This is a genomic window from Streptomyces sp. NPDC039430 (assembly GCF_055639435.1).
This window is the reverse complement of record NZ_JBVKAK010000003.1, coordinates 478909-593919: the sequence shown is the minus strand read 5'-3', so window position 1 is coordinate 593919 and position 115011 is coordinate 478909. Positions and strand designations below refer to the sequence as shown.

Below are 115011 nucleotides of genomic sequence, written 5' to 3'. Positions count from 1 at the left end.
GCCGTTCTTCTTGTACGTGTACGAGGGGTTGGCCTCGGTCGAGGTGCCGCCGTCGCCGAAGTCCCACGCGTAGGTGAGGGCGTCGCCGTCGGGGTCCTCGGTGCCCGCGGAGGAGAAGGTGACCTTCAGCGGGGACTTGCCCGACGTCTTGGTCGCGGCCGCCTCGGCGATCGGTGACTTGCCGCCCGTGGAGTTCTCGATGCGGTAGAGCGCGGAGTGCTCGTCGCCGCCGAACCAGGACAGGCCGTAGTCGAGTACGTAGAGCGCGCCGTCAGGGCCGAACTCCATGTCCATGGGCTGGGTGCCGGACCACGGGAACGGGTTGATCTTGCTGACGGTGCCGTCCTCGCCCTGCTCGATCCGCTTGATCCACTGGCGGCCGAACTCACCGGCGAAGAAGTCCCCGTCGTACTCCTCGGGGAACTTGACCGGGGAGTCGAGGTCGGCGTCGTACCGGTAGACCGGTCCGCCCATCGGGGATTCGGAGCCGCTGCCGAACTCGGGCAGGCTGCCGCCGTCGTACGGGATCCAGGCCGGCTGGGCCGGCGGGAGGTCCGTCAGGCCCGTGTTGTGCGGCGAGGTGTTCTTGGGTGCCGCGCAGTCGAAGGCCGCGCCGGACGCCTTGGTGGCGAAGTCGTAGTCGATGAAGGGGTCGTTGTCCCCCGTGCAGTACGGCCATCCGAAGTTGCCCGCCTCGGTGACCCGGGCGAACTCCACCTGGCCGGCCGGACCCCGGGTCGGGGACGCGGCGCCGGCGTCGGGGCCGTAGTCACCGACGTAGACGATGCCCGTCTTCTTGTCGACGGAGATACGGAAGGGGTTGCGGAAGCCCATGGCGTAGATCTCGGGCCGGGTCTTCTCGGTGCCCGGGGCGAAGAGGTTGCCCTCGGGGATGGTGTAGGAGCCGTCCTCGGCGACCTTGATACGCAGGACCTTGCCGCGCAGGTCATTGGTGTTGCCGGAGGAACGCTGGGCGTCGAACGCCGGGTTGCGGTCGGCTCGCTCGTCGATCGGCGTGTAGCCGTCGGAGGCGAACGGGTTGGTGTCGTCGCCGGTCGACAGATACAGGTTGCCGTCCGCGTCGAAGGCGATGTCGCCGCCCACGTGGCAGCAGGTGCCGCGCGAGGTGGTGACGTCGAGGACCTTCTTCTCGCTGGCCTTGTCGAGCGTGCCGTCCTCGTTGAGCGTGAAGCGCGAGAGCCGGTTGTATCCGTCGAACGGGGCGAAGTCGGCCGCCGTGCCGTTCTCGGGGGCGTCGCCCGCCGGGGTGTCCAGCTTGGGCGCGTAGAAGAGGTAGATGGCCCGGTTCTCGGCGAAGTCGGGGTCGACCCCGACGCCCTGGAGGCCCTCCTCGTCGTGGTTGTAGACATCCAGCGTGCCGGAGACCGTGGTGTCGCCGCCGGCGTCGGTGATGCGCAGTGTGCCGTCACGCGAGGTGTGCAGCACCCGGCGGTCGGGCAGGACGGCGAGCGACATGGGCTCGCCGACCGCGTCGGCGCCCTTCGCGAGGGTCACCTGCTGGAAGCTCTCCTCCGCGGCCGGCTCGTCCGGATGCGCGGCGGCGGGTACGGCGCTGAGGCTCGATCCTGCGAGCAGAGCGCCCGTCAGGAGTGCGAGGAGGGTTCTGGCTCTGGGGCGTTTTCTGTGCACGAAAGTCCTCCACAATGGGCTGTTCGTACGTGCGGGTTGCCAAGGGAGCGCGGAGGAGCGCTCTCGCCTCCCGGGGACGGTGCTCGTCCTGCACCGGATCCCCGGAGAGAGGTGGCTGCGTCGCCGACGTGCGCCGTCACATCGGAGACCACCTGTGTCCTGTACTTATGCGGTGTACCTATGTCCTGTACATCTCAGTGGACGGTAGCTGTGTTCGTCCGTGTCCGAAAGACCTTGCGCAGAGGAGAAGTTGCCTTTTTCCTCCCTCAGGACAAAGCACTTTCCGGGCAGGCCTGACCGCCCGGCGGCGCTTTCCGCCGCCGGGCTGCCGGCCCTCTCCCCGGAGCCCGATCCGAGGAGAAAGAGCTACTCGCCTCCGCCGAAGGCCGCGTCGAAGGACGCGGTCGGCGGGTCGAAGTCGAAGCGCTTCAGGTCCGCGAGGGCTTCGGGGGCGCCGGCCAGCCGGTCCATGCCCGCGTCCTCCCACTCGACCGAGATGGGACCCTCGTACTTGATCGACCGCAGCATCCGGAAGACGTCCTCCCACGGGACATCGCCGTGGCCCGCCGAGACGAAGTCCCAGCCGCGCCGCGGGTCGCCCCAGGGCAGATGCGAACCGAGCCGCCCGTTGCGGCCGTCGAGGCGTTTACGGGCCTCCTTGCAGTCGACGTGGTAGATCCGGTCCCGGAAGTCGTAGAGGAAGTTGACCGGGTCCAGGTCCTGCCAGACGAAGTGGCTCGGGTCGAAGTTCAGCCCGAACGCGGGCCGGTGGCCGACCGCCTCCAGGGCCTGCTGCGTCGTCCAGTAGTCGTACGCGATCTCGCCCGGGTGCACCTCGTGGGCGTAGCGCACGCCCTCGGCGTCGAAGACGTCGAGGATCGGGTTCCAGCGCTCCGCGAAGTCCTCGTACCCGCGCTCGATCATGCCGGGCGGCACCGGCGGGAACATCGCCAGCAGGTGCCAGATGGACGAGCCGGTGAAACCGATGACCGTATTGACCCCGAAGGCCGCCGCGGCCCGCGCGGTGTCCTTGATCTCGGCGGCGGCGCGCTGCCTGACGCCCTCGGGATCGCCGTCACCGAAGATCCGGGACGGCAGGATGCCCTGGTGGCGTTCGTCGATGATGCTGTCGCAGACGGCCTGGCTCACCAAGTGGTTGGAGATCGCCCAGCACTTGAGCCCGTACTTGTCGAGCAGCTGGTGACGGCCGTCCAGATAGCCGGGATCGGAGAGTGCTTTGTCTACTTCGAAGTGATCTCCCCAGCAGGCGAGTTCCAGCCCGTCGTAACCGAAGTCACGGGCGAGCCGGCACACCTCCTCCAGGGGCAGATCGGCCCACTGGCCGGTGAACAGCGTGAACGGACGTGGCATTCGGACCTCCTCCTCGATGTGATGGACCTAGAAACGAAAGACCCTAAGGCTGCGGCACGGGCGTGTACACGGCGTTCTTCGCCGCGCTGTCCTCCACCGCGGCGAGCACCCGCTGCACCTGGAGCCCGTCCGCGAAGGACGGCACCGGATCGGTCCCGGCGGCTACCGCCTCGACCAGATCGCGGGCCTGGTGCACGAAGGTGTGCTCGTAGCCGAGCGCGTGGCCGGGCGGCCACCACGCCTCCAGATAGGGATGCTCCGGCTCCGTGACCAGGATCCGGCGGAAGCCGGAGGAGGGAGCGGGCTCGGTGTGGTCGTGGAACGACAGCTCGTTGAGGCGCTCCAGATCGAAGGCGAGCGAGCCGCGCTCGCCGTTGATCTCCAGATGGAGCGCGTTCTTGCGCCCCGAGGCCATCCGGGTGGCCTCGAAGGAGGCCAGGGCGCCCGAGGCGAGCCGTCCGGTGAACAGCGCCGCGTCGTCCACGGTCACCGGGCCCGTCTCGGTGCCCGCGGTCCCCGAGAGGCCGGCGCTCGCCCCGCTGAGTACGGGCCGTTCCTTGACGAAGGTCTCCGCGAGCGCCGAGACCCCGACCAGCGGCTCCCCCGTCAGGAACTGCGCCAGGTCGACGATGTGCGCTCCCAGGTCGCCGAGCGCCCCCGACCCCGCGCGCTCACGCTTGAGCCGCCAGGTGAGGGGGGCCGCCGGATCGGCCAGCCAGTCCTGGAGATAGGTGACCCGGACATGCCGCAGGGTGCCGAGCCGGCCCTCCGCGATCAGCTTCCTGGCGTACGAGATCGCGGGCACCCGGCGGTAGTTGAAGCCGACCATGGCCAGCTGACCGCGCGACCTGGCGTCGGCCGCGGCCCTGACCATGGCCTCGGCCTCGGCCACCGAGTTGGCGAGGGGCTTCTCGCACAGGACGTGCTTGCCCGCCTCCAGCGCGGCGATGGCGATCTCCGCGTGGCTGTCCCCCGGGGTGCAGATGTCCACGACCTGCACGTCGTCGCGCGCGATGAGCCGCCGCCAGTCGGTCTCGGCCGCGGCCCAGCCGTGCCGGTCCGCCGCGGCGCGGACCGCGTCCGCGTCACGGCCGCAGACAGCGGCGAGCACGGGGCGCATCGGCAGGTCGAAGACGTGTCCCGCCGTGCGCCACCCCTGTGAGTGTGCGGCGCCCATGAACGCGTATCCGACCATGCCGATGCCGAGTGTCGGTGGTGCACCGGCTTCTTTCTCCGACGCTTCCCTGAGGGTCATACGGAGTACTCCTCGTCTCTCGCTGGTGGGGGCGGCCTTGACTGGACCGGTCAGCTGAAGCCCTGAGGCAGGTAGTCATCGATGTTCGTCTTGTCGACCACGGCCGAGAAGAGCGTGACCTGGGCCGGGATCTCCAGCCCTGAAAGGCCGCTGACGCCCTTGCTCTGCCCGAGGGCGCGGGCCAGGTCGATGGCGGACGCGGCCATGATCGGCGGGTAGAGGACGGTGGCCTTGAGCACACCGTTGTCCGCCTTGATCGCGTCCATCGCGGCCTTGGCACCGGCCCCGCCGACCATCAGGAAGCCGTCCCGGCCCGCCTGGTCGATGGCGCGCAGGGCGCCGACGCCCTGGTCGTCGTCGTGGTTCCAGAGCGCGTCGAAGCTGGACTGCGCCTGGAGCAGCTGGGCCATCTTGGCCTGGCCGGACTCGACGGTGAAGTCGGCGGCCTGGCGCGCGACCTTCTTGATGTTCGGGTAGTTCTTGAGGGCGTCGTCGAAGCCCTGGGTGCGCTGCTGGGTCAGCTCCAGGCTGTCGGGCCCGGACAGCTCGATGACCTTCGCGTCGGGCTTGTCCTTGAGCTTCTCGCCGATGTAGTTGCCGGCGTTGAGGCCCATGCCGTAGTTGTCGCCGCCGACCCAGCAGCGGTACGCCTGCGGGGAGGCGAAGATCCGGTCCAGGTTGATGACCGGGATCCCGGCGCGCATGGCCTTCAGCCCGACCTGGGTGAGCGCCTTGCCGTCGGCCGGCAGGATCACCAGGACGTCGACCTTCTTGTTGATGAGGGTCTCGACCTGGCCGATCTGGGCGGCGGTGTCGTTGGAGCCCTCGGTGATGTCGAGCGTCACATCGGAGTAGGTCTCCGCCCGCGACTTGGCGTTCTCGTTGATGGCGTTGAGCCAGCCGTGGTCGGCCTGGGGGCCGGCGAAGCCGATGGTGACGGGCTTGCCCGGCTTGTCGTCGGCGGCGGGCTGGTCGTTGGCCGCGGGCTCCTTCTTCGCCGGCTCGTTGCTGGTGCAGGCGGTGAGGAAAGCACCCGCGCCGATGGCGGCGGTGCCGAAGAGCATTCCTCTGCGGCTGGTTTCTGGCATGACGGTTCAACCCTTCAGGTAGGGCGGTACGACAGTAAGCGGGTGCGAGACCGGAAGTCAGGACTCGCCGTTGCGCACGGTGCGGCGCTGGACCAGTACGGCGGCGACGATGATCGCGCCCTTGGCGATCTGCTGGACGTCGCTCTGCAGGTTGTTGAGGGCGAAGATGTTGGTGATCGTGGTGAAGACCAGAACACCGAGTACGGAGCCGACGATCGTGCCGCGGCCGCCGCTGAGGAGGGTGCCGCCGATGATCGCCGCGGCGATGGCGTCCAGCTCGTACAGATTCCCGTTGGTGTTCTGTCCCGAGCCGGCCAGGACGATCAGCAGGAACGCCGCGATACCGCAGCAGAGGCCGGAGAGCAGATACAGGTAGAGCCGCTGCCTGCGTACGTCGATGCCGGCGAGCCGCGCGGCTTCCGCGTTGCCGCCGACGGCGACGGTGCGCCGGCCGAAGGTCGTACGGTTGAGGATCAGCCAGCCGATGACCGTGACGGCCGCGAAGACCAGCACGAGCGGCGGGATGCCCAGGATGTACGAGTCACGGACCCCGAGGTCGAGGACCGAGTCGACGGTGACGATCTGGGTCTTGCCGTCGGTGATCTGGAGGGCCAGACCACGGGCGGAGGCGAGCATCGCGAGGGTGGCGATGAACGGCACCATCCCGCCGTAGGCGATCAGTACGCCGTTGACCAGTCCGCAGGCCAGACCCACGATCACCGCGGTGAAGAGGATGCCGGCGAACCCGTATTCCTGGGTGGCCAGTGTGGTCGCCCAGACCGACGCCAGCGCCACGATCGCGCCGACCGACAGATCGATCCCGCCGCTGGTGATCACGAACGTCATACCGACGGTGACCACGCCGATGACGGACGCCTGGGTGAGCACCAGCTGGAGGTTGTTGGTGTCCAGGAACTGATCGGGCTTGGTGATGCCGCCGACGATGATCAGTGCGGCGAGCACCCCGAGCAGGGAGAGGTTACGGACGTCGAGACGCAGCCCGAGGGCGCGCCAACCGCCCTTCTCCTCCGTGGACTTGGCGGACGCGTGGGACGTGGCGGGCGGCGTGGGCGGCTCGGGCGCGGCCGCCGCGTCGGGCCCGCCCTGCTGCGCCTCGGAGGCAGGCTGTTTCATGACGTCGGGCTCCCTTCCATCACAAGGTCGAGTACACGGTGCTCGTCGAGCTCCTGGGCGGGCGCCCGGTGGACGACCTGGCCCTCACGGAGCACCAGCACCCGGTCGGCGAGGCCCAGGACTTCGGGAACCTCGCTGGAGACGAGCAGTACGGCGAGGCCCTCGTCGGCCAGCCGGCGGATCACGGCGTACAGCTCGGCGCGGGCGCCGACATCGACGCCGCGCGTCGGCTCGTCGAGCAGCAGTACCCGGCAGCCGCGCAGCAGCCAGCGGGCGAGGACCGCCTTCTGCTGGTTGCCGCCGGAGAGGGTACGGATACGGGCGTCCGGGTTGTCGGGGCGCAGGGAGAGTTCCCTGGTGGCCTCCCTGGCCGCGGTCCGCTCCGCCGTGTGGTCGAGCCAGCCGGCCCGCGCGAAGCGGGACAGCGACGACACCGACACGTTGCGGGTGACGGATTCGAGCATCAGCAGGCCCTGTGCCTTGCGCTCCTCGGGGGCGAGGCCGAGCCCCGCGCGGACGGCGGCGCGTACGCTGCCGGGCCGCAGCGGGGTGCCGTTGACGAGCACCCGGCCCGCGGTGGCCTTGCGCGCGCCGTAGATCGTCTCCAGGATCTCGGAGCGGCCGGAGCCGACGAGTCCCGCGAGTCCGACGATCTCGCCGGGCCGCAGTTCGAGGTCGACGGGGGCGAACTCCCCGTCCCTGGCCAGCCCTTCGACCTTCAGTACGGGCTCGGCGCGCGCCGCCGCGGCCGTGGCCGTGGGCCGCTCGGGGAAGACGTACTCGACGTTCCGGCCGGTCATCAGCGCGACGACCTCGCGGGTCGGGGTCTCCTTCGCGGGCAGGGCGACGGCCACGGTCCTGCCGTCCTTGATGACGGTGACGCGGTCGCCGATGCGCCGGATCTCCTCCAGCCGGTGGGAGATGTAGATGACGGCCACGCCGTCGGCGGTGAGCGTGGAGACGATACGGAAGAGGTTGTCGACCTCGTCGGGGTCGAGGGCAGCGGACGGCTCGTCCATCACGATGAGCCGTACGTCGTGCGAGAGGGCGCGGGCCATCGACACGATCTGCTGCTGTGCGGCGGAGAGCGAGCCGACGGGCCGGTGCGCCTGGATCTCGGGGTGGCCGAGCCGCTTGAGCAGCGCGGTCGCACGCGTCCTCGCCTCCCGGCCCCTGACCACGAAGCCGGCGGTGGTGGGTTCGTGCCCGAGGAAGATGTTCTCGGCGACCGTCAGCCCTTCGACCAGGTCGAGTTCCTGGTAAATGGTCGCGATACCGAGCCGCATGGCGGCGATGGGTGATTTCAGTGTGACGGCCTCGCCGCGCCAGGTGATCACACCGCCGTCGGGCTGATGGGCCCCGGCGAGCACCTTGATGAGGGTGGATTTGCCGGCGCCGTTCTGGCCGAGCAGGCAGTGGACCTCGCCCGCCTCGACCTCCAGGTCCACACCGTCGAGGGCGCGGACACCGGGGAACAGCTTGGTGATGCCGGACATGGTGAGCAGAAGTCGTTCCGGTGGTGCGGGTGTTGGTGCCATGGCGTATCCCCTCGGCGGATGCGGCCGTAGAGCGGGCAGGGCAGAAAATGGGCAAAAGGAAGAAAGCAGGGCGGAGTTGGGCAGGGCGGAACCAGGTGCGGCGGAGCGGTGTCGGTACGTGGTGCGGATGCGGCTCGTGCGGGTGACGCGGCTCGTACGGGTGCTGCGGCTCGCGCCTGTTGCGGTGATGACGGCGGTGCGGCTCGTGCGTGCTGCTGGTGTGACGGTGCTGCGGCTCGTGCGTACTGCTGGTGTGACGGGTGGTGCGGCTCGTGCGTACTGCTGGTGTGACCGATGGAGCTGTGGTGTTACGGATGGAGCGGTGGTGTCCGGTGGTGCGCCGCCGGCCCCTGACGGGCGTCAGGCCGGCGAGAACAGGTGGTCGCTGATGAGCCGGGCCGCGCCGGTGACTCCGGCGGTCGGGCCCAACTCCCCCAGGACTATGGGGAGATTGCCGGTGGCCAGCGGCAGGGACTGCCGGTAGACCTGGGTACGTACGCTGGCCAGCAGCGTGTGGCCGAGACCGGTCACCCCGCCGCCGATCACCACGAGGCCCGGGTTGAAGAAGCTGACGAGCCCGGCGATGACCTGGCCCACGCGGTTGCCGCCGGCCCGGATGAGATCGAGGGCGGTGGGGTCACCGGCGGCGGCGGCCGCGGCGACATCCACGGCGGAGAGCCGGTCCGTGGCCTCCAGCCGGGCGGCCAGTTCGGGCGAGCGGCCGGAGCGCGCGGCCTCCTCGGCGTCCCGGGCGAGGGCGGCGCCGCTGAAGTAGGCCTCCAGACAGCCCTTGTTGCCACAGGCGCAGGCGCGTCCGTCCGACTCGACCTGGATATGTCCGATGTCGCCGGCGCTGCCGGTCGTACCGCGGTAGACCTCGCCGCCGACGACGATCCCGCAGCCGATACCGGTACCGATCTTGACGCAGAGGAAGTCACCGACCGAGCGTGCGACGCCCGCGTGCTGCTCCCCCATCGCCATCAGGTTCACATCGTTGTCGACCATGACCGGGCAGCCGAGTTCCTGGCTGAGCGCCTCCCGTACGGGGAAGCCGTCCCAGCCCGGCATGATCGGCGGCGCGACCGGGACACCCTCGGGGAAGCGGACGGGTCCCGGCACGCCGATACCGGCGCCGTCGAACTCGTCGGCGAGTCCGGAGACCTTGAGCTTGGCCGCCATGACGAGCACCTGCTCGAAGACGGCGACGGGGCCCTCGCGGACGTCCATGGGGTGGTTGAGATGTCCCAGCACCTCCAGCTCCGCGTTGGTCACGGCGACATCGATGGAGGTGGCGCCGATGTCGACACCGAGGAAGCGCAGAGCGGGCGCCAGCCGGATGTTGTGGGAGCGCCGGCCGCCGCGCGAGGCGGCGAGTCCGTCGGCGACCACCAGGCCGGTCTCCAGCAGCCGGTCCACCTCGACGGCGAGCTTGGAGCGCGAGAGATCGACCTGGTCACCCAGTTGCGCACGGGAGTTGGGGCCACCGTCGCGCAACAGCCTGAGCAGTCGCGCCTGATGCGCGTTCGCGGGTCGTGCGGTCATACGTCTCACGCGCCCCTCCCCGCCTTCTCGGCCTATGCGTCGGGCTTTCGAGGGAACGTAGCAGCGCTTGCCCGCAGGGGGAAGAAGTTGAGCGGGAATCGGTCCCAACTTTCTCCACACCGAGGACAAAGCCGCTTCGGGGCGTCGCTTTTACCGTCCTTCGCACCTACTTTTCGGGTCGGCGAGGAATGGCGGGGTTCGGGAGGATCAGGACTCTTGCCGGTGGTGGTACGTGTTGCGCGTGTGCTCCGTGTGGGCCTTCATGACCTCCGTCGCACGGCGCTCGTCGCGCGTAGAAATCGCGGCGATCAGCTCCCGGTGCTCGATCCAGGACTGCTTGCCGCGCTGCCGGGCGACCGGTGTGTAGTACCAGCGCACCCGGCGGTCCACCTGCGCGGCCAGCTCGGCCAGCACGACATTGCCCGCCAGCTCCATGACCTTGGCGTGGAAGGCGGCATTGGTGGCGACGGTCAGATCCCGGTCGTCGTCGGCCACGGACTGCTCGCCCTTGGCGCACAGCGCCTCCAGCTCGGCGATCCCCGCCGCACCGGAGTTGGCCGCGGCCAGCCGGGCGGCCTCCGCCTCCAGGAGCGTACGGACCGACAGCAGCTGGTCCGCCTCGTCCTCGGTCGGCTCATGGACGAAGGCGCCCTGTGCCGGGCGCAGATCGACCCAGCCCTCGGTGTTGAGGCGCTGGAGGGCCTCCCGCACCGGCTGCCTGGACACCCCCAGATGACGCGCGAGTTCGCTCTCGACGAGGTGCTGACCGGGCTGGAGCGCCCGGGTCGTGATCAGTTCGAGCAGGGCCTCGTACACACGTTCACGCAGTGGTCCCGGTCGTTCGAGTTTAGGCACGGCACCTTGCGCCAACTTCGCGGACAACATCGCGTCCCCCTCCTGGCCGGCAGTGTCATTGACTGTAGCGATGGACCGATGTCACCAGGGGTGATGAGCATCAAGACATTGGCTATCGTCTACAGTCTACCGAGAACACCGGGATTCAGGGGCAGCGGATGACCTGGCCCGCGTAGGAGAGGTTTCCCCCGAAGCCGAAGAGCAGTACCGGCGCACCCGACGCGATCTCTCCGCGGTCCACGATTTTGGACAGGGCCATCGGGATCGACGCCGCCGACGTATTGCCCGAATCCACCACATCACGGGCGATGACCGCGTTGACCGCACCGATCTTCTGGGCCACGGGCTCGATGATCCGCAGATTGGCCTGGTGCAGCACGACCGCGGCCAGCTCCTCGGGGGTGACACCCGCCCGTGCGCAGACCTGACGGGCGATCGGCGGCAGCTGGGTGGTCGCCCAGCGGTAGACGGACTGGCCCTCCTGGGCGAAGACCGGCGGACTGCCCTCGATCCGTACCGCGTGGCCCATCTCCGGCACCGAGCCCCAGAGCACCGGGCCGATGCCCGGCTCCTCGTCCGCGCCTGCCGCCACGACGACCGCCGCGCCCGCGCCGTCACCGACCAATACGCAGGTCGAGCGATCGGTCCAGTCCGTGATCGCCGTCATCTTGTCCGCCCCGATCACCAGGACGCGGGAGGCGGAGCCCGCCCGTACGGCGTGGTCGGCGGTGGCGAGCGCGTGGGTGAAGCCCGCGCAGACGACATTGAGGTCCATCACGGCGGGCGAGCCCATGGAGAGCCGGGCGGCGACCCGGGCCGCGGTGTTCGGGGAGCGGTCGATGGCGGTGGAGGTCGCGACCAGCACCAGATCGATGTCCGCCGGGGTGAGCCCCGCCGAGGCGAGGGCCTTGGCCCCCGCGTGCGCGGCCAGTTCGTCCACCGGCTCGTCGGGCCCCGCCATATGGCGGGTTCTGATCCCTACCCGGCTGGTGATCCACGCGTCACTGGTGTCGACCATGCCCGCCAGGTCGTGATTGGTGAGCACCTTGGCGGGCTGATAGTGCCCGAGCGCGGCGATGCGAGTGCCGGTCATGCCCGGGACCCCCTCTGGTTCGACGTCAGGAATGCTCCAGTCTCGTCAGCGACTCACCGGTAGGGGTGCGGGTGAACCAACAGGATTCAGCCGCGCCGCTTGGAGACTCCATATCATCCGGTGAAAAGCTGGGCCGCCTTCAGTACCAGCTCATACACACCGTACGCGAGGGGGATCCCGACCCAAAGCCAGGCGAAGACGATCAGACCGGTACGCGGCTCAGGCGGCACGGTGCTCTTCGCTGGGGACGTGTTCATCTGCGGCCTCCCTGGGGGCGGGGACGTGGTGGCGCGGGTGGACGGGCCTGACCAGTTCATTGGCGACGAAGCCGATGACCAGCAGCCCGATCATGATGGTGAACGAGAGACCGTACAGCCCCGATCCGCTTCTGCCCGCCGCTTCCTGACTGTCCGCGACCCGGTTGACGATCAGCGGGCCGAGCACACCGGCGGTGGACCAGGCGGTGAGCAGCCGGCCGTGGATGGCGCCCACCTGGTAGGTGCCGAAGAGATCCTTCAGGTAGGCGGGGATCGTGGCGAATCCGCCTCCGTAGAAGGACAGGATCACCAGCGCGCAGAGGACGAACAGCGGCTTGGACGAGTCGCCGAACAGTGAGATCAGCAGATACATCACCGCGCCGACGCCGAGATAGACGCGGTACATGTTCTTCCGGCCGATCAGGTCCGAGGTGGAGGACCAGCCGATCCGGCCCGCCATGTTGGCGGCGGAGAGCAGTGCCACGAAGCCGGCGGCGGCCGAGACGCTGACGGGCGTGTCGGTCTCCGCGAAGAAGTCGGTGATCATCGGGGCGGCCTTCTCCAGGATTCCGATCCCCGCGGTGACGTTCATGCACAGGACGACCCACAGGCACCAGAACTGCGGGGTGCGCACGGCGGATCTGGCGGACACCTGCGCGGTGGAGATCAGCGCGCCCGCGGCGGGCTCGGCGCCGGGGGCCGGCCGCGCCCCGCCGTCCCCGCCCTGCCGGTAGCCGGGCGGGGGTACGCGGACGAGCAGGACGCCGAGCGCCATGAACACCGCGTACACCAGCCCGTGCACCAGGAAGGCGAGCGCGATCCCCTTGCTCCCCGCGCCGAACGAGTCCAGCATCTGCGCGGACCATGGCGAGGCGATGAGCGCGCCGCCGCCGAAGCCCATGATGGCGATGCCGGTGGCCATGCCGGGCCGGTCGGGGAACCACTTGATCAGGGTGGAGACGGGCGAGATGTAACCGATGCCGAGGCCGATACCGCCGACGAAGCCGTAGCCGAAGACGATCAGCCAGTACTGCTCGGTGACGGCGCCGAGCGCGGCGAGCAGGAAGCCCGACGAGAAGCAGCAGAGAGCGACCGTCATCGCCCAGCGCGGCCCCTTGCGTTCGACGAGGGTGCCGCCGAAGGCCGCCGACAGCCCGAGCATGACGATGCCCAGCTGGAACGGGAGGGCGCTGGCGGTGCCGGAGAGTCCGAGCGCCGATTCGAGCGGTGGCTTGAACACGCTCCAGGCGTAGGCCTGCCCGATCGACAGGTGCACCGACAGCGCGGCGGGGGGTACCAGCCAGCGGCTCCAGCCGGCGGGCGCGAGTGGTGGCGTCATGGTCGGGAACTCTAGGAACCGACCGACCGGTAGGGAAGATCTTCGGCCGAGTTTGCCGACTGCATACCTTTCCGGAGCCTTGTCGACCAGAACTACATACTGTAGACAATATATCGTCAACACGGAGTGTGATCAACGGCACAGAGAACAGACAGCGGAGTGTGACCCTTCCCTCGGTCTCCCTCAAACCGAACGGAGAGCCCCACAGTGAAAGTCGCAGTTGTCGGCGCCGGAGCGATCGGCGCCTATGTCGGAGCCGCTCTCGACCGAGCGGGCGCCGACGTCCATCTCATCGCCCGCGGACCGCACTTGTCCGCCATGCGGGAGCACGGAGTCAGAGTGCTCAGCCCACGCGGCGATTTCACCGCGCGGGTGCACGCCACCGACCGGCCGGAGGACATCGGTCCGGTCGACTATGTGTTCCTCGGACTGAAGGCGAACTCCTACGCGGCGTGCGGGCCGCTGGTGACGCCTCTGCTCAAGGACAGTACGGCGGTCATCGCCGCCCAGAACGGCATTCCCTGGTGGTACTTCCACGGCCACGGCGGCCCGCACGACGGCCGGCGGGTCGAGAGCGTCGATCCGGGCGGCTCGGTCAGCGCCGTACTCCCACCCGAACGTGCGATCGGGTGTGTGGTGTACGCGGCGACGGAGCTGGAGGGACCGGGCATCGTCCGGCATCTCGAAGGCACCCGGTTCTCGATCGGCGAACCCGACCGCTCGGTGTCCGCGAGGTGTCTGGAATTCAGCGATGCCATGCGTACCGGAGGTCTCAAATGTCCCGTCGAGGCCGAGTTGCGCGAGGACATCTGGATCAAGCTCCTCGGCAATATCTCGTTCAACCCGATCAGCGCCCTCACCCGCGCCACCATGCGGGAGATGTGTCTGCACCGCTCCACCCGCGAGGTCATCGAACTGATGATGTCGGAGGCCCTGCGGGTCGCCGAGGCGCTGGGCTGCCGCCCCGACATATCCGTTGAACGGCGGCTGGCGGGGGCGGAAAGGGTCGGTGACCACCGGACCTCCACTCTCCAGGACCTGGAGAAGGGCAAGCCCCTGGAGCTGGATGTCCTGCTCGCCGCCGTCGTGGAACTCGCCGCGATCAGTGATGTCCAGGTGCCGACGCTCCGCACGGTCGACGCGATCTCCGATCTGCTCGCCCGCGGTGTGACCGCGGCTGCCTGACCACCCGTCGCCGATTCCCGGAGAGGCGGGTACGCGTCAAATCCCCGCACCGGGGTTCCCTCGCGTACCCGCCACCGGGATACTGTATGCAATGGGGCGCGGCCACCACTCCCAAAGGAGAGCGCAGCGTGAAGAAGCGAGACCGCACGCCGAAGACGTATGCCCGCATCACCCACCCCCTGGTGCGGGACGAGAAGGGCGGCCCCCTCCGCAGGGCGACCTGGGACGAGGCGCTGGACCGCGCGGCCGAGGGCCTGGGCGCCGCACGCGGCGCGTTCGGGATGTTCTCCTGCGCCCGCGCCACCAACGAAATGAACTATGTGGCCCAGAAGTTCGCCCGTGTGGTGATGGGCACCAACAATGTGGACTCCTGCAACAGGACCTGTCACGCGCCGAGTGTGGCCGGTCTCTCCGCCGTCTTCGGATCCGGGGGCGGCACCTCCTCGTACGGGGAGGTCGACCATACGGATCTGATCGTGATGTGGGGCTCCAACGCCCGCTTCGCCCACCCGATCTTCTTCCAGCATGTGCTGCGGGGCATCAGGAACGGCGCGCGGATGTACGCCGTCGACCCCCGCCGTACCTCCACCGCAGAATGGGCCGAGAGCTGGCTGGGACTGAACGTCGGTACGGACATCCCGCTGGCCCACGCGGTCGGCCGCGAGATCATCCACGCGGGGCTGCACAACCGCTCGTTCATCGAGCGCGCCACCACCGGGTTCGAGGAGTACGCCGCCGAGGTCGAGCCGTGGACGCTGTCGGTGGCCGAGCAGGTGACCGGCGTACCGGCCGAGGCGATCCGCGAACTCGCGCACGCCTACGCCCGCGCCGAACGCGCGCAGTTGTGCTGGACGCTGGGCATCACCGAGCACCACAACGGCACCGACAACGTACGGGCGCTGATCAACCTCTCGCTCCTCACCGGGCATGTCGGCCGGTACGGCTCGGGCGTGCAGCCGCTGCGCGGTCAGAACAACGTGCAGGGCGGCGGCGACATGGGCGCCATCCCCAACCGGCTGCCCGGCTTCCAGGACATCCTGGAGCCCGGTGTCCGGCGGAAGTTCGAGACCGCGTGGGACACCGTGATCCAGCCGCACTACGGACTGAACCTGACGGACATGTTCGAGGCGATGGAGACCGGCGAGCTGAAGGCCGTCTACTGCATCGGCGAGAACCCCGCCCAGTCCGAGGCCGACAGCGAACAGGCCGTGGAGCGGATGAAGCGGCTCGACTGCCTCGTGGTGCAGGACATCTTCCTCACCAAGACCGCCGAACTCGCCGATGTGGTGCTGCCCGCCACCGCCGCCTGGGCGGAGACGGACGGCACCACCACCAACAGCGAACGCCGGGTGCAGCGGGTGCGCAAGGCCGTCGAGCCGCCGGGCGAGGCGCGCGAGGACATCGACATCATCTGCGAGCTGGCGGGCCGGCTCGGGCACGCCTGGAAGTACGCGGACGCCGAGTCGGTGTGGAACGAGCTGCGTTCGGTCTCCCCCGACCACTACGGCATGACCTACGAGCGGCTGGCGGAGCATCAGGGCATCCAGTGGCCCTGCCCGGACACGGACAAGCTCGAACCGACCTATCTGCACGGCAGGCTGTGGGAGGCGGACCCCGCCAAGCGCGGCAGGCTCGCCCCCTTCGGCATCGTCAAGCATGACCCCCCGGTCGACCTGACGGACGATCAGTACCCGATCAGGCTCACCACGGGACGCCGGCTCGACTCGTACAACACCGGTGTGCAGAGCGGCAGTTTCGCCTCTCCCCTGCGGCGCGGCGAGTATGTCGAGCTGTGCCCGGAGGACGCCGAGCGGTACGGGGTGACGGTGGGCGAGGAGGTCCGGATCTCGTCGCGGCGCGGCACCGTCCAGGCGCCGGTCTGGGTCGATCCGGGGCTCCGTCCCGGTCTCGCCTTCATGACCATGCACTTCCCGGACGAGGTGGACACCAACCAGCTGACCATCGAGGCCAATTGCCCGATCGCGGGCACCGCCGAGTTCAAGGCCTCGGCGATCCGGATCGAGAAGCTGCCCGCAGCGGCGTCGAGGAGCTGAGACTCAGTGGACCTGCACTTCGGTGACAGCAAACCGACCGACGAGGAGCGGGCGGCGGTCGACGCGCTGCTCGGCCCGCCGGCCTCGGCCTGGGAGGGCGCGGAGGACCGTACGGACACGGATCTGCGCTGGGCGCGGGGCGGTCGCGAGGCGCGGGCGCGCAGAGACCTGCTGCTGCCGGGGTTGCACGCGGTCAACGACCGTGTCGGCTGGATCAGCGAGGGCGCGCTGGACTACCTCTGCCGGCGGCTCACGGTACCGCCGGCGGAGGCGTACGGCGTCGCCACGTTCTACGCGATGTTCGCGGTCACCCCACGCCCCGCGAAGGTGCTGCACGTCTGCATCGACCTGGCCTGCGCCGCCCATGGCTCCCAGGCGCTCTGCGCGCGCCTGGAAGAGCGGCTGGGGGCCGCGGGCACGCCCACGGGCGGCGCTGTCTGGCAGCCGAGCCCCTGTCTCGGCCTCTGCGAGCGCGCCCCGGCGGCGCTGCTCATCCAGGCGGGGCCGGCGGCGGACGCCGAGGCGACGGAGCCGCCGTCCCGGCCGTACGCCACGGCAGTCGTCGCCCCCGCCACCGCCGAGGCGCTCGTCCTGGCCACGGCCGCGCCCGAGGCCGCGCCGGCGGAACCCGCCGCCGCGATGGCCGTGCCGCAGGCCGGGCAGCCAGGACTGACACTGCTCCGCCGGGTCGGGGTCGTCGATCCGTACAGCCTCGACGACTACCGGGCGCACGGCGGCTACGCGGCGCTGCGGCGGGCCTTCGACATCGGGGCCGCCGGGGTCATCAGGGAGGTCACCGACGCCGGTCTGGTCGGCCGCGGCGGCGCGGCCTTCCCCACCGGCCGCAAGTGGCAGGCCACCGCCTCGCAGCCGGCCCATCCGCACTATCTGGTCTGCAACGCCGACGAGTCGGAACCCGGCACCTTCAAGGACCGTGTGGTCATGGAGGGCGACCCATACTCCCTGATCGAGTCGATGACCATCGCCGGATACGCGGTCGGCGCGCACCACGGCTATCTCTATCTGCGCGGCGAGTATCCGCGCGCCCTGCGGCTCCTCCGGAACGCGATCGACCAGGCGCGCGCCCGCGGACTGCTCGGGGACGATGTCCTCGGCCAGGGGTACGCCTTCGACATCGAGATCCGGCGCGGTGCGGGCGCGTACATCTGCGGTGAGGAGACCGCGCTGTTCAACTCCATCGAGGGCTACCGGGGCGAGCCGCGCTCCAAGCCGCCCTTCCCGGTGGAACAGGGCCTGTTCGGCAAGCCGACCGCCGAGAACAACGTCGAGACACTGATCAATGTGCTGCCGATCCTCACCGGCGGCGCCCAGGCGTACGCGGCGACCGGCACGGCCCAGTCCACCGGGCCCAAGCTGTTCTGTGTCTCCGGCAGTGTGTCGCGCCCCGGAATCTACGAACTGCCCTTCGGCGCCACGCTGGGCGAGCTGCTCGATCTGGCGGGCACACCGGGCGAGGTGCGCGCGATCCTGCTCGGCGGCGCCGCGGGCGGGTTCGTACGGCCCGACGAGCGGGACATCCCGCTCACCTTCGAGGGGACGAGAGCGGCCGGCACCACACTCGGATCCGGTGTGGTGCTGGTGATGGACGACACCGTACGACTGCCGCGGATGCTGCTCCGCATCGCCGAGTTCTTCCGCGACGAGTCCTGCGGGCAGTGTGTGCCCTGCCGGGTCGGCACGGTACGGCAGGAGGAGGCCCTGCACCGGATCCTGGACCGCACGGGCGCCGAGGCCGCCGGGGACGTCGCGCTGCTGCGCGAGGTCGGCCGGGCCATGAAGGACGCGTCCATCTGCGGTCTCGGACAGACCGCGTGGAACGCCGTCGAGTCCGCCATCGACCGTCTGGACGTCTTCGAGTCAAGGGGTGCCGAGTGACCGCGATACCGCTTCAACCACCGCGCCGGCTCATCGAGTTCACCCTGGACGGCCAGGAGACCCGGGTACCGGAGGGGTCCACCCTGCTCGACGCCTGCCGGGCCGCGGGCAAGGACATCCCGACGCTCTGCGAGGGCGACACACTCACCCCGAAGAACGCCTGCCGCGTGTGTGTCGTCGAGGTCGAGGGCGCCCGTACGCTGGCGCCCGCCTGCTCGCGCCGCGCGGAGGCGGGCATGGACGTCCGCACGGACACCGAGCGCGCCCGGCACAGCCGGAAGATCGTCCTCGAACTCCTCGCCTCGTCGACCGACCTCTCCACCACCCCGAGGGCCGCGGAGTGGCTCAAGGAGTACGACGCGAAGCCCGAGCGCTTCGGGCCCGACGCGGCCAGGCTGAACGAGGAACCGAAGATCGACAATGATCTGTACGTCCGCGACTACGACAAATGCATCCAGTGCTACAAGTGTGTCGACGCATGCGGCGAGCAGTGGCAGAATTCGTTCGCGATCTCCGTTGCGGGCCGCGGCTTCGACGCCCGTATCTCCACCGAGCACGACACACCGCTCACCGATTCGGCCTGTGTCTACTGCGGTAACTGCATCGAGGTCTGCCCGACCGGAGCACTCAGCTTCAAGTCGGAATTCGACATGCGGGAGGCCGGCACCTGGAACGAACCGGCCCAGACGGAGACCACCACGATCTGCGCCTACTGCGGTGTCGGCTGCAATCTGACACTGCACGTGCAGGACAATGAGATCGTGAAGGTGACATCGCCGCACGACAATCCGGTGACACACGGAAACCTCTGCATCAAGGGCCGTTTCGGCTACCAGCACGTACAGCAGCACTGACGGCAGCACCGACGAGTAGGACTGGATCACATGGGACGGGTCACCGAGCGCCGCCGCACCATCCGTATCCGGGACGGAGCCGTCTCGACCCGCCCCGACACCCTGGTGGCCGAAGAACCGCTGGAAATCCGGCTGAACGGCAAGCCACTCGCCATCACCATGCGCACGCCGGGCGACGACTTCGCGCTCGCGGCGGGCTTCCTGGTCAGCGAAGGGGTCCTGGCGGCGGGGTCCGATGTCCAGTCCATCGTGTACTGCGCCGGGGCGAAGGACGACGGCTCGAACACGTACAACGTGGTCGACGTACGGCTCGCGCCGGGAGTGCCCGTGCCGGACATCACACTGGAGCGGAATGTCTACACGACCTCGTCGTGCGGGCTGTGTGGCAAGGCCAGCCTGGACGCCGTACGGACCACCGCCCGCTTCCCGATCAACGACACTCCCCCGGTCCGCGTCGAACCCGCGCTGCTCTCCGGTCTCCCCGACCGGCTGCGGGCGGCGCAGCAGGTCTTCGACCGGACCGGGGGCCTCCACGCGGCCGCGCTGTTCTCCGAGGACGGCGAGATGCTCGACATCCGGGAGGATGTCGGCCGCCACAACGCCGTCGACAAGCTCGTCGGCCGGGCACTGCGGCAGGACCTGCTGCCGCTCTCCCGGGCGATCCTGCTCGTCTCCGGCCGCGCTTCCTTCGAACTCGCACAGAAAGCCGTGATGGCGGGCATTCCTGTGCTGGCGGCGGTGTCGGCGCCTTCGTCGCTCGCCGTCGATCTCGCCGCGGAGAGCGGGCTCACGCTCGTCGGCTTCCTCCGCGGCGCCTCCATGAACGTGTACGCGGGGGACGGGAGGATCGCCCTGCACACCGGGGTCTGACCACCCCCGCTGCACGGAACAGGGCCCGGCCGGCGGGGAGCGCCCCCTGCGTCGGCCGGGTCCTTTCTTCTTTTCCGTGAGGCTCGGTTCGCCTCGTCGGCGCGCCCCTTCGGCTCACTCGCCGACGGGTGTGGAGACGGGCGTACGGATCGAGGCGGGGCGATTTCGTGGCCCCGGGACCTCCGGTTGCCGCGGCTGCTGGGAATCCTTCGCCCGGCGCTTCGCGATCACCGCGCACACCATCAACTGCATCTGGTGGAACAGCATCAGCGGCAGTACGGCCAGGCTCGCCTGCGCGCCGAACAGCACGCTCGCCATGGGCAGCCCCGCCGCCAGGCTCTTCTTCGATCCGGCGAACTGGATCGCGATCCGGTCCGCGCGGCCGAAGCCCAGGCGCTTGCCGCCGTACCAGCTCAGCGAGAGCATCGCGGCGAGCAGCACCGCCTCGACGCCCAGCAGCACCGCCAGCCTGGCGGGGGTCACCTGGTGCCAGACGCCCGCGGCCATGCCCTGGCTGAACGCGGTGTAGACGACCAGCAGGACCGAGCCGCGGTCGACCAGGCCGAGCAGTGTGCGGTGGCGGGTGAGGAAGCCGACGATCCAGCGGCGCAGCAACTGGCCCGCGAGGAACGGCAGCAGCAGTTGGACGGCGATCCTGAACAGCGAGTCGGCGGAGAAGCCGGTCGTCCCGCCGCCGATCAGCAGCGCCGCGAGCAGGGGGGTGATCACGATGCCGACGAGGCTGGAGAAGGACCCGGCGCAGATCGCGGCCGCCACATTGCCGCGGGCGATGGAGGTGAAGGCGATGGACGACTGGACCGTGGAGGGCACCAGGCAGAGGAAGAGCAGTCCGCTGTAGAGCTCGGGGGTCAGGGCGAACGGTACGAGCCCCCGTGCCGCCAGCCCCAGCAGCGGGAAGAGCAGGAACGTACAGGCGAGGACGGTCAGATGGAGCCGCCAGTGCTTCAGCCCGTCGACCATCTCGCGGGTGGAGAGCCGTGCTCCGTAGAGGAAGAACAGCAGCGCCACCGCGCCCGTCGAGGCCCCACCCGCGACATCGGCGACCGTGCCGGAGGCCGGCAGCAGCGCGGCGAGGGCGACGGTTCCGATGAGCGCCAGGATGTAGGGGTCGACAGGCAGCCAGGACGGGATCCGGATGCGCGGGGAAGGACGGCGGTTCATGTGCTCCACTACTGGCTGTCGGTACAGTGCGTGCCTCCCCATGCTCCCCCTGTTCTCCATGATCGGGAATCCCGCATACCGCTCTCACTGTCATCGCGACTCGTGATAACGCTCTAACCTGGCGGTATGTACGACCCACGACAGCTGCGCACCTTCCTTGCCGTGGCCCAGACCCTGAGTTTCACGCAGGCCGCGCACCGGCTCGGACTGCGCCAGTCCACGGTGAGCCAGCACATCCGCCGTCTTGAGGAGGCGACGGGGCGGCTTCTGTTCACCCGGGACACCCATAGCGTGGAGCTGACCGAGGACGGCGAGGCCATGCTCGGCTTCGCCCGGACGATCCTGGCGGCCCACGACCGGGCGGCGGCCTACTTCACCGGGACGCGGCTGCGCGGCCGGCTCAGGTTCGGCGCCTCGGAGGACTTCGTCCTCACCCGGCTCCCGGAGATCCTGGAGACCTTCCGGCTCGACCATCCCGAGGTCGACCTGGAGCTGACCGTGGAGCTCTCCGGCATCCTGCACGAACAACTGGCGGACGGCCGGCTCGATCTGGTGCTGGCCAAACGCCGCACGGGCGACCGCCACGGCGAGCTGGTCTGGCAGTCCACGCTGGCCTGGATCGGGGCACCACAGCTGCGCCTGGACCCGGAGCGTCCGGTCCCGCTGATCGCCTTCCCGCCGCCCGCCCTCACCCGCGCCCGCGCGCTGGAGGTGCTGGAGGCGCACGACCGGCGCTGGCGCATCGCGTGTACGAGCGGCAGCCTGAGCGGGCTGATCGCGGCGGCCCGCGCGGGGCTCGGTGTCATGGCGCACACCAGGGGGCTGATACCGCCCGGCCTGGTGCCGGTCCCGGCGAAGGCCGGGCTGCCCGAGCTGGGCGGGGTGGACTTCGTCCTGCTGCACGGCCGGCGCCGTGGCCGCCGGGACACGCAGGAGGCGGCGGACGCGCTGGCGGCGGCGATCCTGGCGGGCGGCGACCGGCTGCACCGTCCGGCGGCGGACAGTCGCTGACCCGTGGCGGAAGCCCATGGGCACGGTCATAGGTACAGACCAAGGCCCCGGCCCGGTAGAGCGCGCGTGACAACAGCGTACGGATTCGGTGGAGATTCCCCCGCCGGCGACTTACTCCACGGTCAGATGTCTGTCACGAGCCCTCGGAAGCGGGCTCGAATCGGGCGCTGACCTGTGGCGATACGGCTTCGCTCCGGTTCGCGGACGCTCTCCCCCCGGAACGCCCGTTGGGGTACCGTCACCCGCGCTGTGCGGAGCGCCACAAGGAGCAGGTCATTGCGCGAATTCACCGTCCCCCCTCTGCCGGCCGCCCCCCACGTCGGTGGGCTCGCGGACGCCGTGTTCGATCATGCCGTCGACGATCCGCGACGGATCGCGCTCGGCCGCAAGGACGAGCGGGGCCAGTGGTGGGACATGACCTCGGCCGCGTTCCGCGACGAGGTGCTGGGGCTGGCGAAGGGGCTGCTGGCGCACGGCGTACGGTTCGGCGACCGGGTCGCGATCATGTCCCGTACCCGCTACGAGTGGACGCTCTTCGACTTCGCGCTCTGGGCGGTCGGCGCGCAGTCCGTGCCGGTCTATCCCACGTCCTCGGCCGAACAGGTCTACTGGATGCTGTACGACGCCGAGGTCTCGGCCTGCATGGTCGAGCACGAGGACCACGCCATGACCATCGGTTCGGTCATCGACCGGCTGCCCAGACTCAAACGGCTCTGGCAGCTGGACGCCGGCGCGGTGAACGAGCTGTTCGCGGCGGGCGCCGGGATCGACGACGAGGTGGTGCACCGCCACCGCAAGGCGGTGACACCGGACTCCGTGGCCACGGTCATCTACACCTCGGGCACCACCGGACGCCCCAAGGGGTGTGTGATCACCCACGGCTGCTTCATGTTCGAGGCGGACACGGTCCTCGGACGCTGGGAGCCCGTCTTCCGCGCGAAGGCCGGTGACGAGGCGTCGACGCTGCTCTTCCTGCCGCTCGCGCATGTCTTCGGGCGGATGATCGAGATCGCGGCGATCCGCGGCCGGGTGAAGCTGGGGCATCAGCCCGTCCTCCAGGCGAGCGCGCTGATGCCCGATCTGGTGGCGTTCCGGCCGTCCTTCATCCTGGCCGTGCCGTACATCTTCGAGAAGGTCTACCACGCGGCGCGCCGCAAGGCGGAGACGGACGGCAGGGCCGGGCCCTTCGACAAGGCCGTGGAGGTGGCGGTGCGTTACGCGGAGGCGCTGGAACACCGCGCCTTCGGCCTCGGCCCCGGCCCCTCGGCGACGCTGCGGGTGCAGCACCAGTTCTTCGAGAAGGCCGTCTACAGCAAGGTCCGTGACGCGCTGGGCGGCCGGGTGCGGCACGCCATGTCGGGCGGTTCGGCGATGGACCGGCGGCTCGGGCTGTTCTTCGCGGGCGCGGGCGTCACCGTCTACGAGGGGTACGGGCTCACCGAGTCCTGCGCGGCGGCCACCGCCAACCCGCCGGAACGCACCCGCTACGGCACGGTCGGCCGGCCGATCCCCGGCACCTCGGTGCATATCGCGGCGGACGGCGAGGTGTGGCTGAGCGGCGACCAGATCTTCTCGGGCTATCTCAACGACCCCAAGTCCACCGACGCCGTACTGCACGACGGCTGGCTGGCCACCGGTGATCTCGGGTCGCTCGACGAGGACGGCTATCTGACCATCACCGGCCGGAAGAAGGAGATCCTGGTCACCTCCGGCGGCAAGAGCGTCTCGCCCGGCGCCCTGGAGGACCGGGTGCGGGCGCATCCGCTGGTGTCCCAGTGCCTCGTGGTCGGCAACGACCGGCCCTACATCGCGGCGCTGGTGACCGTGGACCGGGAGGCCGTCGACCACTGGCTCTCCATCCAGGGCAGGTCACCGCTCAAACCCACCGATCTGGTGCGGGACAAGGATCTGGAGATGGAGATCCGGCGCGCGGTGGTGGCCGCGAACACGGCGGTGTCCCAGGCCGAGTCGATCCGTACGTTCCGGATCCTCGCGCGTCCGTTCAGCGAGGAACAGGGGCTGCTGACACCGTCGTTGAAGCTCAAGCGCAAGGCCATCGAGGCCGCCTACGCGGTCGAGGTGGACGCGCTCTACCGATGAGATGCCCACCGGCTCCGCACGGGCGGGAATCCGCCCGCCGCCGTGATCGTTGTACGGCGGAGAAGCCACCGACGACGTTAGGATCGACCGCTCGTGAGCAAGGTCCCCACCCTCACTCTCAACAACGGCATCGAGATGCCCCAGCTCGGCTTCGGCGTCTGGCAGGTCCCGGACGACGAGGCGACGCGGGCCGTCGGCACCGCACTGGAGGCCGGCTACCGCAGCATCGACACCGCCGCCATCTACGGCAACGAAGAGGGCACGGGCAACGCCATCAAGGCCTCCGGCATCGCCCGTGAGGAACTCTTCGTCACCACCAAGCTGTGGAACAGCGAGCAGGGGTACGACACGACGCTGCGCGCCTTCGACGCCTCGCTGGAGAGGCTCGGTCTGGAGTACCTCGACCTCTATCTGATCCACTGGCCGAGGCCGGCCGTCGACGCCTACGTCGACACCTACAAGGCGTTCGAGAAACTCCTGGGCGACGGCCGCGTCAAGGCCATCGGCGTCTCGAACTTCCTTCCCGAGCACCTGGAGCGGCTGATCGGCGAGACCTCCGTGGTCCCCGCCGTCAACCAGATCGAGCTGCACCCGCAGCTCCAGCAGGCCGAGTCCAGGGCCCTGCACGCGAAGCACTCCATCGCCACCGAGGCGTGGTCGCCGCTCGGGCAGGGCAAGGGGCTGCTCGACGTGCCGACGGTGGTCGCCGTCGCGCACAAGCACGGCAGGACCCCGGCGCAGGTGGTGCTCCGCTGGCACATCCAGCTGGGGAACGTGGTGATCCCCAAGTCCGTGACCCCGTCCCGGATCCGGGAGAACCTCGACGTCTTCGGCTTCGAGCTGGACGCCGACGATCTGGCGGCGTTCGCCGCGCTGGACGAGGGCAAGCGCATCGGATCCGACCCGGCGGAGGTCAACGACTGACCCCGCCTCCGGACGCCCTGGCGCCGTCTGCCGGTTCCGGCCGGCGGCGCCGTGGTCCGCGGGCCCTCCCGTCCGCGGGCCCTCTCCAGGACCCGACCGGCAGCGCGCCCGACCGGTACTCCTGGGGGCTGACGCCGCGTACCCGTTTGAAGGCCGCGCTCAGCGCGAACGAACCGCTGTAGCCGACCTTCCTGGCCACCGACTCGACCGTCGCGTCCGTACCGCGCAGCAGATCCCCGGCGAGCGCGAGCCGCCAGCCGGTGAGATACGCCATCGGGGGCTCCCCGACCAGCTCGCTGAAGCGGCGGGCGAGCCCGGCCCGTGAGACACCGCACGCGGCGGCGAGCGAGGCGACCGTCCAGGGGCGGGCCGGCTCGTTCTGGAGCAGCCGCAGGGCGTTGCCGACCGCCGGATCGGCCATGGCGCGGTACCAGCCGGGCGCTTCCGCGCCGGGCCGCGAGAACCACGCCCTGAGCACGGCGATCAGCATCAGATCGAGCACCCGGTCGAGCACCACGCTCTGGCCCGGTTCGTCCCGGGAGATCTCGTCGTCGAGCACGGGCATCAGCGGGCAGTTCCAGACATCGGCCGGCAGATGGAGCAGCGGCGGCAGCGCGTCCAGCAGCCGTCTGCTGACCTCGCCGTCCATCTGGTACGTACCGATGAGGACGGTCGTGCCGCCGTCGGGGGCGTTGCCCCAGGTCCGTACGCCCAGCCGCATGGACTGCGCGAGCGGCTCGCCCGCCAGGGTGCGGCAGGCGCCGCCGGGGCCGATCAGCGCGCGCGGCGCGGTGCCGGGGCTGTCGGCGGTGATGTACGGCTCGGGGCCCCGGGCGATCGCGACGTCCCCGGGGCGCAGCGGCACCGGATCACCGCCCCCGTCGGGGACGATCCAGGCCTCGCCGCGGGTGACACACATCAGACACAGCGGGGCCCGGTCCTCGATCCGGACGGACCACGGCGGCTCCATCACCATGCGCAGCAGAAAGGCCCCGCGCGCCCGCGGCCCGTCGAGGAGTCCCGCCAGTACGTCCATGGTCACCAGCGTAAATGGACCGGCCGGAGGGCCGGCCGCGGGACCTGCGGTGTCCGTCAGGAGGCGCCGTGCGCGGGGGCCAACGCCTCGACGCGCCGGGCCAGTTCGACATCGCGCGCGGTGAGCGCGCCGCCCGCGTCATGCGTACTCACCGCCAGGGTGACGGTGTTGTAGCCCAGGGTCAGCGCGGAGTGGTGGTTCAGCTCCTCCTGGGTCCCGGCGATATGGACGACCATCGCGGTCGCCGCGAAGTGCGTGCCCAGCCGGTAGGTACGGGTCAGCAGACCGTTCTCCACGGACCAGCCGGGAAGCTCCCGCAGCCGGTCCTCGATCTCGTTCTGCGACAGCGGCTCGGTGGCCATGGCCTGGCTCCTTACGGGAACGGGCAGCGACGCGGCCGACGATACGACGTCTCCGCGCGCCGCCGGGTCAGCCGTGCCGCGCGCACCCCGTACGCCCCTGCCGGGACCGGTGCATTACGGTCCTCGTATGGCAGCTCGCGGTATGACGTCCCAGGCCACGGCGTCCGGCGTCACGGCGGCCCGGACCGGCGATCCGGGTGTCGGGCCCCTGCTGCGCGACTGGCGCAAGCGGCGTCGGGTCAGCCAGCTGGAGCTGGCGATCCGGGCCGGTTCGTCCGCCCGGCACATCAGCTTCATCGAGACGGGCCGGGCCCGCCCCAGCGAGGAGATGGTGCTGCGGCTCGCCGACCGGCTCGACGTACCCGTACGGGAACGCAACACACTGCTGCTGGCGGCGGGTTACGCGCCCCGGTTCACCGAGACGGCGCTGGACGACCCGGCCATGGACGCCGTACGGGAGGGCCTGGACCGGCTGCTGCGGGGGTACGAACCGTATCCGGCGGTCGTGGTGGACGGCACGTACACCGTGGTGGCCGCCAATCAGGGCGTCGCCATGCTGCTGGAAGGGGTGCCCGAGAAGCTGCTCGCGCCGCCGCTCAACTCGATGCGGCTCACCCTCCATCCGGAGGGACTCGCGCCGCGTATCCGCAATCTGCGGGAGTGGCGCGGACATCTCCTGGACCAGATGGAGCGCCAGCTCGCGCTGCACCGCTCCCCGGCGCTGCGCGCGATGTACGACGAGGTCGCCGCGTATCCGCCGCCGGTGTCCGGGGCGTGGGGGGACGAGTCGCCGGACGGGGACGCGCGTGCGCTCCGTTCCGTCGCGGGGCCCAGCTTCGCGCTGCCGATGATCATCGAGCACGACGGGCAGGTGCTCTCCTTCCTGTCGTCCATCTCCACCTTCAACACCCCGATGGACGTGACCGTCGCGGAACTGGCCATCGAGACGTTCGTCCCGGCGGATCCGGCCACCGTCGCCTATCTGACCTCGCGCGCCGGGTGACGCACCGCGATGAGTTCCCGCCGTGCCGGGAGTCTCCCCTCCGACCGCGTACACGGGAAGGTGGACCGATGACCACGCTGCGCAACACCCTGGAGAAGCATGTCGGCGACGGCTCGATGCCGGGAGCCGTGGGCCTGGTGGCCCTCGGCGACCGGGTCGAGGTGGCGGCCGTCGGCTCCACCGACATCGAGGGCACGTCCCCGATGGCCAGGGACTCGATCTTCCGTATCGCCTCGATGACCAAGCCCGTCACGGCGGCGGCGGTCATGATGCTGGTCGACGACGGCCTGATCGCGCTGGACGACCCGGTCGCGCCCTGGCTCCCGGAGCTGGCGTCGCCGAAGGTCGTCCGTACGCCGGTCGGTCCGGTCGACGACGTGGTCCCGGCCGTCCGGGCGATCACCGTGGCCGATCTGCTCAGTTTCCGCGCCGGGTACGGGTTCCCGTCCGACTTCTCGCTGCCCGCGGTCGCGCTGCTGTTCAGCGAGCTGATGCAGGGAGCGCCGCAGCCGGGGCGCGTGGCGGCGCCCGACGCGTGGATGGCTGCTCTGTCCCGCATTCCCCTGCTGCACCAGCCGGGAGACGTCTGGCTGTACAACACCTGCTCCGACATCCTGGGCGTGCTGATCGCCAGGGTCGCGGGCCGTCCGCTGTCCGAGTTCCTGGCGGAGCGGCTGTTCGAACCGCTTTCCATGGCCGACACGGGATTCGAGGTACCGGCGGACAAGCTCGACCGGTTCACCGCCTACTACGGGACGGGTCCGACAGGCGGCCCCGAGCTGATCGACGCCCCCGACGGCCAGTGGAGCGGCCCGCCCGCGTTCCCGTCCGGCGCCGGCGGACTGGTCTCGACCGCCGACGACTGGTACGCCTTCGCGCGGATGCTGCTCGCCGAAGGGACGTTCGACGGCCACCGGCTGCTGTCGCCCGCGTCGGTACGGCGGATGACCACCGACCAGCTCACCCCGGCCCAGCGCGCGGCGAGCACGCTGTTCCTGGAGGGCCAGGGCTGGGGTTTCGGCGGCTCGGTCGATGTCGCGGAGACCGACCCCTGGAATGTGCCGGGACGGTACGGCTGGATCGGCGGTACGGGCACGGCGGGGCATCTCGTCCCGTCCACCGGGGCGGTCACGATCCTGCTCAGCCAGCGGGCGATGACCGGCCCGACCCCGCCGCCGCTGATGCGGGACTTCTGGCGGTACGCGGCCGGCGCCTGAGCCCGCGCCGGCGCACGGGCCCGTCGTCACCAGGCGCCTCGTCGTCACCTGGCGCCCCGTCGTCACCAGGCACGCCGTCGTCGCCGCGCGAGCCCGTGCCGGCGCGCCGCGGTCACCAGACCGTGAGCAGCAGATGGTTGACGAGGAGGGCCAGGCCGGCCTGGGCCGCGAGCCAGCCGCGGTGGTCACGGGCGGGCAGCAGCGCGGCGGCGGCCGGCAGCCAGAGCGTGAACGGCAGCCAGATGCGCTCCGTCTCGGCCTTGCTCATCCCGGACAGATCCGCGACCAGCAGCGCCAGGAGCACCGCGGCCAGCAGCAGGGCGACCGTCCGGTGGGTGCCGCTGGGCCCCCGGCCGGTGCTCCGGTGCCCGCGACCGGAGCCCTGGGTACCGCGGACCGCGGCGGGCAGACGCCGGATCCCGGCGACCGCGGCGAGTCCCGCCGCGATCACCACCGCGGCTCCATTGGCCCATACCCAGTAGCCGTAGGGGCGCTCCCTGGCCACGCCCTGGTAGTAGCGCTCCACCAGCAGTCCGTACGCCTCCCACCACCGGAACCCGGCCAGCAGGAACGCCACCGCCACCGCCGCGAACCCCAGCACCGCGAGACCCGCCACCGGCAGCGGCCGTGCCCTGCGGGCGAGGACGAGCACCGCCACGGCGGGGAAGACCATCAGCGTCAGCCCGTACGACAGCTGGACCGTCACCCCGAACAGCAGGCCGGAGCCGAGCGCCGCCGCCCGGGGCGCGCGGACGGTACGGGTGGCCGCGAGCGCCAGCAGGGCGAGCGCCCAGGCGGCGACGGCCGCGAAGTAGCCGTCGGCGGAGGCGCCGACCCATACGGCGCCGGGGGCGAGGACGAGGAAGGGGGCCGCCGCGCGTGCCGCGCGCCCGGCGCCCAGCGCGCGCAGCGTGACGAGGACGGCGACGGCCGTCGAAGCGCCGGTGACCACGCAGAACGCGCCGGCCCACGCACCGCCGCCGAGCCCGATCCGGTCGAGTCCGACGAACGTCAGCACGGCGCCCGGCGGATGGCCCGCGATATGGGTCGGCCAGTTGTCCGGCGGGCCGATCAGGATGTGCCGGGTGAAGTCGCGCAGGGTGGCGGGGATGTCGTCGAACCGGTCGACACCGCTCAGATACTCGTGCCGGGTGGCCAGCCGTCCGGCCACGCCGCGCTGCCACCCGTCCACCAGCGCCAGTGACCAGGTCCAGGCCAGCGCGGCGGCCCAACTGGCCCAGGTCAGCGCGCGCCAGGACAGCCGGGCGGCGAGGGGCGGCCCGTACGCGATCACCGCGACGGCGGTCAGCAGCGCCGGAAGCGTGCCGGGTCCGAGGTGCGGCATCCACTGGGCCAGCAGGGGCGGCCAGCTGACGTGAAGGGTCCCGTCGTAGTGCTCGATCAGGGTGCCCACCACGGCGGCGGCGGCGAAGAGGAGCGCGCCCCCGCCGGCCGCCATCAGGTCGAGCCGACGGCCGGAGCGCTCCACGGGGACGGGCGGGGCGCACGCGGCTTCCGCCGCGTGGGGGGCTTCTGGTGCTTCTGGCGTTTCCGGGGCTCCGGAGCCCACGCCGGGGCGGGGTAGCAGGGTCACGGCGTCACGTTAGGCATGCGGGCCCGTGTCCAGGGGCGACCGACAGGCCACGTCATCGAACCGTCAGATCCCCCGCCATCGGATCTCCCGCCGTCCGGTCTCCCGCCGTCCGGGTCGGCGATGGCGACGTCAGGGTTTCGTCATGCGTCGAAACCGCCTCCGGCGCGTTCCACGCCCTACGGTCGCCGGTATGAAAGTCCCCGCCCGCCTCACCCCGACGTGGCGCAGCCCGTTGCGCGGCCCCTGGCTGACCTCCGTCTTCGCCGTGGTGCTGCTGATCGGTATCCCCATCCTCTTTCTGACGGGGCTGCTGTCCTATCTCGCGTACAACCCCGATCTGTCCCCGGCCAACGACAAGACTCCGGACAAGGGGCTGCTCGGCTTCTATCTCTTCGCCTGGCCGACTGATCCCTACTGGCTCTACCGCGTCACGCAGGGCGTGCATGTGACGCTCGGGATCGTGCTCGTACCGGTGGTGCTCGCGAAGCTGTGGTCGGTCGTGCCGAAGCTGTTCGTGATGCCGCCGGTGCGCTCGCCCGGCCACGCGCTGGACCGGCTGTCGCTGCTCCTCCTCGTCGGCGGCGGGCTGTTCGAGTTCATCACCGGCGTGCTCAACGTCCAGTTGGAGTACCTCTTCCCGGGCTCGTTCTATCCGCTGCACTTCTACGGGGCGTGGGTGTTCATCGGGGCGTTCATCGCCCATGCCGCCCTGCGGCTGCCGCGTACGGTACGGGCGCTGCGCGGCCGGGACCTCCGCGCCGAGCTGCGTACTCCGGTGGCGCGGACCGTACCCGAGCCGCTGGACGAGACCGGTCTCGTCTCCCGCGACCCGGCGCCGCCCACCCTCTCGCGGCGCGGCGCGCTCGGGATGGTCGGGCTGGGCTCGCTGGCGCTGCTCGTGGTGACGGCCGGTCAGAGCATCGGCGGCTCGCTGCGCGGTACGGCGCTGCTCGCCCCGCACGGCCGGAATCCCGGGCCCGGTCCGAACGGCTTCCAGATCAACAAGACGGCGAGGTCCGTCGGGATCCGGGCGCGGGACATCGGTCCCGACTGGCGGCTGACCGTACGGGGCGGCGGCCGGCAGACCGTGCTGACCCGGGCCGAGCTGGAGCGGCTCCCCCGGCACGGCTCCGCGCTGCCGATCGCCTGTGTGGAGGGCTGGTCCACCTCCGACCAGCGGTGGGAGGGGGTCCGGCTGACCGATCTCGCCGCCCTGGTGGGGCTGGGGGAGGCGGCGCCGAGTGTGTTCGTGGAGTCGGTGCAGTCGCACGGCTCGTTCCGCGCGGTGGCGCTGCGGGACAACCAGGTGCGCGATCCGCGCTCGCTGCTCGCGCTCCGGGTCAACGGCGCGGAGCTCTCGCCGGATCACGGGTATCCGGCGAGGATCATCGTGCCGGGCGCGCCGGGTGTGATGAACACCAAGTGGGTCCGGCGGCTGAGCTTCGGGGAGTCGTCATGGCCCGTATGAGAATGCCGTGGCCGACCCGGCGGGAGCTGCGAGAGCTGCGCCGTCATCTGAACGTACGTCGGCGCTTCCGCCGGCTGTACGGCGAGTCGCCGGGCCAACTGCTCCTTCTGCTGGCCTCGTTCGCGCTCTGCGGTTACGCCGGGGTCCGGCTGCTGGCGGGCGACTGGCCGCTGATCCTGCTCTGGTTCGTGGGCGCGGCGGTGCTGCACGATCTCGTGCTGGTGCCGCTGTACTCGCTCGGCGACCGGGCCGTCAGGGCCCTGTCACGGCCCCGGCGGCCGGTGCCGCGCGTCGGCGTCAACCACGTACGCGTTCCGGCCTTCCTCTCGCTGCTGTTGCTGCTGGTGTACTGGCCGCTGGTGCTGCGGACACCGGAGCCGTACGAGCCGGCCACGGGCCTCGATATCGATGTCTTCCTGGGCCGCTGGCTGCTGATCACCGCCGCGCTGTTCCTGCTGTCCGCGGGCTGGCTGCTGGTACGGACCTGGCCGGAGCTGTGGTCCCGCCGCCCGGGGCCGCCGTGGCGGCGGCCCCGGCCGGGCCGGTCGTCGGGCCGGTTGTCAGACCCATGACCCAGACTTGAGGGTCCGACAGATCCATCGAGAGGAAGCCGGGATGACCACCACCACGTCCGTCGCATCGAGCCCGTCGGATGAGTGCACCGCCGCGCGGGCCTATCTGCGCCTCCTGTCGGCCGTGCGCGCGGTACTGGACGACCCGTCGCGGGCATCCCTCGCGGCGCCGCTGCTCGCCGCCCCGATCGCCGAGGCGGACGAAGCGCTCACCGCGGCGGGGCTGGCGGGCAACGAACGGGAGTTCCTCCATCTGGTGGCCGCGCAGGCGCTGGACCACCGGCCCCACACATGACCGCACGGCGGCGGACGCCCCGGGTCTCCCGGGCGCCCGCCGCGTGTGCCGGCCGTGCCGGGCGGCACCGCACCGCCGGACCGGCCGGCGGTGCGGTGCCGCCCGGGGCGTGCCGGTCAGCCGCGCGTCAGCCGCAGCGTGACCAGTTCGAACGGGCGCAGCGACAGCTGGACCGACCCGTCGGCCGGCTCGGGCGGCGTCACGTCCGCCAGCGGGCGCTCCAGCAGGTCGGTCACGGCCAGTCCGGTGGTCCCGAAGCCGAGACCGACCCTTACCTTGGCCCGTCCGCCGGTCGACTCGTAGAGCCGTACGACCAGATCGCCGCTCTCGTCGTCGGCCAGCTTGACGGCGCTGACGACGACGGCGTCGTTGTCGACGCTCACCAGCGGGGCCACCTCCGCGTCGCCCGGGATCCGGCGCTCCGGCAGGTTCACGCGGTAGCCCTCGCGGACCGCGTCGCCGATCGACGCGCCGGGTGCCAGGGCGTGCCGGAAGCGGTGGACGCCCTGGTCGGTCTCGGGGTCGGGGAAGCGCGGGGCGCGCAGCAGCGAGACGCGGACGGTCGTGGTCGTACCGGCGTCCGAGGCACGGACCGTACGGGTCACGTCATGTCCGTACGTCGAGTCGTTGACGAGCGCGACGCCCCACCCCGGCTCCTCCAGATGCACGAAGCGGTGGTTGCACGCCTCGAACTTGGCCGCCTCCCAGCTGGTGTTGGTGTGGGTGGCCCGGTACACATGGCCGAACTGCGTCTCCGACGCGTACCGCTCGGCGTGGACATCCAGCGGGAAGGCCGCCTTGAGGAACTTCTCGGTCTCGTGCCAGTCCACCTCGGTGTCGATGTCGAGCCGCTTGACCCCGGGGCCGAGGGTCAGCAGCTGGGTGACCTTCGAGGAGCCGAAGCCGCGCACGACCCGGACACCGACCGCGCCGGCCGGCAGCGCTCCGGCCGCGGGGTCGCCGTCCTCGACCGGGGTGAGCGCGTCGAGATCCGTCAGATCGGTGACGGTGTTCCGGTAGAACTCATCCACGTCCCACGCGTCCCACTGGTTCGGGAAGTCGGGGTGGATCTGGAGGAGGTTGGCCGCCTCGCCCGGGGCGACGGCCTCGCGCTCCGCGCTGACGTCGTAGACCGACACCACCAGGCCGCGGCCGTCGATCTCCACCTCCAGCAGCCCGTTGCTGAGCACATACCCGCCGCCCTCGCGCGGCGACAGCTGCGCGCTGCCGCTCCCGCCGACCGGTCCCGCCGCACCCGCCGGGACGCCGCCGCGCGCGTGCGGCGCGGAGTTGAAGAGCAGGGTCGTCCCGCCGGACGGGTCCCCGGCGAGGGCGCGCTGCGCCGTGTCCACGATCCCGTTCAGCTCGGCCGCGACGGCCGCGTACGTCTTCTCCGCCTCGCGGTGCACCCAGGCGATCGACGAGCCGGGCAGGATGTCATGGAACTGGTGCAGCAGTACGGTCTTCCAGATCCGGTCCAGTTGCTCGTACGGGTACGGCGCGCCGGTGCGTACGGCCGCGGTCGCGGCCCACAGCTCGGCCTCCCGCAGCAGATGCTCGCTGCGCCGGTTGCCCTGCTTCGTCCTGGCCTGGCTGGTGAGGGTGGCGCGGTGCAGCTCCAGATACAGCTCGCCGACCCAGACCGGCGGGTTCGGATACTCCGCCTCGGCCTTCGCGAAGAACGCGCCGGGCGCCTCCCACTCGACCGTCGCGGAGCCTTCGAGGCTGCGCAGCCGGGCCGCCTTGGCGATCATCTCGCGGGTGGTGCCGCCGCCTCCGTCGCCCCAGCCGGTCGGCGCGAGAGAGTGCCTGGCGACACCCTTCTCCTTGAAGTTCTTCGCCGCGTGCGCGATCTGCCCGCCCGTCATCGAGCAGTTGTAGGTGTCGACGGGCGGGAAGTGGGTGAAGATGCGGGTGCCGTCGATGCCCTCCCAGCGGAAGGTGTGGTGCGGGAACGTGTTGATCTTGGACCAGCTGATCTTCTGGGTGAGCAGCCACTTGGACCCGGCGGCCTTGATGATCTGCGGCAGCCCCGCGGCGAAGCCGAAGGTGTCCGGCAGCCACGCCTCGTCGTTCTCGATGCCGAACTCGTCGAGGAAGAAGCGCTTGCCGTGCACGAACTGCCGGGCCATCGCCTCGGAGCCGGGCATGTTGGTGTCGGACTCCACCCACATACCGCCGGCCGGTACGAACCTGCCGTCGGCCACGGCCCGCTTGACCTTGGCGTAGACCTCGGGCCGGTGCTCCTTGATCCAGGCGAACTGCTGCGCCTGCGACATCGCGAAGACGAACTCCGGCTCGTCCTCCAGCAGCGCGGTCATATTGGCGGTCGTACGGGCGACCTTGCGCACCGTCTCGCGCAGCGGCCACAGCCAGGCGGAGTCGATATGGGCGTGGCCGACCGCGCTGAGGCGGTGGGCGGTGGCCGGCGCGGGGGTCGCCAGGACCTCGGCGAGCCGTTCCCTGGCGGCGGCCGCCGTGCCGTTCACGTCCTGGAGGTCGACCGCGTCGAGCGCGCGGCTGATCGCGCGCAGGATCTCCCAGCGGCGGGCGCCGTCGACGGGCAGCTCGGCCATCAGCTCCCCCAGCACCTCCAGGTCCTGGATCAGCTGCCAGACGGTCTCGTCGAAGACCGCGAGATCCATCCGGGCCAGGGTGTACTGCGGCTCGCTGCCCGCGGTCTCCTTGTCACCGAGTCGGGTCGGCAGGAAGGGGTGGTAGTCGAGGATCACCGGGTTGGACGCGGCCTCGACGTGGAGGAGCACCTCTTCGCCGCCGGCGACGGGCGCTCCGATCCGCACCCACTGGTTGCGCGGGTTGAGGCCCTTCACCGGCGTGCCGTCGGGCCGGTAGACCAGGCCCTCGCACTGGAATCCGGGCATGTTCTCGTCGAAGCCGAGATCGAGGATCGCCTCGACCGTACGGCCCGCCCACTTCTCGGGGACGGTCCCGGAGACCCGGAACCAGCTGGTGCCCCAGGGGGCGCCCCACCGGTCGCCGGCCTTGACCGGCTCGGCCGGGCCTGCCAGGCCCTCTTCGACGGGTACGGGTTCGCCCGGCGCGTTCCAGACGGCGACGTCCAGCGGTATCGATTCGGGGTATACGGCGGGCCGGATGCGCTCGTCGAGGACGCGCTTGAGGCGGGCCTCCACCAGGCTGCGGTCGTCGTGCATGAGGGGGTGCTCCTGAGGTGCGTGTGGGTGCGGGTTACCGGGAAGGGTCAGGGACTACACGTACACGGATCACGGGATGACGGCCATGGGGAGGGACTACCCGATTCCCTCGCTCCCTTGCCACGGAACTCACCGTTCATACCGAACTCACCGGTCTCGCCGGTCTCATGGGTCTCACCGTGCTCACCGGACCTGGTCCGGGTGGACCACCTCGGTGATGTGGCGGCCCGCCAGATGCTCCGTGTCCTCGGCGCGGCTCGCGAGGACGGCGGTGGGGCGGACGCCGTCCTCGGTGAGCCGTGCGAAGGCCTCGAAGAACGCGCCGCCGGGCCGGCAGGTGCTCCGGGCCGGCGCGTGCCCGCCGTCGCCGGCCGGGTAGTCCGCGCTCTCGTCGTCCCCGATGTCGACCACGAGCGCGGTGGTGCGGGGAGCCGGGCTGTACGTTCTGCCGCGCCAGTCCTCGACGATCCGGGCGATGGACTCACCGGCCGGCTTGACCTTCCGGTCGTTCGTCAGCAGGCCGAGGCTGTACTCCAGTTCGGGGAAGTCGGCGAGCGAACGCGACACGTCGTGCGAGCACCACCAGGTGACGCCCCAGACGTCGGGGCAGTCCAGCGCGTTGGCGACAGTCGCCTCGGTGAACGCGGCGGCGTGCTCGGCCGGGATCAGCGGCGCCGGGGCGCCGACCTCCTGGAGCCAGACCGGCCGGTGCGGTTCCAGCGCCCACGCCTTGGACAGCTCGATCAGATAGGCGGCGTGGTGCTCGGTGGCGGTGCCGGTCCGGCCGTGCCGCTGCGCGGTGCCGTTGAAGACCCAGGAGTGCACGGCGGTGACGGCGCCGATCCTGGCCGCGTGCGCGGGGGTGAAGGCGTGCTGGTCCTGGTACCAGGCGGCGTCGTACTCCGCGTGCAGATGGAGCTTTCCCGGCGCCCCCTCCTCGCAGGCGTCCAGCAGCCGGCGGAGCCAGTCGGCGGCCTGCGCCGGGGTGATGGGGTCGGGATCGGGGTGCGGGGGCCCGGAGAACTGGTTGATCTCGTTGCCGATGGTCATGCCGATGAAGTTCGGCCGGTCGGCGAGCGCGGCGGCGAGCGTACGGAGATACTCCGCCTGGCCGGCGACGACATCGTTGTCAGTGAAGATGTTCCGCCGGTGCCAGGTCTGGGTCCAGGCGGGCAGGAAGTCGAAGCTCGACAAGTGGCCCTGGAGTCCGTCGACATTGACGTCCAGACCGCGTTCGGCGGCGGCGTCGGCGAGCTGGACGAGCTGTTCGACGGCGCGGGGCCTGATCAGTGCCCGGTTGGGCTGGAAGAGCGGCCAGAGCGGGAAGACCCGGATGTGGTCGAGGCCGAGCCCCGCGATCGAGTCCAGGTCGGCGCGTACCTCGTCGAGGTCGAAGTCCAGCCAGTGGTGGAACCAGCCCTGGCTGGGCGTGTAGTTGGCGCCGAAGCGCGGCGCGGGAGTACTCATACTGGCAACGTTGTCCTGGTTCTGTGGCGCGTTGGACAGCGGGCGGTGGTACGGGCGGGGCGGGCGGTGGTACGGGCGGGGCGGGCGGTGGTACGGGCGGGCGACGGTGGTACGGGAGAGCGGGCGGGCGTTCGGGATGTGCGGCCGGGCCTGCGGTCAGCCCTTCACGGCGCCTTCGCCGACACCCCGGAAGAAGTATCGCTGGAGACAGGCGAAGAGCACGATGAGCGGCACCACGGCGATGACCGTACCCGCCGCGACCAGCCGTGGATCCTGGGCGAAGGTGCCGTGCAGATAGTTCAGTCCGATGGTCAGGGTGAAGTTCTCCGGATCGCTGAGGACGATCAGCGGCCAGAGGAAGTCGTCCCAGGCGCCCATGAAGGCGAAGATCGCCACCACCGCGAGGGTGCCCTTGACCGAGGGCAGCGCGATCCGCAGGAACCGCTGCCAGGTGTTGGCCCCGTCGACGAAGGCCGCCTCTTCCACCTCATGCGGCAGATTGAGGAAGGCGTTGCGCATCAGCAGGACGTTCATCGCGCCGATGGACCCGGGCAGCAGCACCCCGATCAGGGTGTTGTTCAGACCGAGGTCACGCATGGTGGTGAACTGGGCGATGATGATGCCCTCGACGGGCACGAGCATGGCGAGGATGAACGCGAGGGTCGCCGCGCGACGGCCCCGGTAGCGCATCCGGGCCAGCGCGTAGCCGGCCAGCGCGGCGCCGACGCAGTTGGTGATCACATTGGCGGAGGCGACCTTGAGGGAGTTGAACGCGTAGTCCCAGACCGGGATGATCTCGGCGACACGGCTGAAGTTGTCCAGCGTCGGCTCGCTCGGGAGGAACGTCGGCGGGGAGCTGTAGATGTCCTCGTGCATGCCCTTGAGCGCGGTGGACAGCTGCCACACGAACGGACCGATCATCACGACCAGCATCACGAGCAGCAGGGTGTACCGCAGGGCGAGCTGCCAGGGGGCGAGGCGCCGGCCGTCGGCGCCGGCGGTCTTCGGGAAGCTCACGCGTCCTCCTTGCGGTCGGCGCGGAGCACCAGCAGCATCAGGGCGACGGTGACGACGAAGACCACCACGGAGATGGCGGAGGCGTAGCCGACCCGGCCGCTCAGCCCGGTCCCCACGCGCTGGACGAGCATCACCAGCGTGGTGTCCTCGCCCGCCGGGCCGCCGCTGGGCCCGGCCATCAGATAGACCTCGGAGAACACCTTGAAGGCGGCGACCGACGACAGCGCGCCGACGAGCACCATGGTGGAACGGACCGCCGGTACGGTGACGGTGACGAAACGCCGGATGGCGCCCGCCCCGTCCACGGCGGCGGCCTCGTGCAGCTCGCGCGGTACGTTGGCCAGCGCGGCCAGGTAAATGATCATGTAGTAGCCGAGGCCCTTCCAGACCGTGACGGCCATCGCGCTGAACAGCAGCAGCCACTGGTCGCTGAGGAAGCCGATCCTGCCGACCCCCACCGCTTCGAGCACCGCGTTGATCAGTCCCCGGTCGTCCAGCATCCACACCCAGATCAGCCCGACCACCACGATCGAGGCGACCACGGGGGTGTAGAAGGCGGAGCGGAAGAAGGTGATGCCGGGGATCTCGCGCTGCACGAGCATGGCGAGCAGCAGCGGCAGGATGATCAGTGCCGGGACGACCCCGACGACATACAGCGCGCTGTTGCGCAGGCCGATCCAGAACATCTCGTCATGGATCAGTTCCCGGAAGTTGGCCAGCCCCACGAACTCGCCGGGGACCAGGGTTCGCCGGTCGGTGAAGGAGTTGACCAGTGTGCTGAAGAACGGGTAGAGGCTGAAGGCGCCGACGATCAGCAGTCCCGGGGCGGCGAACAGCCAAGGACTGGAGGGCAGTTGGCGTCTGATGCCGGTCGCGGGGCCGCGGGGCCCACGCCCGGAGCCGGGGCTCCGGAGCGTGGTCCCCGGCGCGGCCGCGTCCGAGGGGAGCGCCCTGGGGGCGGTGGTGCTTTTCATGGTGCGGGGCTCGGCTCTCAGCTCTTCTTGAGCAGGCTGTCGCAGGCCTCGACCGCGCGGTCGAGCGCCTCCTGGGGGCTCTGCTTGCCCTGGAGCGCCTTGGCGACCTGGTTGCGCAGCTCGGTCTTCATCTGCTCGCTGAACAGGACGGGCGTGTAATTGACGGCCGTCTTCAGGGACTTGGCGGCGGCGACGCGTACGCGCGTCTCGTCGGTGCCGTCCTCCTTGGTGAAGTACGGGTCGTCCAGGGAGCCCTTGGTGCTCGGGAAGATGGCGACCTGCTTGGCGAACGACATCTGGCGGGTCGCGTCGGTCACGAAGTGCGCGAAGGCCACGGCGGCGGGCTTCTGCTTGGTCTGCGCGTTCACCATGACGCCCATGACGTACATGTTGACCTTGCCGGTGCTGGTGACCTGGTCGGTGATCCCGATGTTCTTGTAGAGGCTCGGGGCCTTGGTCTTGAAGTTCTCCAGGTCCAGCGCGCTGCCCGGGTTCATGGCCACGGACTCGGTGAGGAACTTGGTTCCGGAGGACTCGGGCGTGGCGGTCAGCGCCTGCGGGTCGAGCGCCTTCTTGTCGAACAACTCCTTGTAGCGGGTGAGCATTTCCACCCCCTTGGCGTCGTTGAACGCGAAGCCGGTGCCTTCCTTGTTCATCAGCTGGACGCCGTAGCGGCCGAAGTCCTCGATGGTGGGCACCTGCGCGAGCGTGGCGATCTCGCCGTCGCTCTGCTCGGCCAGCTTCAGCCCCTGGTCGAAGACCTCGTCGTAGGTCGTCGGCGGCTTCTCGGGGTCGAGTCCTGCCTCCTCGAAGAGCCGCTTGTTGTAGAACATCGGGCCGGTGTTGAGGTACCAGGGGAAGCCGTACGTCCCGTCCGTGCCCGGGATCTGATGGCTCTGCCACGCGCCCGGCAGGTACTCGTCCCGGAACGACGCCGCCGTCTCGTCCTTGTCGAGGTCGAGCGCGAGCCCGGCCTTCGCCAGCGGGGTCACCAGGTCGGGCGAGACATTGACGACGTCCGGCAGCGTGCCGCCCGCGGCGTCCGCACTCAGCTTGTCCGCGTAGCCCTCGGCCGGCCGGTCGACCCACTTCACCTCGGTGTCGGGGTACTTCTTCTCGAAGTCCTTGATGACTCCGTTGAAGTAGTCCTTGAAGTTGGCCTGGAGGTTCCAGGTCTGGAAGGTGATCTTGCCCTTGACCGGGCCCGAGGCGTCGGAGGAGTCGTCGCCGGAACCTCCACTACAGGCGCTGAGCGGCAGAACGGTGGCGAGAACAGCGGCGACAGCGACTGTTCTTCGGGAGATGCGCACGGAGAACGGCTCCTTTGCTCGGACCAGGCGTGCGTACGGCCAGCCGGAGCTGCGGGCCACGGCTGCGAATTACCAGCAGACCTTGCAATGTGTGGGGGTGAAAGTCAACACATTCGTGCGACAAAGGCCCATCATCCTGGTGTCGTAGCAGCTCAGAGCGGTTCTTTTGCTTTCCTTGCGGTATGACACTAATGCGCTTTAGGATGCTCGGACTCAAGCGCATTAGTACGGGGACCACATGGCTCGTCCGGTACGGCCGGAAGGCCCTGCGATGCCCCCGTTGCACACCCGGGTCCTGGAGCGCGGACGCGAGTGGGAACGCGGATGCGACAGGGCACGCCGGGGATGCCGGGAACGCAACGGGGACCGCGAGAAAAGAGAGGCACACGGGTGGCAGCGAACCCGCCGTCGGACAGGGACACGCCCACGGCCAGACGTACTCCCCCGCGCCGTCCGACCATGAAGGACATCGCGAAGCGCGCCGGGGTCTCGGAGAGCGCGGTCTCCTTCGCGCTCAACGACCGCCCCGGCGTCTCCGAGGTGACCCGCGACCGGGTACGCCGGGTCGCGGAACAGCTGGGCTGGCGGCCCAGCACCGCCGCCCGCGCGCTGTCGGGCGAGGGCTCGGCGACGGTCGGCCTGGTGCTGGCCCGTCCTGCGGCGACCCTCGGCGTCGACTCGTTCTTCCTCCAGCTGATCTCCGGCATCCAGGAGATCCTGTCAGAACGTCAACTCGGCCTTCTTTTCCAGGTGGTGGAGGACGTGCACGCCGAGTGCGCGGTCTACCGGCGCTGGTGGGCGGAGCACCGCGTCGACGGCGTACTGGTCGTGGACCCCAGGACCGACGACCCCCGGCCCGGTCTCCTGGCCGAGCTGGGACTCCCCGGCGTCGTCATCGGCGCGCTGCCCGCGGGCGACACGGGACGCCACCCGGGCCTGTCGCAGGTGCGGGCCGACGACGCGGGCGCGATGGCCGCCATCGTGGGCCGGCTGCACGCGCTGGGGCACCGGCGCATCGTCCATATCGCGGGGCTGCCCTCGCTCGCCCACACCGAGCGGCGCATCCGTTCGCTGCGGATCGAGGCCGACCGGCGAGGACTGCCCGAGGCGCGCTCGCTGACCACGGACTACTCCGACACCCAGGGCGCGGCGGCCACCCGCCGGGTACTGGAGGAGGACCGCCCGCCGACCGCCCTGATCTACGACAACGATGTGATGGCCGCGGCCGGGGCGGCGGTGACGACCGGGCTCGGTCTCTCCGTGCCCGGCGATGTCTCGGTCATCTCCTGGGAGGACTCGGCGCTGTGCCGGCTGGTGCGCCCCTGGCTCACCGCGCTCTCCCGCGACTCGGTCGCCTTCGGGCGGATCGCCGCGACGGAACTGGCCGCGCTGCTCGACGGCGGCGGGGCCCGCACCGTACAGGTGCCGCTTCCCCGGCTGATCGAGCGGGAGAGCCTGGACCGGGCACGGTCGTAACGCGCCGGAAATACATCTGTGCACGACCATTGACACCCGAAGAGATCAAGTGATCTATTCACTTCATGAGTCGCAGTGAACTGTCACTGTCCGAGCATCTGGCGGACAGCATCGTCGAGATCATCCGTACCGAACGGCTGGTCCCCGGGGACGCCCTGGCGTCCTCGCGTGACCTCGCCCGCCGGTTCGACGTCACCACGCCCACGGTCCGCGAGGCCCTGCGCAGGCTTGAGGCCACCAACGTGGTGGAGTTCCGGCACGGCTCGGGGACGTACGTGGGACCCGGCAGCGAACGGCGGCTGCTCGCCAATCCGCATCTGCCGCGTGGCAGCCGGGAATCGGTGCTCGAACTCGTCGAGGCGCGGCTTGTCCTGGAACCCGCCGTGGCCGCCGCCGCGGCGCGTGCCCGCGTACCGGAGGCGGTGGAGCAGTTGCGGACCGCGGCGGTCAACGCGCTGCACCCGCCGCGCGAGTCGCTGCTCGCCTCGACGCACTTCCACGTGGTGCTGGCCACCGCGAGCGGCAACGCGCTGCTGCGCGAGGCCGTCGAGGCGCTGCTCCAGGTCAGAGCGCGGGAGCAGGTCGAGATCCGGCATCGCTACAACGACCGCGCACGGGACCACGCGGAGCATGTGGAGATCTTCGAGGCGGTACGGGACGGCGACGCGGAGGCGGCCGAGCGGCTGACCCGGGACCATCTGGGCTTCATCCGCGAGGCGGTACTCGCCGCCGACTTCCCGGACACGCGGACGGCGGACACAGGTCCGGAGGTCCGCCGATGAACGCCGCACAGCCGCTGCGACTCGCCGAGATGACCACCGAAGAGGCGGCCACCGCCGTCACTGCGAGCCCCGTGGTGATCATCCCGGCCGGCGCGTTCGAGCAGCACGGTCCCGCGATGCCCCTGGCCACGGACACGATCCGGGCCGAGGGCGTGGCCGAACGCGTGGCCGCCGCACTGGCCGGCGGCGCGGTGATCGGCCCCCCGCTGCCGGTCGGGGTCTCCCCGCACCATCTCGCCTTCGCCGGTACGGTCACGCTCACCACCACGACCCTGGCCGCGGTGGTCCGTGAGTACGTGGAGAGCCTGTACCGGCACGGCTGGCGGAAGATACTCGTGATCACCGGCCACGGCGGCAACAACGCCACGCTGTCCACGGTGGCGCAGGATCTGCTCACCACCCACCCCGATCTCCAGTTCGCCTGGACCCCCGTCACCTCGCTCGCGGCCGATGTCGTGTCCGGGATGGGGGTCAGTGAGGTGCACGGTCACAGCGGCGAGGCCGAGACCGCGCAGATGCTCCACCTCGCGCCAGGACTGGTGCACACCGACCGGCTCACCGCCGGTACGACCTCCACCGCCCAACTCGACCCGCTCTCCCGGCTCTCGCGCCACGGCACCCACCCCGCCCTCGCCGTGCGCTACGACCGGCTCAGCCCCAATGGCATCCTCGGTGACCCGCGCCGGGCGACCACCGAGGACGGACAGGCGGTCGTCGACGCCGTCGTGGTCCGTGTGGTCGCCTTCGTCAAGGAGTGGCTGGACGCCTGAGCAGGGCGCCCGCACCCGCCGCTTCCCCGCGTACGACACCGCGCCGCCACGCCGCCGCGACGGCGAGCGCGGTGCCGTACGCATCACCCGGTACACCTCGCACAGCACTCACAGCACGGCACCGCACCCAACACAGCACGGCACCGCACCGCACCGCACCGCACACGCAACACAGCACAACGCCGCACACACACCACACACACCACACACACGCGCGGCACCAGCACAGCACTCGCACACACAGCACATCTCCCGTGTCACGCATCGCGCGTTCCTGCCGCGATCCCCGCCCCGCCGCATGGGGCACCCCTGCCGAAATCCAGTGAGCCGTCCGCCCCAGGCGTCCGGCAGAAGGAGCTTGCCATGAACTCCCTCCAGCGGATGGCGACAGCCGCCGTGGGTCTCGTCCTGTGTCTCACGGCGACCGGAGCGACCACCGCGACCGCGACCGCCGGCCCCGCGTCGCGGGGCACCTCGAAGACCGCCTGCCGGCCGCCCGCGCCGCAGCAGCCCGGCACCAGCACGTCGCACACCCTCAGCAGCGGCGGCCGGGAGCGTGCGTACCGGCTCCATCTCCCGGCCGACTACGCGAAGAAGCGCGACTGGCCGGTCGTCCTCGCCTACCACGGCCGGGGCAACACCGGCGCCGGGACGGAGGAGTTCTCCAAGCTCTCCACCCTGCCGGCCGTCGTGGTCTACCCCGAGGGCGTCATCGGCACCGGCGACGGGGACCGCCAGGCGTGGCAGGGCGCTCCGTACGCGGCTGCCGGAGTGGACGACGTCCGGTTCACCGAAGACCTGCTCGACCGGCTGGAGTCCACCCTCTGCGTGGACGAGCGGCGGGTGTACGCCACCGGGAAGTCCAACGGCGCAGGGTTCATCTCCACCCTGCTCGCGTGCCGCCTGGCCGACCGCATCGCCGCCATCGCGCCCGTGGCCGCCGCCCTCTACCCCACCGGTGAGCCGTGCGAGCCGTCCCGCCCGGTGCCCGTCATCGAGTTCCACGGCACCGGCGACGTCACCATCCCGTACGCCGGGGACGCCGACCGCGGACTCCCCGCCATCCAGGACTGGGTGGCGGAGTGGGCCGCCAGGAACGGCTGCGCCTCGCGCGCCCGTGACCGGGTGACCGAGCCCGACATCACCGTCTCCCGCTGGCGCGGCTGCGACCGAGGCGCCGAGGTACGGCATGTCGCGGTCACCGACGGCGGGCACACCTGGCCCGGCGCCGACAGCTACAGCGGCGGCGGCTACACCACGCAGACCGTCGAGGCGCACGAGGTCCTCTGGCGGTTCCTGAGCCCGTTCCGCGTCCCCGCGTCCCCGCGTCACTGAGCCCCGCCCCCCGTCCCCGCAGATCACAGGAACCGAGCAAGGAGCCCGCTCCCATGTCCACGCCGCCACCCGCACCACCCGGCAGACCCTCCCCACCACCCGACGGACCGGCCAAGGGAGTGGACGGCCCCGGGTCCGGAACCCCCGCCGCGCCCGACGACGGGACCCGGCTCCCGCTCATCGTCCGTGCGATGGCCGTCATCGAGCGGGCGGGCAACGCGCTGCCGCACCCGTTCTGGCTGTTCTGGATCCTCTCCGCGCTGCTCGCGGTCATCAGCGCGATACTGGCCGCCGCCGATGTCTCCGTCGTCTCCCCGAGCGACCACAAGACCGTCACGGTGCAGAACCTGCTCAGTGGTGACGGACTGGCCATGGCCGTCTCGACCATGATCGAGAACTTCGCCACCTTCCCGCCGATGGCCACCATCGTGGTGGTGATCATGGGTGTCGCCGTGGCCGAGCGCACCGGCTTCCTCGCGGCGCTGATGCGGGTCGGCGTCTCGCGGGTACCGGCCTCGTGGGTGGTGTTCGCCGTCGCCTTCGCCGGCACCGTCTCCCATGTCGCCTCGGCCGCCGCGTACATCATCCTCGTACCGCTGGGCGGGCTGGCCTTCCGGGCCGTGGGGCGCTCACCCATCCTCGGCATCGTCGTCGCGTACACCTCCATCGCCTCGGGGTACGACGCGAGCCCGATCCCCACGCCCAACGACGCCATCTTCGCCGGGATCACCACCGCCGCGGCGCGGATCGTGGGCGGCGACGACGCGTATGTGTCGCCGCTGAGCAACTGGTTCTTCAATATCGCCTCGTCGCTGCTGCTGGCTCTCGTCATCACGCTGGTGACGAAGTTCGTCCTGAGCAGGCGGCCCGATCTCGACGCGGACCCCGACGCCGATCTGGAGGACCTCGGCATCCTCACCCTCAGCGACCGGGAGCGCTCGGCGCTGCGCGCGGCCGTACTCGCCCTGCTGGCTGCGCTCGTCGTACTCGTCGCGGTCATGGTGCCCGAGTCGTCACCGCTGCGCGGTGAGGGCGGCAGCATCGTGGAGTCGCCGTTCCTGGACGGCATCGCGGCGGTCGTCGCGCTGGTCTTCGGGCTGGTGGGCATCGTGTACGGATACCGCTCGGGCTCGGTCACCTCGGCCGGTGACATACCGAAGCTGATGGGCCGCGGCATCATGCAGATGGCGCCGGTGCTGGTGCTGTTCTTCGCGATCGCCCAGTTCCTGGCGTACTTCGACTGGACCCATATCGGTGATGTGCTCGCCGTCAGGGCGGCGGAGGCGCTGGAGCAGAGCGGGATGCCGATCGTCCTGGTGTTCCTGCTGATCCTCCTCCTGCTGACGCTGGTCAATGTCATGGTCACCAGCGGTTCGGCGATGTGGGCGATGTGCGCGCCCGTTCTGGTGCCGATGCTGATGCTGGTGAGCGTGCCCGCCGAGACGACCCAGGCGCTGTTCCGGATCGCCGACTCGGGATCGACCGCGATCACGCCGATGAGCCCGTACTTCGTGATGGCGCTGGGCTTCCTCCAGCGCTACCGCAAGAGCGCGGGGATCGGCACGCTGGCCTCGTACACGCTGCCGCTGGCCCTGGCCATGACGGTCGCGTGGACCGCGCTGTTCCTCGTGTGGTGGGCGGTGGGCATTCCGCTCGGCCCGGGGGCCCCGGTGCGCTGAGCCGGCGTGTGGTGCGAGGGGAGGGCTCCGGGGCGGCCCTCCCCTCGCAACAGCCTTGCCGTGCCGTGCGGTTGTGCGGCGGCCGATGGCTGTGCCGGGGTCAGTCCCAGGCGTAGCCGTCACCGAACAGGAGGGTGTGCTCCAGCACATCCTCCATCGGGTCGTCGATCTGGCCGGTGTGGATCAGCGCGAACGTCGACCCGTTGTGGGAGTCGCGGTGTGTCTCGTCCGCGTTCGCCGCGCCGGCCGGCAGCCCTGTCACCGCCGCCGTCGCCGCGATCCCGACCGCCCACCGGGAAATGGTCCTTGTCGTGCCGTTCACCCTTGGCTCCTCACCCTCGTGTTCCTCGGACAGCGGTACTTCCACCCCGTTCATCTGCTGGGCGTACCAAAAGGTCACGCAGATCATCGGAGAATTTCCCGCCCGCGTATTGCGGCGGTATGAAGAACGCCGTGCGGTGGTTGACGGGGCGACGGGGCCGCTGCGACTCTCCCGGCATGTCCGTGGCACCCGTTCCCCCGGCCGAATCCGCCTCATCCACCCACTCCACGGAGTCCGGCGAGTCCGCCGAATCCGTGTACGACCGCACACGGCTGCGCCAGTGGCTGCGCGGCCGGGCCCGCTCCGCCGGGGTCGAACGCCGTGACCTGCTGCGGCTGTTCGCGGCGGCGTCCGCCGCCGGACCACTCGCCGCGACGGCGCCGGGCGTCGCGCGGGCCGCCTCGCCGAGGACCCCGCGTCCGGCGGCGCCGGTGGCGCCCGGGGCGGCCCCCGGCATCGTGAAGCCGCTGCCGTCCGAGGTGTTCACCATCCGGGGCACCAACGCCGAGACCAACTTCGCGGCGCTGCGCACCACCGGCCCGCACACACCGGCCAGCCATTTCTTCGTCCGCAACCACACCGTCACCCCCCGGATCGACGCCGCCGACTGGACCTTGACGGTCTGGGGCGACGGACTGCGCGGCGGCGCCGTGGACTTCGGCTACGACGAGTTGCGCGCCCTTCCGTCCGTGACCCGTACGGCGTTCATCGAGTGCGCGGGCAACGGCCGCAGTTACTACACCACCCAGCAGAACCAGCAGGTGTCCGGTACGGCCTGGACGCTGGGCGCCATCGGGGTCGGAAGCTGGCGCGGGGTACGGCTCGCCGAGGTACTGCGCCGCGCGGGCCTGAGCCCCGACGCCGTCGATGTCCTGCCGCGCGGCCTCGACGACGAGGTCATCAGCGAGGGTACGAACCTGGGCCGGGTACGCCGGCCGTTGCCGGTGGCGAAGGCGCTGGACGACGTACTGCTCGCGTACGAGCTGAACGGCGAGCCGCTGCCGCCCGACCACGGGTATCCGGTGCGGCTGATCGTCCCGTCCTGGGTGGGCATCGCGAACATCAAGTGGCTCGGTGACATCGAGGTGAGCGCCGAGCCGCTGTACAGCCCCTGGAACACCACGCTCTACCGGCTGTTCGGCGCCGGGTATCCCCCTGAGGGCAGTGCGCCGCTGAGCCGGCAGACCCTCAAGAGCGCCTTCGAGCTGGCGGACGGCGCCACCGTCGCCGCTCATCGGCCGCGGCTGCTGACCGGGCGCTCCTGGTCGGGCGGGGCGCCGGTGCGGACGGTGGAGATCAGTACCGACGGCGGGACGCGCTGGCGGCGCGCGCGGCTGCACGACGCGCCCCGGCGCGGCAGTTGGGTCCGCTGGTCCGCCGACTGGACACCGGGCGCTCCCGGCCCCGTCGTACTGCTGGCGCGCGCGACGGACGGCTCGGGCCGCGTCCAGCCGGAGGTGGCCGTCCACAACACGCAGGGGTATCTGTTCGACGCCGTGGTACGTCACCGGGTGACCGTCGTCTGACCGGGAACGCCGGACGGCCGGCCCAGTGCGTGCGGCCGGCCGTCCTCAACAGCGCCCGCGGGCGCGGTGGGTACTACTTGACGGTGTCGCGCTCACCCCGTTCCTGGCCCTTCGCGTGGCGGTCGACGGAGCGTCGGTCGAGGGAACGCCGCTCGGCGAGGCGCCGGTCGGCGGCGGCGATGGGTTCGGAGTCCCACCCGGAATCGTCCGAGCCACCGCCCGGACTCGGGGCCCGGCGACGGAGATTCGACGCGTCGGAGCGTGCGGCCTCGGCGCGGATCATGGCGTTGAGCGCGGCGAAGGGGTCAATGGGCATGGCTGTGTCCTCACGGTGAGAAGGTGCTGGATCAAGCGACTGCTGTGGCCCGAAAGGCACTTCAGAGCCGGGCGAGGCACTGAAGGGCGGGACCTGTCAGCAGCGCAGCACCACACAGCGCGGCGTGACCGGCGCGCGCGGCGGCCAGACCGGGGCGCACCGTCCGGCATAGGGGACCCATGCCCGCTCGCCGAACAGTCCTGTCTGGGTCAGGGGCTGTTGGGGCTCCCTGCCCGACCGCTCGGTCCTGGCCGGGGCGGACTGCTCGGACTCGGCGGTGTCCTGGTGTCCCTCGCCCGCCGGATCGCGGGAACCGGACGCGGGCGGCACGGACTCGGGGTCCCTCATCACCGCCGAGGACGGCGCGATCGACATGCCCAGGAAGGCGATCAGCACCAGCAGCGCCACCAGGGCGGCCCGGCGCGCGGCGGCGACACGGACAACCGCGGCGCGGGTGGGAACGGACGTGGCACGCTTCATGGGCACGACCTCCTGGACAACGCACCTCTGCCCAGAAACACACCCGCGCCGTCCTGCTACCGGCGGAAACCGCTCACACGGGGTACGCGACCTACGCCGAGTCCTTCTCCTCCTCGGCGGTTCGTGCCTCGTCGGCGCGTGCATTCGCCACGGGAACGGGCACCGTTCCCAGGGGCACCTGCGGTCCGCTGCCCTCCCTCAGCCACCGTCTGAGCACCTGATGCACCCGCTCGGCGCCCACGAGTTCGCCGTTGCCGGGGACCGGCGCGGAGAGCGCCAGCGGTGACAGCAGGAAGGCCCGCGACTGCTCGCCGCCGAGTCCGCCGTGCGAGCCGATCTGTTCCTCGAAGGCGTGCACGCGGCCCGTCGCCGGGTCGTGCATCGAGTTGACCATGATGTCCGCGACATGCGGGAAGGAGTCCGTGCGCCGTACGGCGTCGGCCGCGCCGGGGCCCATACCGGCGAGCGGACCGCTGTCGTCGAGTGCGTCGACCGGCACCTCGGCGCCGCCGAGGCCGAGCACCACCGAGCCGTGTTCCTCGCTGCGCACCAGCAGGAAGCCGATCCCCGGATGGCTCGCGAGGGTCCGCAGCAGCGCGGGATGGCGCCGGTCGATCAGCTCGCGGCTCATCCGCTCCGGCACGTCGGGGAAGGAGATCAGGCCGAGGTTCCCGGAGGCGAGGACGACCGGGTCGGAGCCGTGCGCGGGCCGCTCGCCCGCCCCCTCGGGCTCGGGCCTGTGCAGCGCGCCGCGGACGGCGTGCCGGGCCGCCTCGCGGGCCTCCGCGCCGCTCTTCGTACGCTCGGCCCGGCGTGACACGGGCAGTCCGCAGCCGGCCCTGACGAGGTCCTTGAGGGTGAGTCCGTACGCGCTCTCGAAGGTCTCGCCGGGGCTCTGGCCGTGGTCGGAGAGCAGCACGATCCGGTACGTACGGGGGGCGTGCTCGGCGGCCCTGGCGATCAGCCCGACCGAGCGGTCGAGCCGGGCGAGGACCCGCTCGGCGTCCCGGCTGTGCGGTCCCGAGTGGTGGGCCACCTCGTCGTACGCGACGAGGTCGGCGTAGACGGCGGTGCGTCCGGCCAGCATGTCGCCGATCACGGCCGCGACGACCACGTCACGCTCGACGACGGTCGCGAAGGCACGGATGAACGGATAGAGCCCGCCCCGGCCGACCCTCGGCCGGTCGCCGCGTATCCGCGCCCGGGTCGATTCGCCGATCTCGCGGCCGACGTCGGCGACGAACGAGACCACCGTACGGACGGCGTTGGCCGGGTCGGAGAAGTAGGCGAAGTAGCCGGCGCGGGAGCGGTTGGCCCTGCCGCGCCGCGCGGCGATCGACAGCACCAGCGCGAGCTGGTCGGCGCCGCCGCTGAAGAGATTGCCGCGGCTGGCGCCGTCGAGGGTGAGCAGGCCCCCGTCGCTGGTGCGGGCGATGGCGCGGCGCTGGAGTTCGGCGGCGCTGGCGGGCCGGTTGCTGACCATGATCCGGCCGGTGTCCTTCTCGTACCAGCGGAAGGCGGGGACGTCGTGGTTGGAGCCGTGCAGGATGCCGAGCTGGCTCGCGCCCGTCTGGCTGGACCAGTCGGTGCGCCAGGGCGTGAGCCGGTGGGTCGGCCGCGGGTCGCCCGTCGCGCTGTCCGCCGGGCCCCAGCTGTCCGCGAGGCCCCCGCCGTCCACCGGGCCCGCACTGTCCGCCGGGCTTCCCGGAGCGACGCGCACCGGGTCGCCGGCCGTGGCGCACCCGCTGTCCGGATCCGGTGGGCGCACGCCCAGCCAGCCGCCGACATGCGGCATCACCCCGGCGGCGACCGCGTCGAGCAGCACCTGGTGCCCGACCCCGTCGAGTTGCAGGAACACCGTGCCGGGCGGTCCGCCGTGCCCGCCGTCCTCGCCGCTCCTGCGCCGCCGCCGGTCCGCGAGGCGGGAGAGCCGGCGCCGGTAGGCGTCGTCGTCACCGACCGCGAGCCCCGTCGAGGTCGCGGAGGCGACGGCGGACATCACGGCCGCGACCACCACGGCGGTCTCCGGATTGGCCGCCCCGCGCCCGTCGGGGATGAGCCGGAGCGCGATCAGCAGCAGCGAGCCGTTCAGGAAGAACACCAGCAGACCGAGGACCAGCGCGGGAACGAGCAGCAGCGCGCGGACGAGCAGGGGCCAGACCAGCGCGCTGAGGATGCCGAACGCGCCCGCTCCCCAGGCCGCGGTGATCGCGGTCCTGGTGATGCTGTCCTGGTTGTCCGACTGGAGCTTGAAGTCCGGCAGGATCCCCGCCAGCGCCAGCATCGTCAGCGTGGAAACCGCCCATACGATGATCACCCGCAGCAGGGCTCCGCCCGTCGTACGCCACCGCCCCTTGAACACGTCGCTCCGTCACCTCACGTCCGGGCCCGTACGCGTGCACAGGCTCGGCCCAGCCTCGCACAGAGCGCCTCGTACTCCCCCCGGGGCGGCGCGGCCCATGGCGGGTCAGCAGCCGTCGTATCCGGCCGTGGGCATCGAGAGCCTGCGGTGCACGTCGGCCTTCATGGCCGCGTCGTACAGCGGTTCGTCCAGGCCGACGGTCTCCAGCGGTACGCCTCTGCGCGCGCACTCCGCCGAGAAGGCGGACGCCGAACGGAACGCCCGTTCGAGAACACGCTCGTTCGCCGCGACGAACAGATCCACCAGCCCCGCCTCGACATCCCCCCACAGCGCGCAGTGGTCGGGGCGCAACCCGTAGAGGAGCAGCTGCCGGGTGACGAGATACCCCTTGTCCTCGGCCCAGCGCGCGCACATCGTGTGCTGGCCGCGGGTGTCCACGAGGAAGGGATCGCGGTCCAGCTCCTCCAGCGGTGTCAGGCTGGCGATCACGGCCACCCGTACCTCACGCATGCCTGCCCCCCGCTCCCCGGCACTCGCCTCCGTCCGCAGACCCTACTCGGCGCACGCCCCCGCGAGGCAGGCGCGTGCCCGGCGGTCGACGGCGCGCGACCAGCGCATCCGCCTCCGCCTCCGTGGGTATCCGCCGTACGCTGAGTGCGGAGAGGTCCCGGGGCGGGAGCGCGGTCCACGGGCGGACGGAGCTGAGGTCGGGTTGGGAACTGTCATCACGTGGTGGGGCCATGCCACCTGCACGGTCGAGGACTCCGGGGTACGGGTGCTGACGGACCCGGTCTTCGTCCGGCGGCTGGCCCATCTGCGCCGCCGGCGCGGTCAGGTGCCGCCGCCCGAGGCGTCCGTCGCCGATGCCGTGCTCGTCTCGCATCTGCACTCCGACCATCTGCATCTGCGGTCGCTGACCAGGCTCCCGCCCGGCACCCGGCTGATCGTGCCGCGCGGCGCCGAGCGGTCGGTGCCGGGGCTGCGCAGGCTGGACGCCCGCAGGAACCCCTCGGGCCTGCGGATCACCGAGGTCGGGCCGGGCGACGAGGTGGAGATCGGGGCGCTGCGGGTACGGGCCGTGCCCGCGCGCCACGACGGACGGCGGCTGCCGGTCGGACCGCACCACTCCCCCGCCCTGGGCTTTGTGATCAGCGGTGCGTCACGGACGTACTTCGCCGGGGACACCGGACTCTTCGACGGGATGGCGGACGCCGTGGGCCCGGTCGATGTGGCGCTGCTGCCGGTCGGCGGCTGGGGGCCGCATCTGGGGCCCGAGCATCTGGACGCCGGGCGCGCGGCACAGGCGCTGGCCGAACTGGCGCCGAGTGCGGCGGTACCGGTGCATTTCGGTACGTACTGGCCGATCGGTCTGGACGGGGTCCGCCCCCACGAGTTCTACGCGCCGGGCGACGAGTTCGTACGGCACGCGGCGCGGCTCGCGCCGAAGGTCAGCGTCCATCTGCTGCGGCACGGCGAGAGCGTGCGGCCGGAGGCGGGCCTGTGATCGACCGGCTCCTGACGGTGCTCGCGGAGCTGCCCCCCGAGTCGACGCAGCAGGCCGTCGGCTATCCGTCCGTTTTCCTGCTGGTGGCGCTGGGCGCGCTGGTGCCGGTGGTGCCGACGGGGGCGGTGGTGAGTTCGGCGGCGGTGGTGGCCTTCCACCAGACCGCGCCGCTCTCCATGCTCTATGTCTTCCTGGTCGCGTCGTTCGCGGCCTTCCTCGGTGACATATCCCTCTACTGGCTGGGCCGGCGCGGTGTCGGCTCCAAGAACGGGTCCCGCTGGCTGGCGGCGATACGCAGGCACGCCCCGCCCGACCGGCTCGAACAGGCGCAGACGAAGCTGCGCGAGCACGGGGTGACGGTGCTGGTGCTCTCCCGGCTGGTGCCCGCCGGGCGGATTCCGGTGATGCTGGCCTGCCTGCTGGGGGACTGGCCGCTGCGCCGGTTCGCCCGGGGCGATGTGCCCGCCTGTCTGGCCTGGGCGGCGACGTACCAGCTGATCGGGGTGCTCGGCGGCTCGCTCTTCGACGAGCCCTGGGAGGGGGTGCTCGCCGCGGTGGCGCTGACGCTGGTGCTCAGCGGCGCCCCGGCGCTCTGGCGCAGACTGCGGCGGCCGGGCGGCGAGAGTCCGGGCTCGGAGGGCCGGCCGACGTAGCCCACGGCTCACGGCTCATGGCTCATGGCTCATGAGCCGGCGCCGGCTCATCGCAGTTCGTCCAAGACCGCTCCGAAACGGCCGAGCGCCCGTACGACATGCGGCAGTTCCAGCGGCGCCGCCGAGGTGAGGGACTTCAGCCGCTGTTCCGGGGTCGCGCCGAGCAGCGGCCCCGTCGGCAGCCGTACGCGCAGCGCGCCCAGTGCGTCCCCGAACCGGTGGCCGCCCGGTACGGGCACCTCAAGGCGCCGGCTCAGATGGTTCTCCAGCTCCATGGAGTCGGTGACGCCCAGCCGGGACAGCGGTCCGCGCAGCGGCCCGAGGTCGGCGTAGAGATGGCGGCCGGCCAGCGGCACGAACGCGAGGGCGCCGGAGGCGAGGACCGCGTGGTAAGCGGCGGCGGCCAGCCGCCCGTGCAGCGCGGCGGTGGCCAGCGTTCTGGCCGTGACGGCGTCCGGCTCGTCGAGCGCGTGGGCGGCGGCAGCGGCGACGGGTCCCGCGACCATCGCTCCGAGCGCGGTGAGGATGTCGAGCGTCCTGGCCCGCAGCGCGGTTCCGGCGTCGGTGGCCGGGTAGCGGGCGGCGGCCATCGGCCAGGCGGCCGGGAGCAGCGCGCCCGCCAGGTCGGAGAGGACGACGACCTCGTCGGGCCACATCTCGGCCGGGCTGAGCAGCACCGTCTCGTGCGGCCGGTGCAGGGTGTCGCGCCACGTCTCGTCGCTGATGATGTGCAGTCCCTCGGCGACCGCGGCCTCGCAGGCCTCGCGGACCAGTTCCGGCGGGGCGACCGCGGCGGTCGGGTCGTCGGCGACGGAGAGCAGCAGCACCCGCGGCCGGCCGCCCTCGGCCCGGATCCGCCGTACCGTCTCCAGCAGGGCGAACGGATCGGGCACACCGCCCGCGTCCGCGGGGGCCGGCACCTGGTAGGCGGGCCGGCCGAGCAGCCGGGCCTGCGGGGTCCAGGAGGCGGGGCACGGCCGGGGCATCAGGACATCCCCGTCGTACGCGGCGAGCAGCGCGAACAGCAGCGGCTGCGCGCCGGGCGCGGCGGCCACGTCGCCGGGACCGGTGCGCAGGCCGCGCCGCGACCAGTAGCCGGCGGCCGCCTCCCGCAGGACCGCGTCCCCGCCGGGCGGCTGCGGCGAGGTGTGTCCGGCCGCCCCCGCGCACTCGCCGACCAGCTCGGGCAGCGCGGGCAGCCCGGCGTCGGGGGCGGCCGGGCCGAACCGTACGGGGCCCCGGCCCTCGGGAACCGTCCGCCGCATACTGTCACCTCCCGCGGTCGCCACCCGCCCAGTTATCCCGTTTGGACCATTTATACGGAGGTTTGGCGCATATCGCCCCCCGGTTCTCGTGCGGCCCCCCGCTCCGGGGCGGGGGTCCGTTCGCCTCGCTCCCCCGGACGGTCTGCTTGGGGTGACCGCTCTCGGGGTACCCGCGTTCCATGCCAGACACCACTGCCACCTCCGTTCCTCACGGTCAGCCGGCCCCGGGCGCCCGCGCCCGGATCACGGCACTGCTCGACAGCTGGGACGAGCGGGCCTTCCGCTCCGTCGCCGACCGGCACTGGCCGGGCGCGGGGCCCGTACTGCCCCGGCTGAGCCGGTCCGCCAACCACGGACTGCTCTGGTTCGGCGCCGCCGCGGGCATCGCCGTCCTGGGGCGCGGGGCGCGCTCGCGCCGGGCCGCCCTGCGGGGCGCGGTGTCACTGGGGCTCGCCTCGGCCGCCATCAACACCGTGGGCAAGCGGGCGGTGCGCAGGCAGCGCCCCCTGCTGGACGCCGTACCGGTGATACGGCGGCTGAAGCACCAGCCGTTCACGACGTCCTTCCCGTCCGGGCACGCGGCCTCGGCCGCCGCCTTCGCGACCGGGGTCGCGCTGGAGTCGAAGGGCTGGGGCGCCGTCGTGGCGCCGGTCGCCGCCGCCGTGGCCCTCTCCCGGGTCTATACGGGGGTGCACTATCCGAGCGACGTCCTGGCGGGCGCCGCGCTGGGGGTGGGTGCCGCCTACGCGGTACGCGGGATCGTACCGACCCGTTCCCAACTGCCCTCGCCGGGACGGCCGTACGCCGAGGCCCCCGTACTGCCCGACGGCCGTGGGCTGGTGGTCGTGGTCAACCTGGCCTCCGGCTCCTCGGACACCGCCACGCTGGTACGGGACGCGCTGCCGGCCGCGGAGGTCGTGGAGTGCGCGCCGGAGGAGGTGGAGACCGAGCTGGCGAAGGCGGCGGACCGCTGTGTGGCCCTCGGTGTCCTCGGCGGCGACGGTACGGTCAACCGGGCCGCGTCGACCGCCGTGCGGCACGGTGTGCCGCTGGCCGTCTTCCCCGGCGGCACCCTCAACCACTTCGCCTACGACCTGGGCATCGAGACCGTCCAGGACACCTGCCGGGCGCTGACGGCCGGTGACGCCGTACGGGTCGACCTGGGGCGCTTCACCCCGGGGCCGGACGGCGCGGCGACGGGGCACTTCCTCAACACCTTCAGCCTGGGCGTCTATCCGGAGCTGGTACGGGTGCGTGAGCACTGGGCGCCGCGCATCGGCGGCTGGCCCGCCGGGATCCTGGCGGCGCTGAAAGTGCTGCGCGGCGGACACCCGCTGGAGGCCGAGTTCGAGGGGAGGCACCGGGCGCTGTGGCTGCTGTTCGCGGGGAACGGCATCTACCAGCCGATGGGGCCGACCCCGGGCCACCGGCTCGATCTGGCCGACGGCCTGCTGGACGTACGGATCGTGCACGGCGGCCGGGCCCCGGGGCCGCGGCTGATCGCCGCCGCGCTCGCCGGCCCGCTGAGCCGTTCGCCCGTGCACGCGGCGGAGCGGATGCGACGGGTACGGATCGCCCGGATCGCGCCGGGGACGCCGCTCGCGTTCGACGGTGAAGTGGCCGAGGCCCCCCGGGAGCTGATCCTGGACAAGGCGGAGGAGGCGCTGACGGTCTACCGGCCGAAGGCGCTGCTCTGACGGCGCCTCCGAGCGCCGGGACCGGCGCCGGAGCGGGCGCCGGTCGCGGCGACGACCTGGCGCCGCCGCGGGCCGTGTCCCGGAATCCCGGTGGACGGACGGGGACCGCGCGGCCGAGGATCACGCCATGGACACCCGCTGCTTCCTGGAGACCCCGCGGCTGCGCCTGCGCTCCCTCACCGAGGACGACCTCGACCGCGTGGTCGCCCTCGACAACGACCCCGGCGTGCGGCGGTTCATCGACGGCGGCCGGCCGGTCTCGCGTGAGACGGTACGGACCGAGACGCTGCCGCGGCTGCTCGGGCGGGGCTTCTGGGCCGCCGAGGAGAGCGCCACGGGTGCGTGGCTGGGCTGGTTCTGTCTGGCGCCGGCGAGCGAACCGGACTGGCGGGTCGTCGAGCTGGGGTACCGGCTGCGCCGCGCGGCCTGGGGCCGGGGGTACGCCACCGAAGGGGCCCGCGCCTTGGTGCGCGCGGCGTTCACCGGTCTCGGCACGGAGCGGGTGACCGCGCAGACCATGACGGTCAACGCGGCTTCGCGGCGCGTACTGGAGAAGGCGGGGCTGACGTATGTCCGTACGTTCTTCGAGGAGTGGCCCGAGACGATCGAGGGATCGGAACTGGGCGATGTGGCCTATCAGCTCACCCGGGAGCAATGGAAAGGTTAGGCTCGCCTAACCAACCTGGGAGGCATCTTGAGCGTACAACCCGCCACGGAATCGCCGGAGTTCGGACAGTCAGTCGCCGAGCCGCCCGGTCGCGCCCAACCGGACGTCGAGCGACCGGAGTTCGACCATCTGGTGCACTGCGTACCGGACGTCGAGTCCGCCGTACGCGGCTACACCCGGGCCGGACTGCCCGCCCACGCCAACCCGGAGTATCTGGGGTACCGCAATGGCGCGTGGCGGCTGGACAGCCGGTACATCGAGCTGTCGAGCATCGTCAACCGCCTCGTCTTCCTCGACTCGCCGTACGGCAGGGCCATGAGGGGCTGGCAGCCACGGGCCGACGAACTCGTCGCGCGGGGCGGCGGCGCGCTCGTCTTCTGCGTCCATGTCACCGACGCGGGTGCCACGGCGGAGCGGCTGCGCGCACGCGGGCACGGAGTGGAGCTGCTGACCTTCGCCCGCGAGGGCTCCCCCGTCTCGTTCCGCGAGGCGATACTGACGGACGGCCCGCCCTGGGCGCCGTTCTTCGTCACCTACGAGCCCGACCGGCAGACGATCCTGGCCAAGTACAGCGCGGGCCGGGTCAACCGGGGCCCGCACGACCTCGCCGGGATCCTCGTCGAGACCCCCGATCCGCGCGCCTCGGCCCGCTGGCTGGGCGAGCTGCTCGGCATCCCGCCCGGGGCGTCGCCCACGGTCGTGCCGCTGCCGTTCGGCCAGGTGCACTTCACCGAGGGACCCGCCGACGCGATCACCGCCCTGCTGCTCTCCGGGGGCGACCCGCCGACGACGGTGATCGAGGGACTGGCGGTGCGGCCGGTGGAGTCGGTCGCCGGGCCCCCGCGGACCTGATCCCGATCCTCGCGACACACGCGCGTCCAGATGGCAAGACGCAGGTCTCATCATGCGACATGGCGGCGTACCGTGGCCGCACCACGTCACGAGCCGGGTCACGACACGAGCCGGCCACGTCGCGAGAGGGAGTCCCGCCATGCCGAAGGAGACCGCGGTCTACACCCACGGGCACCACGAGTCGGTGCTGCGTTCGCACCGCCGGCGCACCGCCGCCAACTCCGCCGCGTACCTCCTCGCCGAACTGCGGCCGGGCCAGGACCTGCTGGATGTCGGCTGCGGCCCCGGGACCATCACCGCCGGCCTGGCCGCGCTCGTCGCGCCGGGCACGGTCACGGCCGTCGACGCCGCCGAGGACGTCCTGGACAAGGCGCGGGAGGCGGCGGCGGCCGCCGGTGCGGACAACGTCCGCTTCGCGGTCGCCGATGTCCACGCACTGGACTTCCCCGACGACTCCTTCGACGTCGTGCACGCGCATCAGGTCCTCCAGCATGTGGGCGATCCGGTACAGGCCCTGAGCGAGCTGCGCCGGGTGTGCCGGCCCGGCGGGGTCGTGGCGGCGCGTGACGCGGACTACGGCTCGTTCACCTGGTTCCCCGGCGTACCGGCGCTGGACGGCTGGCAGGAGCTGTACCGCCGGGTGGCGCGCGCCAACGGCGGGGAGCCGGACGCCGGCCGGCGGCTGCTGTCCTGGGCGCGGCGGGCCGGCTTCACCGACATCACCCCGACCGCCACCACCTGGTGCTTCGCCACGCCCGACGAGCGGGCCTGGTGGAGCGGCCTGTGGGCGGACCGTACGACCGCGTCGGGCTACGCGGGTCTGGCGGTCGGCGGCGGCCATACGACACCGGAGCGGCTGGACGAGATCGCCGGGGCGTGGCGGGAGTGGGGCGGCGCCGAGGACGGGTGGTTCATGGTCCCGCACGGGGAGATCCTCTGCCGGGTATGAAGGGGGCCCGTACAGGCCGGCACGCGCACCGGCGCGTACCCGGCCCGGTCCCGGCCGCCCGAATCGATCACACGTCCCCGCGTGGCCAACTAACCTGGTGGGCATGGAAATCCTGGGAACCACGTTGCGCATCTGCGTCGACGACCTGGAGACCTCGGTGGTGTTCTACGAACGCCTCACCGGAAGCCCCGCGCTCCGCTTCGAGCGCGGTGGGGTCTCCGTCGCCGCCGTCGGCTGCTTCCTCCTCATGAGCGGCCCCGCGTCGGAAATCGATGTCCTGCGCAAGGTCACGGCGACGATCGCCGTCAAGGACGTCGACGAGGCGATCACCGTCCTCACCGGCGTCGGGGCGCATATCGTCGCGGGCCCGGTGCCGACGCCGGTGGGGCGCAATGTGATCGCCCTGCACCCCGACGGTTCGGTCTTCGAGTACGTCGACCGCAACGCCGTCCAGGCGCCGGACTGATCACCGGGCCGGTCGGCCGGCGGCCGGGGGCCCTTCGTCGGTGAAGGCCCCCACCACCAGATCGGCGAGCAGCGCCCCGGCCGTCCCGTCCGGGTCGAGGTCCGGGTCGTAGATGGTCACGTTGAGCCCGACGCAGCGCTCGGAGCGCACCAAGGTCCGCAGCAGTACGGCGAGTTCGTCCGGCAGCAGGCCGCCCGCGTCGGGGCTGTCGACCGCGGGCATCACCTCCGGATCGAGCACATCCGCGTCCAGATGGACCCAGAAGCCGTCGGTGACCGGCGCCTCCAGCGTCTGGAGGACGGCTCCCGCCAGCTCCGCCGCGCCCCATTCGCGCAGCTCACCGACCGTCACGGTGGGGATCCTCAGCCGGGCGAGCTCCTCGCGGTCCTCGTCGTAGTCCCGGATCCCGAAGAGCCGTACGTCCTCGTCCCGCAGATACGGCCGCAGTCCCTCCAGGTCGCTCAGATCCCGCTGGCCCCGGCCGGTGCCGATGGCCAGTTCCTCGCCGCCGGCCGCGCCGACGCTGTCGGAGTTGCCCGTGTGCCGGAAGTCGGCCGAGCCGTCGATGGCGGCCAGTCCGTACCGTCCCATGCGGCGCAGCGCGAGCGAGGCGCCGAGCTGGATGGAGCAGTCGCCGCCCAGCACGAGCGGGAAGTCCCCGGCCCTGACATGGTGTTCGATCCGGTCGGCGAGCCGGGGCGTGTACGCGGCGATCGCCGCCGCGTTGAAGACCCCGTCGCCCTCTTTCCAGTCGCCGCGGTCGTAGCGCGGCGGGACGACGACCCCGCCCTCGAACGCGCCGAGCCGCTGGACGATCCGCTGTTCGCGCAGGGCGCCGGCGAGTTTGTAGCACCCCGGCACGACACCGGGGGCCGGGGGCCTGAGCCCCAGGTTGGAGGGCGCGTCGATCACCACGATATTCCGCATGCGAACCATCCTCACCGCCGTAGGGTTGTTCCTCAAACGGATTCACGGACGGCGAGAACGATGAGGGCGGGCAGCGGAATGACCACTCAGCACACCTACCGGGTGATCGTGCGCGGCACATGGGACGGGCTGACGGACGACGACCGCGCCCGGCTGCTCGCGGACGTCGACCAGCACGGTCTGGCACAGATGCGGTTCACCCCCGAGGGCTCGCTCACCTATGACGCGGCGCTGAAGCACTTCAGCTACCGCTTCGTGGTGGTGTCCGACGCGGCGGACGGCGAGGAGATGGCGGGCGCGCTCGCCGAGGACCGCGCGGAGACGGCGCTGAAGGCCCTCGGCCGCGGCCATCGCGAGCTGCGTTCCACGGTGACCGACATGGACACCATGAAGATCAACCGCAAGGGCCGCCGAGTCGGTTGAGTCAGTGCCGGGAGGGCGGGACCGTACCGTCGGCCCGGCCGTCCCGGTCCGCCATCTCCGCGGTGATCGCCCAGCGTTCGTGGTCGCGCCACGCGCCGTCGATATGGAGGAAGTCCGGCGAGTAGCCCTCCAGCCGGAAGCCCACGCGCCGGACGAGCGCGAGGGACGCGGTGTTCGCGGGCTGCACATTCGCCTCCAGCCGGTGCAGCCCCAGCGGGCCGAACGCGTGCCGTACGACGAGCCCGAGCCCCTCGGTCAGCAGACCCCGGCCCGCGGCGTGCGCGAAGGCCGCGTAACCGATGGCGCCGCACCGGAAGGCGCCGTGGACGATGTTGCTGATATTGACGAAGCCCGCGATCCCGCCGTCCTCGCGGTCGCAGACGAGACAGCCCTCCCTGGCGGGATCCGCCAGGAACCGGCCGGCGTAGGCGGCGTACGCCTCCGCGTCGGCGGGCGGGAACAGCCAGGGCCTGTGCAGATCCCGGCTCTCGCGGACCCGCGCCGTGAACTCGTCGGCGTCATCGGGGCGGTAGGCGCGGAGGAACGTGCGGGAGCCTTCGGCGAGCCGTTCGGGAGGGTCGGGCATCGCGCCACCCTACGTGATCTTGATCGGGCAGACCATGGTGGCGCGGAACCGATTCCGTCAAACGTTCCCGGCGCCCCGGGCGGGGTGTTGATCATCACACTGGACGTGACTGTTCGTTGGGTTAGCGTTCCGCCCTGTGACTATGGTGACTTCCCCTTCCACGCTTCCCTCTGTCCAGGACTCCCCGGCCACCGCGGCGCTGACCAGGGTCCTCTTCGGCGAACGGTTCGAAGAGGTCCACCAGCCCTGGCGGAAGCTCTTCAGTACCGGGCCGTTCCGCTTTCGCGAGGGGCTGACACCGCAGGAGCGTGCCGCGCTGTCCTACGAGCGGCTGCGGCTGGTCAATGACGTACTCGACAGCCCCGAGGACCTCGTCGCCGACGTGGAGCGCCTCAGCGCGCTCCACGAGTGGGCCGGGCCGGTGGACCCGGGATTAACGACAGTCGCGAGCATCCACTACAACCTCTTCCTCGGCAGCCTGCTGGATCACAGAGCGGGCGGGAAACGTGATCTGCGCGCCTTCACAGAACTGCGCCGTACGGGTACGTTTCTGTGCACCGAGGCCGGACACGGCAACAGCGCCTCCCAGTTGGAGACGACCGCCACGTTCGACCCGGCGACCGGCGGCTTCGTCCTGCACACGCCGTCACCGGCCGCGGGCAAGTTCATGCCCAACACCAGCTCCACCGGCGGCCCCAAGACCGCGGTGGTGGCGGCCCGGCTGATCACGGACGGCAAGGACCGGGGCGTCTTCCTGTTCCTCACCCCGCTCAGCGACGACACGGGAGGCCCGCTGCCGGGGGTGGAGATACGCAGGCTGCCGCAGACGGCCACCAGCCCGGTGGACCACTGCGTCACCTCCTTCGAGCACGTCCGGCTGCCCCACGAGGCGCTTCTCCAGTCCGGCCATGGACGGCTCACCCCCGACGGCGTCTTCACCAGCGCGATCGGCAGTCCCCGCAAGCGTTTCCTGCACTCCATAGGCCGGGTCACCGCCGGCAAGCTCTGTATGAGCGCCTACAGCCTCGGGGTCACCCGGCACGCCCTGGCGGTCGCCGTACGCCACGCCCACACCCGGCACACCTCGGGCGTCACCGCCGGGGGAAACGTGCCGCTGTTCGCCCATCGCAGCCATCACACCCCGCTGCTCGACGCCCTCGCCACCACCTACGCCGCGACCCTGCTGCACCGCACCGCCGTGCGGCAGTGGACCGAGGCGACGGAGGCGGAGCGTGAGGACGGCGAGCGTCTGGCGGCCGTCGCCAAGGGCTGGATCACCTGGCGGGCCCGCGCCGTCATGACGGAGTGCCGCGAACGGTGCGGCGCCCAGGGGCTGTTCCTCGCCAACGGCATCGCCGCCCAGCTGACGGCCAATGAGGGCACCATCACCGCGGAAGGTGACAACCTTGTCATCTGGGTGAAGGCGGCCGGGGAGATGCTTCTCGGACACTTCACCCCGAAGCGGCCGAGCGCCGTCGCGCCCGGGGACCGCGATCTCACCGATCCGGCCTTCCTCCAGGACCTCCTGGCGGACATCGAGAGCGTCTGGCACCAGCGGGCCAGGACCCGGCTGCGCGCGGGCAAGGCCGGTAACCCGCTCAACCGGTGGAACGCGACGGTCACACCCGCCCTCGAACTGGTCGACGCGTACGCCCACCGCCGGGCCGCAGAGGCCCTGCTGACCGCAGCCGACGAGACCGCGGAGCCCGGGGCACGGCAGCTCCTGCACACGCTGCACCGGCTCTTCGCGCTGCGCCGTATCGCCGCCCACAGCGGGGACCTCCTCGCCGAAGGACGGCTGACCGCCGACCAGGTGAGGGGGCTCCCCGACGCGGCGGAGGACGCCGTCGTCGCGCTGGCTCCCCACGCCCCGGCGCTCACGCGTGGTTTCGCCATCGCCGACGAGATCCTCCTCGACCACCCCATCAGCCATCCCGAGGCCATGGGCCGCGGTCCGGAGGGCCACAGGGACTGAGACGGGTACGTACGAGCGCCGCCGCCCTCACCCAGGACCGGCCGGCCCTCCCGGGTCAGACGAGGGCGGGCAGATCCAGGGTGAGGGTGGCGCTCCGCGCGTCCAGTACGGCGGACACGCCCAGCGGCACGGTCAGGTTCGACTCGCCGTGGCCGAAGCCCAGTTCCTCCACGACCGGTACGCCCAGCCCGCCGAGCCGGTCCAGCAGCAGCGCCCTGACGTCCTCGGGCGGCCCGCACTCCGCCCAGGAGCCGAGGCCGATCCCCGTGACGCCGTCCAGCCGGCCGGAGCGCAGCAGCTGGGTGAGGATACGGTCGAGACGGTACGGCTCCTCGCCGACGTCCTCGATCAGCAGCAGCCCTCCCGCCGCCGAGGGGCGCGCGTACGGGGTGCCGAGCTCGGCGGCGAGCAGGCTGACGCAGCCGCCGAACGTGACACCGGCGGCCCGCCCCGGCACCAGCCCCCGCGCGGTGCCCTGGCCGAGGGTGCGCACCGACTCGGGCTCGAAGAGCGTGGCGCGCAGCGACTCCTGTGTCCCGGGGTCCTTGAGGAAGGTCATCGCGGCGGTCATCGGACCGTGCAGGGTGACCAGTCCGAGGCGCCGGGCGAACGCCTCGTGCAGCGCGGTGATGTCGCTGTAGCCGACGAAGACCTTGGGGCCCGCCGCCCGCATCGCGGTCCAGTCGAGCAGGTCGGCCATGCGCTGCGCGCCGTAGCCGCCCCGGGCGCAGAGCACCGCCGAGACGGCCGGGTCGCACCAGGCGTCCTGGAGGTCGCGGGCGCGGCCCTCGTCCGTTCCCGCGAGATAGCCGAGCCGGGGATGGGCGTCCAGGACATGGGGCGCGACGACGGGATCGAGGTCCCAGCCGCGCAGGATGTCCAGACCGGCTTCGAGCCGCTCGGCGGGCACGGGGCCGCTGGGCGCCACGACGGCGACGCGGGCCCCGGGCCGAAGTCGCGCGGGCCGGGTCAGTGGGGTGAGCGTCATCCGCGGAACTCCAGCCGGGGGATGTCGGTGCGGTCGATGCCGAAGGTCTGCGCGTAGAGGGACAGTTCGGCCTCCAGCGCGCGGACCAGCGTGCCGGCCCTGCGGAAGCCGTGGCCCTCGCCCTCGAAGGCGAGATACGCGTGCGGTACGCCGCTGCCGGCCATCCGCTCCAGGAACCGTTCGCACTGCGCGGGCGGACAGATCACGTCGTCGAGCCCCTGCAGCAGCAGGAACGGCGCGCTGACCCGGTCGGCGTGGTTCAGGGGCGAGCGGTCCCGGTAGCGCCCGGGGACCTCGGCGAGCGGGCCGATCAGCGATTCGAGGTACTGGGACTCGAAGTCATGGGTCTCGTCGGTGGCCCAGCCCAGCAGATCGAGGATCGGATAGCTGATGGTGCCGCAGGCGTAGACGTCGGTGGAGGTGAGGGAGGCGGCGGTGGTCCAGCCGCCCGCGCTGCCACCGCGTACGGCGAGTCTGGCCGGATCGGCGGTGCCCTCGGCGGCGAGCGCGGAGGCGACGGCCGCGCAGTCCTCCACATCGACCACGCCCCACTGTTCGCGCAGCCGCTCGCGGTAGGCCCGGCCGTAGCCGGTGGAGCCGCCGTAGTTGACCTCCGCGACACCGATGCCGCGCGAGGTGAAGTAGGCGATCTCCAGATCGAGCACGAGCGGGGCATGGCTGGTGGGACCGCCATGGGCCCACACCACATACGGCGGTAGTTCGTCGTGGGGCGCGCTGTGATCGGGGCTGTGCGGCGGATAGATATGGGCGTGGATCTCGCGGTGGTCGGGCCCGGTGAAGGTACGGATCCGGGGCTCGGGGTAGTAGGCGGGGTCCACGGGGTCGCGGTGCGCCGCGCCGATCACCCGGGCGTGTCCGGTGCCGGTGTCCAGCTCCACGATCTCGTACGCGCTGCGCGGGCTGGCCGCGACGCCGGTCACGCGGTCGCCCTGGACGGCGAGGGTGGCGGCCCATTCGGTCCAGGGTCCGGCGGCGTCCACCACTTCCCCGGTCGCCGGGTCGAGTACGCCGAGCGCGGTGGAGCCCTTGCCATGGATGACGGCGATCAGTCCGTTGTCCATGGGGTGGAACCACTGGAGGCCGATCTTCCAGAGCGGTCCGCCGAACTCCTCGCCGCGGCCGGGGCAGAGGCCGGCGCTCCGGATGACGCCCGGGGCCCTGTCCGGGCCTATGGCCTGGTCCAGATCCTCCGGGCGGATGCGCCGGATCTCCCACCAGCCGCCGCTGTCGGAGACGAAGAGCAGTGAGCCGTCCGGGGCCCAGTCGGCCTGCGGGACCGACTCGCCGGTGCCCCCGACGAGGGCCCTGACGCCGGTGAACGGGCCGCTCCCGGCCACGTCGCCGAGCATCACGACCGTGCCGTCCCAGGGCATCCGCGGGTGGTCCCAGGCGATCCAGGCGGCCCGGCGCCCGTCGGGCGAGAGCCGGGGCCCGGTGACGAACCGGTGCCGGTCGTCGGAGAGTTCGCGTACGGCCGTACGGTCCTCGGCGGCCGAGCCGTCGAGCGGGACGGCCGCGATCACCCGCCGTACGTCGGTGGGCGCCTCGCCGGTGAACTCCTCCAGCACGCACCAGACCTCATCGCGGCCGAGAAGGAGCCGCGGATCGGCCCAGCGCAGTCCCCCGCCGGTCGCGGACACCGGGGTGAGCGGCCGGGGCGCACCGCCGCCGTCCGGCTCGTACGCGTACAGCCGCTGGTCGGGGAAGTGGACGAAGACGATGAGCGGGCCGCCCTCGGGGCGGGTGGCACCGGCCCAGGGCACCCCGCCGTACTCGATGACCCGGCTGCGGACGTTCCACGGGGCCGGCAGCGGCGACTCCTCGCGGCCGTCCGCCCGCCGCCGTACGAGCGCGCGCCGGCCCGCCTCGGCGGGACGCGGCTCCGTCCACCACACCTCGTCGCCGACCGCGCCCACATACTCGGGACGCCCGTCGTGCGAGGCGGCCAGCGCGGCGTCGATCGGTGACGCCCACGTTCCGTAGGCCCCCATGGACAGCATGAGCCACGCTCCTAAGCGGACTTCAGATAGTGGTCGAGGACACGGACGCCGAAGTGCAGCGCCGAGACGGGCACCCGCTCGTCCACGCCGTGGAAGAGCGCCTGGTAGTCGAAGCCGGGGGGCAGCTTGAGCGGCGAGAAGCCGTAGCCGGTGATGCCGAGCCGGGAGAACTGCTTGGCGTCCGTACCGCCCGACATGCAGTACGGGACGACATGCCCGGCCGGGTCGAAGCGCTCGACGGCGGCGCGCAGCTTGGCGAACGTCGGCGAGTCGACGGGCGCCTGGAGGGCCACCTCCCGGTGGTGGAACTCCCACTCCACATCCGGTCCTGTGAGCTGGTCCAGGGTGGTGCGGAACTCCTCCTCGCCGCCGGGCACCGTGCGCCCGTCGACATAGGCGGTGGCCTGGCCCGGGATGACATTGACCTTGTAACCGGCCTCCAGGACGGTCGGGTTGGCGCTGTTCCTTATGGTCGGCTCGACCAGCGCGGCGGCCGGGCCGAGCTTGCCGAGCAGTCCTTCCGTGTCGAAGTGCTCGGCGTCGACATCGGTGTCGATGTCGTAGAGCGCGGCGAGTTCGGCGAGTGCGGCCCGTACGGTCGGGGTGAGCCGGACCGGCCAGGGGTGGCTGCCGATCCTGGCGATGGCGGCGGCGAGCCTGCTGACCGCGTTGGCGCGGTTCACCTTGGAGCCGTGCCCCGCCGTGCCGTGGGCGGTGAGCTTCAGCCAGCCGGTGCCGCGCTCCCCGGCGGCGATCGGGTAGAGCGCCATGCCGGGCCCGGCGTGGAAGGTGAAGGCCCCGGACTCGCTGATGCCTTCCGTGCACCCCTCGAACAGCTCCGGGTGCCGGTCGGCGAGGAATCCTGAGCCGTCTTCGGCGCTGGCCTCCTCGTCGGCGGTGTAGGCGAGCACGATGTCCCGGCGTGGCCGGATCCCGTCCCTGGCCCAGGCGCGGACGACCGACAGCACCATCGCGTCCATGTTCTTCATGTCGACCGCGCCGCGGCCCCACACCACGCCGTCGCCGACCTCGCCGGAGAAGGGGTGCACGGTCCAGTCGGCGGGCTCGGCGGGCACCACGTCCAGATGGCCGTGGACGAGGAGCGCGTCGGCCGAGGGGTCGGTGCCCTCGATCCTGGCCACCACATTGGTGCGCCCGGGGGTCCGCTCCAGCAGCGTGGGTTCGATCCCCGCGTCAGCGAGCCGCTGCGCGACGTATTCGGCCGCCGGCCGCTCGCGGCAGTCCCCGCTCCCCCGGTTGGTGGTGTCGATACGGATGAGGTCCGAGGTGAACGCGACCACCTCGTCGAGCGCGGCCGCGTCGGGGCCTCCACTCGTGTCGCTGGGTGTCATGTCAGCCATACTGCTCCTCCACAGCGGCCGAAACGATCGTCGTGACCGCTTTGAAGGTACGAATGGCCTCATACATCGTCCCGCTGGTGTAGGCGGCCCGGCGCTCCCCGCTGGGTGCCACGCCCGGTACGACCGTGGCGACGTCGGAGAGATGGGCGGCGTCGAACTCCATTTCCACGGTGAACGGGCCGCCCGCGACGGGTTCGTACCGTCCGGCGAGGGCCGTGGCCTCCTTGGCGGCGGCGCGGATGTCGGCGGCGGTACGGGCCGGGGTCCGGCAGACCGCCGCGTACCGCGAGACATGGTCCTTGACGGCGACCTTGCGCGCGTCCGGCGCATAGCCCTCCGCGTCCACGCAGGTCAGGTCGTCGCCGGTGACCAGCACCACCGGAACGCCGTACTCCGCGACCACACGCGCGTTCAGCAGCCCCTCGCTGGCCCGGGTGCCGTTCAGCCATACGCCGGTGAGGGAGTTGGCGAGGTAGGTGTGCGCGAGCACCCCTTCCGTACCGGCGCCGGTGTGGTAGCCGACGAAGGCGATGCCGTCGACGTCACCGTGCTGGACGCCCTCGACCATGGACAGCGACTTGTGGCGGCCGGTCAGCATTTCGGCACGCTCGTCGAGCCGTTCCAGCAGCAGATTGCGCATGCTCCAGTGCGCCTCGTTGATCAGCACCTCATCGGCCCCGCCGTCGAGGAAGCCGAGCACGGCGGCGTTGACATCGGAGGTGAACAGGGAGCGGCAGCGTTCCCACTGGGGCGTGCCGGGCAGGACGTCGGCCGGCCAGGTCACCCCCGTGGCACCCTCCATGTCGGCGCTGATGAGGATCTTCACAGGTGCTCCGTTCTCCAGGGGGGGGAGGGGGTTCGTCGGCATCGGCAGGGGCGTCGGCGGGACGTTACACCCGTCGCACGACATGCAGCAGATACTCCTTGCGGTTGAGCGGATTGTGGTCCGTTCTGGGCCGGGCCGGAATCGTGTCGCGTACCGCCTCATAGTGGTCGAAGGACGCTTCCAGCACACCTTCGCCACTGGTCAGCGTAGGCAGCCGCTGTTCCAGTTCATGGACCCGGGCCGCCGGAATCTCCCCTTCCAGCAGATACGCGTGGCCGTTCGCCGACGAGGTGCGCGGGACGGCGCGCAGGCGCCCCAGGACGGGCAGTACGGCGCCGAGCGCGTCCGCCGGGAGGTCGAGCCGGAAGCGGTGCATCGGCTCGTACACCGTGGTGCCCGCCCGCTCCAGCGCGCTCATCAGCACCAGCGGGGTGAGATGGCGGAAGTCGCCGCCGGTGCTCGACATACTCTTGTCGAAGACGCCGTGCGAGTGGCTCTGCCGGGGTGCGTAGCCGGAGTGCGTCATGGTGACCACGCAGTCGGTGACCTGCCAGCCGTGGATCCCCTGCCGCAGCGACTCGTTCACGGTGTCCTCCACGGCTTTCATGAACGCGTACGGCATCGACCCCAGCTCGACCTCCAGCCGGAATTCCACGCCCGCGCCGGCGGGTGCGGGATCGACGCGCAGCCCGACGGTCGCGAGAAAGGGATTGGGGTCCTTTCCCATGATCTCGACGGCCGCTCCGCTGCCGGCGGGCCGTTCCACACAGATCGTCGTGGTCTCGCGGAAGGTGACGTCGACCCCGAATTCGTCCAGCAGCGTCGCCTGGATGACCTCTTTCTGCACCTCGCCGTAGAGCGAGACGGAGATTTCCCGCCGGATCCGGTCCTGCCGCAGATTGATCAGCGGGTCCTGTTCGGCGAGTTGGGTGAGCGCGGCGTACATCGCGCCCTTGTCGGCGGCACAGCGGGGAACGACGACCGTTTCGAGAGTCGGCGGGGAGAAGAACCGGCGCTCCGCGGGAGCGGCGGGCGGAATTCCGATCTCGTCGCCGATACGGATGCCGTCGAGGCCCCAGAGTTTCGCGATCCGCCCGGCACAGACCGACGCGCGCCGGACGGCGGACCCGCGGTCGAACACGCTGATCGCGGTGACCTTGTCCTCCTTGCCCCGTGCCTCGTTCACCGGATCGCCCCCAGCGCGGCCCGCCGTATCGCTCTGCGTGTCGGTCCGCGTATCGCGGTGGTATCGCAGCAGGTCCCGCGTCCTTACCGTGCCCGAGAACATCCGTACGTATGCGATCTTCTCCCCGGCGGGCCCCCGTTCCATCTTGAAGACCGTGCCGGAGACGGGCCCTTCGGGATCGCCACCGGCCCTGGGCAGCAGTTCCCTGATGCCGGTGATGAGCGCGTCCACGCCCGCGCCGGTGATCGCCGAGCCGAAGTAGACCGGGTGGACGACCGCCCGTCCGGTCTGGCCGGCCAGCTCTTCGCGGAGCCGGTGGTACGGGAGCGCCGCCGGGTCGTCCACGTACGCGGCCAGCAGCGCGTCGTCGTGGTCGGCGAGCAGTTCGGCGAGGCCGGAGGTGAACGCGGCGTCGCCGGCGCCGTACGGCACGGACAGCGCGGCGCGTGTGCCCAGGCCGGTGGCCGCCCCCATCGCGATCACCGACGGGGAGAGCTTCTCGGACATGGCCCGCAGCACCTCTTCGTATCGCGCCCCGGTGCGGTCGATCTTGTTGACGAAGATCAGGGTGGGAATGCGCAGCCGCCGCAGCGTCCGCATGAGCACCCTGGTCTGCGCCTGAACGCCCTCGACCGCGGAGACGACCAGCACGGCGCCGTCGAGCACGCCGAGGACCCGTTCCACTTCGGCGATGAAATCCGGGTGGCCGGGGGTATCGATCAGATTGACCGTGGTGTGGCCGACGACAAAGGAGACGACCGCGGATTTGATGGTGATGCCGCGCTGTCGTTCCAGCGTCAGGGAATCCGTCTGGGTGCTGCCGTCATCGACACGTCCGATCTCGTCGATGACACCGGCGGTGTAGAGCAGCCGCTCGGTCAGACTTGTCTTACCGGCGTCGACATGCGCCAGAATTCCCAGGTTCAACGTACTCATGGAGCGTCATGTCCTCTAGATAGGCGGTGGTGACCTTCTGGATGGGCATTGACGCTCCACGCATAATCTTCTCCTTGATCAATGGGCTGTCGCGGGGAGTACAACAGAAGCCGCCCGGGGCGGCAACTCATTTCCGGGGCGGACCGGGGACTCGGTGATGCGCGTGACCCGGCGGGCCCGGGGGCCGGTGACGGGCGTCGGGCGACCCGGCGGGACCGGGGCCCAGGGGCCGGTGCGGTTCACTCGCGGGCGAGGATGTACCACCGGGCCGGCAGGTCGATCCGGGTGCCGTCCGGCAGCCGTTCCGTCTGCACCAGCGCGGTGCCCCCGTCCGCCAGGATCCGCAGCCCCGCCGCGCGCAGCAGCTCGGGCACTTCCTCGTCCCCGGCACCGGCCGGCTTGAGCCCGTGGTCGAAGACCCGCCGCAGCTTCACCGGCGGGCCGCCCGGCCCCGCCGCGGCCTGCTGGAGCACGGCCTTGGAGGCGGTGGTCAGCTCGGCGACGAACGCCCGGCCGCGCTCCCCCAGCAGCTCCGCGACCGCCGCCGCCACCGCCGGCCGGTCCTGGGGCTCGCTCTGGTGGATGACCGCGCGCATATAGACATTGGTGTCGCCCGTACGCTCCCGCAGCGCGCGCACCGCGTCATGGTCGACCAGATCGAGCTGCTCGAACTCCGCGGCCTTCCCGGTGTCGGCGCGCAGCGCGTGCGCGATCGCCGCGTGGGACAGATCCACCCCGATGGCCCGTGCGAAGCGGGTGGCCAGATAGCGGGTCTGGGTGCCGTTGCCGCAGCCGAGGTCCACCACGGGCAGGGTGGTGTCGGCGTACGGCAGCAGCAGTGCGCTGTCCGGTACGGAGGTGAACGACGGGTCCGAGTCCCAGATCGCCTCGCCGGGCGCGTCGGAGGTCGCCGCCCAGAATCCTTCCCAAGCCTCGCGGTAACGCTGCGACACGTCCATGTACGGCCTCCCCTGTTCCGGCCCGCCGAAGGCGAGCGGTAGAGGACCGGACTACCGTCCGCGCAGGTCGGAGGGCAAGAGGAAGGACGCTTCCTTCACCCGCCGTTGAACCGCGCCTGTATGTTCCGCGCCGGACTGCGTACGAAGCAGGGCCTGTTCGAACCAGACCGTCTTGCCGCGGGCCGAGCTGCTGGTGCCCCACTCCCTGGCCAGGGTGCTCACCACGCGCAGTCCGCGCCCGAACTCGTCGTCCCGGCCCGCGTCCAGCAGCGCGGCGGGGGCCGGTTCGTCGTCGAGGACCTCGCACAGCAGCGCGTCCGTACGGACAAGACGCAGCCCGACCCGCCGCGACCGTGCGTGCTTCACGGCGTTGGTGACCAGTTCGCTGACCATCAGCTGGGCCGTCTCCACCGCCGCCGGCAGCTCCCAGCGGAGCAGCTGCCCGCGCACCAGCCGTCTGGCCCTGGCCACCTCGCGCGGGTCCGGGGCGAGGTGGAACTCCGCGACGTCCCTGTCCGGGATGCCGTTCAGCCTGGCCATCAGGAGCGCCACGTCGTCCTTGCGCCCCTCCTGGGTATTGAGCGCGCGGATGATGGTGTCGCAGGCGTCGTCCATCGAGGCGGCGGGGTGCGCCGCGGAGGCGCAGAGCGCGGCCAGACCGTCCCCGACGTCCGCCCCGCGCACTTCGACGAGACCGTCGGTGCAGAGCACCAGCCGGTCGCCGGGCCCCACCTTCACCGTCGCGGTCTCGAAGGCCACTCCGCCCACTCCTATGGGAGCGCCGGTCGGCAGATCGAGGATCTCGGCCTCGCCGTCCTCGGCGCGGACGAGCACCGGCGGGATGTGCCCGGCGTTGGCGATCTGGAGCTCCGACCTGATCGGGTCGTACACCGCGTACAGACAGGTCGCCAGATACAGTTCGCCGAGCCGCTGCGCCAGGTCGTCGAGATTGCGGAGGAGTTGGGCGGGCGGCAGCTCCAGGGCCGCCATGGTCCGGACGGCGGTACGCAACTGGCCCATCATCGCGGCCGAGTTGAGCCCGTGCCCCATCACGTCGCCGACGACCAGCGCGGTGCGCGAGCCGGGCAGTTTGACGGCGTCGAACCAGTCGCCGCCGATCCTGCCGAGCCGGGCGCCCGGCAGATAGCGGGTCGCGATGTCGCATCCCGCCATGTGCGGCGGGACCCGCGGCAGCATGCTGTCCTGGAGGGTGTCGGCGACATTCTCCTGGTACGTGTACATCCGGGCGTTGTCGAGTACGAGCCCGGCGCGCGCGGCGAGTTCCGCGCCGGTCGTACGGTCCATGTCGTCGAACGGCTGCCGGTCGGGCCGCCGCATCAGCACCATGAAGCCGAGCACCACGTCACGCGCCTTCAGCGGGACGAGGAGCATCGAACGGTGGTTGATGAGGGGCCGCAGATCGCGCTTCTCGAACTCACCCGAGATCCGGTCGCCCGCCTCCTCGCTGAGGCGCGGGATGAGCACCGGCTCGCCGGTGCTCATGCACTGGAAGAACGGGGTGTGTTCGGGGAAGGCGATGGCCTCGCCGATGGGCACGGTGTCGTCCCAGCGGCCCGGTTCGTCGTTGTGCTCGACCCAGACCCGGTGCCAGACGGTGGTCGCGTCGGGCGGTCCGTCCGGGAACCCTTCCCCGGCGAGTACGGCGGCCCGCAGATGCGTACCCGCGAAGTCGGTGAAGCGGGGCACCGCCGCGCTGGTGACCTCGCGGATGGTGCGGGCCAGGTCGAGGGACGAGCCGATCCGGCCGCTGACCTCGTTCAGGAACTCCAGCCGCTCGCGTACCGCCGCGTATTCGAGGTCCAGCTCGGGACGCGGCGCGGCCCGCCGGGATTCCCCGTCCCCGCCCCCGTCCAGCGGCTCCGGCAGCCCGCCCCGGCCCGCGGGCCGCTTCGGCACACCCCAGTCGGGGGTGACGGGCACTCGCTCGTGGTAGCTGAACTCCAGGACCGGGTAACCGAGTTCGAGGACCTGCGCGACGATGCGACCGGAGTCGGCAGGACTCATGTTCGGCAGGATGTCCGGCAGCCGCCGGGCCAGCGCCTCGGCGCCGGGGAACTCGGTGTGCAGGGCGAAGGCCGGGGAGATCCGCCGGTCACCGGCCCGGCCGTCCGCGCCCGCCCTGCTCTCCGCGCCGTCCGGGCCGTCGGCACCGTCACGCCTGAACTGGGCGGCGTCCGCGGCGAGTACGAGATGGCGCCCGGGTCCCGGGCCGACGAGCGGATACACCCACCACACCACGTCGAGCCGGTCACGTCCCCGCTCGGAGAGCGTCGCGTACCCCGCGGTCGGATAGGAGCCGCGGCTGTGCAGCTCCGGTCCGCCCTCGATACCGGTGTCGAGAGCGGTGTCCAGGTCGGGGTCCGTGTCGTACGGGCCGTGCGCCACGCCGCGTTCCTCCGCGGCGAGGGCACCGGCGACCGGCATCAGATCGGTGGCCGGCTGCCCCACCGCCTCGTCCTTCGCATGGCCGAAAAGTCTCCGTGCGCCGGTCGACCAGTGCGAGACCAGACCGTCCCCGTCCACGACGACCACGGCGAGCGGAATCCGGCCGGCCGCGGCGGGCCGCTGCCGCGACGCTCCCGGCGGAACACCACTGTCCATGGGTGGGAGGCTCCTTCCCTGCCGCCAGGATCCGCGGCTCCGCCCTCCACGGTACGGCCCTGCGCGGGGGTTGCGCCGGGCAATGAACTAATCAGTAGTGCGCCCGCGCACAACCCCCTGTTGACTGAAATTCAGTCAGTCTTCGTGGCCGAGCTGGAGATCGCGCTCGGTGCGACCGCCGCCCGCCACCTGGAGCACCGTGGCGACCGGCGGATAGCCCGCGGCGATCACCGTGTACTCACCCGACGAGAGATCCACGAACCGGAAGGTGCCGTCCGCGCCGGTGGTGAGGGTGTCCACGACATTGCCCGCCGCGTCGAGCAGGGTGACCCGCGCGTCCTCGACGGGACGGCCGCCCCCGGCGCGTACGGTGCCGCGCAGTACCGCCCCGCCGGCCAGCTCGATGTCCTGCCGGGTCTCCCGGGACGCCTGCACGCTGACCGGCAGCGCGGCGGGCCGGAAGGCGGGGGCGCTCGCGGCCAGCGTGTATTCGCCCGCCACCAGCTCGGAGATGACATACGCGCCCTCGCGTCCGCTGCGGGTGCTCGCCACCACCTCGCCCCGTACATCCGTGAGGGTCACGGCGGCGTCACGCACCGGCGTGCCGTCCGCGGTGAGCACGGCCCCGGCGAGCCGCCCGGCGCCGCCGAGAACCACGTCCAGTTCGACGGGGCGTTCGCCGACGGTGACCGTGACGGCCTGGGGCTGGTGCCCGCCGGCCGCCGCGATCATCACGTACGAACCGGAGCCGGGCACGCTCAGCGCGTACCGCCCGTCCTCGCCGCTCGCGCCGCGCCCGATCTGCTTGCCGTGGACGTCGATGAGGGTGAGGGCGGCGCGGGGCACGGTGGAACCGTCGTAGTGCTGCACGGTGCCGCAGACCGCGACGCCCGAGATGTACGGGGCGGGTGCGTGCGCGGCGGGGGCGCCGAGGCCGGACGCGCTGCGCGCGGCGGGGACGGTGCCGGACTCGGCGGCCGAGACGTTCTGGGACACCAGTGGTTTCTCCTTGAGGAAGAAGGCGATCAACAGGCCGAGGACGAGCACCGGCACGAGATAGAGAAAGACCCGCGGCATGGCGTCCGCGTACGCCTGGACATAGCCCTCGCGCAGCGCGGGCGGCAGCGCGTGGACCGCCTGCGGGGTGACGGACTCGATGTCGGGGAGGCCGGCGGCCGCGGGGACGCGGTCGGCGAGGGCGTCGGCGAGCCGGTTGGCGAAGAGCGTGCCGAAGACGGCGGCGCCCACACTGCCGCCGATCTGCCGGAAGTAGTTGTGGGCGCTGGTGGCGGTGCCGAGGTCGGCGGAGGGTACGGCGTTCTGCACGGCGATGATCAGTACGGGCATCACCATCCCCGTCCCGAGCCCGAGGGCGCCCTGCGCGATACCGCACTCCAGCGGGGACGTGTCGGCGTCCAGCCTGGACAGCAGCAGCATCCCGGCCACCGAGAGGACCCCGCCGAGCACCGGATAGATCTTGTAGCGGCCGGTGCGGCTGATCAGATGGCCGGAGACGATGGAGGCGAGGACGACGCCGCCCATCATGGGCAGCATCTGCAGACCGGACTCGGTGGCGCTGGCCCCTTCGACCATCTGGAGATAGGTCGGCAGATAGCTGGCGGCGCCGAACAGCGCCACGCCGACCACCGCCCCGATCAGGCTGGTGACATTGAAGACGGAGTCGCGGAACAGCCGCAGCGGGATGAGCGGTTCGGCGGCGAAGTGCTCGACGGCCAGGAAGAGCACGGCTGTTCCGACGGCCGCCGCGGTCAGTCCCAGGATGACGCGGGAGCCCCAGGCGTACTCCGTACCGCCCCAACTGGTCAGCAGCATCAGGCAGATGGACGAGGCGGTGAGCAGCAGCGCGCCCAGGACGTCGAGCCGGGCGCGGACCACCGGTTTGGGCAGCTTGAGCACGACGGCGACGACGGCGAGCGTAATCAGGCCGAAGGGCACATTGATGTAGAAGCACCAGCGCCAGGAGACATGGTCGGTGAAGAATCCGCCGAGCAGCGGGCCGGCCACGGACGCGAGACCGAAGGCCGCGCCGATCAGCCCCATGAAGCGTCCGCGCTGCCGGGGCGGCACGATGTCCGCGATGATCGCCTGGACGCCGATCATGAGCCCGCCCGCGCCGATGCCCTGGATGGCGCGGAAGGCGATGAGTTCGTTCATGGTGCGCGACCAGCCGGCCAGCGCGGAGCCGATGACGAAGACGACGATGGCGAACTGGAAGACGCCCTTGCGGCCGAAGAGGTCGCCGAGCTTGCCGTAGATCGGCAGTCCGACCGTGGCGGTGAGCAGATACGCGGTGATCGCCCATGACATCCGGTCCAGGCCCTGGAGTTCACCGACGATCTTCGGCAGCGCGGTGGCCACGATCATCTGTTCCAGCGCGGACAGCAGCAGGGCGAGCATCAGCCCGACGAAGACCAGCCGCACCCGGCGGGGGCTGAGGGGTTCGGCGGGGGCCGCGCCGCCGGCGGGCGGGGGCGGCGGACGATCGCCCGCGGCGGGTACGAGCGGTGACGCGGCCCGCGCGGCCTCGTCGCCGCCGTTCCCGACGCCGTCGGCCCCGTTGTTCCCGACGCCGCCGGCGCCTGACCCGGGGCCGTTCCCGACGTCCTTCACCAGAGTGGTCCCGCCCACGTACTGCTCCCCTCGTCACACCTGCGCGGCGCCATTGTTCGCATTGCGCGCCAAGCAGGAGCAAGCGGGCCGCTCTCCCCTGAACGGGGTTGTGACGGGGGCGGGTTGACCAGTTGAGCTGACGTCGAGGCGCTCATCAGGAGCTTTCCCGCGACGCGTCGTGCGGGGGCACGCTACGGCGCCGCGGGGAAAACCACTCGAAACGGTGACCCCGGCACCTATCTGCCGGGCGGCGCCCTCACACCGCCCGAAGGCGGCCAGAAAGCGGCCCGGGGACAGCCCGGAGGCGGCCCGGGGTCAGGGGCACTCGGCCGGTCCCTGTCCGACGGACAGGTGTCAGTCCGTGCTGCCCTTCTCGGTCTCCTTGGCGAGACGCCCGAGCACCTCGTCGTAGATGCGGTTCAGGCCCTTGGGGGCGAAGGTCCGCTCGAAGAAGCCGCCGATGCCGCCCGCGCCGTCCCAGACGGTGGTGACGACGGCCTTCGAGCTGCCCTCACCGGCCGGGGTGACGGTCCAGGTGGTGACCATGGAGGAGTTGCGGTCCTTCTCCACGAGCCGGCCGTCGCTGGGCTCGGTCACCTCCAGCAGACAGTCGCGGACGCGCTTGCTGGTGGCCTGGAGCCTCCAGTGGACGAGGGTGCCCTCGCCGTCGCCGCCCTCCCGCACCTCGTACTCGCTGAAGTGTCCGGGCAGAAGCTTCGCGCGGGTGTTCTCGTAGTCGGCCAGAGTGTCGAACACCGTCTCCGGGTCCGCCGCGATGATTCGCTCCGTCGTGGCCTCGACCTGCGCCATGGCTTTCCTCCAGCACTCGTTTTCCGGTGGGGTGCGGCCAGCCAACCACCCTCCGGTACGCCCGCCCAAATCGCGGTTGCGGCGATCAAGGGAACATGTGTTCTATTCTGTCGTCAGTGCTACCGAGGAGGCACCCATGCGCTGGGACAATCTGGTCGAGAACGCCTCGACGACCGGGCCGACCGGGCCGACCGGGGACATCGCGCTCTTCGGCACGGACGCCGTGACCACCCGTACCTTCGACACGCCCGAATTCCGGGGCATCACCTTCCACGAGATCCGCGCCCGTTCGATCGTGAACCGCGTGCCGGGCGCGTCCCGTATGCCGTTCGAGTGGACGGTGAACCCGTACCGGGGCTGCACGCACGCCTGTGTGTACTGCTTCGCCCGCAAGACCCACAGCTATCTGGACCTCGACACGGGGCTCGGCTTCGACTCCCAGATCGTGGTCAAGATCAACGCGCCGGAGCTGGTACGCCGCCAGCTGGCCTCCCGCCAGTGGCAGGGGGCCCATATCGCGATGGGTACGAATGTCGACTGCTACCAGCGCGCGGAGGGCCGCTACCGGCTGATGCCGGGGATCATCACGGCCCTGCGCGACCGCGCGAACCCGTTCTCCATCCTCACCAAGGGCACCCTGATCCTGCGCGACCTCGAACTGCTCCGGGAGGCCGCGGCCGTCACGGACGTGGGCATCTCGGTCTCCGTCGGCTTCGTCGACCAGGAGCTGTGGCGCACGGTCGAACCGGGCACGCCCTCGCCCGAGCGACGTCTCGACGTCGTACGGGCGATGAGCGACAACGGCATCGGCTGCGGAGTGCTGATGGCGCCCGTGATCCCCTTCCTGGGCGACGGGCCCGACCAGCTGCGGGCGACGGTGCGCGCGATCGCCGCGGCGGGCGCGACGTCCGTGACCCCGCTCGTCCTGCATCTGCGGCCGGGCGCGCGCGAGTGGTTCATGGCCTGGCTGACGCGGCACCACCCGCATCTCGTGGCGCGGTACGAGCGTCTTTACGCGGAGGGCGCGTACGCGCCCAAGTGGTACCAGCGCCGGATCACCCGGCAGGTGCATGAGCTGGCCGACGAGTTCGGCATCGGCCCGGCGAGCCGGGGCGAGGCACGGCGGATCACCGTGCCACGGGACCCGGACCTGCCCGGCCTGCCGATCAGGCCGGTGGCGACGGCCCCGGAGCCGGGCGCCACCCAGCTCACACTGCTGTAGGCCGTGGCCGGGAGCCGCCGGTCGGGACACCCTCGTGGCCCGTTGTCAGTGGCGTCGGCGAGGATGGCCCCATGACGGAACTCACGCATCTGCGCTCCCCCGCCGGCGTCGCACCGGGCAACGGCTACAGCCATGTCGTCTGGGGCACCGGCCGGTTCGTCGCGGTCTCCGGCCAGTGCGCGTTCGACGAGGAGGGCGCCCTCGTGGGCGAAGGCGATCCGGCCGCCCAGGCGCGCCAGGTGTTCGAGAATCTGCGCCGCTGTCTCGCCGCGGCCGGCGCCTCGTTCGACGATGTGGTCAAGCTGACGTATTTCGTCACCGACGTCGCCCATCTGCCGGCGATACGGGAAGCACGGGACGCGGTGATCGACACGGCGCGCCCGCCGGCCAGCTCGGCGGTCCAGGTGTCCGCGCTGTTCCGTCCCGAACTGCTGCTGGAGATAGAGGCGTTCGCGATCGTCCAGGACTCCGGCCCGCTTTCTTGAGGGCTCGGTTCGCCTCCGGGAAGGCCGCACCAGGAACCCAGCCCGCGGGTCGGGCCGGAGGTGCGCTACGCGAGGCGGCTGAGCGCGGCGGCCGCGGCGGTGGTCAGCCTCGGGTGGCGCCAGGCCGCCTCCAGGGCGGGGCGCGCCCGGTCGTCGCCGAGCAGGCCCAGCCCCTCGACGCAGGCGAGCGCCACCCGCCAGTGCGGTTCGCCGGGCGTCAGCAGCCGTTCCAGCGTGCTGATCAGCGCCGGTACGGACTCGGGCGCGCGCAGTTCGGTGAGCAGCCGTACGGGGTGGAGCGCGTAGGCCGTACGCAGCCCGTTGGTGGCGAGCGCGGCGGCGGCTCTGGGGGTGCGCGGGTCGCCGAGCCGCGCCAGGGCGTACGAGGCGGAGACGCAGCGCTCCGGATCCCGGTGGTTGAGGAGCAGCACCAGCGTCTCGAAGGCCCGCCGGTCGCCCGCGCAGCCGAGCCGGAAGGCCGCGATCTCCCGGGCCCACAGGGGCTGTTCCGGCGCGACGAGTACATGGGCCAGGGCCTCGGGATCCTCGGTGGCGATCAGCCGCTCGCAGGCGGCTGAGCCCCGGGACTCGTCCCGCACCCGGTCCGCGAGCGAGCGGAAGTCCTCGTCCATCGGTCCAGCGTATCGATCCGGCGGATCGCCGTGGGCACCAAATAGCGTGCTCCACCGGCCACTTCGCGCCTGAGCGAACGATTCCGGCCGTCCGTGACACGGCACACGGCGTCCCAGCTATGGCGCGCTCGTTACTCGTCGGTTAGCCTCAGATGAGCGGATAACCTCCGCGGCTTTCGACGGCCTGGTGACGCGGCCGTCGTGAGTGCTGTCGGTTCAGCACGGCCGTGTGCGGCCAGGTACGGCCACGCACTGCCTTCAACGGCGCTGTACGGCGCGACTCCGGAACAGAGTCCGCCGGCCACACCGCCGCCGCACCTCCGCGACCCGCACGCGCTCGCGCGTCCGGCGCCCGGCGCTCGCCGCGCGCCCTCAGCCGTCACTCTCATCCCCTGGAGTCCCGTGATGGACATCCCTCTCTCCACCATCGCCGTCGTCGGCCTCGGCACGATGGGCACCGGTATCGCCGAGGTCCTCACCCGGGCCGGGCACGAGGTCATCGGTATCGACATCAGCGACGCCGCCGCCCTCCGGGCCGCCGCGGCGCTCGACGCGTCCACCGCGCGGGCCGTGGAACGGGGGCGGCTCGGCGAGGAGGAGCGGCGGACCGTGCTCGCCCGGTTCCGTACCTTCTCCGATCTCCGGGCCGCCGCCGACGCCGGGCTGGTGATCGAGGTCGTGCCGGAGTCGTACGAGACGAAGCAGCGGGTCTTCCGCGAGCTGGACACGATCGTCAGCCCTGCCACGATCCTGGCGACCGGCACCAACGCGCTGTCGGTGACCCGGCTGGCCGCCGACTCCGCGCACCCCGAGCGCGTCCTCGGCCTGCACTTCTTCAACCCCGCGCCGGCGATGAAGCTCGTCGAGGTGGTCTCGTCGGTCCTCACCTCGCCACAGGCCGTCGCGGCCGTCACGGCCCTCGCCCGGGAGCTGGGCAAGGAGCCGGTCGCGGTGGGCGACCGGCCCGGATTCGTGGCGGACGGGCTGCTCTTCGGCTATCTCAACCAGGCCGCCGCGATGTTCGAGGCGAAGTACGCCTCCCGCGAGGACATCGACGCCGCGATGCGGCTGGGCTGCGGGCTGCCGATGGGGCCGCTCGCCCTGATCGACCTGATCGGGGTCGACACCGCCCGTACCGTGCTGGAGGCGATGTACGCCGCGTCGCACGACCGGCTGCACGCCCCCGCGCCGGTCCTCGGCCAGCTCAGCGAGGCCGGGCTGACCGGCCGTAAGTCCGGGCGCGGTTTCTACACGTACGAGGCGCCGGGCAGCGGCACGGTCGTGCCGGACGCGCTCACCCCACGGGCCGGCCGGGAGGGCGGCGCCGGGCGGCCCGTGCGCTCGGTGGGGGTGGCGGGCTCGGGCACGATGGCGAGCGGGATCGCGGAGGTCTTCGCCACGGCGGGATACGACGTCGTGCTCGCCGCCCGCACCCCGGAGAAGGCCGAGGGCGCCGTGTCCCGTATCGCGAAGTCCCTGGACCGCTCGGTCGGCAAGGGGCGGATGACGGCCGAGGCGCGCGCCGACGCGCTGGCGCGGATCACCCCGGCCGGTTCGCTCGACGCGCTGTCCGGGGTGGACCTCGCCATCGAGGCGGTGGCCGAGGATCTGGAGGTCAAGCAGCGGTTGTTCGCCGCTCTCGACAAGGTCTGCCGGCCGGGCGCGGTGCTGGCCACCACCACCTCGTCCCTCCCGGTGATCGCCTGTGCCCGCGCGACCTCGCGCCCGTGGGACGTGGTCGGGATGCACTTCTTCAATCCGGCCCCGGCGATGAAGCTCGTGGAGGTGGTCCGTACGGTCCTCACCTCCGACGAGGCCGTGGCCACCGTCCACGCCGTGTCCACGGCCGTCCGCAAGCACCCGGTGGACTGCGGCGACCGCGCCGGGTTCATCGTCAACGCGCTGCTCTTCCCGTATCTGAACAACGCGATCAAGATGGTCGAGGAGCACTACGCGACGCTGGACGACATCGACGCCGCGATGCGGCTGGGCGGCGGCTATCCGATGGGGCCGTTCGAGCTCCTCGATGTGGTCGGCCTGGATGTCTCGCTGGCCATCGAACGGGTCCTGCACCGCGCGTTCCGGGACCCGGGGCTGGCCCCCGCGCCGCTGCTCGAACACCTGGTGGCCGCGGGCTGCCTCGGCCGCAAGACGGGCCGCGGCTTCCGCGAATATGCCCGGCGCTGATCCGGGCGCGGGCTGGGGCGGGCTGCTCGATCCGGCGGATCGGGCACCGGACGGTACGGCGCCGGGGACGGCGTCCGGCACGACCGCCGGCGCGGCGGGCGGACCGCCGCCCGCGGGGGCCGGCGGTCCGCCCCCACAGGCGCGCTCTCCTGCGCCGATGCAGTACGTTCACCTCATGTCCCAGCCCGCCAAGCCCTCCCGTACGAACTCCAGGACCGACGTTCCCGAGAGTGCCGCCGGTACCCGCGCCGCCGCCCAACGGCTCAAGATGCGCCGTGAACTGGCGGCCGCGGCCATGGAACTGTTCGCGACCAAGGGGTACGAGGCGACGACCGTCGACGAGATCGCCGCGGCGGCGGGGGTGGCCCGCCGTACCTTCTTCCGGCACTTCCGCTCCAAGGAAGAGGCGATCTTCCCCGACCACGACGACACGCTCGTACGGGCGGAGGCGGTCCTCAACGCCGCCCCCGCCCACGAGCATCCGCTCGACACGGTCTGCCGTGGCATCAAGGAGGTCATGCGGATGTACGCGGCCTCCCCCGCGGTGTCCGTGGAGCGTTACCGGCTGACCCGTGAGGTGCCCACGCTCCGGGAGCGCGAGATCGCCTCGGTGGCCCGCTACGAGCGGCTGTTCACCCGCTATCTGCTGGGCCACTTCGACGAGCGCGACCACACCGACGGCAATGACGACCCGCTGCTGGCCGAGGTGGCCGCGTCCGCCGTCGTCACCGCGCACAACCATGTGCTGCGCCGCTGGCTGCGGGCCGGCGGCCAGGGCGACGTGGAGGCACAGCTCGACCACGCCTTCGCGATCGTGCGCGACACGTTCGGTACGGGCATCGGCGCGGGCCGGACCATCGGCGGCAAGCCGGAGCATCTGGCGGCCTCGGCACGGACCACCGGGGACGTCCTGGTGGCGGTGGCGCACACCGACGCCCCGCTGGACGAGGTCATGCGCACCATCAGGCAGGCGCTCAGGAACGCCTGAGCCCCCGCCGTCACCCGGCGCACAGCGACCCGGCGCACCGGACCCGCGAGGTCCGGTGCGCTGTCGTGTACCGGCCCCGTCTCCACCGGCCCCGCCTACGCCATGCGCTCGCTTGACCGCGCCCGGTGATATTTGTCGCGGAATGGGCGGTAGACATTGCTCATGCGTGCCCTACGGGTGACAAACGAGAGAAATTGTTGGCACCCAGTGCCTTGTCAGCTGTCACAGGGTGCCATAACGTGAAGGTGTCCGGCTGTTCCCGCAAGCCCTCTCGCTTGTGCGCCAGGACGCCTGCGTCACAGGCACCTCCCGCGCCCACCCGGCGCCGCCGATCAGCACGGAGCGGCTCGATCAGCACGCGTACCCGCCGAACCGACGGCACACCTCCACCGCACCAGCAAGCAGCCCCCGCATCTCGCACCCTCAGCTTCGCCGGAGGCAACACCGTGAAGGAAATCCTGGACGCGATCCTTTCGCCGGACAGTACGTCCGCCGACTTCGCCGCACTGCCGCTGCCCGGTTCGTACCGGGCGGTGACCGTGCACAAGGACGAGACGGAGATGTTCGCCGACCTCCCCACCCGGGACAAGGACCCCCGCAAGTCACTCCATCTCGACGAAGTGCCGGTGCCCGAACTCGGCCCCGGCGAGGCCCTGGTGGCCGTCATGGCCAGCTCGGTCAACTACAACTCCGTCTGGACCTCGATCTTCGAACCGCTGCCGACCTTCGGCTTCCTGGAGCGGTACGGCAAGCTCAGCGAGCTGGCCAGGCGACACGATCTGCCGTACCACATCATCGGCTCCGACCTGGCGGGCGTGGTGCTGCGCACCGGGCCCGGTGTCAACGCCTGGCACCCGGGCGACGAGGTCGTCGCGCACTGCCTCTCCGTCGAACTGGAGTCGTCCGACGGCCACAACGACACGATGCTCGACCCCGAGCAGCGGATCTGGGGCTTCGAGACCAACTTCGGCGGTCTGGCGGAACTGGCGCTGGTGAAGTCCAATCAGCTGATGCCCAAGGCCCGCCACCTCAGCTGGGAGGAGGCCGCCGCCCCCGGGCTGGTCAACTCCACCGCGTACCGCCAGCTGGTGTCCCGCAACGGCGCGGGGATGAAACAGGGCGACAACGTGCTGATCTGGGGCGCGAGCGGCGGACTCGGCTCGTACGCCACGCAGTTCGCGCTGGCCGGCGGCGCGAACCCGGTCTGTGTGGTCTCCAGCGACCGGAAGGCGGAGCTGTGCCGGGGCATGGGCGCCGAGGCGATCATCGACCGCGGCGCCGAGGAGTACCGGTTCTGGAAGGACGAGCACCACCAGGATCCGCGCGAGTGGAAACGGTTCGGCAAGCACATCCGCGAGCTGACCGGCGGCGAGGACGTCGACATCGTCTTCGAGCACCCGGGGCGCGAGACCTTCGGCGCGAGCGTGTATGTGACCCGCAAGGGCGGCACGGTCGTGACCTGCGCCTCCACCTCCGGCTACACCCATGAGTACGACAACCGCTATCTGTGGATGTCGCTGAAGCGGATCATCGGCTCGCACTTCGCCAACTACCGGGAGGCCTGGGAGGCCAACCGGCTGGTCGCCAAGGGAAAGATCCATCCCACCCTGTCGAAGGTGTACGCGCTGGAGGACACCGGCCAGGCCGCGTACGACGTGCACGGCAACCGTCATCAGGGCAAGGTCGGCGTGCTGGCGCTGGCGCCGCGCGAGGGCCTCGGGGTGCGCGACGAGGAGCTGCGCGCACGCCATCTCGACGCCATCAATCTGTTCCGCGACGCCCCGGTGGAGCGGACCGCCCCCCATACCCGTGACAGCTGAGGGTTCCTCATATGCCTGACCGCCAGAAGGACCGGCCCTGGCTCATGCGGACGTACGCCGGTCACTCGACCGCCGAGGCGTCCAACGAGCTGTACCGGCGCAATCTCGCCAAGGGACAGACGGGCCTGTCCGTCGCGTTCGACCTCCCGACGCAGACCGGCTACGACCCCGACCACATCCTCGCCCGCGGCGAGGTCGGCCGGGTCGGGGTGCCGGTCTCGCACCTCGGCGACATGCGCCGGCTGTTCCAGGACATCCCGCTGGAGCGCACGAACACCTCGATGACCATCAACGCCACCGCCATGTGGCTGCTGGCGCTCTATCAGGTGGTCGCGGAGGAGCAGGGCGCGGACATCGGCCGGCTCCAGGGGACGACACAGAACGACATCGTCAAGGAGTACCTCTCGCGCGGGACGCATGTCTTCCCGCCGGGGCCGAGCCTGCGGCTGACCACGGACATGATCACGTACACGGTGAACCACATCCCCAAGTGGAATCCGATCAACATCTGCAGCTACCACCTCCAGGAGGCCGGGGCCACTCCGGTCCAGGAGATCGCGTACGCGATGTCCACCGCGATCGCCGTGCTGGACGCGGTGTTCGCCTCCGGCCAGATCCCCGAGGAGCGCAAGGGGGACGTGGTCGGCCGGATCTCGTTCTTCGTCAACGCGGGTGTCCGGTTCATCGAGGAGATGTGCAAGATGCGGGCCTTCTCCCGTATCTGGGACCGGATCACGCGCGAGCGGTACGGCATCGAGGACGCCAGGCAGCGCCGCTTCCGCTATGGCGTCCAGGTCAACTCCCTGGGGCTGACCGAGGCCCAGCCGGAGAACAACGTCCAGCGGATCGTCCTCGAAATGCTCGCCGTGACGCTCTCCAAGGACGCGCGCGCCCGCGCCGTACAGCTGCCCGCCTGGAACGAGGCGCTGGGGCTGCCCCGCCCCTGGGACCAGCAGTGGTCGCTCCGTATCCAGCAGGTGCTGGCGCACGAGAGCGATCTGCTGGAGTACGCGGACATCTTCGACGGCTCGCGGGTCGTCGAGGCCAAGGTGGCGGACCTGGTCGCCGAGTCCTTCGCCGAGATCGACCGGATCGAGGCGATGGGCGGGGTGATGACCGCCGTCGAGTCCGGCTATCTCAAATCGCGGCTCGTCGCCTCGCACGCCGAGCGGCGGGCGCGGATCGAGTCGGGCGAGGAGAAGATCGTCGGCGTCAACTGCTACGAGTCCACCGAGCCCAGCCCGCTCACCGCCGATCTCGACACCGCCATCATGACGGTCGACCCGGCGAACGAGGCCGGGGTGGTGGCCGCTCTCCAGAGCTGGCGGGTCAACCGCGAGGAGGCGCGGGCCACCGACGCGCTGACCGCTCTGAAGAAGGCGGCCGCGGGCACCGGCAATCTGATGGCCGCCACGCTGGAGTGCGCGCGGGCCGGGGTGACGACCGGTGAGTGGTCCTGGGCGCTGCGGGATGTCTTCGGCGAGTACCGCGCGCCCACGGGCGTCGGCGGCGCCCCGGTCGCGGTCGCCGCGGAGACGGGCACCGCGCTCGCGGCCGTACGGGAGAAGGTGGCCCGTACCGCCGAGGAGCTGACCTCGGCGCCGGGCGCGCCGGGCGGCGGGAGGCGGCTGCGGCTGCTGGTCGGCAAGCCCGGTCTCGACGGGCACTCCAACGGCGCGGAACAGATCGCGGTCCGCGCCCGCGACGCCGGCTTCGAGGTGGTCTACCAGGGCATCAGGCTGACGCCCGAACAGATCGTCAGCGCCGCGCTCGCCGAGGACGTGCACTGTGTGGGCCTGTCGATCCTGTCGGGCTCGCACGCGGCGCTGGTGCCCGAGGTCCTCGGGCTCCTGCGCGAGGCGGGCGCGGGCGACATCCCGGTGATCGTCGGCGGGATCATCCCGAACGCCGACGCCGAGGAGCTGCGGGCGGCCGGAGTGGCCGCCGTCTTCACCCCGAAGGACTTCGGGATCACGGAGATCATCGGCCGTATCGTCGACGAGATCCGCACAGCGAACAAGCTCGACCCATGGGAGGTCCCCGCATGACCGCGCCTGCTACCACCGAGACGGCCGGAACCGCCGCGAGCCGGCTGCGTCCGCGCCGCTCGTGCCTCGCCGTACCGGGGTCGAACCCGCGCTTCCTGGAGAAGGCCCAGGGACTGCCGGCCGACCAGGTCTTCCTGGATCTGGAGGACGCCTGCGCGCCGCTCGCCAAGGAGGGCGCCCGGCACACCATCGTCGACGCGCTCAACAAGGGCGACTGGACGGGCAAGATCCGGGTCGTCCGGGTCAACGACTGGACGACGCACTGGACCTACCGCGATGTGATCACCGTCGTGGAGGGCGCGGGACACAATCTCGACTGCGTCATGCTGCCGAAGGTCCAGGACGCCCAGCAGATCATCGCCCTGGATCTGCTGCTCACCCAGATCGAGAAGACGATGGGCTTCGAGGTCGGCAGGATCGGGATCGAGGCGCAGATCGAGAACGCGAAGGGCCTGGTGAACGTCGACGAGATCGCCGCCGCCTCGCCGCGCCTGGAGACGATCGTCTTCGGTCCCGCCGACTTCATGGCGTCCATCAACATGAAGTCACTCGTCGTCGGGCAGCAGCCGCCCGGCTATGGCGCGGACGCGTACCACTACATTCTGATGCGCATTCTGATGGCGGCCCGCACCCACGATCTCCAGGCGATCGACGGCCCCTACCTCCAGATCCGCGATGTGGACGGCTATCGCGAGGTGGCGCGCCGGGCGGCGGCGCTGGGCTACGACGGCAAGTGGGTGCTGCACCCGGGCCAGATCGAGGCGTCGAACGAGATCTTCTCGCCCTCGCAGGAGGACTACGACCACGCCGAGCTGATTCTCGACGCGTACGAGTACTCCACGTCGGAGGCGGGCGGCAAGAAGGGCTCCGCGATGCTCGGCGACGAGATGATCGACGAGGCGAGCCGCAAGATGGCGCTGGTCATCTCGGGCAAGGGCCGGGCCGCGGGGATGCGGCGCACCACCTCGTTCGAAGCCCCGGAGGCGTGACGATGCGGTTCGGACGCACCTTCGAGGAGTTCGAGGTCGGCGCGGTCTACAAGCACTGGCCGGGCAAGACGGTGACGGAGTACGACGACCATCTGTTCTGTCTGCTCACCATGAACCACCACCCGCTGCACCTGGACAGCAACTACGCGGAGAAGACGACCGACTTCGGGAAGAACGTCGTCGTGGGCAACTACGTCTACTCGCTGCTGCTGGGCATGTCGGTGCCGGACGTCTCCGGGAAGGCCATCGCCAATCTGGAGGTGGAGTCGCTCAAGCACGTCGCGCCGACCTTCCACGGGGACACGCTCTACGGCGAGACGGCCGTGCTGGAGAAGACGCCGTCGCGTTCGAAGAGCGACCGCGGAATCGTGTACGTGGAGACCCGGGGCTACACGCAGGACGGGACGCTGGTCTGCGTGTTCAGACGCAAGGTGATGGTCCCCACCGAGGCGTACATCAAGGAACGCGGCGGCGAGCAGCCCGGCCGCCCCGAGCTGCGGGAGAAGTGACAGAGACATGAGCCGACTCGCCCAGACAGCCGGACTGACCGACATTCAGCGGGAGATCCTGGCCACCGTAAGGGACTTTGTCGACAAGGAGATCATCCCGGTCGCCACCGAGCTGGAGCACCGCGACGAGTACCCGGACCGGATCGTCGAGGGGCTCAGGGAGCTGGGACTGTTCGGGCTGATGATCCCCGAGGAGTACGGCGGCCTGGGCGAGTCCCTGCTCACCTACGCGCTCTGCGTGGAGGAGATCGCCCGGGGCTGGATGTCCGTCTCCGGCATCATCAACACCCACTTCATCGTGGCGTACATGCTCAAGCAGCACGGCACCGAGGAGCAGCGGGCCACGTTCCTGCCGCGGATGGCGGCGGGCGAGGTCCGCGGCGCGTTCTCGATGTCGGAGCCCGGTCTCGGGTCCGACGTCGCGGCGATCACGTCCAAGGGGACCAGGGACGGCGACTCGTATGTACTGAACGGCCAGAAGATGTGGCTGACCAACGGCGGCACCTCCCATCTCGTCGCCGTGCTGTGCCGCAGCGACGAGGGGCACCCGGAGGGCACGGCTCCGCACAAGTCGATGACCACGTTCCTGGTCGAGAAGGAGCCCGGCTTCGGCGAGGTGCGGCCCGGACTGACCATCCCCGGGAAGATCGACAAGATGGGCTACAAGGGGGTCGACACCACCGAGTTGATCATGGACGGACTGCGCATTCCGGCCAATCGGGTACTCGGCGGGACCACCGGCCGAGGGTTTTACCAAATGATGGACGGCGTCGAGGTCGGCCGGGTGAATGTCGCGGCGCGTGGCTGCGGGGTCGCACAGCGCGCCTTCGAGCTGGGCGTCTCGTATGCCCAGCAGCGTCACACTTTCGGCAAACCCATCGCCCAGCATCAGGCGATCCAGTTCAAGCTGGCGGAGATGGCCACCAAGGTCGAGGCCGCCCATGCCATGATGGTCAACGCGGCACGCAAAAAGGACTCCGGGGAACGAAACGACCTGGAGGCAGGGATGGCGAAGTACCTCGCCTCCGAGTACTGCAAGGAAGTCGTCGAGGACGCCTTCCGCATCCACGGCGGCTACGGCTTCTCCAAGGAGTACGAGATCGAGCGCCTCTACCGCGAGGCCCCGATGCTGCTGATCGGCGAGGGTACCGCCGAGATCCAGAAAATGATCATCGGCCGCCGACTGCTGGAGGAGTACCGATTCCAGGGATAATTGTCGCTTTCATCCGGGTTTAATGGCGAAGAAGATCACACCCTGTCGCCCTCTGGCGCTGGCTTCAAGCCGCTCGACTCGGGCCCTGGCTTGCTCAGTTGCGTGCCGAAACCAGTACCATCGCTGGAAAGCCGCCGCCGTCCCCCCGTTGCCAGCGCGGCATCATCCGCTACGAAGGTCATCCATGCCCCACAGCCAAACCTCTGCACCACGCGTTAGCTTCCTTGGTGGACGCCTCGCCCGCGGAGCATCGCCGTGGCTCCTGCCGACCGTCGCCACCGCGGCGATCGGTCTTGTCCGCGCACGTCACTCGAAGCGCGCAGCGGTCCTCGCTGTGCCCGCCACCGCGCTCGCGGCGGGCATGCTGTGGTTCTTCCGCGACCCCGAGCGCGAGATCACGCAGGGCCGGGTCATCTCCCCGGCCGACGGTGTGGTGCAGAGCATCATGCCGTGGAAGGACGGGCGCACCCGGGTCGCCATCTTCATGAGCCCGCTGAACGTCCACGTCAACCGCGCGCCCCTCGCGGGGACCGTGACATCCGTGGAGCACATCCCCGGCGGATTCGTTCCGGCGTTCAACAAGGAGAGCGAGAACAACGAGCGCGTTGTCTGGCACTTCGACACCGAACTGGGCGACATCGAGATGGTGCAGATCGCCGGCGCGGTTGCCCGGCGCATCGTGCCGTATCTGCCCCAGGGGACCAAGGTGGAACAGGGTGAGCGCATCGGCCTGATCCGTTTCGGCTCGCGCGTCGACATCTACCTTCCGGAAGGTGTCGATGTCGCCGTCGAGGTCGGTCAGACCACGACCGCAGGGGTGACTCGAATTGACCGTGATTGATCCCGATACGCAAGCAGGCTGGGCGGCCGAGGCCGAGGAGGAGGACGACGCGGAAGACATGCCGCTCTCTCTGCGGCTGTCGATAGCGGACACCCTCACGCTCGGTAACGCCACCTGCGGCTTCATGGCCGTCTACTTCACCACCACCGGCATCCTCATCCCGCATCTCACGGGCAGCGACGAGAGCGGCATGGCGCGGCACTCCGCCGCGACGGCCGTGATCCTGATGCTGGCGGCGGCGATCTTCGATCTCTTCGACGGGCTCGTGGCGCGCAAGCTGCGCAGCTCGCCGATGGGCGCGGAGCTGGACAACCTCTCCGATCTGATCAGCTTCGGCCTCGCCCCGGCGTATTTCGTACTGGTGTACGGGATGGTCGCGGACGACGCGCATCAACGGGTCTCCGCGCTGGCGGCGATCGTCGTCCTGCTGGCCGTCGTGCTGCGCCTGGCGCGATTCTCCTGCGTGACCATAAAGAACGGCATGTTCCAAGGGATGCCGAGCCCCTTCGGCGCCCTGACCGTCATCTCGATCGTCCTGCTGGAACTGCGCTTCGTACCGACGCTGCTCGCGATCATCGGGGTGGCCTGGCTGATGGTGAGCCGGGTCGAGTACCCCAAGCCGCGGGGCGTGCTCGCGGTGGCGATGCTCGGCTGGATCGTGGCCGCGATGGGGCTGCTGGCGGCCTGGGCGTTCGAGGCGCCGGGTGGTCAGCTGCTGCTCCAGACCGGCTGCGCGCTCCAGGTGGTGGCGGGAGCCGTGATTCCGCTCTTCGCCACGGCCCGGCGCGTGAACACGTTCCGTGGCAACCGTCGCGAGGCGCGCGCTGCGCATCGTGAGGCACGGGCGGCGCAGCTGCCGTAGCGGGGCTCTCGCCGTACGGCGAATGATCGTGAAGGGCCCGGACGCGAGCGCGCGTCCGGGCCCTCTCCGATGTGCTCCCTCTTCCGCGAGCCCCGACCCTCTGGAATGATCGGCCGCCATGACCGGGGGATCGATACATCAGCTTTTCGAAGAACAGGCACGGCGGACGCCCGACCATACCGCCGTCATCACCGACAGTGACCAGATCGGTTACGAGCGACTGGACGCCGAGGCCGGGCGGCTCGCCGCGTATCTCGCGTCGAACGCCGGACTGTCGGATTCCGGATCCACCGTCGCCATCTGTGCACGGCGCCCGGCCGAGGTGCTGGTGGCGATCCTCGCCGTACTGAAGGCGGGGCACGCGTATGCCGTGCTGGACCCGGATACTCCGGCCCAGGAACAGCACCGGTTACTCGGCCTCACCCGCGCCGAGGCCGTCATCACGGACGCGTCGCTGCTGCCACGGGTCGATGACGGCCGCGACCGGACGGCCATCTGTCTGGACACCGACGCGACGGCCATCGCCCACGCGGGACCCGCTCTCCGGGACGCGGGCGAGCGGGCGCCCGGCGGACCGGCCGCCGTCCTGCTCACGGCGGGAACGACGGGACGGCGCGTCGCTGTCTCCACCGGGCACGACCGGCTGCTCGCCGCGTACGCCGCCTGGTCCGAGGTCTACGGGGTGTCGCCGGAGGACCGGGTGCTGGTGACCGCGCCGCCCGCGACCACCGAGTTCACCGGCGGCTGGATACGCGCCCTGTGTTCGGGCGCGACGCTGGTGCTCCCCGAGCGGCCGGTGACGGCCGGCCGGATCACCGCGGAGCGGGTCACGGTCGCCGATATGAGCCCCGCGACCGCCACGCGGCTGCTGGACGAGGAGCTGCCGTCCCTGCGACTGCTCGCGGTGGGCGGCGCGCCACTGCGACTCGATGAGCAGCTGAGGCTCCAGGCGCTGCTGCCGGCCACCGGGGCACGGGTGCTGAGCGTGTACGGGACGGCGGAGGTGGCCGGCTGCGGTACCTGGTTCGAGCCCGAGCAGCTGCCCGGCCCCGTGGCGAACCCGGAGCGAGCCGCCTATCTGGGGCTGCCGTTCCCGGGGTGCGCGGCCGAACTGCGCAAGGGGCGGATCTGGCTCACGCCGCCTGAGGGCGGCGACGCCGTACCCACCGAGGACGTGGGACGGCGGCAGGGCGAAGGACCCCTGGAGTTCCGCGGCAGGGCGGCCGACCGGGTCATGATCGACGGCAGGACGGTCGACACCTACCGGGTGGAGACGGCGCTGGCCGGTCACCCGCATATCCAGGACGTGGTCATCACCGGAGACCGAGGCCGCACCGGAAGCCGTCTGATCGCGTTCGTGGTGCCGAGCGCCGGGGCACCGTTCGGCGCCGCCCCGGAGGCGGCCTCCCTGCGGGCCGGGCTCACCGGCCTGGTACCGGCGGGCGACGTCCCGGCGGCGGTGGTACGCCTCAGCGAGCTGCCGACGAACGCGGCGGGGAAGGTGAACCGGGAGAAGCTGCCACTGCCGCCGGTCCCGGGGGCCGTGCGCGCGAACGGCAAGAGCGGGTCGGGCGAGGACGCGACCGAGGGCGCGATCGCCGCCGTCGTCGGGGTCGGCGCCGGCTTTCTCGCCGCCGTGCTCACCGGCGTGATCTTCCCCGGGGCCACGGATGTGTCCGGGGTGCCGGCGCCCTGGAACGCGCTGTTCGTCCTGCTCTATCTGGCGGAGTGGCTCTCCTTCGCCGTCGGGATGGGGTTCCTGGCGGTGGGCCGGGGGGTGATGCTGCGCCGGAGCGAGTCCCGGGGACTGACGACCGCGGCCCATCTGGCGATCGTCTATCTGCTGGTGGCCTGGTGGCCGCAGGACAATCTCTACCGGCTGACCGCCAAGACCGACTGGCCGCGGCAGGCGGCTCTCGTCTACGCCTTCAACGTGCCGTTGATGATCGCGGCGCTGATCGTGCTGATCTGGGTGGTGGCGTCACTGCCCGCCATCAGACAGCGGGACCGGTAGGAGCGGCGAGGCCGGGAGGACCGCCAGGGCCCGGAGCTGCGGCGGGGCCGGTTACGGAGCGGCGGGTCCGCCGGTCCGGCCGGTGGTGGCGAAGATCCGGCCGAGGTCCTGCGCCGCGCCGCGGACCAGCGCCTCGGCCGCGTCGAGGCAGTCCGCCGTACGGGCGGCGAGCACGACACCCAGAAACGGGGCGGGGTCGAAGGCGGCCGTGGGGATCGAGGGCACGAGCACCGCACCGATCCCGGCGCAACGCCCCGTCAGCTCCTCCAGCCAGGCGATGAGTCCGGTGTCCGGGAGCCGGGCGCCGAGCGCGATGTGGTCCAGGGAGCGTACGAGATGATCGCCGCTCCTGGTCTCGTCGAGGCGGGCCTTCACCATGAAGGCGACGGACGGTCCCGTCAGCCGCAGATTGATCTCCGTCGGCGCGAGCCGGCCGGCCGTGGCGGTCACGAAATCGACGTCGTACCAGCCGCGGTAGCCGCTCGCGGCGAGTTCGAGGCCGACGGCGTGCCCGAACCGCAGGGCGACCGAGGCGGCCCGGTCCGGGACGGCACCGGGGCCGACGGTCGCGCCCCGGTAGGCCGTGCCCGCCACGTCCATGCGCGCGGCGCCGACGTCGTGCACCGTACCGGCCGGGTCCACGAGGCCGTCGTAGGTGAGGTCGCGCGGGCCCCCGCCCCGGCCCGGCGCGGAGTCGTCCGTCCGGTCCGCCCCGCCCGCCCCTCCCGTCAGGTACTCCTCCACGAGGAGCGGGCCCCGGGGCAGCGCGCGCAGCACCGGCAGCAGAGCCCGTACGGATCGGACCACACGGGTACCGGAACCCCCCACGCCGTGCTCGGTCTTGACGACACCGCCCGCGCCGGAGCGGACCAGCGCGAGCAGCAGCCGGGCCGCCTCGCGGCGATGGGCGGCCGTCCGCTGAACGGGCACGGTGATGGCGGGATGCGCGGGGGCCAGCCGCTGGAAGAGGCCGTTGGCCGCGCTCTTGGACTCGTAGCGCAGGGCCCCGGGCGGGAGGGGCTCCCCGGACAGCTCACCGGACGGCCACGTGTGGCCCCACGGTACGAAGGGCAGCCCGAGCCCGCGCAGCCGGCGGGCGAGGGCGGGGCGGTCGAGGATCGCGGCGGCGAGCACGGGGCGCGGGGCCTCGTCGGCCTGGGGCACCTCGCCGACGTCGCGGGCCTCGCTGAAGTGGAGGGACCGGACGGCGGTGAGACCGTCGTACACCTCCAGCGAATCCCAGGCCAGTTGGCGGCACAGCAGCTCGGCCCAGCCCGGCGGCACGGTCACCGGCAGAACGACCACGGCCGGGTGCGGACTGCCCAGCGCGGCCAGGCAGGAGTAGTGTCCGCCCGCCCGGCGCGCGAGCGGGGTCAGCGCGCCGAACTGCGCCTGGAACTCCGCGCCGTTGCCGAGCTGAATGGTGCGTTGTCCGCGTGTCCAGGCACGTACCCAGGCCCTGCGCGGTGGCGGTTCCACCAGGAGCCGGGGCAGCGTGCCCCCGCCGGGGACGGGCCGCGCGCCCAGTGCCCGGTAGAAGTCCACCGCGTGCGGGTCGGAGTCGATGGTCAGCCGCTCGAAGCCCAACGCACGTGCCCTGTCCAGGACATGGGCGTACAGGGCGCGGCCGATGCCCCGGCCGATCGCATGGGGTTCGACGAAGAGCAGGCCGAGCGTGCCGTCCGGGGCCCGGCCCTCCAGCGAGGCGACACCCAGGGCCTCCCCCGATGTCCCGTCCTCGGCGACCGTCAGCCGACGGGCCGTCACCTCGTCTGCGGAGATGGTCAGTTCGTCGCGGCAGGCGGCCAGGAACGCGTCGTCGTAACCCCAGTGGGCCTTGGAGCGCAGTACCAGCGCGCTCAGCGCCGGCGCCTCGTCGGGGCGCGCTTCCCGTATCCGCACACCCCGACCTTAGGCCCTGGCCCGGGGCCTGTCCTCGTAATCCTGTTGACCAAGCCCTGTTGACCAAGTCCCGTTGACCAAGTCCTGTTGACCAAGTCCCGTTGGGGAAGTCCTGTTGAGGAAGTCCCGTTGACCGGCTGGGCTCAGAGCAGGAAGTCCCGCGCGATCTCCGTCGCGAGGCGCTCCAGCAGCGGGCCCGCCCGCTCCATGGAGACGGCCGGGTCCGGTTCCAGCCCGCTGAGGGCGTAGGCGCGGCGGATGCCCGCCCTGCCCAGCGCCTCGGGCGGGAGGGTCAGCCGGCCGCAGACCGCGATGACCTCGATATGCCGCGCGCGGGCCGCCGCCGCGACGCCCGCGGGGGCCTTGCCGTGCAGGGTCTGCTCGTCCAGGGAGCCTTCGCCCGTGATGACGAGCGTGGCCCGGGACAGGGCGTCGGCGAAGCCCAGTACGTCGAGCATGACCTCGATCCCGGGACGGAAGCCCGCGCCGAGTCCGACCAGCGCGCCGTAGCCGATCCCGCCGGCCGCGCCCGCGCCCGGCGAGAGCGCGAGATCGGCGGCGCGGGAGCCGATGGCCGCCTCCAGGACCCTGGCGTAGTGGGCGAGGGCCGCGTCGAGGGTGGCGACGTCCTCGGGGCTCGCGCCCTTCTGCGGCCCGTAGACCGCGGGGGCGCCCTTGGGACCGGTCAGCGGATTGTCGACATCGCTGGCGAGAACGATCTCCGTCCTGGCGAGCCGTTCGTCCAGACCGGAGAGGTCGGCGGTGGCCAGGTCGCGCAGCCCGCCGCCGCCCGGTCCGACCGGCTGCCCGGCCGCGTCCAGGAAGCGGGCGCCGAGGGCCGAGAGCATCCCCGCTCCGCCGTCCGTCGTGGCGCTGCCGCCGACGCCGAAGACGATGACGCGCGCGCCCGCGTCCAGCGCGGCGCGCAGCAGCTCGCCGGATCCGTAGGTGGTCGCCGTCAGCGGCGCGAAGACACCGTCGGGCAGACACTGGAGGCCCGAGGCCTCCGCCATCTCGACGACGGCCGTTCCGTCGCGCAGCGCGAAGGCCGCGGTCAGCTCGTCGCCGAGCGGACCGGTGACCCGTACCTCGCGCAGTTCGAATCCGGCGGCCACGGCCGCCGCGACCGTACCGTCACCACCGTCCGCGACGGGCAGGGTCTCCACCGCCACCTCGGGGACAACACGACGCAGCCCCGCCGTCACCCGCTCCGCGACCTGTACGGCCGTGAGCGACCCCTTGAACTTGTCCGCCGCGATGAGCACGCGTGCGGCTTCCGTTACTGCTCCGTCCGTCACCATGAATCCCTTTGCTCTTCGAACAGGCAGTCGCGCCGTCCCCGACCCTATCCGGACGGCGGCTCCCTGCACATAGGCCACCCTTGTGCGCCTATGGGCACCCGCGTGCGACACCGCTGCCCGCGCGCAGGACACGCCCTAGGCTTTCCCGTGTGACACACACCGATACGGATACCGGGACCGATACCGACTACGCCGCGTACATCGCGGGCCTCCCCCGCGTGCTCGCCGGCGCGGCCGTGCTGTTCAGGGACGGCGCGGGGCGCGTGCTGATCGTCGAGCCCAACTACCGCGACGGCTGGGCGCTGCCCGGCGGGACCATCGAGTCCGACGACGGCGAGACCCCCCGCCAGGGCGCCTGGCGGGAGACTCTGGAGGAGATCGGCCTCGACATCGAGCCGGGGCGGCTGCTGGCGGTCGACTGGGTACAGGGGCGGGCCCGGCCGCCGATCGCCGCGTATCTGTACGACGGCGGGGTGCTGGACGAGGAGCGGCTGGGGGCGATCCGGCTCCAGGAGGAGGAGTTGCTGTCGTGGCGGCTGCTCGACCGCGCCGAGATCCCGGCGTTCATGCCGGGCTCGCTCGGACTGCGCGTACTGGCCGCGCTCGACGTGCTGGAGTCCGGCGCGGGCACGGTGGAGCTGGAGAACGGGCACCGGCCCGGAGCGGCGTAACGTCCGGGCGGGGCGGGCGTACGGGAGGGCGGCGGGAGGGGCCGGGAAGGGGGTCCCGGCGGAGAGTTGACCTTCAGGTTGCCTGAACGTCGACAATCGCCGGCATGGACCTCGACACCAACAGCACCGCCCACCTCCTGAGCATCAGCGCCTTCGCCCGGCGCGTCGGCCTCACGCCGAGCGCACTGCGTTTCTACGACGACTGCGGTGTGCTGCGGCCCGCGCGCGTCGATACGACGACGGGCTACCGCTTCTACCGCCCCGACCAGGACATCCGGGCCCGGCTGCTGCGGAGCCTGCGCGCGGCGGGGCTGCCGCTGGCCGAGGTCACCGTCGTGCTCGACGGCGACGAGGACGAGGCCCGCGCCGTGCTGGAGCGGCACCGGAACACCGTACGGGACCGGACGCGGACGGCCGATGCCACGATCGAGGCGGTGCTGCGCTCCCTGTCCGGCGACGGAACGCGCGCGCGTTCCGGTGCCGGGGACGGGGCGGGGGACGGGGCGGGGGACGGGGCGGGGGACGGGGCGGGGGACGAGGCGGGGGACGAGGCGGGGGACGAGGCCGGGGCGGTCACGGTCGTACGGCTCGGCGGCGTGGAGCTGGCGAGCGCGTTCCGCCAGGTCGTGCCGGCCGCCGGGCAGGACCCGGAGCACCCGGAACTCGGCTGCGTGCTCGTCGAGATCGAGGACGGCGAGGTCCGGCTGGTGGCCACCGACCGCTACCGGCTGTCGACGCGGGTCCTGAGACCGGTGGGGGCGGTGGAGGGTCCCGCCCGCCGGCTGCCGCTGGCGGCCGGTTCCCTGCCCGGGATCGGGGCCTGGGCGGCGCGGTGCGCCGCCGTGACGATCGAGGCGGGCCCGGACGGGGTCACGCTGCACGAGACGGCGGGCACGGCGTCCCGCGAACTCCCCGTCTCGGCCGTCCTGTTCCCCGCGTACCGGGAGATGCTGTCCGCGCTGACACCGGCCCGGTACCGGCTGATCGTGAACCGGACCGCCCTGCTCGACGCCGTGAGCGACTGCGGCGAGACACCGGCGATCGTGCTGCGGCTGGGCGAGGACGAGGTGGCCGTCTCCCTGCCCGACGACTCCCGGGCCACGGCTCTGCCCGCTGTCTGCCCCGGCGAGCGGCCCCCGCCCATCGGCTTCGACCCCGCCGTACTGGCCCCGGCCCTGGAGGCGAGCGTCGGACCCGATGTCCTGCTGGAGATCGCCTCCGTCACCGAGCCGGTGGTGGTGCGCTCCGCCGACCAGGGCAGCTTCACCACCCTGGTGATGCCCGTCGGCCTCGGCGCCCCCGCGTTCTGATCCGCCGGGCCCGACCGCGTCGTCCGAGCCTGTCGGTAGGGCGACGCGTCGCCCTACCGGACGCGTCGGCACCACTGAAGGAATGAGGAGGGGACATGGACCCCGGGAACCCCGTCGTACAGCTCTGCGCGCAGGGCATGACGGCAGAGGCCGAGGGCCGGGAGGCCGACGCGCGCGAGCTGTTCCTCCGCGCCTGGGAAGCGGCCGCCGACGACTACGAGGCATGCGTCGCCGCGCACTATCTCGCCCGCCATCAGCCGACCCCGGAGGAGACTCTGCGCTGGAACCAGGAGTGTCTGACCCGCGCCGACCGGGTCGGCGACAACCGCGTCCGCGGCTTCTACGCCTCCCTGCACGGCAACATGGGCCGGGCGCAGCTCGCGCTCGGCCGGCCCGGAGCGGCCCGTACGCACTTCCGGGCGGCGGCCGGGCATCTCGACGACGTACCGCCCGGCCCGTACCGGGAATGGGTCCGGCTCTGCGTCGCCAGGGGGCTGCGGGCCACGGACGACGCGCCGACGGCGGATGATCCCGTCCGCGCGCTGCTGACGCGGCTGTGCGCACGCGCCGATCTCGAAGCGCTGAGCCTGCTCCTCCCCGCCTATATGGGCAGCCTCGGCGCACCGGAGGACGAGGAGCGCCTCACCGCCGCCCTGCGGATGCTCCACGCCGAGAAGCGGCTGCCCGCGCCGGAGCAGTCCGCGCTGAGCGCGGCCATCGCGCTGCGCTCCGCCTGACACGGGCGCGGCCCTGGGGGTGGGTGAGAGGCCGTCATATGTGACGGGCCGTCAGGGTCGGTTCCCCCACGTTCATTCCGCGTTGGCCCTCCGTGCACGGCGGCCCGGCATCATCCTGGAGTCCCAGGACTCGGAGGCATCATGCGAAGGCACTCGCGCGGCCGGTTCGCGGCCCTGTTCATGTCCGTGGCCGTCGTGTCGGGGGGCGTCGTGTCGGGGGTCGTCGCCGGTGCCAATGTCGGCACGGCGTGGGCCCTGTCCCCCTCCGAGACCGCGCGACCCGCCGGGCCCGCCGCGCGACCCGCCCTGCCCGCCTCGCCGCCCGGCCGCCCCGCCGCACTGCCCGACCGTATCGACGGCGGTACGTGGCGCTCGGGCCATCTCCAGGGCATGGCCGTCGACCGGCGCAAGGGCCGTATGTACTTCTCCTTCACCAACCTCCTGGTGAAGACGGACCTGGCCGGCAAGCCCCTCGGTTCCGTCACCGGCTTCACCGGACACCTCGGTGACCTGGACTTCAACGAGGAGGACGGACGGGTCTACGGCTCGCTGGAGTACAAGGCCGCGAAGGCGTTCTACATCGCGGTCTTCGACGGCGACCGCATCACCCGGATGAACATGGACGCCGCGTCCACCGACGTGGTCTCCACCGTCCATCTCCAGGAGGTCGTGAAGGACTACACGGCCGACATGAACGGCGACGGCGTATTCGACGGCGACACCGCCAACACCCCCGACCACCGGTACGGGTGCAGTGGGATCGACGGCGTCGCGTTCGGGCCCTCCTTCGACCGCGAGGGCGGTACGAAACTGACCGTCGCGTACGGGGTCTACGCGAACACCGGGCGCCAGGACAACGACAATCAGGTCCTGCTCCAGTACGACGTCCGGCGGTGGAGGCAGTACGAGCGCCCACTGACGGAGGACGCCCCGCACACGAGCGGCCCGTCCTCCCCCGACGGCAAGTACTTCGCGTACACCGGGAACACCACGTACGGCGTGCAGAACCTGGAGTACGACGCGGACAGCGGCAATTGGCTGATGGCCGTGTACAAGGGCACCAAGCCGGGCTTCCCGAACTACTCGCTCTTCGTCCTCGACGGCTCGAAGCGGCCCGTACCGGGCACCGTCCCGGGCCAGCGGCCCTCCGAGCGCGGGCAGTTGCTGACGCTCCTGCCGCGCGGACTGCATGACACGGCGTCCGGGGTGTACGGCTGGGAGTCGGCCGGACAGTACGGGCTGATCTCGCTGGGCGGTGGCCGCCATTACGTCGCCGAGGCCGGTACGGTCCAGGTCGACGGCGTCACCCAGCAGACCGGCCGCGCGGTCCTGCACCGCTGGACGGGTCTGACCCCGAACCCTTTCGCGCCCGTGACGCAGGCGCCGCCGGTGAAGCCCGTACCGCGCCGGTGACGCCCGCACCACGCCGGTGACGCCCGTACCGCGCCGGTGAGGCCGGGCAGCCGGTGACGGCCGCGGGGCCGGTGCAGCTCCCCTGACCGGCGGGGCAATCCGCTCGCGGCCCCCGGCGTCGCTGCGTACCCTCGCCGCATGACTCTCGTCGCGATCCTCAGCGGCGCCGGGATCTCCACGGACTCCGGCATCCCCGACTACCGCGGACCCAACGGCCTGTGGCGGCGCGATCCCGGCGCCGAGAAACTCGTCACGTACGACTCGTATATGACGGACCCGGAGATCCGCCGCCGCTCCTGGCGGATGCGGAGCGAGAGCCCCACACTGCGCGCCGAGCCCAATGCCGCGCACCGGGCGGTGGCCGAGCTGGCACGGGCGGGGACGGCGGTCCGGGTGATCACGCAGAACGTGGACGGACTCCATCAGCTGGCCGGTCTTCCCGCCCGCAAGGTCCTCGAACTCCACGGCACGGCACGCGCGGTGAGCTGTACGAGGTGCCATGCGCGCTCCTCGATGGAGGAGGCCCTCAAGCGGGTGGCGGCGGGTGAGCCGGACCCGCGCTGTCCGGAGTGCGGCGGGATCCTCAAGTCGGCGACGGTGATGTTCGGCGAGCGGCTCGACCCCGAGGTGCTGGCCCAGTCGATGGCGATCGCCAAGGCGTGCGAGGTGTTCCTCGCGGTCGGTACGACCCTTCAGGTGCAGCCCGCCGCCTCGCTCGCGGGGATCGCCGCCGACCATGGAGCCCGGCTGATCATCGTCAACGCGGAGCCGACGCCGTACGACGACCGGGCCGACGAGATCATCCGCGAGCCGATCGGTACGGCGTTGCCCGCGCTGCTGAAGAGGTTCCTTCCCGGCTGACCGGCAGGGGCGACCGGGGGGTGTCGTCAGAAGAGCGTGGCGGTGGCCGGGGCCTCGGTCGCCGCTCCTTCGAAGACCAGCAGCCGCTGCTTGCGGTCCAGACCGCCGCCGTAGCCGGTGAGTCCGCCGGTCGAGCCGATCACCCGGTGGCAGGGCACGATGATGCCGACCGGGTTCTTGCCGTTGGCCAGTCCCACCGCGCGCGAGGCGCCCGGTTTGCCGAGGAACTCGGCCAGTTCGCCGTACGAACGCGTCTCGCCGTACGGGATCCGCTGGAGCTGGGCCCAGACCTCGCGCTGGAACGGCGTGCCGTTCAGCCGCAGGGGCAGATCGAACTCGGTCAGCTCGCCGTCGAAGTACGCGCCGAGCTGGCGCACCACCTCGGGGAAGGGCCTCGGGTCCGGCTCCCCGAAGGTCTCCTCGGGCGGGCGATGCCGCTGGCCGACCATGTAGAGGCCGCTCAGCGCGCCGTCGGTGGCGACGAGGGTCAGTGGTCCGTAGGGGCTGTCGATCACGGTGTGGACGATGTGCCGTCCACGGTCCGGTGTCGTGGCCTTCGTTGCTGTCATGGTTCTCGTGCCTGTCGTGTCCGTCATGCCCGCCGCGTCCGTCATACCTGCTGCGTCTGTCATGTCCGTCATGGCGAACTTCCTTATGCGGGAAGGTGATTGATGGCGTGGTCCTCGGTGGCCCACAGATACTGCACGGCGTACGCCCGCCAGGGCCGCCACGCGGCGGCGCGTGCGGTGAGCGCGGCGGGTGTCGACGGGAGACCGAGGCTCGCCGCGGCCCGGCGCATGCCGAGATCCGTGGGCAGGAACGCGTCGGGGTCGCCGAGCGCGCGCATGGCGATCACCTCGACCGTCCACGGTCCGAATCCGGGCAGGGCGATGAGCTGTTCCCGCGCCCGGTCCCAGTCGCTGTCCGGGCCGAGCCGGAGCGAGCCGTCGGCGAGGGCCGCGACCAGCGTGGTGAGGGTGGTGCGTCTGGTGCGCGGCAGGGCCAGCGCCTCGGGGTCGAGCGCGGCCAGCGCCTCCGGGGACGGGAAGAGATGGGTGAGCCCGCCCTCGGGGTCGTCGACCGGCACGCCGTGCGCCGTGACCAGCCGGGCCGCGTGGGTGCGGGCCGCGGCGGTGGAGACCTGCTGGCCGAGCACGGCGCGCACGGCGAACTCGGCGGCGTCGACGGTACGGGGCACACGCCGCCCCGGTGCCTTGTCGACCAAGGGCGTCAGCAGCGGGTCGGCGCTCAGCTGTTCGTCCACGGCGACCGGGTCGGCGTCCAGGTCGAGCATCCGGCGGCAGCTGCTGATGGCGAGCGTGAGATCGCGCGGATCGGTGAGCGAGAGCCGGCACGCGATGTGGTCGGGGCGCGGGCTGAGGGCGACGATGCCGTGTCCGTACGGCAGGGAGAGCGTGCGGCGGTACGCGCCGTCCCGCCACTCCTCGACGCCCGGTACCGCGGTCGCGGCGAGATGGCCGAAGAGGTTGTCCGGGTTGAGGGGCGCCCGGAACGGCAGCCGCAGAGCGATCACCCCGGGGGTGGTCACCGGCTCCGTACCGCTCGCACCGCGCGCCCCGCTCGTACCGGCCGGCTCCGTACCGCGTGCGCCGCGTGTAGCGCTCGCGCCGCGTGCGCCGCGTGCGCCGCGTGCGCCGCGTGCGCGCAGTTCGCTGGGCGACAGCGCGAACACCTCGCGGACGGTGTCGTTGAAGGCCCGGATCGAGGAGAAGCCTGCCGCGAAGGCGATGTCCGCCATGGGGAGGCCGGTCGTCTCGATCAGCAGCCTGGCGGTCTGCGCGCGCTGGGCGCGGGCCAGGGCGAGCGGCCCCGCGCCCAGTTCCGCGAGGAGCTGCCGTTCGATCTGGCGCGCGGAGTAGCCGAGTCGCCCGGCCAGTCCGGGGACACCCTCGCGGTCGACGACACCGTCCTGGATGAGCCGTACGGCACGGGCGACGGTGTCGGCACGGGCGTTCCACTCCGGCGAACCGGGACTGGTGTCGGGCCTGCACCGCTTGCAGGCGCGGAACCCGGCCTGCTGGCAGGCGGCGGCGCTGGGGTAGAAGGTCATGTTCTCGGCCTTGGGCGGTACGACGGGACAGCTGGGCCGGCAGTAGATCCCCGTGGTCAGGACCGCGGTGAAGAACCAGCCGTCGAACCGCGCGTCCTTGGACCGCACGGCCCGCACACAGCGCTCGGTATCGGTGTACATGCCTCCAGCATCCGTGACACAAAGACTCCCGGCTGGCAGGAATCCGACATCAGCCTTCGGGGGACTCACCCTTCCAGGGCCGCCATCGCCGTCTCGAACGCCGTGTACGTCCGCTGGTTGAAGAGCACGAACCGTACTTCCTCAAGGGTTCGCGCTCCGGCCGCTCTCGCCCTCCTCCTCAGATCCTCCGCCTGCCTCTGCCCCTGCGCCTTCCCCTGCCCCCTCGCCTTCCCCGTGGTCTCCCAGGCCGTGAGGGTCTCCCTGACCGTGCGCACGGCGATCCGGGCCGCGTCGTCCAGCGGCCACCGGTGGTTGCCGGTGGAGACGGCGGGCACCGCGACCGTGCGCGCGCCCAGCTCGGCCGCGACCTCCAGCGAGGTGCGGTAGCAGGAGGCGAGCAGGCTCGACCGGTCGTCGTATCTGTCCCAGTGCGGTCCCACGGTGTGGATCACCCAGAGGGCCTGGAGGCGGCCCGCGGTGGTGGCGGCGGACTGTCCGGTGGCCAGCCCGCGGCCGTAGCGGGTTTCGCGCAGCTCACGGCACTCCTTGGTGAGGGCCCGCCCGGCGCGGGCGTGGATCTGGCCGTCGACACTGTCGGGGCTGCCGCCCAGCAGCTGGGAGTTCGCGGGGTTGACGAGCGCCTCGGCGTGCTGCTCGACGAGGTCTCCGAGGACGAGAGTCAGGTTCGTCATGCGCATGGCCTCCTCGGGCCCGGCTCGGGTCCTGCTCAGCGGCGGCTCAGGGGGGCGGCACGAGGGCCGCCAGCTCACGGGGTGGTGCGACGGCCGGGTTGGCGCGACGGCCACCGGTCGGCGCGGCAGTCGCCGGGTCGGCGCGGCGGCCGGCTCAGACGGCGCGGAGCTTTCGCCACACCGCCTTCGCCGCGTTGTGCCCGGACATCCCGTGCACCCCCGGCCCCGGCGGGGTCGCGGACGAGCAGAGGAAGACCGCGGGGTGCGGGGTGGCGTACGGGAAGAGGGAGATCTTCGGGCGCAGCAGCAGCTGGAGCCCCGAGGCGGCACCGCACGCGATGTCCCCGCCCACATAGTTGGCGTTACGGGCGGCCAGCTCGGGCGGGCCCGCGGTGGCGCGGGCCAGGACGCGGTCACGGAAGCCGGGCGCGAAGCGCTCCAGCTGTCGCTCGACCGCTTCCGTGAGGTCTCCCCGCCAGCCGTTCGGGACATGGCCGTATGCCCAGAAGACATGCTTGCCCTCGGGCGCGCGGGACGGGTCGACGAGGCTGGGCTGCGCGGTGATCAGGAACGGAGTCGGCGGCGCCTGTCCGCCCGCGGCCTGGCGCAGCGCGGTGCCGATCTCCCCGCTGGTGGGTCCGATCTGGACCGTGCCGGCCCGTCGGGGCTCCTCGGCCGTCCAGGGCACCGGGCCGTCCAGCGCGTAGTCGATCTTGAAGGCGCTCGCGCCGTACCGGTAGCCGTCGTAGGCCCTGCCGAGGCCGGCGATCCTGGCCAGGGCCGTCGGCGAGGTGTCGAAGACATAGGCGCGGGCCGGCGGCAGATCGTCCAGCCGCTTGACCTCGTATCCGGTGTGGACCGCGCCCCCCAGATCGCGGAGGTACGCGGCGAGGGCGTCCGAGATCGACTGGGAACCGCCCCGGGGCATCGGCCAGCCGCCCGCGTGGGCGGCGAGCGCGAAGATGAGGCCGACGGCGCCGGTCGCGATCCCGTTCAGCGGGGCGATGACATGCGCGACGAGCCCGGCGAACAGGGCCTTCGCCCGCTCGTCGCGGAACCGGCGGGCCAGCCAGGTGGACGGCGGCAGGCCGGTGAGACCGAACCGCGCGAGGGTGATGGGGTCGCGCGGCAGCGCGGTCGACGGCAGGGACATGAAGTCCCGCGCGAGACTGTCCCATTTGCCGAGGTACGGAGCGACGAGCCGGCGGTAGGCGCCCGCGTCGCGCGGCCCGAACGACGCGGCCGTCTCGGCGACGGAGCGCGACAGCACGGCCGCCGTCCCGTCGTCGAAGGGATGCGCCATCGGCAGCTCGGGGTGGAGCCAGTCCAGGCCGTACCGGGCGAGCGGCATCGTCTTGAAGACGGGCGACCCCGCGCCCAGCGGATGGACGGCGGAGCAGGGGTCGTGGCGGAATCCGGGGAGCGTCAGCTCTTCCGTCCTGGCGCCGCCCCCCACGGTGTCCTTGGCCTCGAACACGGCCACGGAGAATCCACGCCTGGCCAGCTCGACCGCGGCGGTCAGCCCATTGGGGCCCGCCCCCACGACGACGGCATCGAGCATCGAGGTCACCTTCGGACTCCTTTGTCAGCCGATGGCAAGGAGCCCCAGGATATTCCCGGGCACTGACAGCCCGAACCCCGGTACTGTCCGCGACGATGAACGCGACGATCGAAACGATGGCGACGCGCCTGATGTCCGTACGCGGCGTACGCGCCGTGGCCCTCGGCGGCAGCCGCGCCCGGGGCACGCACCGCCCCGACTCCGACTGGGACCTGGGCGTCTACTACCGCGGCGAGCCGGACGTCACCGCGCTCGCGGCGCTGGCAGCCGAGGTGACCGGCTCCCCGGTGGAGGTCGCGGGCCCCGGCGGCTGGGGTCCGTGGGTGAACGGCGGCGCCTGGCTCTCTGTCGACGGGGTCGCGGTGGACTGGATCCTGCGGGATCTGGACCGGGTGGAACGCGTCTGGGCGGAGTGCCGGGAAGGCCGGTTCGAGATCGGCACGCAGCCGGGCCATCCGCTCGGTTTCTGGTCGCCCGCGTACGCCGGGGAGGTCGCGCTCTGCCGCGTACTGGCGGACACGGACGGCGAGTTGACGGCGCTGCGGGCGGTGGCGCGCGACTATCCGGGGCCGCTGCGGACCGCGCTCACCGGGGCGGTCTGGGAGGCGGACTTCTCGGTGGCGGCGGCCCGCAAGGCGGCGGGCTCCGAAGGGACGGGGGCGCGGGCGGGGGCGCGGGCCGGAGCTGGAGCCGGCGCCGCGCACGGATCCGGGGGCGGGGGCGCGGACGGGGGCGGGGGCGCGGAGGGGATCGCGGGCGCGGAGGGGATCGCGGGCGACGCGCTGTACGTGTCGCTGTGCCTGTCCCGGGCCTTCGGCGTCCTCGTACAGGCCCTCCTCGCCCATCACCGGGTCTGGTGCCTCAACGAGAAGGGCGCGCTCGCGGCAGCCGCCGCGCTGCCGGACACGCCGCCGGACTTCGCGCACCGGGTCGCGGCGGCGCTCCAGGGGCTGGACGCGCCGGCGGTGGAGGCGGCGGGCGCGCTGGTACGGGACGTACGCGCGGTGCTGGACGACGGCGCCTGACGACGTACGGGCGTGACCAGGGCGTGACGACGGTGTACGGGGCCCGGCCACCTACGTACGGGGCACGACCACCTACGTACGGGGCACGGCCACCTGCGGGCGTGGTGACCACGTACGGACGTGACGACGGTCAGCCTCCGGCGAGCAGCCGTTCCCGTACCCGCTCGGCCGTCTCCGTGTCCCTGGCCGCCGTGAAGGGCAGCGCGTTGCCGCCCGTGATACGGAACCGCTCACCCGTGAGTGTCAGCTGGGTGCCGCCCGCCTCCTCGACCAGCAGGAGGCCCGCCGCGTGGTCCCAGGCCAGCTCCCAGTTGAAGGCCACCGCGTCGAGCGCGCCCCGCGCCACGGCCAGGTATTCGAGCCCCGCGGAGCCGCACGGGCGGGCTTCGACGCCCTCGGTGCGCAGCCCCAGAAGTGCGTGCTTCTGTTCGTCGGTGGTGTAGTCGGGGTGGGACATCGCGACATGGAGCACCGCGCCGGGCGCGGGCGCTCCGGAGTGCAGCGGGACGCCGTCGAGGGTGGCGCCCCGGCCGCGTACGGCGATCGCCATCTCGTCCAGCGCCGCCGCGTACGTCCAGGACGCCAGCACCTCGCCGCCTTGCGCGAGGGCGACGAGCGTGCAGAAGCCCCGCTCGCCACGGACGAACGGGCGGGTGCCGTCGACCGGGTCGACGATCCATACGGGCGCGTCGCCGCTCAGCGCCTCGTACAGCGCCGGGTCCGCGTGCACCGCCTCCTCACCGACCACGACGGAGCCCGGCAGCAGGGCCGTGAGGGCGGCGGTGAGATGTTCCTCCGCGCCCCGGTCCGCGACGGTCACCAGATCGTGCGGGCCGTGCTTCTCGACGATCTCGTGCGCGGCGAGCTGACGGAAGCGCGGCATGATCTCCGCGGCGGCGGCTGCCCGTAGCGCCTCCTCGACGGCGGACACACGGGGGCCGCGGGCCGCCCCCGGGAGGGGAACCGTTCCGAACACAGAGTCATCGATCATGCCCCCAGCCAACCACGCCCGGGGGGCCGGGCGCGTGCCGGGCCGGATGACGGGACGGCGGCCGCCCGGGGACCGGAGACGGTCACGGAGGCGACCGGGCCGGTCGCGGCCGTCCGCCGGGCGACGTTCAGCGGCCGACGGCGTACCCCTGCATGCCGCGGGGGTTGGCCGCGGCCGAGAGGATGCCGGTCTCCGGGTCCCTGGCGACCGCGCAGAGCCGCCCCTCCGACCAGGGATCGCCGACGGTGACCTCGTGGCCCCGGCGGCGCAGTTCCCCGATGACCTCCGGGTGCATCCGGGACTCCACGGTCACGCTGCCGGGGCGCATTCCGCGCGGGTAGAAGGATCCGGGGAAGCTGTCGTTGTGCCAGTTGGGCGCGTCGATGGCGCCCTGGAGATCGAGTCCGCCCCGTACGGACGGCCGCAGGGCGAGTGCCAGGAAGAAGTGGAGCTGCCACTGGTCCTGCTGGTCGCCGCCCGGCGTACCGAAGGCCAGCACCGGCACGCCGTCGCGCAGCGCGAGGGACGGGGTCAGGGTGGTACGGGGCCTGCGGCCCGGGGTCAGTGAGTTCGGCAGACCCTGGTCGAGCCAGGCCATCTGGAGCCGCGTACCCAGCGGGAAGCCCAGCTCGGGCACGACCGGGTTGGACTGGAGCCAGCCGCCGCTGGGAGTGGCGGCGATCATGTTGCCCCAGCGGTCGACGATGTCGAGGTGGCAGGTGTCGCCCCGGGTGGCGCCGTCCTTGGCCACGGTCGGCTCCCCCGCGCCGGGGACCCCGAGCGCGTCGAAGCCGGGCTCGCCCGCGGCGACCGCGGTGGCGTGGCCGCTGAGCGCGGGCGCGCGCCCCTCGGGGCTGCCGGGGCGCAGCTCGTACGAGGCGCGCTCGCCGATGAGGGCGCGGCGCGCGGTGTTGTACGGCTCCGACAGCAGCGCGGCGAGCGGGGTGCCCTCGGCGGCGGCGTCGCCGTACCAGGCCTCCCGGTCCGCCATGGCGAGCTTGCAGCCCTCGATCAGGAGATGGACGTACTCGGCCGAGCCGTAACGGGGCAGTTCGGCCGCGCGGGAGGGCAGCAGGGCGAGCTGCTGGAGGAAGGCGGGCCCCTGGCTCCAGCCGCCCGCCTTGCACAGGGTCCAGCCGTTCCAGTCGTAGGTGGCGGGTGCTTCGTACGTCGCCGACCAGCCCGCCAGGTCGGCGGCGGTGAGGGTGCCGGTGTGGCGGTCGCCGCTGGTGTCCATGGTGGGGCGGGCGGAGTGCGCGACCAGCGCCTCCGCGATGAAGCCTGTACGCCAGACCGCTCTGGCGGCCTCGATCTGGGCCACCCGGTCCGCGCCGCCGGCCTCCTCGGCCTCCGCTGTCAGCCGGCGCCAGGTGGCGGCGAGCGCGGGGTTGCGGAACAGCTCACCGGGCGCGGGTGCCTTCCCGCCGGGAAGATAGACGTCCGCGGACGAGGTCCACTCCGTCTCGAAGAGTTCACGGACGCTCTCGACGGTCTCGCCGACGCGTTCGACGGGGGCATGGCCGTCCTCCGCGTAGCCGATGGCGTAACGCAGCACCTGGGCCAGGGACTTGGTGCCGTGGTCGCGCAGCAGCAGCATCCAGGCGTCGAAGGCACCCGGTACGGCGGCGGCCAGCGGCCCGGTGCCGGGGACGAGTTCGAGCCCGAGTGCGCGGTAGTGGCCGATGGTCGCGCCCGCGGGTGCGGGGCCCTGGCCGCAGAGGACCTGCACCTCGCCGCCGGCGGGCGCGAGGATGATCGGCACCTCACCGCCGGGTCCGTTGAGATGGGGTTCGACGACATGCAGGACGAAGCCGGCGGCGACGGCGGCGTCGTAGGCGTTGCCGCCGTCCTCCAGGACGGCCATCGCGGACTGCGAGGCGAGCCAGTGGGTGGAGGAGACCATGCCGAAGGTGCCCTGGAGGGTGGGACGGGTAGTGAACATATGGCCTCTCACCTAGGGGTTTCCGCCCATCGGCCCAGGCGGGTCGGTACTCAGGACCGGTGCTGGGGAGAAGTTGGGGAGTGTAGACCAGTCCCCTCCCTCACCCACACCCCCAGCAGGCTATCGATCGCCCTACGCCCCTTCTTCCTTCCCCGCCACTTGTCGAGGATTACGACCGACTGCCCTGCCTCCGGCACGAGAGATGCGGCGCAACGCCAACGCCCGCCACCCCGACGTCCTCGCGGCGCTACGTCGCGAACGCGCCCGCATCCGCATCCGCATCGAGAACGGCATTCGCTGGGACGGACGCCCGCTTCCCGCCGCGGCCTGGCCAAGCGACCGAGCCGAGAGTGTCAGCTCCTCACACCACGCGCGATCCGGTACAGCACGTTCGGACGCAGTGGCCCTTCGGGCTCGGCCGGGTCATCGAAATCGTCAGCCGGGTCTCGGTTCATGCCGATCCGGCGCATCACTGCTTGGGAACGGAGATTGGTAGCAGTCGTCACTGCAAGGATCTCGGGAAGTGCAAGGGATGCGAAGCCGAAGGCCAGACCAGCCAAGGCTGCCTCGGTGGCGTAACCCTGGCCCCAGGCCGAGCGAGCGAGCCTCCAACCGATCTCCACCCCCGTGAAAGGCATGCCATCATCCACCTGGTCCAAGCCCGCGAAGCCGATGAACTCGCCCGTGGCCTGCAATTCAACTGCCCACCATCCATAGCCTCGCTGGTCGAACTCGGCCTGGAACCGCGCCACGGAGGCATCGCTCTGTTCACGGGTGAGCAAGTCGCCCAAGTGCTCCCGAACCTCGGAATCAGCATTCATCGCCGCCCACGGTTCAAGGTCGGAATCCTGCCATCGACGGAGCACGAGGCGATCGGTACGCAGTTCAGCCATGCTGCCCAGCCAACGTGAGCGCTGTCCCCAAGGCAATCCATTTCCTCGGAGACAGCTACCGCCGCTCAGTAAGGAGAATGCGAGGCCGGCTCCAAGACCGACGAAGCTGCCCCGGTGAACCTTCCCGGCCAGAGCACTGGCCAGGGTGCCGTCTCCACTTCGCACTCCTCGATCCGGCGCGCGACAACGGAGACGGTCGACAGGTGCTCCAGTGGAGCCGAGTGCGAGACCCGCTGCGGCAACACGCGAACCGCGCCGCATTCGATCAGGCACGGACGGGACGTGCTCGCCGGGGCAACGAGCGCGAAAGCCCGGAGTGGCTGGACTGGTTCAGCCGAGTAGTACAAGGCCACAGCGTCGACCGTGAACTCGGGCGAACACACCACCCAACTCAGCACGCACCACAGCAGTCTTGTCCGGAGCCACATGCACTCAACGACACAAAAACACCCAACCCAACGATCTGCCTGACCAAGCGCTACTGGATATCCTTTCGAATCCCGCTGTAGGCTCAACGCCCCGTTCGCTGACTTGGGGAGCACGCAATTTCACGCGCTGAGCTGATCCGGCCGGTTGCCGAGTTACTGCGGGACCACGCCGAGGTAAACGGGAACAAACTCGCCTACTCCGATGGGCGAACCGCGCTTTCCTACGGCCGACTCGGGGCACGAACCGCCCGGTTGGCCGGACACCTCGCGGATCTCGGGCCGGCGCGCGGCGAGCGGGTCGCGCTCTGGCTGGACAACCGCGTGGAGGCGGTGGAGAGCTACCTCGCGGCCGTCCGGGCCGCCGGGGTCGGCGTACCGGTCAACCCCCGGTCTACGGACAAGGTGCGCCGGTTCGCCGGCGGACCGGAGGCGGTGCGCGTATGAGGCCCGTCGACGCGCTCCTGCACATCATGCGGGACGAGAAGGTGGACACGGTCTTCGGCAACCCGGGGACCAGCGAGCTGCCGTTCACCGACGCGCTGGCCACGGCCTCCGACATCGACTTCGTCCTCGGGGTGCACGAGGGCCCGGTCGTGGCGATGGCCGACGGCTACGCCCGTGCCACCGGCCGGCCCGCGTTCGTCAGCCTGCACATCGCCGCCGGCCTGGCCAACGGTCTGATCGGGCTGCTCAACGCGTCCCGGTCTCGCACCCCCCTGGTCGTCACCGCGGGCCAGCAGCACCGCGGACACCTGGTCTCGGACCCACTGCTCTCCGGCGACCTGGTCGGGATCGCCAGGCCTGCGGTCAAGCACGCCTTCGACGTCCAGCACGCGCACGATCTGCCCGTCCTGCTGCGCCGGGCGTTCGCGCTTGCCCGCCGGCCGCCGGCAGGGCCGGTGTTCCTGTCCATCCCGATGGACCTGCTCGACGAGGACACCGACATCCCGGTGCCGACCCGCTCGACGGTCGCGCCGCTGGGCGCGGCGACCGAACTGGACGCCGCGGCCGCCCTGCTGGCCGGCGCGGACCGGCCGGCGATCGTCGCCGGCGACGGTGTGGGCCGGGACGGCGCGATGGCCGAACTGGTCGCGGTCGCGGAGGCGTCGGGCGCCACCGTGTACCACCAGCCGATGCACGACCGGGTTGACTTCCCCATGACGCACCCGCTGTACGCGGGCATGCTCGCGCCGACCAACGAGGCCATCCGCACCGCGCTGGCCGGGCACGACCTGGTGTTCATCGTGGGTACGCACGCGTTCATGGCACACCACTACACTCCGGGCCCGGCCATACCGGACGGCACCACGGTCATACAACTCGACACCGACCCGGCCGAGTTGGGCCGTAACTTCCCCGTTGCCCTCGGGCTGCACGGCGGGCTGGCAGTGACACTGGGCGAGCTGGGCCGGCGCCTGGCCGGCCGGGTGCCCGCGGCCGCCGGCCGGCTCGCCGCCGGAGCGCGGGCCTCCGCGGGGCGACGCGCCGAGATCGACGCCGTAGCCCGGGCGGGGTACGGCTCCGCGCCCCTGGACCCGCTCGCCGCCGTCCACGCGGTCACCGCCGGGCTCCCGGAAGACGCCGTGGTGGTCGAGGAGGCCATCACCAGCGGCGTGCAGCTGCGCCGCCTGCTGGCGCTGGACCGGCCGGGTTCCCTGGTGCACACCGTCGGCGGAGGCCTGGGCTGGGGCCTGGGCGCGGCAATCGGGCACCAACTCGGGCAGCCGGACCGGCCGGTGGTCGCGGTGCTCGGCGACGGCTGCACGATGTTCGGCCTTCAGGGGCTGTGGACGGCCGCGCGCCATCGCGTGCCCGCGACGTTCGTGGTGATGAACAACGGGGAGTACCGCACCCTGAAGGACACCCTGGACGGCCGGCAGAGCCGGTCGACCCGCTCCGGCCACTACGTCGGGCTGGACCTCGCGGCGCCCGGCCTGGACTTCACCAAGGCCGCGGAGTTCTTCGGTGTCGAGTCGGTACGGGTGCGCGACACGGACCAGTTGGCGGACGCCGTGGCGAAGGCCGCCGTGGCGACCGGGCCGACGCTGATCGACGTACCGATCACCGGCCACGGCGGGGAACGGAGAAAGCCATGAGCGCACGGCCGGGGACGACCGCGGTGGACACACCGCCGCCCCCGGCCCCCGTGTCCGGCGCGCTCTGTCCGGCGGCACGGCCGAGGTGACCGAGAAGGCCACCGGCCGGGTCCTGGCGACGGTCGGCGGGGCCGACGGGGCCGACGTCCTGGCCTCCCTGGCCGCGGCCAGGGAGGCCCAACCGGCCTGGGCCGCGGTACCGCGCCGGGCCGCGCGGGCGCCGGAGCGGTCGCACGCCGAGGTATCGATCGCCCCACGCCCCTTCCAAGCCCCGGGACCACCGCTGGAGGCCGGCCTCCAGCGCGACCTCGTACGGGCGGGACCGGACCCGTCAGGCGGCCCGCCGGGTCGCCCGCGCGGCCTCCCGCCGGGCCGGCGCCGAGGCCGGACCGTCGCCCGTGCGCGGGGTGCCGTCGTGGAGATGGATGGTGCGGGTGGCGAGGCGGGTGAGGGCCGGCCGATGGGTGGTCATGACCGCTGTTCGACTCTCGACCAGGCGGCCGAGCGCGCGGACGACGAGTTCTTCGGCGGCGTTGTCCAGCCCCGTGGTGGGTTCGTCGAGCAGCACAACGGGGGCGTCGGCAAGGAGGGCGCGGGCGATGCCGACGCGTTGGCGCTGGCCGCCGGAGAGTCCGGCGCCTCGGTCGGCGAGCCGGGTGCCCAGGCCATCGGGCAGGTGTGCGGTGAACTCGGTGACCAGGGCCGCCTCCGCCGCCCGGGCGACCTCGTGCGGGCCCGCGTCGGGGCGCGCGTAGCGGATGTTGTCGGCGATGGTGCCCGAGAACAGGAACGTGTCCTGCAGGACGACCGCGATCTGGCGGTGCAGCCAGATGGCGGGGATGTCGGCGAGGGGGAGTCCGTCGAGGAGCAGGCGGCCACGGGTGGGCGCGTAGAGCCCGGCGATGAGGGAGAGCACGGTGGATTTACCGGAGCCGTTCGGTCCGAGCAGCGCGAGGTGTTCGCCGGGGTGGACGGTGAGGTCGAAGTGGTGCAGGACGGGGCCGCGGCCGTAGTCGAGTGTGATGTCGCGCAGGTCGATCCGGCCGGTGGCGCGGTCGGGCAGCCGCCGCGGTGGGGCCGGGGGCGGGGGTGGCTGGTCGAGGATGGCGGCGACGCGTTCCGCGGAGG

The 115011-nt window shown here is 71.6% G+C and carries 96 protein-coding genes and 1 pseudogene (2 of these 97 cut by a window edge); 49 read left to right on the top strand and 48 right to left on the bottom strand.

Annotated elements, in window-relative coordinates; genetic code table 11:
• The 11 genes from ACZ7LS_RS11745 to ACZ7LS_RS11695 all read right to left on the bottom strand — a co-directional run.
• Nucleotides 1-1650 carry the 5' portion of a ThuA domain-containing protein gene (locus ACZ7LS_RS11745; RefSeq protein WP_382529545.1) on the bottom strand. It extends 2031 nt beyond the left edge of the window, so the window shows 1650 of its 3681 coding nt (coding positions 1-1650); the start codon lies at nt 1648-1650; its stop codon lies beyond the left edge, outside the window.
• A gap of 366 nt (nt 1651-2016) precedes the next feature.
• A complete protein-coding gene (locus ACZ7LS_RS11740; protein ID WP_382529548.1) occupies nt 2017-3021 on the bottom strand; it encodes a sugar phosphate isomerase/epimerase family protein in 1005 nt (334 codons plus the stop codon).
• 43 nt (nt 3022-3064) lie between these two features.
• Nucleotides 3065-4276 (bottom strand): Gfo/Idh/MocA family protein, encoded by a 1212-nt coding sequence (locus ACZ7LS_RS11735; protein WP_382529551.1) that lies wholly within the window; start codon nt 4274-4276, stop codon nt 3065-3067.
• Between the two features lie 50 nt (nt 4277-4326).
• Nucleotides 4327-5364 (bottom strand): substrate-binding domain-containing protein, encoded by a 1038-nt coding sequence (locus tag ACZ7LS_RS11730; RefSeq protein ID WP_382529554.1) that lies wholly within the window; start codon nt 5362-5364, stop codon nt 4327-4329.
• A 57-nt stretch (nt 5365-5421) separates the two neighbouring features.
• Complete coding sequence (locus ACZ7LS_RS11725; protein ID WP_382529557.1) at nt 5422-6498, bottom strand: ABC transporter permease; 1077 nt, start codon at nt 6496-6498, stop codon at nt 5422-5424.
• Nucleotides 6495-7994, bottom strand: a complete 1500-nt coding sequence (locus ACZ7LS_RS11720) for a sugar ABC transporter ATP-binding protein (protein WP_382529608.1) — start codon at nt 7992-7994, stop codon at nt 6495-6497. Before ACZ7LS_RS11720 ends, ACZ7LS_RS11725 begins: the two co-directional genes overlap by 4 nt.
• Before the next feature lie 402 nt (nt 7995-8396).
• Nucleotides 8397-9578 (bottom strand): ROK family transcriptional regulator, encoded by a 1182-nt coding sequence (locus ACZ7LS_RS11715; protein WP_382529560.1) that lies wholly within the window; start codon nt 9576-9578, stop codon nt 8397-8399.
• Between the two features lie 207 nt (nt 9579-9785).
• A complete protein-coding gene (locus ACZ7LS_RS11710; protein WP_030350461.1) occupies nt 9786-10463 on the bottom strand; it encodes a GntR family transcriptional regulator in 678 nt (225 codons plus the stop codon).
• Between the two features lie 115 nt (nt 10464-10578).
• Nucleotides 10579-11526, bottom strand: a complete 948-nt coding sequence (locus ACZ7LS_RS11705; protein ID WP_385129409.1) for a beta-ketoacyl-ACP synthase III — start codon at nt 11524-11526, stop codon at nt 10579-10581.
• A 113-nt stretch (nt 11527-11639) separates the two neighbouring features.
• A complete protein-coding gene (locus ACZ7LS_RS11700) occupies nt 11640-11783 on the bottom strand; it encodes an MFS transporter small subunit (RefSeq protein ID WP_382529567.1) in 144 nt (47 codons plus the stop codon).
• Nucleotides 11746-13122 (bottom strand): OFA family MFS transporter, encoded by a 1377-nt coding sequence (locus ACZ7LS_RS11695; protein ID WP_382667736.1) that lies wholly within the window; start codon nt 13120-13122, stop codon nt 11746-11748. Before ACZ7LS_RS11695 ends, ACZ7LS_RS11700 begins: the two co-directional genes overlap by 38 nt.
• Nucleotides 13123-13329: 207 nt before the next feature.
• Here ACZ7LS_RS11695 and ACZ7LS_RS11690 point away from each other — a divergent pair, with 207 nt between their 5' ends.
• The 5 genes from ACZ7LS_RS11690 (at nt 13330) to fdhD (ending at nt 19981) form a co-directional block, all read left to right on the top strand.
• The gene (locus ACZ7LS_RS11690; protein WP_382529573.1) at nt 13330-14307 is read left to right on the top strand and encodes a 2-dehydropantoate 2-reductase; all 978 of its coding nucleotides are present in this window, start codon (nt 13330-13332) and stop codon (nt 14305-14307) included.
• Between the two features lie 128 nt (nt 14308-14435).
• Nucleotides 14436-16361 carry a molybdopterin oxidoreductase family protein gene (locus tag ACZ7LS_RS11685; protein ID WP_385129407.1) on the top strand — a complete coding sequence of 642 codons (1926 nt, stop codon included), beginning with the start codon at nt 14436-14438 and terminating at the stop codon, nt 16359-16361.
• Between the two features lie 6 nt (nt 16362-16367).
• Nucleotides 16368-18257: an NAD(P)H-dependent oxidoreductase subunit E gene (locus tag ACZ7LS_RS11680; RefSeq protein WP_385129405.1), complete on the top strand. Its 1890-nt coding sequence runs from the start codon at nt 16368-16370 to the stop codon at nt 18255-18257.
• On the top strand, nt 18254-19111 hold the full coding sequence (locus ACZ7LS_RS11675; protein ID WP_129768049.1) for a 2Fe-2S iron-sulfur cluster-binding protein: 858 nt from the start codon (nt 18254-18256) through the stop codon (nt 19109-19111). The genes ACZ7LS_RS11680 and ACZ7LS_RS11675 overlap by 4 nt, the downstream gene beginning before the upstream one ends.
• A gap of 30 nt (nt 19112-19141) precedes the next feature.
• Nucleotides 19142-19981, top strand: coding sequence for a formate dehydrogenase accessory sulfurtransferase FdhD (gene fdhD / locus ACZ7LS_RS11670; RefSeq protein ID WP_382667746.1), 840 nt, complete (start codon nt 19142-19144; stop codon nt 19979-19981).
• Nucleotides 19982-20095: 114 nt separating this feature from the next.
• Here fdhD and ACZ7LS_RS11665 read toward each other — a convergent pair whose 3' ends face one another.
• Nucleotides 20096-21163: a bile acid:sodium symporter family protein gene (locus ACZ7LS_RS11665; RefSeq protein ID WP_382667749.1), complete on the bottom strand. Its 1068-nt coding sequence runs from the start codon at nt 21161-21163 to the stop codon at nt 20096-20098.
• A gap of 126 nt (nt 21164-21289) precedes the next feature.
• On the opposite strand from ACZ7LS_RS11665, the gene ACZ7LS_RS11660 reads away from it, so the two are divergent.
• The 3 genes from ACZ7LS_RS11660 to ACZ7LS_RS11650 all read left to right on the top strand — a co-directional run bounded on the left by ACZ7LS_RS11660 (nt 21290) and on the right by ACZ7LS_RS11650 (nt 25198).
• Complete coding sequence (locus tag ACZ7LS_RS11660) at nt 21290-22174, top strand: LysR substrate-binding domain-containing protein (protein ID WP_382667751.1); 885 nt, start codon at nt 21290-21292, stop codon at nt 22172-22174.
• A 300-nt stretch (nt 22175-22474) separates the two neighbouring features.
• Nucleotides 22475-24274 carry an AMP-dependent synthetase/ligase gene (locus tag ACZ7LS_RS11655; protein WP_382668150.1) on the top strand — a complete coding sequence of 600 codons (1800 nt, stop codon included), beginning with the start codon at nt 22475-22477 and terminating at the stop codon, nt 24272-24274.
• Nucleotides 24275-24367: 93 nt separating this feature from the next.
• Entirely contained in the window at nt 24368-25198 is an 831-nt protein-coding gene (locus ACZ7LS_RS11650; protein WP_382529590.1) for an aldo/keto reductase, read from the top strand.
• On the opposite strand, the gene ACZ7LS_RS11645 is transcribed toward ACZ7LS_RS11650, so the two are convergent.
• A complete protein-coding gene (locus ACZ7LS_RS11645) occupies nt 25188-26234 on the bottom strand; it encodes an AraC family transcriptional regulator (RefSeq protein ID WP_382529593.1) in 1047 nt (348 codons plus the stop codon). The genes ACZ7LS_RS11650 and ACZ7LS_RS11645 overlap by 11 nt on opposite strands.
• 56 nt (nt 26235-26290) lie before the next feature.
• A complete protein-coding gene (locus ACZ7LS_RS11640) occupies nt 26291-26596 on the bottom strand; it encodes a 4a-hydroxytetrahydrobiopterin dehydratase (RefSeq protein ID WP_382529596.1) in 306 nt (101 codons plus the stop codon).
• Between the two features lie 142 nt (nt 26597-26738).
• Here ACZ7LS_RS11640 and ACZ7LS_RS11635 point away from each other — a divergent pair, with 142 nt between their 5' ends.
• Nucleotides 26739-27599: a helix-turn-helix domain-containing protein gene (locus tag ACZ7LS_RS11635; protein WP_385129450.1), complete on the top strand. Its 861-nt coding sequence runs from the start codon at nt 26739-26741 to the stop codon at nt 27597-27599.
• Nucleotides 27600-27667: 68 nt separating this feature from the next.
• Complete coding sequence (locus tag ACZ7LS_RS11630) at nt 27668-28816, top strand: serine hydrolase domain-containing protein (RefSeq protein ID WP_382529599.1); 1149 nt, start codon at nt 27668-27670, stop codon at nt 28814-28816.
• A gap of 112 nt (nt 28817-28928) precedes the next feature.
• On the opposite strand, the gene ACZ7LS_RS11625 is transcribed toward ACZ7LS_RS11630, so the two are convergent.
• Nucleotides 28929-30275, bottom strand: a complete 1347-nt coding sequence (locus tag ACZ7LS_RS11625; protein WP_382529616.1) for a hypothetical protein — start codon at nt 30273-30275, stop codon at nt 28929-28931.
• 325 nt (nt 30276-30600) lie between these two features.
• Here ACZ7LS_RS11625 and ACZ7LS_RS11620 point away from each other — a divergent pair, with 325 nt between their 5' ends.
• The 3 genes from ACZ7LS_RS11620 to ACZ7LS_RS11610 are packed head-to-tail and all read left to right on the top strand — an operon-like array spanning nt 30601 to nt 32745.
• On the top strand, nt 30601-31878 hold the full coding sequence (locus ACZ7LS_RS11620; protein ID WP_382529602.1) for a molybdopterin-dependent oxidoreductase: 1278 nt from the start codon (nt 30601-30603) through the stop codon (nt 31876-31878).
• Entirely contained in the window at nt 31875-32450 is a 576-nt protein-coding gene (locus ACZ7LS_RS11615; RefSeq protein ID WP_382529619.1) for a hypothetical protein, read from the top strand. Before ACZ7LS_RS11620 ends, ACZ7LS_RS11615 begins: the two co-directional genes overlap by 4 nt.
• Nucleotides 32451-32493: 43 nt before the next feature.
• A complete protein-coding gene (locus ACZ7LS_RS11610; RefSeq protein WP_382529605.1) occupies nt 32494-32745 on the top strand; it encodes a hypothetical protein in 252 nt (83 codons plus the stop codon).
• 116 nt (nt 32746-32861) lie between these two features.
• On the opposite strand, the gene ACZ7LS_RS11605 is transcribed toward ACZ7LS_RS11610, so the two are convergent.
• The 5 genes from ACZ7LS_RS11605 to ACZ7LS_RS11585 all read right to left on the bottom strand — a co-directional run bounded on the left by ACZ7LS_RS11605 (nt 32862) and on the right by ACZ7LS_RS11585 (nt 40686).
• The gene (locus tag ACZ7LS_RS11605) at nt 32862-35918 is read right to left on the bottom strand and encodes an alpha-mannosidase (protein ID WP_382970720.1); all 3057 of its coding nucleotides are present in this window, start codon (nt 35916-35918) and stop codon (nt 32862-32864) included.
• A 183-nt stretch (nt 35919-36101) separates the two neighbouring features.
• Nucleotides 36102-37385, bottom strand: a complete 1284-nt coding sequence (locus tag ACZ7LS_RS11600; protein ID WP_385129401.1) for a glycoside hydrolase 5 family protein — start codon at nt 37383-37385, stop codon at nt 36102-36104.
• A 156-nt stretch (nt 37386-37541) separates the two neighbouring features.
• The gene (locus ACZ7LS_RS11595) at nt 37542-38402 is read right to left on the bottom strand and encodes a carbohydrate ABC transporter permease (protein WP_382522827.1); all 861 of its coding nucleotides are present in this window, start codon (nt 38400-38402) and stop codon (nt 37542-37544) included.
• Complete coding sequence (locus tag ACZ7LS_RS11590; protein WP_129768062.1) at nt 38399-39376, bottom strand: carbohydrate ABC transporter permease; 978 nt, start codon at nt 39374-39376, stop codon at nt 38399-38401. The genes ACZ7LS_RS11595 and ACZ7LS_RS11590 overlap by 4 nt, the downstream gene beginning before the upstream one ends.
• A gap of 17 nt (nt 39377-39393) precedes the next feature.
• Entirely contained in the window at nt 39394-40686 is a 1293-nt protein-coding gene (locus ACZ7LS_RS11585) for an ABC transporter substrate-binding protein (RefSeq protein ID WP_382522832.1), read from the bottom strand.
• A 459-nt stretch (nt 40687-41145) separates the two neighbouring features.
• Between ACZ7LS_RS11585 and ACZ7LS_RS11580 the strand changes: the two genes are divergently transcribed.
• From ACZ7LS_RS11580 to ACZ7LS_RS11560, 5 genes are all read left to right on the top strand, one after another.
• The gene (locus ACZ7LS_RS11580; RefSeq protein ID WP_382522835.1) at nt 41146-42162 is read left to right on the top strand and encodes a LacI family DNA-binding transcriptional regulator; all 1017 of its coding nucleotides are present in this window, start codon (nt 41146-41148) and stop codon (nt 42160-42162) included.
• Nucleotides 42163-42227: 65 nt separating this feature from the next.
• The gene (locus ACZ7LS_RS11575; protein WP_382522837.1) at nt 42228-42944 is read left to right on the top strand and encodes a FadR/GntR family transcriptional regulator; all 717 of its coding nucleotides are present in this window, start codon (nt 42228-42230) and stop codon (nt 42942-42944) included.
• Nucleotides 42941-43714: a creatininase family protein gene (locus tag ACZ7LS_RS11570; RefSeq protein WP_382522840.1), complete on the top strand. Its 774-nt coding sequence runs from the start codon at nt 42941-42943 to the stop codon at nt 43712-43714. The genes ACZ7LS_RS11575 and ACZ7LS_RS11570 overlap by 4 nt, the downstream gene beginning before the upstream one ends.
• Nucleotides 43715-44077: 363 nt before the next feature.
• Nucleotides 44078-45049, top strand: coding sequence for a CE1 family esterase (locus ACZ7LS_RS11565; protein ID WP_385129398.1), 972 nt, complete (start codon nt 44078-44080; stop codon nt 45047-45049).
• Nucleotides 45050-45102: 53 nt separating this feature from the next.
• On the top strand, nt 45103-46728 hold the full coding sequence (locus ACZ7LS_RS11560) for an AbgT family transporter (RefSeq protein WP_385129396.1): 1626 nt from the start codon (nt 45103-45105) through the stop codon (nt 46726-46728).
• A gap of 100 nt (nt 46729-46828) precedes the next feature.
• Here ACZ7LS_RS11560 and ACZ7LS_RS11555 read toward each other — a convergent pair whose 3' ends face one another.
• Nucleotides 46829-47128, bottom strand: coding sequence for a hypothetical protein (locus ACZ7LS_RS11555; protein ID WP_385129394.1), 300 nt, complete (start codon nt 47126-47128; stop codon nt 46829-46831).
• Between the two features lie 98 nt (nt 47129-47226).
• On the opposite strand from ACZ7LS_RS11555, the gene ACZ7LS_RS11550 reads away from it, so the two are divergent.
• On the top strand, nt 47227-48576 hold the full coding sequence (locus ACZ7LS_RS11550) for a sulfite oxidase (protein WP_385129392.1): 1350 nt from the start codon (nt 47227-47229) through the stop codon (nt 48574-48576).
• Nucleotides 48577-48649: 73 nt separating this feature from the next.
• Here the strand turns inward: ACZ7LS_RS11550 and ACZ7LS_RS11545 are convergent, their stop codons facing one another.
• The 4 genes from ACZ7LS_RS11545 to ACZ7LS_RS11530 form a co-directional block, all read right to left on the bottom strand.
• Nucleotides 48650-48892, bottom strand: a complete 243-nt coding sequence (locus ACZ7LS_RS11545; protein ID WP_382522854.1) for a hypothetical protein — start codon at nt 48890-48892, stop codon at nt 48650-48652.
• A gap of 96 nt (nt 48893-48988) precedes the next feature.
• Nucleotides 48989-49372, bottom strand: coding sequence for a hypothetical protein (locus ACZ7LS_RS11540; RefSeq protein WP_382522857.1), 384 nt, complete (start codon nt 49370-49372; stop codon nt 48989-48991).
• Nucleotides 49373-49463: 91 nt separating this feature from the next.
• Nucleotides 49464-51734 (bottom strand): phage holin family protein, encoded by a 2271-nt coding sequence (locus ACZ7LS_RS11535; RefSeq protein ID WP_385129389.1) that lies wholly within the window; start codon nt 51732-51734, stop codon nt 49464-49466.
• Between the two features lie 105 nt (nt 51735-51839).
• Nucleotides 51840-52244 (bottom strand): hypothetical protein, encoded by a 405-nt coding sequence (locus tag ACZ7LS_RS11530; RefSeq protein ID WP_382522863.1) that lies wholly within the window; start codon nt 52242-52244, stop codon nt 51840-51842.
• Between the two features lie 202 nt (nt 52245-52446).
• Between ACZ7LS_RS11530 and ACZ7LS_RS11525 the strand changes: the two genes are divergently transcribed.
• Together ACZ7LS_RS11525 and ACZ7LS_RS11520 are read left to right on the top strand one after the other, a co-directional pair.
• Nucleotides 52447-53238: an MBL fold metallo-hydrolase gene (locus ACZ7LS_RS11525; protein WP_382522866.1), complete on the top strand. Its 792-nt coding sequence runs from the start codon at nt 52447-52449 to the stop codon at nt 53236-53238.
• On the top strand, nt 53235-53891 hold the full coding sequence (locus ACZ7LS_RS11520) for a DedA family protein (RefSeq protein ID WP_382522869.1): 657 nt from the start codon (nt 53235-53237) through the stop codon (nt 53889-53891). The genes ACZ7LS_RS11525 and ACZ7LS_RS11520 overlap by 4 nt, the downstream gene beginning before the upstream one ends.
• Before the next feature lie 47 nt (nt 53892-53938).
• Here the strand turns inward: ACZ7LS_RS11520 and ACZ7LS_RS11515 are convergent, their stop codons facing one another.
• Complete coding sequence (locus ACZ7LS_RS11515; RefSeq protein ID WP_385129387.1) at nt 53939-55156, bottom strand: aminotransferase class I/II-fold pyridoxal phosphate-dependent enzyme; 1218 nt, start codon at nt 55154-55156, stop codon at nt 53939-53941.
• Between the two features lie 179 nt (nt 55157-55335).
• Here ACZ7LS_RS11515 and ACZ7LS_RS11510 point away from each other — a divergent pair, with 179 nt between their 5' ends.
• From ACZ7LS_RS11510 to ACZ7LS_RS11490, 5 genes are all read left to right on the top strand, one after another.
• Entirely contained in the window at nt 55336-56853 is a 1518-nt protein-coding gene (locus tag ACZ7LS_RS11510) for a bifunctional phosphatase PAP2/diacylglycerol kinase family protein (protein ID WP_382522874.1), read from the top strand.
• A gap of 127 nt (nt 56854-56980) precedes the next feature.
• Nucleotides 56981-57520, top strand: coding sequence for a GNAT family N-acetyltransferase (locus ACZ7LS_RS11505; protein WP_382522877.1), 540 nt, complete (start codon nt 56981-56983; stop codon nt 57518-57520).
• A gap of 27 nt (nt 57521-57547) precedes the next feature.
• Entirely contained in the window at nt 57548-58372 is an 825-nt protein-coding gene (locus tag ACZ7LS_RS11500; protein ID WP_382522879.1) for a VOC family protein, read from the top strand.
• Between the two features lie 139 nt (nt 58373-58511).
• Nucleotides 58512-59321 (top strand): methyltransferase domain-containing protein, encoded by an 810-nt coding sequence (locus tag ACZ7LS_RS11495; RefSeq protein ID WP_382522880.1) that lies wholly within the window; start codon nt 58512-58514, stop codon nt 59319-59321.
• 103 nt (nt 59322-59424) lie between these two features.
• Complete coding sequence (locus ACZ7LS_RS11490) at nt 59425-59787, top strand: VOC family protein (protein ID WP_382522881.1); 363 nt, start codon at nt 59425-59427, stop codon at nt 59785-59787.
• Here the strand turns inward: ACZ7LS_RS11490 and ACZ7LS_RS11485 are convergent, their stop codons facing one another.
• Nucleotides 59788-60714, bottom strand: coding sequence for an arginase family protein (locus ACZ7LS_RS11485; protein WP_385129384.1), 927 nt, complete (start codon nt 60712-60714; stop codon nt 59788-59790). It lies immediately after the preceding gene.
• 78 nt (nt 60715-60792) lie between these two features.
• On the opposite strand from ACZ7LS_RS11485, the gene ACZ7LS_RS11480 reads away from it, so the two are divergent.
• A complete protein-coding gene (locus ACZ7LS_RS11480) occupies nt 60793-61137 on the top strand; it encodes a DUF6204 family protein (protein ID WP_382522885.1) in 345 nt (114 codons plus the stop codon).
• A 1-nt stretch (nt 61138) separates the two neighbouring features.
• Here ACZ7LS_RS11480 and ACZ7LS_RS11475 read toward each other — a convergent pair whose 3' ends face one another.
• The gene (locus tag ACZ7LS_RS11475; protein WP_382522887.1) at nt 61139-61723 is read right to left on the bottom strand and encodes a GNAT family N-acetyltransferase; all 585 of its coding nucleotides are present in this window, start codon (nt 61721-61723) and stop codon (nt 61139-61141) included.
• Nucleotides 61724-61865: 142 nt separating this feature from the next.
• On the opposite strand from ACZ7LS_RS11475, the gene ACZ7LS_RS11470 reads away from it, so the two are divergent.
• Entirely contained in the window at nt 61866-63698 is a 1833-nt protein-coding gene (locus tag ACZ7LS_RS11470; protein ID WP_382523308.1) for an acyl-CoA dehydrogenase family protein, read from the top strand.
• A 55-nt stretch (nt 63699-63753) separates the two neighbouring features.
• Here ACZ7LS_RS11470 and ACZ7LS_RS11465 read toward each other — a convergent pair whose 3' ends face one another.
• The 9 genes from ACZ7LS_RS11465 to ACZ7LS_RS11425 all read right to left on the bottom strand — a co-directional run bounded on the left by ACZ7LS_RS11465 (nt 63754) and on the right by ACZ7LS_RS11425 (nt 78038).
• On the bottom strand, nt 63754-64686 hold the full coding sequence (locus tag ACZ7LS_RS11465) for a S66 peptidase family protein (RefSeq protein ID WP_382522890.1): 933 nt from the start codon (nt 64684-64686) through the stop codon (nt 63754-63756).
• The gene (locus ACZ7LS_RS11460) at nt 64683-66707 is read right to left on the bottom strand and encodes a S9 family peptidase (protein WP_382522893.1); all 2025 of its coding nucleotides are present in this window, start codon (nt 66705-66707) and stop codon (nt 64683-64685) included. Before ACZ7LS_RS11460 ends, ACZ7LS_RS11465 begins: the two co-directional genes overlap by 4 nt.
• 11 nt (nt 66708-66718) lie before the next feature.
• Entirely contained in the window at nt 66719-68059 is a 1341-nt protein-coding gene (locus ACZ7LS_RS11455; RefSeq protein ID WP_382522896.1) for a M20/M25/M40 family metallo-hydrolase, read from the bottom strand.
• A 1-nt stretch (nt 68060) separates the two neighbouring features.
• Complete coding sequence (locus ACZ7LS_RS11450) at nt 68061-68894, bottom strand: M55 family metallopeptidase (protein ID WP_382522899.1); 834 nt, start codon at nt 68892-68894, stop codon at nt 68061-68063.
• A 64-nt stretch (nt 68895-68958) separates the two neighbouring features.
• The gene (locus ACZ7LS_RS11445) at nt 68959-71016 is read right to left on the bottom strand and encodes a GTP-binding protein (RefSeq protein WP_385129380.1); all 2058 of its coding nucleotides are present in this window, start codon (nt 71014-71016) and stop codon (nt 68959-68961) included.
• 239 nt (nt 71017-71255) lie between these two features.
• The gene (locus ACZ7LS_RS11440) at nt 71256-71975 is read right to left on the bottom strand and encodes a class I SAM-dependent methyltransferase (protein ID WP_385129378.1); all 720 of its coding nucleotides are present in this window, start codon (nt 71973-71975) and stop codon (nt 71256-71258) included.
• 51 nt (nt 71976-72026) lie between these two features.
• Nucleotides 72027-74597 carry an ATP-binding SpoIIE family protein phosphatase gene (locus ACZ7LS_RS11435; protein WP_385129376.1) on the bottom strand — a complete coding sequence of 857 codons (2571 nt, stop codon included), beginning with the start codon at nt 74595-74597 and terminating at the stop codon, nt 72027-72029.
• 135 nt (nt 74598-74732) lie between these two features.
• A complete protein-coding gene (locus ACZ7LS_RS11430; protein ID WP_382873510.1) occupies nt 74733-77246 on the bottom strand; it encodes an MFS transporter in 2514 nt (837 codons plus the stop codon).
• Between the two features lie 336 nt (nt 77247-77582).
• Nucleotides 77583-78038 carry an SRPBCC family protein gene (locus tag ACZ7LS_RS11425; RefSeq protein ID WP_382522914.1) on the bottom strand — a complete coding sequence of 152 codons (456 nt, stop codon included), beginning with the start codon at nt 78036-78038 and terminating at the stop codon, nt 77583-77585.
• Nucleotides 78039-78174: 136 nt separating this feature from the next.
• On the opposite strand from ACZ7LS_RS11425, the gene ACZ7LS_RS11420 reads away from it, so the two are divergent.
• Both ACZ7LS_RS11420 and ACZ7LS_RS11415 read left to right on the top strand, forming a co-directional pair.
• The gene (locus tag ACZ7LS_RS11420; protein WP_385129374.1) at nt 78175-79260 is read left to right on the top strand and encodes an Rv2578c family radical SAM protein; all 1086 of its coding nucleotides are present in this window, start codon (nt 78175-78177) and stop codon (nt 79258-79260) included.
• Nucleotides 79261-79331: 71 nt separating this feature from the next.
• On the top strand, nt 79332-79745 hold the full coding sequence (locus ACZ7LS_RS11415; protein WP_382667818.1) for a RidA family protein: 414 nt from the start codon (nt 79332-79334) through the stop codon (nt 79743-79745).
• 65 nt (nt 79746-79810) lie between these two features.
• On the opposite strand, the gene ACZ7LS_RS11410 is transcribed toward ACZ7LS_RS11415, so the two are convergent.
• The gene (locus tag ACZ7LS_RS11410; RefSeq protein WP_382522920.1) at nt 79811-80377 is read right to left on the bottom strand and encodes an adenylosuccinate lyase; all 567 of its coding nucleotides are present in this window, start codon (nt 80375-80377) and stop codon (nt 79811-79813) included.
• 405 nt (nt 80378-80782) lie between these two features.
• Between ACZ7LS_RS11410 and ACZ7LS_RS11405 the strand changes: the two genes are divergently transcribed.
• The 10 genes from ACZ7LS_RS11405 (at nt 80783) to ACZ7LS_RS11360 (ending at nt 93848) form a co-directional block, all read left to right on the top strand.
• Nucleotides 80783-82564, top strand: coding sequence for a 3-hydroxyacyl-CoA dehydrogenase family protein (locus ACZ7LS_RS11405; RefSeq protein ID WP_382873503.1), 1782 nt, complete (start codon nt 80783-80785; stop codon nt 82562-82564).
• A 175-nt stretch (nt 82565-82739) separates the two neighbouring features.
• The gene (locus tag ACZ7LS_RS11400; RefSeq protein ID WP_382522924.1) at nt 82740-83552 is read left to right on the top strand and encodes a TetR family transcriptional regulator; all 813 of its coding nucleotides are present in this window, start codon (nt 82740-82742) and stop codon (nt 83550-83552) included.
• Nucleotides 83553-83998: 446 nt separating this feature from the next.
• Nucleotides 83999-85372, top strand: a complete 1374-nt coding sequence (gene ccrA / locus ACZ7LS_RS11395) for a crotonyl-CoA carboxylase/reductase (RefSeq protein ID WP_385129371.1) — start codon at nt 83999-84001, stop codon at nt 85370-85372.
• 11 nt (nt 85373-85383) lie between these two features.
• Entirely contained in the window at nt 85384-87420 is a 2037-nt protein-coding gene (locus tag ACZ7LS_RS11390) for a protein meaA (RefSeq protein WP_382522929.1), read from the top strand.
• The gene (locus ACZ7LS_RS11385; RefSeq protein WP_382522932.1) at nt 87417-88409 is read left to right on the top strand and encodes an HpcH/HpaI aldolase/citrate lyase family protein; all 993 of its coding nucleotides are present in this window, start codon (nt 87417-87419) and stop codon (nt 88407-88409) included. The genes ACZ7LS_RS11390 and ACZ7LS_RS11385 overlap by 4 nt, the downstream gene beginning before the upstream one ends.
• A gap of 2 nt (nt 88410-88411) precedes the next feature.
• Nucleotides 88412-88918, top strand: coding sequence for a MaoC family dehydratase (locus tag ACZ7LS_RS11380; protein ID WP_382522935.1), 507 nt, complete (start codon nt 88412-88414; stop codon nt 88916-88918).
• Nucleotides 88919-88925: 7 nt separating this feature from the next.
• Nucleotides 88926-90131, top strand: coding sequence for an acyl-CoA dehydrogenase family protein (locus tag ACZ7LS_RS11375; RefSeq protein WP_385129368.1), 1206 nt, complete (start codon nt 88926-88928; stop codon nt 90129-90131).
• Between the two features lie 184 nt (nt 90132-90315).
• Complete coding sequence (locus ACZ7LS_RS11370) at nt 90316-90972, top strand: phosphatidylserine decarboxylase (protein WP_129768100.1); 657 nt, start codon at nt 90316-90318, stop codon at nt 90970-90972.
• Nucleotides 90959-91834, top strand: coding sequence for a CDP-diacylglycerol--serine O-phosphatidyltransferase (gene pssA / locus ACZ7LS_RS11365; protein ID WP_382522941.1), 876 nt, complete (start codon nt 90959-90961; stop codon nt 91832-91834). Before ACZ7LS_RS11370 ends, pssA begins: the two co-directional genes overlap by 14 nt.
• A gap of 118 nt (nt 91835-91952) precedes the next feature.
• On the top strand, nt 91953-93848 hold the full coding sequence (locus ACZ7LS_RS11360; RefSeq protein ID WP_385129365.1) for an AMP-binding protein: 1896 nt from the start codon (nt 91953-91955) through the stop codon (nt 93846-93848).
• 51 nt (nt 93849-93899) lie between these two features.
• Here the strand turns inward: ACZ7LS_RS11360 and ACZ7LS_RS11355 are convergent, their stop codons facing one another.
• Both ACZ7LS_RS11355 and ACZ7LS_RS11350 read right to left on the bottom strand, forming a co-directional pair.
• On the bottom strand, nt 93900-95750 hold the full coding sequence (locus ACZ7LS_RS11355; RefSeq protein ID WP_385129363.1) for a GNAT family N-acetyltransferase: 1851 nt from the start codon (nt 95748-95750) through the stop codon (nt 93900-93902).
• A 143-nt stretch (nt 95751-95893) separates the two neighbouring features.
• Nucleotides 95894-97051, bottom strand: a complete 1158-nt coding sequence (locus ACZ7LS_RS11350; RefSeq protein WP_385129361.1) for a glycerate kinase — start codon at nt 97049-97051, stop codon at nt 95894-95896.
• A gap of 149 nt (nt 97052-97200) precedes the next feature.
• Between ACZ7LS_RS11350 and ACZ7LS_RS11345 the strand changes: the two genes are divergently transcribed.
• The 5 genes from ACZ7LS_RS11345 (at nt 97201) to ACZ7LS_RS11325 (ending at nt 102043) form a co-directional block, all read left to right on the top strand.
• Entirely contained in the window at nt 97201-97722 is a 522-nt protein-coding gene (locus tag ACZ7LS_RS11345) for an NUDIX domain-containing protein (protein WP_385129359.1), read from the top strand.
• 104 nt (nt 97723-97826) lie between these two features.
• Nucleotides 97827-99032: a MerR family transcriptional regulator gene (locus ACZ7LS_RS11340; RefSeq protein WP_385129357.1), complete on the top strand. Its 1206-nt coding sequence runs from the start codon at nt 97827-97829 to the stop codon at nt 99030-99032.
• A 95-nt stretch (nt 99033-99127) separates the two neighbouring features.
• A complete protein-coding gene (locus tag ACZ7LS_RS11335) occupies nt 99128-99769 on the top strand; it encodes a hypothetical protein (RefSeq protein ID WP_385129355.1) in 642 nt (213 codons plus the stop codon).
• 141 nt (nt 99770-99910) lie between these two features.
• Entirely contained in the window at nt 99911-101182 is a 1272-nt protein-coding gene (locus tag ACZ7LS_RS11330; protein ID WP_385129353.1) for a hypothetical protein, read from the top strand.
• A gap of 138 nt (nt 101183-101320) precedes the next feature.
• On the top strand, nt 101321-102043 hold the full coding sequence (locus tag ACZ7LS_RS11325; RefSeq protein WP_382522957.1) for an SIR2 family NAD-dependent protein deacylase: 723 nt from the start codon (nt 101321-101323) through the stop codon (nt 102041-102043).
• A gap of 26 nt (nt 102044-102069) precedes the next feature.
• Here the strand turns inward: ACZ7LS_RS11325 and ACZ7LS_RS11320 are convergent, their stop codons facing one another.
• The 4 genes from ACZ7LS_RS11320 to ACZ7LS_RS11305 all read right to left on the bottom strand — a co-directional run bounded on the left by ACZ7LS_RS11320 (nt 102070) and on the right by ACZ7LS_RS11305 (nt 106517).
• Nucleotides 102070-102612 (bottom strand): methylated-DNA--[protein]-cysteine S-methyltransferase, encoded by a 543-nt coding sequence (locus ACZ7LS_RS11320; RefSeq protein WP_382522959.1) that lies wholly within the window; start codon nt 102610-102612, stop codon nt 102070-102072.
• A gap of 83 nt (nt 102613-102695) precedes the next feature.
• Nucleotides 102696-104255 carry an AlkA N-terminal domain-containing protein gene (locus tag ACZ7LS_RS11315; protein ID WP_385129351.1) on the bottom strand — a complete coding sequence of 520 codons (1560 nt, stop codon included), beginning with the start codon at nt 104253-104255 and terminating at the stop codon, nt 102696-102698.
• A 65-nt stretch (nt 104256-104320) separates the two neighbouring features.
• Entirely contained in the window at nt 104321-104947 is a 627-nt protein-coding gene (locus ACZ7LS_RS11310; protein WP_382522964.1) for a macro domain-containing protein, read from the bottom strand.
• A gap of 154 nt (nt 104948-105101) precedes the next feature.
• On the bottom strand, nt 105102-106517 hold the full coding sequence (locus ACZ7LS_RS11305) for a phytoene desaturase family protein (protein WP_385129349.1): 1416 nt from the start codon (nt 106515-106517) through the stop codon (nt 105102-105104).
• Nucleotides 106518-106603: 86 nt separating this feature from the next.
• Between ACZ7LS_RS11305 and ACZ7LS_RS11300 the strand changes: the two genes are divergently transcribed.
• A complete protein-coding gene (locus ACZ7LS_RS11300) occupies nt 106604-107533 on the top strand; it encodes a nucleotidyltransferase domain-containing protein (protein ID WP_385129347.1) in 930 nt (309 codons plus the stop codon).
• 130 nt (nt 107534-107663) lie between these two features.
• Here ACZ7LS_RS11300 and ACZ7LS_RS11295 read toward each other — a convergent pair whose 3' ends face one another.
• Both ACZ7LS_RS11295 and ACZ7LS_RS11290 read right to left on the bottom strand, forming a co-directional pair.
• Nucleotides 107664-108524: an inositol monophosphatase family protein gene (locus tag ACZ7LS_RS11295; RefSeq protein WP_382522971.1), complete on the bottom strand. Its 861-nt coding sequence runs from the start codon at nt 108522-108524 to the stop codon at nt 107664-107666.
• Nucleotides 108525-108651: 127 nt separating this feature from the next.
• Entirely contained in the window at nt 108652-110466 is a 1815-nt protein-coding gene (locus tag ACZ7LS_RS11290) for a gamma-glutamyltransferase family protein (protein WP_385129345.1), read from the bottom strand.
• A 208-nt stretch (nt 110467-110674) separates the two neighbouring features.
• On the opposite strand from ACZ7LS_RS11290, the pseudogene ACZ7LS_RS11285 reads away from it, so the two are divergent.
• Nucleotides 110675-110776, top strand: a pseudogene (locus tag ACZ7LS_RS11285) (integrase); the annotation flags it as partial.
• 43 nt (nt 110777-110819) lie between these two features.
• Here ACZ7LS_RS11285 and ACZ7LS_RS11280 read toward each other — a convergent pair.
• Complete coding sequence (locus ACZ7LS_RS11280) at nt 110820-111359, bottom strand: GNAT family N-acetyltransferase (protein WP_382522976.1); 540 nt, start codon at nt 111357-111359, stop codon at nt 110820-110822.
• A 545-nt stretch (nt 111360-111904) separates the two neighbouring features.
• Between ACZ7LS_RS11280 and ACZ7LS_RS11275 the strand changes: the two genes are divergently transcribed.
• Together ACZ7LS_RS11275 and ACZ7LS_RS11270 are read left to right on the top strand one after the other, a co-directional pair.
• The gene (locus tag ACZ7LS_RS11275) at nt 111905-112231 is read left to right on the top strand and encodes an AMP-binding protein (RefSeq protein ID WP_385129447.1); all 327 of its coding nucleotides are present in this window, start codon (nt 111905-111907) and stop codon (nt 112229-112231) included.
• Nucleotides 112228-113883 carry a thiamine pyrophosphate-binding protein gene (locus ACZ7LS_RS11270; RefSeq protein ID WP_385129343.1) on the top strand — a complete coding sequence of 552 codons (1656 nt, stop codon included), beginning with the start codon at nt 112228-112230 and terminating at the stop codon, nt 113881-113883. The genes ACZ7LS_RS11275 and ACZ7LS_RS11270 overlap by 4 nt, the downstream gene beginning before the upstream one ends.
• Nucleotides 113884-114214: 331 nt before the next feature.
• On the opposite strand, the gene ACZ7LS_RS11265 is transcribed toward ACZ7LS_RS11270, so the two are convergent.
• Nucleotides 114215-115011, bottom strand: partial view of an ABC transporter ATP-binding protein gene (locus tag ACZ7LS_RS11265; RefSeq protein WP_382522982.1) — the final stretch only. It continues 985 nt past the right edge of the window; the window shows 797 of its 1782 coding nt (coding positions 986-1782); its start codon lies beyond the right edge, outside the window; the stop codon is at nt 114215-114217.

Excerpts from the sequence above, each read along its gene's own strand:
- ACZ7LS_RS11740 (WP_382529548.1), bottom strand. The coding sequence starts at position 3,021 with ATGCCACGTCCGTTCACGCTGTTCACCGGCCAGTGGGCCGATCTGCCC.
- ACZ7LS_RS11735 (WP_382529551.1), bottom strand. The coding sequence starts at position 4,276 with ATGACCCTCAGGGAAGCGTCGGAGAAAGAAGCCGGTGCACCACCGACA.
- ACZ7LS_RS11730 (WP_382529554.1), bottom strand. The coding sequence starts at position 5,364 with ATGCCAGAAACCAGCCGCAGAGGAATGCTCTTCGGCACCGCCGCCATC.
- ACZ7LS_RS11725 (WP_382529557.1), bottom strand. The coding sequence starts at position 6,498 with ATGAAACAGCCTGCCTCCGAGGCGCAGCAGGGCGGGCCCGACGCGGCG.
- ACZ7LS_RS11720 (WP_382529608.1), bottom strand. The coding sequence starts at position 7,994 with ATGTCCGGCATCACCAAGCTGTTCCCCGGTGTCCGCGCCCTCGACGGT.
- ACZ7LS_RS11715 (WP_382529560.1), bottom strand. The coding sequence starts at position 9,578 with ATGACCGCACGACCCGCGAACGCGCATCAGGCGCGACTGCTCAGGCTG.
- ACZ7LS_RS11710 (WP_030350461.1), bottom strand. The coding sequence starts at position 10,463 with ATGTTGTCCGCGAAGTTGGCGCAAGGTGCCGTGCCTAAACTCGAACGA.
- ACZ7LS_RS11705 (WP_385129409.1), bottom strand. The coding sequence starts at position 11,526 with ATGACCGGCACTCGCATCGCCGCGCTCGGGCACTATCAGCCCGCCAAG.
- ACZ7LS_RS11700 (WP_382529567.1), bottom strand. The coding sequence starts at position 11,783 with ATGAACACGTCCCCAGCGAAGAGCACCGTGCCGCCTGAGCCGCGTACC.
- ACZ7LS_RS11695 (WP_382667736.1), bottom strand. The coding sequence starts at position 13,122 with ATGACGCCACCACTCGCGCCCGCCGGCTGGAGCCGCTGGCTGGTACCC.
- fdhD (WP_382667746.1), top strand. The coding sequence starts at position 19,142 with ATGGGACGGGTCACCGAGCGCCGCCGCACCATCCGTATCCGGGACGGA.
- ACZ7LS_RS11665 (WP_382667749.1), bottom strand. The coding sequence starts at position 21,163 with ATGAACCGCCGTCCTTCCCCGCGCATCCGGATCCCGTCCTGGCTGCCT.
- ACZ7LS_RS11660 (WP_382667751.1), top strand. The coding sequence starts at position 21,290 with ATGTACGACCCACGACAGCTGCGCACCTTCCTTGCCGTGGCCCAGACC.
- ACZ7LS_RS11645 (WP_382529593.1), bottom strand. The coding sequence starts at position 26,234 with ATGGACGTACTGGCGGGACTCCTCGACGGGCCGCGGGCGCGCGGGGCC.
- ACZ7LS_RS11640 (WP_382529596.1), bottom strand. The coding sequence starts at position 26,596 with ATGGCCACCGAGCCGCTGTCGCAGAACGAGATCGAGGACCGGCTGCGG.
- ACZ7LS_RS11635 (WP_385129450.1), top strand. The coding sequence starts at position 26,739 with ATGACGTCCCAGGCCACGGCGTCCGGCGTCACGGCGGCCCGGACCGGC.
- ACZ7LS_RS11630 (WP_382529599.1), top strand. The coding sequence starts at position 27,668 with ATGACCACGCTGCGCAACACCCTGGAGAAGCATGTCGGCGACGGCTCG.
- ACZ7LS_RS11625 (WP_382529616.1), bottom strand. The coding sequence starts at position 30,275 with ATGGCGGCCGGCGGGGGCGCGCTCCTCTTCGCCGCCGCCGCCGTGGTG.
- ACZ7LS_RS11620 (WP_382529602.1), top strand. The coding sequence starts at position 30,601 with ATGAAAGTCCCCGCCCGCCTCACCCCGACGTGGCGCAGCCCGTTGCGC.
- ACZ7LS_RS11615 (WP_382529619.1), top strand. The coding sequence starts at position 31,875 with ATGAGAATGCCGTGGCCGACCCGGCGGGAGCTGCGAGAGCTGCGCCGT.
- ACZ7LS_RS11610 (WP_382529605.1), top strand. The coding sequence starts at position 32,494 with ATGACCACCACCACGTCCGTCGCATCGAGCCCGTCGGATGAGTGCACC.
- ACZ7LS_RS11605 (WP_382970720.1), bottom strand. The coding sequence starts at position 35,918 with ATGCACGACGACCGCAGCCTGGTGGAGGCCCGCCTCAAGCGCGTCCTC.
- ACZ7LS_RS11600 (WP_385129401.1), bottom strand. The coding sequence starts at position 37,385 with ATGAGTACTCCCGCGCCGCGCTTCGGCGCCAACTACACGCCCAGCCAG.
- ACZ7LS_RS11590 (WP_129768062.1), bottom strand. The coding sequence starts at position 39,376 with ATGAAAAGCACCACCGCCCCCAGGGCGCTCCCCTCGGACGCGGCCGCG.
- ACZ7LS_RS11580 (WP_382522835.1), top strand. The coding sequence starts at position 41,146 with ATGAAGGACATCGCGAAGCGCGCCGGGGTCTCGGAGAGCGCGGTCTCC.
- ACZ7LS_RS11575 (WP_382522837.1), top strand. The coding sequence starts at position 42,228 with ATGAGTCGCAGTGAACTGTCACTGTCCGAGCATCTGGCGGACAGCATC.
- ACZ7LS_RS11570 (WP_382522840.1), top strand. The coding sequence starts at position 42,941 with ATGAACGCCGCACAGCCGCTGCGACTCGCCGAGATGACCACCGAAGAG.
- ACZ7LS_RS11565 (WP_385129398.1), top strand. The coding sequence starts at position 44,078 with ATGAACTCCCTCCAGCGGATGGCGACAGCCGCCGTGGGTCTCGTCCTG.
- ACZ7LS_RS11560 (WP_385129396.1), top strand. The coding sequence starts at position 45,103 with ATGTCCACGCCGCCACCCGCACCACCCGGCAGACCCTCCCCACCACCC.
- ACZ7LS_RS11550 (WP_385129392.1), top strand. The coding sequence starts at position 47,227 with ATGTCCGTGGCACCCGTTCCCCCGGCCGAATCCGCCTCATCCACCCAC.
- ACZ7LS_RS11545 (WP_382522854.1), bottom strand. The coding sequence starts at position 48,892 with ATGCCCATTGACCCCTTCGCCGCGCTCAACGCCATGATCCGCGCCGAG.
- ACZ7LS_RS11540 (WP_382522857.1), bottom strand. The coding sequence starts at position 49,372 with ATGAAGCGTGCCACGTCCGTTCCCACCCGCGCCGCGGTTGTCCGTGTC.
- ACZ7LS_RS11530 (WP_382522863.1), bottom strand. The coding sequence starts at position 52,244 with ATGCGTGAGGTACGGGTGGCCGTGATCGCCAGCCTGACACCGCTGGAG.
- ACZ7LS_RS11515 (WP_385129387.1), bottom strand. The coding sequence starts at position 55,156 with ATGCGGCGGACGGTTCCCGAGGGCCGGGGCCCCGTACGGTTCGGCCCG.
- ACZ7LS_RS11510 (WP_382522874.1), top strand. The coding sequence starts at position 55,336 with ATGCCAGACACCACTGCCACCTCCGTTCCTCACGGTCAGCCGGCCCCG.
- ACZ7LS_RS11505 (WP_382522877.1), top strand. The coding sequence starts at position 56,981 with ATGGACACCCGCTGCTTCCTGGAGACCCCGCGGCTGCGCCTGCGCTCC.
- ACZ7LS_RS11495 (WP_382522880.1), top strand. The coding sequence starts at position 58,512 with ATGCCGAAGGAGACCGCGGTCTACACCCACGGGCACCACGAGTCGGTG.
- ACZ7LS_RS11490 (WP_382522881.1), top strand. The coding sequence starts at position 59,425 with ATGGAAATCCTGGGAACCACGTTGCGCATCTGCGTCGACGACCTGGAG.
- ACZ7LS_RS11485 (WP_385129384.1), bottom strand. The coding sequence starts at position 60,714 with ATGCGGAATATCGTGGTGATCGACGCGCCCTCCAACCTGGGGCTCAGG.
- ACZ7LS_RS11480 (WP_382522885.1), top strand. The coding sequence starts at position 60,793 with ATGACCACTCAGCACACCTACCGGGTGATCGTGCGCGGCACATGGGAC.
- ACZ7LS_RS11475 (WP_382522887.1), bottom strand. The coding sequence starts at position 61,723 with ATGCCCGACCCTCCCGAACGGCTCGCCGAAGGCTCCCGCACGTTCCTC.
- ACZ7LS_RS11470 (WP_382523308.1), top strand. The coding sequence starts at position 61,866 with ATGGTGACTTCCCCTTCCACGCTTCCCTCTGTCCAGGACTCCCCGGCC.
- ACZ7LS_RS11465 (WP_382522890.1), bottom strand. The coding sequence starts at position 64,686 with ATGACGCTCACCCCACTGACCCGGCCCGCGCGACTTCGGCCCGGGGCC.
- ACZ7LS_RS11460 (WP_382522893.1), bottom strand. The coding sequence starts at position 66,707 with ATGCTGTCCATGGGGGCCTACGGAACGTGGGCGTCACCGATCGACGCC.
- ACZ7LS_RS11455 (WP_382522896.1), bottom strand. The coding sequence starts at position 68,059 with ATGACACCCAGCGACACGAGTGGAGGCCCCGACGCGGCCGCGCTCGAC.
- ACZ7LS_RS11445 (WP_385129380.1), bottom strand. The coding sequence starts at position 71,016 with ATGAGTACGTTGAACCTGGGAATTCTGGCGCATGTCGACGCCGGTAAG.
- ACZ7LS_RS11440 (WP_385129378.1), bottom strand. The coding sequence starts at position 71,975 with ATGGACGTGTCGCAGCGTTACCGCGAGGCTTGGGAAGGATTCTGGGCG.
- ACZ7LS_RS11435 (WP_385129376.1), bottom strand. The coding sequence starts at position 74,597 with ATGGACAGTGGTGTTCCGCCGGGAGCGTCGCGGCAGCGGCCCGCCGCG.
- ACZ7LS_RS11425 (WP_382522914.1), bottom strand. The coding sequence starts at position 78,038 with ATGGCGCAGGTCGAGGCCACGACGGAGCGAATCATCGCGGCGGACCCG.
- ACZ7LS_RS11420 (WP_385129374.1), top strand. The coding sequence starts at position 78,175 with ATGCGCTGGGACAATCTGGTCGAGAACGCCTCGACGACCGGGCCGACC.
- ACZ7LS_RS11415 (WP_382667818.1), top strand. The coding sequence starts at position 79,332 with ATGACGGAACTCACGCATCTGCGCTCCCCCGCCGGCGTCGCACCGGGC.
- ACZ7LS_RS11410 (WP_382522920.1), bottom strand. The coding sequence starts at position 80,377 with ATGGACGAGGACTTCCGCTCGCTCGCGGACCGGGTGCGGGACGAGTCC.
- ACZ7LS_RS11405 (WP_382873503.1), top strand. The coding sequence starts at position 80,783 with ATGGACATCCCTCTCTCCACCATCGCCGTCGTCGGCCTCGGCACGATG.
- ACZ7LS_RS11400 (WP_382522924.1), top strand. The coding sequence starts at position 82,740 with ATGTCCCAGCCCGCCAAGCCCTCCCGTACGAACTCCAGGACCGACGTT.
- ACZ7LS_RS11390 (WP_382522929.1), top strand. The coding sequence starts at position 85,384 with ATGCCTGACCGCCAGAAGGACCGGCCCTGGCTCATGCGGACGTACGCC.
- ACZ7LS_RS11385 (WP_382522932.1), top strand. The coding sequence starts at position 87,417 with ATGACCGCGCCTGCTACCACCGAGACGGCCGGAACCGCCGCGAGCCGG.
- ACZ7LS_RS11380 (WP_382522935.1), top strand. The coding sequence starts at position 88,412 with ATGCGGTTCGGACGCACCTTCGAGGAGTTCGAGGTCGGCGCGGTCTAC.
- ACZ7LS_RS11375 (WP_385129368.1), top strand. The coding sequence starts at position 88,926 with ATGAGCCGACTCGCCCAGACAGCCGGACTGACCGACATTCAGCGGGAG.
- ACZ7LS_RS11370 (WP_129768100.1), top strand. The coding sequence starts at position 90,316 with ATGCCCCACAGCCAAACCTCTGCACCACGCGTTAGCTTCCTTGGTGGA.
- ACZ7LS_RS11360 (WP_385129365.1), top strand. The coding sequence starts at position 91,953 with ATGACCGGGGGATCGATACATCAGCTTTTCGAAGAACAGGCACGGCGG.
- ACZ7LS_RS11350 (WP_385129361.1), bottom strand. The coding sequence starts at position 97,051 with ATGGTGACGGACGGAGCAGTAACGGAAGCCGCACGCGTGCTCATCGCG.
- ACZ7LS_RS11340 (WP_385129357.1), top strand. The coding sequence starts at position 97,827 with ATGGACCTCGACACCAACAGCACCGCCCACCTCCTGAGCATCAGCGCC.
- ACZ7LS_RS11335 (WP_385129355.1), top strand. The coding sequence starts at position 99,128 with ATGGACCCCGGGAACCCCGTCGTACAGCTCTGCGCGCAGGGCATGACG.
- ACZ7LS_RS11330 (WP_385129353.1), top strand. The coding sequence starts at position 99,911 with ATGCGAAGGCACTCGCGCGGCCGGTTCGCGGCCCTGTTCATGTCCGTG.
- ACZ7LS_RS11325 (WP_382522957.1), top strand. The coding sequence starts at position 101,321 with ATGACTCTCGTCGCGATCCTCAGCGGCGCCGGGATCTCCACGGACTCC.
- ACZ7LS_RS11320 (WP_382522959.1), bottom strand. The coding sequence starts at position 102,612 with ATGACAGCAACGAAGGCCACGACACCGGACCGTGGACGGCACATCGTC.
- ACZ7LS_RS11315 (WP_385129351.1), bottom strand. The coding sequence starts at position 104,255 with ATGTACACCGATACCGAGCGCTGTGTGCGGGCCGTGCGGTCCAAGGAC.
- ACZ7LS_RS11310 (WP_382522964.1), bottom strand. The coding sequence starts at position 104,947 with ATGACGAACCTGACTCTCGTCCTCGGAGACCTCGTCGAGCAGCACGCC.
- ACZ7LS_RS11300 (WP_385129347.1), top strand. The coding sequence starts at position 106,604 with ATGAACGCGACGATCGAAACGATGGCGACGCGCCTGATGTCCGTACGC.
- ACZ7LS_RS11295 (WP_382522971.1), bottom strand. The coding sequence starts at position 108,524 with ATGATCGATGACTCTGTGTTCGGAACGGTTCCCCTCCCGGGGGCGGCC.
- ACZ7LS_RS11290 (WP_385129345.1), bottom strand. The coding sequence starts at position 110,466 with ATGTTCACTACCCGTCCCACCCTCCAGGGCACCTTCGGCATGGTCTCC.
- ACZ7LS_RS11280 (WP_382522976.1), bottom strand. The coding sequence starts at position 111,359 with ATGGCTGAACTGCGTACCGATCGCCTCGTGCTCCGTCGATGGCAGGAT.
- ACZ7LS_RS11270 (WP_385129343.1), top strand. The coding sequence starts at position 112,228 with ATGAGGCCCGTCGACGCGCTCCTGCACATCATGCGGGACGAGAAGGTG.